The sequence below is a fragment of the Brevibacillus fluminis genome (genome assembly GCF_003710825.1).
Classification (GTDB): domain Bacteria; phylum Bacillota; class Bacilli; order Brevibacillales; family Brevibacillaceae; genus Brevibacillus_D; species Brevibacillus_D fluminis.
Map to the genome: position 1 here is coordinate 1 of NZ_RHHQ01000008.1, position 115,343 is coordinate 115,343.

Genomic DNA, 115,343 nt, shown 5'->3' on the forward strand with positions numbered 1-115,343 from the left:
CTGTTCAGTTTTCAAAGAGCATGTCGCAACTTTCCTTTGAAGTGCGGACTCTCAATTTAACATATCGCCGCATTCGTTGTCAAGTTCTTTTTTTAATCAGAGTGAACTTCTAGCACGCTCTCATCTGAGCGGAATGTTACTATAACATCTTTTCACTAGAGTAGTCAATGCCTTTTTAAAAGCTAACTGGTCGGGAAGACAGGATTCGAACCTGCGACCCCTTGGTCCCAAGCCAAGTACTCTACCAAGCTGAGCTACTTCCCGATTTGTTCACTCTATGTAAATCTAGTAAAAATGGCGTGCCCTGAGAGATTCGAACTCCCGACCTTTTGATTCGTAGTCAAACGCTCTATCCAGCTGAGCTAAGGGCACATATGGAGCGGACGAAGGGTCTCGAACCCTCGACCTTCGCCTTGGCAAGGCGACGCTCTACCAATTGAGCTACGTCCGCAAAATGGTGGTGACCCGTAGGGGATTCGAACCCCTGTATGACAGCGTGAAAGGCTGCTGTGTTAAACCGCTTCACCAACGGGCCAACTTATGAAGTCTAGCAATACGTTTTTCTCTATCGCTGACGGTTTTTAATAATAGCAGACGCAAAAATAAAAGTCAATATCAAAATTAAAAAATGAGCGTTCGCTAGGTATTGCATGTTTTCATCAAGCTTTGCGGTACCTCTCTGCTTCTTCAACCATTGGAATAAATACGTAAAAAGAGGGACGCGTGCCTATCCATTTTCGAGCAAAATAGAGCCAACTGCCATCACGGTATCCGTTTCAAATGGATTTACCACGCTTACGAGTAAGGAGGATTCACTCACGTATGAATCTAGAAACAAAACCATCCCCTGAAGAAGAAGTCCTAGAAGACGAGAAGGAAAAAAAGAAGGGGTTTTGGTATGCAGTTGAAAAACTTATAGATATGTGTGATTTCGTCGTGTTCATTTTACGAATGATCGGCAAAGGCATTCGGTTTCTCTTTACGCATCTGTAAAAACGCAACATGCAAGAAAGGCCTCCCATCATCTCCGCGAGAGGCCTTTCTTTTTTCGTATCACGATTACGTCTCTGCCGTAAACTACGACTTGTCTGGGTTGTCCCCGCTTTTCTGGCTATCTTTTTTCCGCGCATGCAAGCAAGGCTGGCACATTTTGCTCTTCAGGCCAAAATCCTTATAGTACTTGTTCTTGCCGCACGATCTGCATGTGATATAGAGCGGACTTGCCATATAATAGTTTTCCGAAGGGGTATTCTGGACGAGCGGCACGTGCTTGTTGTACTTCACCAGCAAATGCGCGGTATGAATCGCATCGACCAACGCCGAATGCAATCTCCCCTCCTGTACGATGCCAGCCGAATCAATCGCATCTTTCAGGCTCATTTGCTTTTTATTGGCCAAAAGCTGGCTGATGGCCGGCTGGATGTCGTTAAAATTGCGCAGCCACTCGAGACTGAATCCGAATCGTGCGCAATGCTCGATCATCAGCTTTTTATCATCAGGCCCCCATGTGCACAGATGATAGTCTCCGTCACCAATCCACTCCAGAAAAGCGTCGAACGCCTTGCGAAACGGGATGAAAGTCGGCATGTCCTCTTTGTTCAGCCCGATAAATTTGCGCGTGCGCTCCGAGATGCGCCGCTGAATCGCCGGAAACGTATAGCGCTGAAACGTGTCCACAGGCATGCCTGCCTTGTCGGTCTCTATTTTCACAGCCCCGATTTCAATGATCTCCGGGATCATGTCTTTCTGGTAGGTCAATGTTGTTTCCAAATCAAATACGATCAATTGCATGCTTGCATTCACATCCTGGCAGTAATACCTCTATTATGACGCGTCTTGCACAGAAAAACCATCCACTGGAAAAGAAAAGGCTAGCTTTTCGGCTTCGCCCGGTTGGTCGGCACCGCGCTGTACGGATCTTCGGGCCAGTAATGCTTGGGATACCGGCCTTTCAAATCCTTTTTCACCTCGAAATACGCATTTTGCCAAAAGCTGGCCAAATCCCGCGTCACCTGAACCGGACGCTGGGCAGGGGAAAGTAGGTGGAGAATAAGCGGAACCTTGCCGCGCATGATGCGGGGCGTATCCTGCTGACCGAACATCTCCTGCAGTCGTACCGACAAAAACGGAGCCGCTGGGTCGCTGTAATCGATCGGGATTCGCGAGCCGCTCGGCACAATCAGATGCGTCGGGGCCAACTCGTCCATTTGGCGCTGCTCATCCCACGTTAGCACCGCTTCCAAAGCCGAAAATAGATTGAGCCGATTCAAATCGGCTGCACTTTTCATCCCGTACAGATGGGGACCGAGCCAGTCTTCGAGCGTGGCTGCGAGCGCCTCATCCGCCATGTCGGGCCAGCTGCCGTCTTGTTGATGCAAAAAGCACAGTCGTTGTTGGAACTGCCGGGAGGCCTTCGTCCATGGCAGTATGTCCACTCCTTCCTCCCAGATCCCGTCAAGCAGCGCTTGCAGCAACTCCTGTGGATCGATGGCAGGCAGCGACACCTCCTTGATCATCAGCGCACCAAGCCGGAGCCGTTTTCGCCCCTGTACGCTCTTTGTCTCGCGATCCCAGCTGACAATCGTCTCTTCCGCAAATTGCTCGCTGCACTCGCGCTGCAAATCTGCAAGCGACACGGGTGCTGCCAAATAGATCCGACTGTCTACCCCCTGATTATCTAGCTCGGCCGCCACAAGATACGCTTCGTTTGTCAAAGGCTGCATACCTTCCAGAACAGCCCCTCGCCCGTTGCGCAGCAAAAAGCGCCCGTTGGTACGCCGCTGGGCAATTCGATCAGGAAAGGCAAACGCAAGCAAAAGCCCGATCACATCACCGCCACCACGCTGCTCTCCCCGGTCCGCTTCTATTGCAAGTGCGCGTTTCCATTCTGCGGCTTCCAGCAAAATACGGCTGATCGCCGCCTCATCAACCACCACATCACGCCCTGACGAATGCCCACCATTCGCAAACGAATGCAACAATTCCATGCGCAGCCGCAAATCGGCATCATGCCCCCGCTGGCCGCGGCGTACAATGTCCCTCTCACCAAGCAGCGCCGCCAGCTCACATGCGAGACTCCCGTGTCCAAGGAGAATGGCCTGCAAAATCATATGGGCAAGGCGCGGCTGTACGCCGAGTTCTGCCATTTTTCGCCCGTGCGGCGTAATTTCCCCTTGATCACCGAGTGCGCCCAGCTGCCGCAGTAGCTCACGCGCCTGGGCAAAAGCTCCGGCAGGCGGCAAGTCGAGCCAGGCAAGCTCGGCCGGATCCGCGATCCCCCACAGCGAAAGCTCCAAAACAAGCGCAGCCAAGTCTGTTTCCAGTATTTCCGGCGTGCTGCGCGCCTGCAAAAAGCGATCCTGCTCCTCGGGCCACAGCCTGTAGCAGACGCCCGGGCAAAGGCGCCCCGCCCGCCCTCTGCGCTGATCGGCAGCAGCTTTGGACACCGGAATCGTCTCCAGCCGCGTCATCCCCGTTCGCGGCGAAAAGCGCGGCACCCGCATCAAACCGCTGTCGATGACGATCCGCACCCCTTCCACCGTCAAGCTCGTTTCGGCGATTGAGGTAGCCAGGACGATTTTTCGCTCCCCTTGTTTGGCAGGCGCAATCGCCCGGTCCTGAGCCTGCGCGGACAAGATGCCGTAAAGCGGAGCGATCCGCAGCCTGCTGTCCGTTAACGCTTCGCCGAGCAGCATTTCCACCCTGCGTATTTCGGCCGCTCCGGGCAAAAAGACGAGCAAATCCCCGCTCTCCTGCTCCCATGCCTCAAGGATTGTACGAACGACAGCTGGTTCAAGCCGCCCTTCAAACGGACGCTTCAAGTACCGCGTCTCCACTGGAAACATGCGCCCGATGCTTTGGATGACAGGTGCCTGACCGAGCAAGGTTGACACAGGCTCTGCCTCCAGCGTGGCCGACATGACCAAAATGCGCAAATCCTCCCGCAGCACATCCCGCGATTGCAGCGTTAGCGCCAGTCCCAAATCGGCATGGAGGCTCCGCTCGTGAAACTCGTCAAAAATAATTAGTCCGACTCCTTCAAGTGCTGGGTCGGTCTGCAGCATACGGGTCAATATTCCTTCGGTGATCACCTCAATGCGTGTTGTAGGACCAACTTTTGTATCCATCCGCACTCGGTATCCTACCGTCTCCCCCACACTCTCGCCAAGCGATGCCGCCATGAAGCTGGCAGCCGAACGCGCAGCCAAACGCCTTGGCTCAAGCAGCAGGATGCGCTGACCGGCAAGCCACGGTTCATCCAGTAGCGCAATCGGAACGCGCGTCGTTTTTCCTGCCCCCGGCTCGGCTGTCAGCACGGCGCTGCGGTGGTCGCGCAACGCTGCTTTTACCTCTGGAACGATCTGATCGACCGGAAATTGTTTCATGCGCTCACACCACTTTCTTACACTCATCCCCAAATTGTAATGAGTTGCGGGCGAAAAAGACAATAGCCGGCAGCAAGCGGCACGAAGGGATTTCTTATAAAAAACGACTGCCTCATCTTGGGGGCAGCCGTTTTTGTTTTCGCAAATAACCCGGTCATCGATGCATAGGAACATGGTCCATGACTCAAACTAGTGGCGAGGTGATTTACTTGGATACATTGGATGTCGTTGCCTACATCAGAGAAACAGAAGAAAAGCTCGAGCATATTCACAGAGCGATCGATGAGCTAAGCCTGAAGTCAGATATGGTCGAGTCTGTGACCGCCCTGCAAGTCGTAGCGAAAGAATATAAACTCCGCATGGAAAAAGCGAAAGACATTCTTAGCGAGCACATCATCGAGGATTGAGGGTGGCTCATTTGTTGAGTTGCCCTCAGTCACGGTATTGTATTGTTTTAGTGAATGTTAACCTCCATACTTTTGAAAATCAAAAGCAGCATCTCGCATGCGATTTAGGAGCTGAATGATTCCTTTGGCTGTATGTTTCCCCAGCGAAAAAAATCCGTTAACATTTTTAGTCTCCTTACGTCTACTCCTTGAATTTTTGCGGTTTGTCTACATAGCTTTCCACAATATAGCCGCACTCCGTACAGATCACGTGGATGATGGAAGCACCGATGCGAAAAAAGCCATCTTGCGGAACTACCGCCGCATATCCGCTTTGCCTCCCTTTGCCCAACTCACGCGACCCACATTTGGGGCACTGCTGTGCTTCTTCTGTTTTTCCTGTCTTTTCTTCCACATTGCCCATCCTTCCTTCTCTTCCCTTTTCCAAGCTAAATCTCGAGATACTGCATGTTTCGTAATTATCCTATTTTCTGGAACATGTCCGGAATTTCCTTCCAGTTAAGTATCGCGAAAATTCCTTCAAATTTCCATCCATTTTTTGTCTCTTCTTTGTAAGACGATAGAACTGAATTTCCGTTACGATTCTCCTACATGCACGCAAAAAAACCATCCGCATGGGGCAGATGGTGCTGTGACGTGCATTTGCTTATCTTTATTTAGCTGCTTCGTCTTTGCAGGGAATGGATTCCCGCAAGAAACGTATCGATCAAAAGGGAAAAGCTGGTATCAAGGTCAAGCGGCAAACCGAATCCGCCGTCTTTTTCCAACAGTGCAAAGCCGTGAAGAAGACTGCGCAGACCCCGGATGGTATGAAGGGCTTCGTCTCCTTGCAAGCCGTACCCTTGTAGCACCCGGACGATCAGCTCGACGATTTTTTCGGCCCGCTGTGCATAGGCGTCATCGCGCTCTTCAGGCGCACGCTGTGTGCATGGATACAAACCTGGATGCGCTCTGGCAAACGAAAGGTAAGCTCGCGCGAACGCAATCACGGCGTCATCGCCGGACACGCCTACCGTTGCTTGCACCAGTCGCTCGTACAGCAGATCCAGCCCGTAGACGGCCAGCTTTTTGCGCAAGCCGCTCAAGCCGTCAACATGGTTATATAGAGATGGAGAGCGAATCTCCAGCTTTTGTGCCAATGCGGCGAGCGTCACTTCCTCCCATCCTTTTGCATCCGCTATTTCTGCGGCAGCCTGCAAAATCGTTGGCAAATCCAACCCCATTCTCGGCGACATGGCGCTCCCTCCTTTTGTATTAGTTGTGCAGCAATTGTTCCGCTTCTTGCACTGACTTCGCGATTTGGGCCATTGGCTGACGAAGCATCTCGCCATGTCCCACGGCAAGCACCGATGGCTGCAGGGCACACAGCTTTTTGGCGCTATCCAGCGCAGCTTGCTTGTTCCAAGTAGCCATCGCGGGGAACGGGAAAAACGGCTGAAGCTTACCTGATACAGCGATTCCACCTCGGAGTTGGAATGCATCGCCCGCGATTAGCACGCGATTACGCGTATCGAGAAACGACATCGAGCCCGGTGTATGCCCCGGTGTCGCCACCGCCAGCAATGATCCCACCCGATCGCCGTCAGCCAGCAACACATCAGGACGGGTCTTGATATTGCCCGGCTTCGGTACCCCGCCGCGGATCGGCGTATTCAGCTCATCCGGATCCAACGTACGGTCGCCAGCTAGCAAGCGGGAATCACGGCTCGAGATCAAGACCGGTACATGCGGTAGCGCCTGCTTCAACGTGTCGAGGGCGCCGATATGATCACCGTGAGCATGCGTCAACACGATTCGCTCAATCGGTTTGCCAATCTGTTCGGCTGCTTGTAAGATAGCGGCTGCACTGTATGGCAAGGCAGCGTCGATCAAGGTCAAACCGTCGTCTTCCTCCACCAAATAGCAATTCACCGGAAAAAATCGAGGCAAAAACGTCACTTGGTACACACTCTGCTCACGGATCATCCGCATGGGAAAGTCCCCTCTCGTATCCATAAAACTAATATCGTTAGTTTTATATTAACTAATGCCATTAGCTTTATCAAGCCCTCTATCCAAAAAAAGAAAACATCCGCGAACGCCCCGTTGCTGCGGATGTTTTCCAATGTGGTTACATGCTATGTAAGATTCGGGTCCGAACTCCACCCTACCCGCTGCTCAGTGCCGCTGAATGCCTTTTTCTGGTCACGCAGCAGGTATACGTCTTCATCTGGGTAATAAGCGACATCGCCTTCTTCTTTTGTTCCTACATCCAATATTTCAAGCACGTCTTCACCGGTGTTGATGAACTGATGAGCGATGCCCCTCCCTGCCGGTTTGGCGACGAAGTCCCCTTTTTTCACCGGATATTCCCTGCCGTCGAGCCGGATGATCCCGCTTCCGCAAAGAATCAGAAAGAATTCTTCCTGCCTAGAATGGCTGTGATACTTGACGCTCTTGGCGCCAGGCTGGACCCGGTCGATATTTACATAAATTTTTTCGCTGCCAGCCGCTTCGCCCAAATACAGTGTGCTCAGCACACCAAGCGGATCTTCAATGTGCTCATTCGGCACGTTTCCCAGATTGAAGATTTTGAACATGTTAATAAGCCGATCGCTCCTTTTGAAAATGGAATGTATTCCGACCTGATTGTAGCATGGAATTCTCCCTGCGGATATCCAAGCCAAAGCGGTTATGCCTGCTTCATTACCACGCAATCTCCAAAAACGCGTACGTCTCAACTGTCTCAAAGCCGATTTTTCTGTACATGTGGATCGCTGCCGGATTGTCCGCGAACACGCACAAATACACGTGCGCCGTTTTTTCCAGTGCAACCCGACAAATGTCAGATGTGATTTGCGCACCAAGCCCCTGCTTTCTGTAGGCAGCAGACGTTGCGATATTGCCAAGCTCGACAAACGCCTTATCGAAGGTGTGAAATCCGGCCATAGACACAAGCGCCCCTGTGTCGTCAAATAACCCGAGATGCGGCATCGCGGCAAGCTCTTCATCGCGGAACGTCATCAAGCTAGCTTCTCGTGACAGCCGATTCACTTCCACTAAATCTGCCGCCTCCAGTACGCGAGAGCGACCAGGTGGCAGCAGCAGATCCGTCCGCTGCAGTTTCATCAACTCCAGCTGTCGTATCCCTTTCACCACAGGGAGCTCCAATTGGCGCATTGCAGACTCCGCAACCGTCACTATGCCATCGAGCGGTTGTGTAGGCTCAAAACCTAATTCCGCTTTAAACACCTGTAAAATAGCTGCCACCGACCGCTTGCTATCCCCAAAGGCACGGAACGTAAACGCATGAAACGGCAACCCTTGGAGATAAGAGCCAAGCAAGCTGACCCTTTCTCCCTCATGTTCAACAAGGTAGATGCAGCGCTCATTGCGCACATGTATATTCGAATACAAAATAAAATCTGATTCTATTGTCAGCTCGCGATCCAGCCGGTCGACGGTTTCGAGCTTTTGGATTACTGCCGGCATTGCTGCTCCTCCCTCATTTTCACTTCTGTCAAAAAGTATGGTCATACACAAAATCAAATTGTGCCGCGATGTACATAAATCAACCTTCTTTGATCATCAGACAAGGAGTGACAGCGTCAGTGAAACTTGGAATTCATGAAGCCTGTGAATTAAACGAACTATTGATGAGTTGTACCAATTCCATTAATTCAATGGCTGTATTCAGCGAACAGGCACAGGATCAAGAATTAAAGGATATGATCCTCCGCCACTTCTCCGTCCATGTTCAGGATTACAATATGAAAGTCGAATTTGCAACACAACAGTCCGGTTCCACCGACCAGTTGAATATCCCTCCCCTTCAAACGTTACCCATCACACCAGCACAAATTCAACCGGTTCAGCCACAGGTCAAGCGAAATAATCTGGACGATCGCTCTATTGCTACTTCTTACCTTTTGACATTGAAGCGTGCTGGTCGCGAATATGCTTGGGGCGCTTTTGAATGTACGGTTCCCCAACTCCGTTCATTCCTTGAGGATGCATTTAAAATGTGTTCACACCAAGCCTATGAAGTATGGGCATTCATGGTCAAAAAAGGATGGTATCCAGCAATTACCGCCCCACAAGAGGCGATGCAGGCAATGGGGCAAATTTATCAAAAAGTCCAAATCCACGAGCCAATGGCTGTTCACAGCTAACATGCATCCCCCCGATTTTTTGAGAATTGGGGGGATCAGTTTTCGCCATCATGCCTTCCCCTTGTACGGAACATAATACTGCACATCTGCTTGATGAACGCCCGTTCTTCATCGCTGAGCTTATAAATCGCCGGTTTTTGCTCGTCTGGCAGGCGGTTGAAACCCTCCCAAGACTTTTTCATTCCTGCCAAAATTTCCGGGTCTCCCTGTGAACGCCGCTCGTTCAGCTCCGTTAAAAATGTTGCCAGCTTTTGCGCCTCCGGATCGGCAGGATTCGCTCCTTCAGCAACCAGTCTTCTCAGCTCTGTACGAAAAAATTCGTATTCTTCGTGAAACGACTTTGCGCTGTCTTGCGTGCCTTGGGCCCGCAGCCTTTGCCAGGCTTCCGGAGAATACGCTTCTTCTACCAATCCTCTCATCGTTTGGCGCTGCTCCGGCGTCAAATAGTTGTTGATCCAGTCCGACTTCATTTCCATTTGAATCACCTCCATGATCGTGACGATCGCTTCGAAATCGTGCGGTTCCGCGTTTTGCAGCAGATGCTCCGCTTTATCCATCGCCCTGATGACGGTATCGAGCTGCGCCCGTTTTGCAAGCATCAGCTTTTTTTGCTGTGACAGTCTGTCCGCCAGTTGGGTCGGCCCGTTATGAAGGAACGCTTTGATTTCCGCGAGCGAAAAGCCGAGGAATTTTAACACGAGGATATGCTGCAGCCGGGGAAAATCCTCATCCGTATAGAGCCGATAGCCCGACTCGCTGTAGTCGGATGGAGACAGCAGCCCGACTTTATCGTAATAGCGCAGCGTACGGGAAGAGACTTTGGCCATCTCCGCAAATTGACTCGTCGTATACACCATCTTGTCCACAATGCCCACCGCTCAAGAGGAAGTATAAAGGTTGACGCCGCGTCAGGCTCAACTTCTTTTTTTCTCTATTACGATTGTGAGAAAAAGAGCGATTCATCTGTCACCTCGTGACACCGAATCGCCCTCCATCCGCCGCTACATCAATCGCCTTTGCAGCCCTTTATATCGCGTCCCCTGGTAGGTCAGCAGGCCCGTGTCGTTTTCAATCAGCATGCCATATTCCTTGCCGGAGACTGCGAACTCCCTGCGCTCCTGATTTTCGAATTGAAAAGTAATGTAATAGTGCGTAGTCACACTGGTATTATTCCCGCCCGATGTGCTGGTGCGCTTGCCAATCACCGTAGCTGTAACCGTTTCAACCGGTGAAGCGTTGTTCGACATCCACTGCGCAACCCCTTTTAAAATGGTGAACGCAATCACCGCAATGATGATCCCGGCAACTAGAAGAAACCACCACGGCGGTCCAAAAAAGTCATCGTGGAAAAAAAGTCCTCCTTGGTCAATCACTGTATCCTTCAACTCCCCTTTTTCTATGTAATACGAACTAACGAGCAGGAATGTTTCGACAAATATGCCACAGCGCTCCTTGCCGTTCCTCGACTTTTGCCGAATTTTCCGTTGAAGTTTCCGTGTATTTTTTCCATTCTCTAATCTGTTTCAAAAAAATGTATATTACGCTTAAAGCGTTATGTTCAACTCCTCTTTCATCCCCCACCACGTCTATGGGGGATCTTTTTATGGGGCGGGGAGACAATCCAGCCACTTGACAACAGTTTGATTTTGGAAATAAGATCATGTATAAAACATGGAAAACCAAATATTTTTTTATGTTTTCCACAAAAGGAGCACGCTACATGAAAGAAAGGGTATTGGCTTTTGCCCGCCAAGAGATCCACAGGACTGGCTATCGTTTTACAATGAACGAGCTTGCAAAGCAGTTAGGAATGAGCACAAAAACGATCTATGAATGGTATCCTTCCAAAGATGCACTGATCGACGATATTGTGCAATGTGCGATCGATGAACTAAAGATAAAGGAAGCTGAACTTGCAGCTGATGTTACCTTACATCCGCTTGAAAAGCTTAAAAAGGCGCTGGTTCTGATTCCGCAAGACTTTCAATTGTTTGATCTCAGACGCTTAAATGAGCTTCAACGTTACTATCCTGAGATTTGGAAAAAGGTTGATCAATTGATTACAGAACAATGGGATGGTGTCCTTCGAATCATCAATGAAGGAATATCCACTGGCACAATGCGTCCTTTTCATTCCGATCTGTTTATCGAGCTATATATCGGTGGTTTATATCGTTTAATGGAGCAATCGTCTAAAGGCAAAATGAATAAGACGCTTGGCGAAGCATTGGATGAAATGGTCGACATTTTATTGAATGGAATCGTGAAGTGAAAGGTCCGGGGCGGTAGGTAAAGTATTGTCAATTTTGCTCATTGTTCTTGGTGTTATCGGCCTTAACCTGGTCGGGGAATCGCATAAAAATTTAGGTAAGGAGGTATCAAGATGAGCAGATCTTTAAAAGGGATGTTCTTGTTTACCGATATCGGATTTGTCATTTACTGGGTTATCACTTACTTTGAGCTTATCCCTAAAGCGTATTTGTATCAGGATTATAAAAATAGTTTGCTGGTCGCCTGGAACTGGTCCTTCTTCCCTCTGGATATGTTTATTTCAATGACGGGAATGATCAGTCTGTACATGCATCGGAAAATGGATGACAGATGGCGCCATGCTGCCTTAATCTCTCTGATTCTGACATTTTGTTCAGGACTACAGGCCATTGTATTTTGGGTAATCAGACTTGATTTTGATCCGGCATGGTGGATTCCCAATTTGTTTCTTTTGCTCTATCCCCTTTTCTTTATTCGCTCTGTGCTGAGTGGAAGCAAACACATTGGGCAGCATGGTCAGTATGAGCTTTTTTAAGAAGAGCAAGTTATGAAATTGAAAAAAACGGGTGCCGTTTTCACACAGCATACCCGTTTTTTCTCACTGTTCGCTCTTTGGAATTTTTTGCTGCCCTCGCTGCTTACAGCGCCCTGCCTTTCGCTTTCACAGGCCAAAACCGCTTTTCTACGTTTTCATAAACTGCCAGCAACCCTGCGACTGCCGAGAGCTTGGGCACAATCCGGTATGCCGCCAGCGCAGAAACAGTCCCGATCAGAGCGCCAGCCGCAATATCTCCAGGATAATGCACACCTACCCACACACGGGAGACTGCGACACAGCACGCGACAACGAGCCATAGCCACCCTTCCTTTTTGCGGACGAGCCCATACGAGACGCACACGGAAAAAAAGAGCAGCGAATGATCGCTTGGAAACGAATTGTCTACGCCATGGGGGATAAGCTGGTTGACGTGCGGCAGCGCCGCGAATGGCTGGGGATGGGAAACGAAATGCCCAGCCAGCAGGCCGAGCAGCTCGGCTATACCGAATGACACCACAGCCGAAATCACCATCAGTCTGTTTTGCTTCGTTCTCGTAAACCAATACAGCACCATGCTTAGTGCCAATACATACGCCATCTGCTCCGCGAAAAAGACAAAGACCGCATTCAACGCAGGGTGTCCGTTCGCCAGATCGTTGATGGCTCGAAATAACGTGATATTAAACGATGAAACATCCATTGTCTGTACCTCCTGAAAAGCTATCTCATGCAAATCGAAAAGTAGCTGCTTTTCAATAGCTAACTGTAATCCAGCCCGACATATTTGAAAAATCGATTTCCCTTACAAAAGCTTCACATAACCTTACATTATTGTAAGGTAAGGAAACGAATCTCTCCCATGGAAGGTCCGGAAGACATCGCTCAGGCTGTGCCTTTTTGATGAGTTACCCTTACTCGACCGGAACCGTTTTGACGGTGGATGGCGGCGTGCTGCTCACATAAAAAAAGAAGACCAGCCTGCTAACGGCTGGTCTTGGCATTTGCAGCGAAACTCGCTACTTTACTTTTCATCGATCGGCGGGAGCTTGCGCGTTGACACGGCAATCCGGTTCCACGCATTGATCGTTACGATTTGCATGATGATTTCCGCGGTTTGCTTTTCATCGAAATACCGGCGCACTTCTTCATACACGTCATCAGGCACATGCGTTTGGGCGAGCAGTGTGACCGCATCGGTCAAGCCGAGCACAGCGCGTTCCTCCGGACTATAGAACGGGGACTCCTGCCATGCGTTCAACCCGTAAATGCGCTGCTCCGTTTCGCCCATACTCCGGGCTTCCTTCGTATGCATGTCGATGCAAAACGCGCAGCCGTTCAGCTGTGACGCCCGGATTTTGATCAGCTCGCGGAGCGATTTGCTGATGCTCGTATTCATCACGTACTGCTCCAAACCGATCATCGCGCGATACCCTTCCGGACTTACTTTACCCATATCGAATCTTGTTTGCATGTCATGATCCTCCCTTACGCCAATCGGCTATGATTTATCCTGCTTTCATCGATTAAGACAACTGAGCAAAGGATTTGTGACAAGAAACGCGAAAAAATTATTTTTCTTTTTATAAAGTAGCGCCGTCTTGCAATTTGTCCGGGTTGAACACCGCATAAATGCGTGTAACCTGCCCCGTCGCTTCATCAAAGCCGAACGACCAGACGGCGGCTGGCGAACCATCCCGCTGGACTATGAGCCCCGGCTGTCCGTTGACCTGCACGGGACGAATGCCTTTGGAAAAAGAGCCTTTGGCGTTGATTCCCGCCAAAAACGCAGACACCCTCTCGATGCCAATGAGCGGCCGCAGCGCCGCTTTGACCTTCCCGCCGCCATCGGAGATAAACGCGACCTGGTCGGAGAGAAGCGCCACAACTTCTGCGATCTGCCCGGTTTGCAGCAAATCCCCAAAGCGCTGCACAATGTCCTCTTGCTGCGGATGTCTTGCGTTCTGAGCCTGCCCCCGCTTCATTTTCTGCCGCGCGCGGCTGCAGATTTTCCGGCAGTTTTCTGCTGATTTGGCGACGATTTCGGCGATTTCCTCATATTCGTAGCCGAACGCTTCCCTAAGCACAAAGCTGACCCGCTCAATGGGAGAGAGCTGATCCAGCATGACCAGGTACGCATACGAAATATCTTCCTGCTGCTCTAGCCGTTGCAGCGGTTCGTTTCCTTCGAGGGCATAGAGCGGTTCGGGCAGCCATGGCCCCACGTACAGCTCCCTTTGCTTTTTCGCCGATTTCAACAGATTCAAGCAGCGGTTGGTTACGGCCCTGCTCAAAAACGCCTTCATGTTGTCAACCTGTCCCCGATCGACCGCCTGCAGCGAAACAAACACATCCTGCACGATATCTTCCGCCTCCGAACGGGTCCCCAGCAAACGGTAGGCGATGGAAAACAGCAGCGGCCAATACATTTTGTACAGCTGCTCCATGTCTGTTTGCGGCATCTCCTCGAACTTTTGCATCTATCTCACAATCCTTTTTGCAAAATGTGGCAACCACTCAATTGAAACAGATGTTCCTATTGAAGTAAACATATATGAATGAAGTTAAGAGAGCAAGCACTCGGTAAATATAAATTTTACAATTCAAAATAAAATAAATATTGAAATAATATCCAATTGTGTTATCGTAACAATATTACATATTAACAACAACACACAAGAAATTTTATGCCTCTCCATAACGTTCGCTGCTTTATGTAATCGGATGCCTTGTGGAATGAGCAAGCATCTTCGTTACTGAAACCCAGCAACAAGAAATTCGGCCCGCCAGCCGTTTCTTTGTTGCTGGGTTTTTCATTCGTTTCAGCGAGAGGAAAAGGAGGGGATACGCCGTTTCGCGCTGTTTGTAGCAAGAGAATGATTGCCAAATCGAGGAGGAGATGCCAGTGAAACGCAAGCAAGTCAAAAATTTGATCATTCCGTTCGCGATTTCCAGCCTGCTTGTAGGTGGAATCGTTCCTTTCGAGAACTACGCTCCCCTTGTTCCCCCTTCCATCGCTTTTGCCGAGGAGAACGATTCCTCCATGCAGACCGCATTTGAAGAAGCTGCCAAAGAGTTTGGCGTGCCGGTCAGCATCCTCATGTCCGTCTCCTACAATATCACCAACTGGGAGCATCATGATGGACAGCCGAGCTTTTCTGGCGGATACGGCGTGATGCACCTGACCGATCTTGCTGATAAGGAGGATGGGGAGCAGCACACTAACGTACACAAACCGAGCCGCACAACAGCTGCCGAACAGCCTCAGGACCATACGCTGAAAGAAGCGGCCGATCTGCTGGGGCTCGAACCGGACGAATTGAGGCAAGATCCTGTACAAAACATACGTGGTGCCGCTGCCTTGTTGGCCCAATACGCAAAAGACACGGTCGGTTCGCTCCCGGAAGATGAGGAAGACTGGTACGGTGCCGTCGCCAAATACAGCGGTTCCGACAATGAGAGCGATGCGCTTTCATTTGCTGACCAAGTCTACCAAACCATCAATGACGGTGCAGAACGCGTCACCTCAGACGGCGAGGAGATTGTGCTTGCGCCAAAACACGTCAAGCCGAACCTGAAAACCGCCGAGAGCCTGCATTTTGCCAACAAGGATGCGGCTTCATCGCGACGCGCAGACTGCCCGCGCGCATGGGGCTGCGATTATTACGAGGCGCCATACGTGCAGCTGAGCGATGATCCGGGCGACTACTCCAATTACGATCTGTCCAACCGACCGGAAAGCGGCCCCGACATCCGCTACATTGTCATCCACGACACAGAAGTCGACTACGACGGGACGATCAAAATCTTTCAAGACCCGCAATCGTTCGTTTCCACCCAATATGTCATCCGCTCCAAAGACGGGCATATCGCACAGACGCTGGAAAATAAAAATGTAGGCTGGCATGCCGGCAACTGGTATTTCAACAGCCATTCCATCGGCTTGGAGCACGAAGGCTTTGCCATGGAAGGTGCTAGCTGGTACACCGAGGTCATGTACCGCAATTCCGCCAAGCTGGTTCGCTATTTGGGCAAAAAATACAAGATTCCGCTCGACCGCAACCACATTCTCGGACATGACGAAATGCCTGGCTTAACCCCGACGAACCAATCCAAAATGCATGAGGACCCCGGCCCGTTCTGGGATTGGGCGCACTATATGGAGCTGATCAACGAGCCAATCAAGCCTGCAAAAGGCAATAGCAATATCGTCACGATCAAACCCGACTTCAAGACAAACCGTCCGAAAGTTTCCGACGTCAAAAAGCAATCGACCAATTTTGTTTATTTGCACACGGAGCCTGATGCTACCTCCCCACTGATCGTCGACCCTGCGATCAAAGCGGGTCGCGACGAATATGACGGGCTGAACTGGGGCAACAAAGCCGCCACCGGCAGAAGCTACTATCTCGCGGATCATAAGGGCAGCTGGGATGCAATTTGGTACGGCGGGCAAAAAGCATGGTTCTATAATCCGCAGAAAAAGAACACGGTCGCGGGCAAAGGAATTTTGGTGACGCCGAAAGAAGGCCTGGATTCGATTTCGGTATACGGGCATGCGTTCCCGGACCCGGACGATTATCCGGAAGGGGTGCCGCAGCGCACCAGCGTCCCGCTGCAGTACACGATCGAAAAAGGACAGGTGTATGTCGCGGCTGAAAAAGTGAAGAGCAACATTTTCGTAGCGCCCGTCTACGTTACTGACCCGGACGAAAACGTCATGGTGTATGGCAAAGAAGAGTATTACGAGATCAACTTCAACCACCGCGTCGGCTTCGTTCGCGCCTCTGATGTCGATGTGATCAAGAAATAACCAGCACGCCTGTTTGGAATATCAGTTATGGTCAGTACGAGAAAGGACAGTCGCTCAATGGCTGTCCTTTTTAAGGTCATTTTAAATCGATGATGCTAATCTTTTGGTAGTCATAGCAACTTGATGATAGGCTGTTTTCAATTCTTCAATCGCTCTCGAATTGTTTGAGATCTGTTCGGTGATTTCTTCCATACTCCGCATCATCAACGATACAGATTTTGCAATCTCCGTTAACTGGTCAGAAATGGTATCCGCAGATTCATTGCTGGTACTTGCCATCTTCCTGACTTCATTCGCAACGACCTCAAAGCCGCGCCCGTGTTCACCTGCTCGGGCAGATTCTATAGCAGCATTCAGACCTAGCATATGAGATTGAGAGGCAATTTCTTTGACTATGGTCGTCACGGATTGGATACGTTTTACCTGATCGGTTACTGCTTCCGATTCACTATTTAACTTGGTCATATGGTTTGCGATCATATTCGAGGCTTCCAATACTTGATTCGTGTTAGCCGTCATCTCCTCAACCATTGCCATCAACTCTACCGTACTTTGCTGAAGCATGGTTTCGCGTTTCGTGATATCAGTAGCTACCTTGACGACTGCTTCCACGCTGCCATTTTCAATAACAGGCATATAAGTCGCTTCTAACGTTAACTTTCGACCATCCTTTGACACCCGCACGATTTTTTCTTGAGAAGCTCTCCCCTGACGTAACCCATCCCACAAATTCACATACGCTTTGCTCGATGCATATTCGGGTAAGCAAAAGATGCGATGATGGAGCCCGACAATGTCATCAACGCCATATCCCATGGCAGAAGCGAATAAGTGATTCGCCCATATAACGTGTCCCTGTTTGTCAAACATAATCATGGCCAAATGGCTTTGAATCGATGATAAAACAGCTAATTTTTGATCCGTCATGGGTTTGTTTTCCTCTCACTATTTATTAACGTATGCTCGAATTCAGCCAGCCTAAAGCGTTATATATCGAGTAAATCATACAATCGTTTCAGTAAACAAGGGAACAGGAGATGTGATCGAATGCGGGTTTCCGTTTAAAGTTCGGCAGCCTAGCTCAAATACCCAATCGAACGATCACATTGCACTCACACGCGACCCAGACCGCCCGATCCGGCCCCACCGCGATGCCGTGCGGTTCGGCGTGAGCTGTCGGTAGCGGATATTCGGTAATGTCGCCGGTTGCCGTGATTCTTCCAATCTGATTGCTGCCCCACTCGGTAAACCACATCGCTCCATCCATCCCGGCCGTGATCGCATGCGGCTTTGCCCCAACGGTAGGCAGGCGGTACTCGGTGATCTCCCCGTCCGTCGTGATACGCCCAATCTGGTTACCCATGATCTCGACAAACCACAGCGCATCGTCTCCTCCTTTGGCGATTCCCACCGGTCCTGCTTGTGGGGTTGGCAGCGCAAATTCGCTGATGTGTCCATCCATCGTGATTTTTCCGATCTTGTTTCCCTGGTTTTCCGTAAACCACATGGCACCATCCGGACCCGCCGCGATAAAGGAAGGAAATGCCCCTGGGGTTGGCACATCGTAGTGAATGATCTCTCCTGTCATCAGCAAGCGGCCGATGCGGTTGCCCATCATCTCCGTAAACCAGATAGAGCTGTCCGGTCCTTCCGCTATGCCGAACGGGGCTGCTCCCGCCACCGGCAAAACATACTCGCTGATTTCGCCTGCCGGTGTCATCCGTCCGAGCTTGTTCGCCTTGTACTGTGTAAACCAGAGCGATCCGTCAGCTGCGGCGGTAATAACCGATGCCCCTGCGTCCTCCGTTTGGATGTCATACTCCGTGCAGATTCCCTCAATTGTGATGCGCCCGATTCGATTTCCTTTTTGCTCGGTAAACCAGAGCGCCCCGTCCCTACCGGCAGTCAAACCATACGGCGCCGTGTCGGGGGTAGGGATGCTGTATTCGGTCATCTTTGCATTCATGTGAAAACCTCCTGTCATTCACGTTTCAAAGAATCACGCCGGTTTGGCTTCACTTAAAAAAAGCTTCCTGCCCATGATAACTGGACAGGAAGCGTGTACGCCAATCAAAAAGATGCGCTGCCGCAAACATAGCATGCAAAGCAACGATCTACATTTTCAGCGATCAAAAGCCCACACTGATCCCATTAAGAAAAACTTCTTTCAGAAGTCATTTCAAGAAGCAAGTCCTTCGATCTATGGAAGTTTTCACCCATGCCTATTCTGGAAGTGACGCTGAGGTACTACGTCTTCCGCTCCAGAATTTATAAGCACGAGCACTTATAAATTCTTACACGACCAGAAAAACGCGCATGCAGCACATTTTTTTCTGTGAAGCGGGATTAGTAGATCCTCGGCTTTTGGTCACCCTTTCGCTTGAATGTGGTTTTACTGTAGCATACGGGCGGAAGGCGTTCAAGAAAAACATCCCTGAAATAGAAAACGAGCGCCAGATCGTCTCCAGCGCCCGCTTTCAATCGGTTCCCTTTTGCTTACACAAAAAGTGAAACCACTTTCCCCTTATTCACATCGATCAAGCCCAGGTCGGTAATTTTCAGCGCAGGGCTGACCGGGAGCGAATGCGTGCTGATAGACATGATCGGGTTGTAATGCTTGTAACCCAACGATTCCATCGCGCGGCGGAGCGCCTCCACTTCCCGAGCGGTTTTTTCCAGCGGCTCTTCCGTAAGAATTCCGCCGACAGGCAGGTGCAAAAACGCAAGCACGTTGCCATCTTCAACCGCACAGAAGCCGCCCTGATTGCGGATCACTTCATTGGCGGCAACCATCATATCGTGCGGGTTGTGACCAATGACCAGCAGATTGTGGTTGTCGTGCGAATACGTCGTCGCAACCGCGCCGCGCTTGATCGTGTCGCCGCCGATCAATCCGTACCCTTTGTTTCCATTGATGCCGTAGCGATCCATGACCGTGATCAGGCCGAATTCGCTTTCCTGCCAGCACAGCTTGCCGTCCTGTACGCGCGCCTCTCCATGGTGCTCATCCGTGAAGGTCGACCCGTCTTTGACCATCATGACGCGGCACAAATACGTGCCATCTGCGGCATCGATGTTCACGTCAAAATCCGTTTCAGCAAGCGGAGCCAGCTTGACGCTCTCGTAGAAATGGGCCGGGAACTGGTTTGGCTTCACGACCTGCTCATACGCTTCCGCTGCGTCATAGACTTTTCGCCCGTTTTTGTAGACTTGTGCGATGGCGAACTCACGCAAATCGGACAGCAGCACGAAATCGGCGATCTTGCCCGGTGCGATCGCGCCGCGGTCATGCATTCGCATTCTGCGCGCTGGCGTGAAGCTGCTGGCATAGATGGCACGTTCCGGCTCCATCCCCATCTTGATCGCCTTTTTGACCAAATTGTTGAGATGGCCGCGCTTGAAGAGCGAATCGGTCATCACGTCATCGGTGACAAAGCAAAAATGCTCCGAAACATCGTTCGTGATCAAATAGTTCATCACATCGTCGGTCATCGATTTTTCTTGTATTTCCAAGAACATGCCGGCTGCGATCCGCGCCTTCATCCCTTCCACCGTCTGATGCGTATGGTCGGAATCCACGCCTGCAAAAATGATCCGGTGCAAGTCCAGATCCAACAGCTTCGGCACATGTCCTTCGATCACCAGATTCGGGTAATGCTTGCGAATGTGTTCGAGAATCCGGTTGGTCTTGCAGTCAGGATCGGCAATCACATCCACATAGTTCATGATTTCGCCCAGACAGCTGATGTTCTCTGTCCGCAGCAGCTCATCGATGTCTTCCAGCTCAATCGCGCCGCCCGTTGTCTCCATCGCGGTGGCGGGAACGGAGCTCGGGATCGCATAAAACATATCGACTACGCAGTCTTGGCTGGCCCGGATCATCTCCTTCACCCCAGTGATGCCGAACACGTTCGCCATCTCGTGCGGCTCCGGCACGATGGTTGTCACGCCGTTTTGGATCAAGCCGTAGGAAAAGGTTTCCGGGGTTACCATCGTGCTCTCGATATGCAAATGGATGTCGACCAGACCGGGAATCATGTGGCGCCCCGCACCCTCGATGATTTCCCCCGCTTCAAAGGTTTCCGTCCCGCGATTGCCGATATAGAAAAAGCGCCCGTCCTGAACCGCAACATTGCCCGGCATAAACGTTTTGAAATAGCTGTTGTATACTTGTATGTTTAAAATCAGCGTATCGACGTACATGCGTACTCCTCCTCTTCCAGCACTACTCGACCAGCACTAGTTTTTCTTTCGGGAATCGCAGATTGACCGCTTGCCCGTTTTTGTACGGCTGTTCCATTTCCTGGTTCACCGTAAAATCTCCCAAAGCCGTTTCCACGACATATTGATAGCTTCTGCCGAGGAACGTGCTGATCTTCACACGACCAGCGACGACATTGCTTTCGCCGTGCGCCTCCTCCGTCGAGATGAACAAATCGTCCGGGCGAATCGCGCATTTTTGGCCAGCGCGCCCTGCTGTACCCGGATTGAGTGCCGCAGCAAACGTATGGTCATGTCCTTTGAGCACAATCTCCCCGTCCGCTTCACTCCGCTCGCTAAAGGTGACAAAGTTGTTGAAGCCGATGAACCGCGCGATGAATTCCGTTTTCGGATACTTGAAAATGGTCGCAGGATCGTCGAGCTGCTCGATCACGCCCTTGTTCATGATCGCCACCTGATCGGAGATGGAGAAGCATTCCTCCTGGTCATGTGACACATAAACGGTAGTGATGCCGAGCTCCTGCTGAATCCGGCGGATTTCCACGCGCATGTTGACGCGCAGGTTGGCGTCGAGATTGCTGAGCGGCTCGTCGAACAGCAAAAGGTCAGGCTGGATGACAAGCGCGCGGGCAATCGCTACGCGTTGGCGCTGACCGCCGGACAGCTCCTTCGGGAAGCGTTTTTCAAAGCCTTTCAGGCTGACGACCTCGAGAATTTGTTGAACGCGCTTTTCGATTTCCGCGTCGCCTACCTTACGCAAGCGCAGGCCAAACGCCACATTGTCAAAGACCGACAGGTGCGGAAATAGCGCATAGCTTTGGAACACGAAGCCGAAATTACGCTTGTTGACCGGCACGCGTGTGTAATCATTGCCGTCAAACAGAAACTTCCCGTCCTTCGCCTCCAAAAATCCGGCGATCAAACGCAGCGTCGTTGTTTTACCGCAGCCGGACGGCCCAAGCAGCGAGATGAGCTGCCCCTTTTCAATATTCAAGTTGAAATCTTTGAGAATGTACTGATTTTCATAGGCAACCGATACATTTTCCAGCGTGAGCAAAGCCATGGATAGATGCCTCCGTTATCGTTTTGTAAAGTAAGATAGCCCCATCAGCCGTTCGATGACGAACATGAGCACACCCGTGATGATCATGAGCAGCACGGAAATGGCGGCGATCGTCGGATCAAAGTTGTTCTCCACATAAGTCAGCATCTGGATCGGCAGCGTACTGACGCCCGGTCCTGTCATGAATACCGAGATGTCCACGTTGTTGAACGATTCGAGAAACGCGATCAAAATCGCAGCGATGATGCCGGATCGGATGTTGGGCAGCACCACTTTGTAAAACGTTTCAAAGTGGCCAGCACCAAGGCTGAGTGCCGCTTCCTCGATGGCAAAATCAAAGTTGGATAAGCTCGATGCCACGACGCGGATGATGAAAGGAAGCATGACGACCGTATGGCCGACCAAAAGCGCGGCGTAAATCGGCAAATGATAGATCACGATGACGTACTTCAGCATGGCAAAGCCGAGCACGATGCCGGGAATCAGCACCGGCGAGATGAAGATGGCGTTCAACGCATCCTTACCTTTGAATTGGAATCGACTCAATGCATACGCGGCCGGAATCCCGAGCAAAAGCGCCAGCACGTTGCCCAATAGCGACACGAAAATGGAGGTTTTGAATGTCTCCATGAACATTTCCACTTCGAAAATATTTTGGTACCAGCGCAAGGAAAAGCCTTGCGGCGGGAATTTCAAGACAGTCCCCGGTTCAAACGAGGTGAGCGAGATGATGAGGAGCGGCCCGAGCAAAAACAGAAACACTAGAAAAGTAAACAGGGCCAGCCCGCGATTTTTCTCCTGCATACGTTCTACCCCTTTGGATTCAATTTGGTCGCCAGCTTGTTCATCAAGCCGATGACAACAAACGTGATGACGATCATGATCGTCGCGATGACGGACGCCATGTACCAGTCATTGAGCGTCATCGCATTTTGATACAAAAACGTCGAGACGACACGCTGCTTCCCGCCCAGCAATGCCGGCGTCGTATAAGCGGTCAGACTGCCGACGAAAACGAGAATGCTGCCGATGATGAGGCCCGGCACGCTCAATGGGACGATTACTTTGGCAAAAGCCGTGAAGCGCGACGCGCCGAGGCTTTCCGCCGCCTTCAGCAGGTCGGAATCGATATTTTCCATTACCCCGACGAGCGTGATGATGATCAATGGCAGAAACAGATGGATCAACCCGATCATCATCGCGGTCGGCGTGTACAAAATGTCGAGCGGCTTGTCTGCGAGGCCAAGGCCTACAATCGCATTGTTGATCAAGCCTTTTTTGCCCAAGATGATCATCCAACTAAACGAACGGACAACCGAGCTGGTCAACAGCGGGAAAATCGCGAGCGCCAGCAGGATGCCTTTTTTGCGTGGCCCGAGCTTGGAAATATAGTAGGCCGCAGGAAAGCCGAGCAGCACGCACGCGATCGTGGTGACCAGGCTGACCTCCAGCGTTGTCAGCAAAATGTTAAGGAAATATTGGTCGGTGAGAAATTGCGTATACCCTGCGACCGTAAAGCTGCCCTGCTGAAAAAAGGTAGAGCCGATGACGAGTACGATCGGAATGATCATGAACAGCGTCAAAAAGATCAGACCAGGCAGCAGCAACAAATACAATACCGTTTTTTTCATCGCGTTAACTCCTGTTCGTACGTAGTATCGCTACGCTTGCAAAGTGCGGACAAACAGATCGAGGAACGCGTCTGCATCCACATCCAAACAAACCGTCACGTTTGGTTCTTTGCCAAGCCTGTTCTGGAAGTCGCAGACGGTCTGCCCGTCGCAAAGCTCACTTCTTGTTTCTACATCGACATAGTAGGTTTGCGTGGTGACCAGCGCCCGATTCAAGGCCACGCCCACTGCGAGCGGATCATGCAGCGCGCAAGCATGGACGCCATTGCGCATAAAGTACCGCTTGGTATAATCGGACGTGCTTTCACGCACATACCGTCCGATCGGCGTATCGCCCAAGGCCTCGATATGACCTATGTTCAACAGTGCTTTGCGCGTCACATCGAGCCCGACCAGCGTCAGCGAGCGAAAGCCAGCGTGGCACACCAGCTTGGCTGCTTCCGGATCGACGTACATGTTGTACTCGGCCGTCGGTGTCACATTGCCCATGTCCTTCACCGCGCCGCCCATGAAAATCACTTCTTTTACCTGTTCCACTAGCAGCGGGCACTTTTGGATCGCTAGCGCCAAGTTCGTTAGCGGCGCTGTCATGATCAAGGTCACTTCGCCGGGATGCTTCATCACCTGTTCGATAATGAAGTCAGGGCCGAAGCCGTCGATTGCCGCAGTCTTCACCGCCACATCGCGCAGCGCGCCGCCAAGCCCGTCTTCGCCATGCACCGCATGCTCGAAAAAGGTGGGGCGAACCAATGGGCGGGAGGCTCCCTTGATGACGGGAATCTGTGATTCGACTTGGAGGAACTCCAGTATTTTGCATGTATTTTCGGTCGCCTTGTTCAAGGAGACATTGCCGTTTACCGTCGTAATTCCGAGTATGTCGAACTGGCCGCTTTTCACGGCGAGCATGATGCCGAGGGCGTCGTCAATGCCGGTGTCTACGTCTAGGATGACTTTTTTCTTCATGGTTTCCTCTCCTTTGTCGGTGATAGAGATGGAATTTGCTTTGGTGGAGGGGAGGGGATTTTCGCAAGAAAGTTCCACGAAAAAGCATGACAATGCCTGCTGGGGGTCAGGGAGTACGGCCGCGCGCAAAAAATGAAAACTGCGCCCCAAAGCCACACGCTGCGCGGCGGGTGTATCTCAAGGATGATATGTGGCGCAAAGCGTTTTCATTTTTTGCGCACGGCCTGGCGGGCATTGTCAAAGTTTTTCGTTCCACTTTCTTGCAAAAATCCCTTCGCTGCTGTGGAAAGCCCTCCTAGAAAGATTAAATAAAAATATTTAATTGATAAGAAAAACTTCTTTCGGAAGTCCTTTCAAGAAGCAGATCCTTCGATCTGTGGAAGTTTTCACCGATGCCTATGCTGGAAGTGACGCTGAGGTACTCCGTCTTCCGCTCCAGAATTTATAAGCGCGAGCACTTATAAATTCTTATACGATAAGAAAAAACAAGGGCATTCGCTTTATGATATGCCCTTGTTTTGTCTCACTCATTATTGCGTGATTTCGCGGTTGAAGCGGTCGGTCCAGGCTTTGATTTTTTCGTTGACGAATTTCATGTCCAGCTTTTTCAGCTTGCCGATGACATCTGCACCATAGGTTACGCCTTTTGCTTCTTCAGCGGTCAGTTGGACGGTTGTGTTTACTGGGGAATCGACTTTTGCTTTTGCCGATTTTTCTTGTACTTCTTTGCTCAGCTGCCAGTTGATGAATTCTTCGGCCAGCTCTTTATGCTTGCTGCCTTTGACGACGTTCATGGTGTTCATGACAGCATAGCCGCCTTCTTCTGGGGAAACGAACTTGGCTTCCGGTACGGCTGCCTGGATGTCCTTGAAGTACATTTCCATGATTGGGCCGGCAGCGATTTCGCCTTGGCTGAACATGTTGACGTATTCGGACGTTTTGTTGTAGTACTTGACGACGTTCGGGTTCACTTCTTTCAGCTTGGCGAAAGCTTTGTCTTCATTAAACTCTGCACTGCCGGAAACAAGCGATGCAGCGTCAACCATCATTGGGCCGGTTGTCGAGGTGATTCCTGGCAGTGTGAGCTTGCCTGCCAATTCAGGTTTCCACAGGTCTTTCCACGATTTGATGTCGGTTTTGATCACGGTCGGGTTGTACACGATACCGAATTGCCCGATCGTATACGCTGGACCGTACTCCTCGCCCAACGGTGCTTTTGCCATATCGGCAATTTGATCGAGGTTCGGGATTTTGCTACGGTCGATTTTTTCAAACAGGCCGCTCTCGATTCCTTGCTGTGCGTAATAGTCAGACAGATAGATGACATCCACGTCCGAGCTGCCTTGGCGGATTTTGTTCAGTCGTTCGGCGTTGTTGCCGATTTCGGTGACGATTTTGACGTTGTGCGCTTTTTCGAACGGTTCGTACACTTCTTTTTTGAAGAAGTCCTCGGAAAAGCCCCACGTGGAAACAACCAATGTTTCCGGTTTTCCGGTGTTAGCGGCGCCCGTGCCTGCAGCGCCTTCTTGTGCTGGCGCGCTGCTGTTTCCACAGCCAGCCAAAGCGAGCGATACTGCCGAAACTGCCATGATGCCTGTCATTACTTTTTTCATCGTATACCTCCAGATAATTGTTTGGAATCGCAGATAAAGTCGAACATTTACAGAAAGTCCATTGTTATCATTCGTCTTTTTTACAATTTTTATGCAAAAAAAATGGTTCTTGCATATCCCCCTCATCTTCATATGGTTTTTCTGTATAAAATAAAAAGAAAGGTGCCCTTGATAGAATAAACGTGCATTCTAACAAGAGCACCTTTCTTTGTAAACAAAGATCAGCGACACCCGTTATGCAAGATAGCGACGGTCATTTCTTAAGATAAATCAAAAGAAATAATCCATATGGCTCTTGCATTCGTTATGGTTCGTTTTCTTGTAAAATTACATTAGTGATGGCCCACTGGGTAGCGGCGTCATAGTCGCGCAGCACAACCTCGATGTTCAGGCCCATCTCTTCTTCCAGCTTTTCACGGAGACGCTTCTTGTACAAAAGCGACATCCGGAAATCCACCTCCAGCTTCAGCGTCGGTGCCTCACCTTCCAACGCGGTTGAACGGGGAGAACGCCGGTGCCGGGCGTAAAAGGTAATGATATTGTTTTCGATCGCTGCCCGGAGCAAGGTTGTTCCAAAGCCGAACAGCTCCTTGGATATCTCATTGTAGAGATGGCACAGCTTTTTTTTGTTTTCGTTAGAATCTAGTAGCATCATCGCATCACCTGTGAGACCGTGATCAGGTTCCTTTGACTTTTTCATTATACATATGATCTAGCAATCGGACAAGAGATCATTCGTATTTTCCCGAAAAAAACAGTTTCCAATCGCAAAAATCATTCGGATTGTTGCTTTTTCCAGAAAGGATTGGGCAATATTGGGCTTTTGTTTATGGAAACAACCGATCGACCTCTTTGCCAAGCCCGTTCCAAAACTGCGCAATGTTCGCTTTTGGATCGCCGCTGATGCTCGCTCCCTTTTTGCCCGGACTGTAGATGACATCCTCGTTTTTGGTCAGCTCTGCCATATACGCATTGATAATTTGCGCGGTTTTGGTTGTCGGATGTTCCTTCACAAAGCGCTCATAGCTTTGCTTGACCTGTGGCAGCAGCTTCAACGTACCGAGGTCGATCGCGTCATAACGGTATTCATGAATGAAAGCGTTCAAATAATCAGCGTACATCGCTTTCATCTCGGCTTTTTTCTGTCCAGCCGGATATTCCGTCAAGTATTGCTCGACTGCCACCAACCGGTCGCCAAGCTCATTTCGGGTAATTTTGAGCCCACCATCAACAAGAAATGGTTGATCCGCTGTCACCAGGATGTCCAGATACGTTTTCATCTCGGGTGACAGGTAAGACGCATACACTTGCTTCAGCGCATGCACATCCACTTTCCAGTAAAAGCTTTCGTCATAGGTGACGCCCAGCGCGAGCTTGCCCGCTTGCTGCGCCATCAGCCATTTCTTAACTTTGTCGTCACCCTTGATTTTAGTGAAATCGTACGGAGGACCGAGGTCATACAGCTTCTGGACCGTTCCCGGCTGATGGAGCAGCATGGTGAAGCTCTCATTGACGTTAGGCAGAAGATGCTGGTAATAGTCCTGCAGCGCGATGAACAGCTTGTCGGCTGTTTGTGCATCCACCGTCCCGATGGTTTTATCCAAAAAAGCGGTCACCTCACGCGCTTCATGCGCCTGTGACACAATGACTTGAAATTGCTTTTGTACGTCTTCTTGCTTTTGCTGGGGGCTTGACTGAGGTTGCGACGCTGTAGGCTCTGTTTTCGCCGTGGCACAGCCTGCCGTCAAAAACGCGACGAGCAGGGTGGTGATAATGGGAAATTTGATTTGCTTCACAAGTTCACTTCACTTTCTACTCTTTCATTTCATTCGGCTGATCGTCTCGATATTCGTTTTACGCTTCATTCATCGTACCATGTTCTTAAACAGAATACAGGTAAACCTGAAAGAACCCGGTGGAATAAGAAAAACTGCCCTTTAACAGGCAGTTTTTTAGATGGCGCTATATGATTGTTGCTTCTGTTCACTCTCATTAATTGCCTGTCCACTCAGGCACACACGATGGGACGCCATCTTCACCATGAATGAAGACCAATCCTCGGCGCTAAACCACTATAGTTGTTCCGACAGCTTGCATAGGACCGCCAGGAATATTATGCAAAAGGGTAAATACGAAACAGATGGAAATTTACACTGCGATCTGTAAATGACACGGTACTTCTTTTGTAGCAGTTCATTGCCTTATATGAAACTTTTGAAACCAAAACAACGAAAGCCCTTCCTCTCTTCCATCCTTGCGGCTCCGATGACCGCGCCAGTGAATTGGAAACCAAAAAGAAAAGGATCGCTCTCATTCAAATATGTAATCTATCATATCACTTACTTCCATATATGTAAACCCCTAATTTCACACCAATAAAAGGAAACAAATTCCATTCCCAATCGTCTCATCTATCGTGGAGGAATGAATATGAAACGAATCGGAAAAATTTTACTAGGAACGACCATCGGCGCCATTCTGCTCACGGGTACAGCATTGGCCGCCCCGAAACTGAATCTGTTCATCAACGGAGCTGGCTATGTCTCCGACTATCTCGGCCTCAAGGTTGAAAACGGCAGCGTGCTGGTGCCAATCGATAAAATCGCGGCCGAATTCAAAGGTAATGCGACTTACGACGCGAAAACGGGCGACGTGCGCGTCACGCTGTCGGATGCGGCGCTGCTGGCTCACCAGCTCCAACGGTTCGAAGATGCCTTCCGCGCTGACGAACCTAAGCAGGCGCTCGATACATGGATAGAAGGCGTGACCGAACGCAACGGCTCGCTTCAATATGCCGTCTTTTCACCTGAGCTGCGTCAAAAGACAAAGGCAGAATTCGACGCGAATTTTTGGGTGACCGGCGGTTCGAGCCCCCACATGGGCAAAATCGAAAAGCTCGTAACCAAACAGGTAAACGAAACCACCCTCACCTATTCGTTCAATTACCATCTGATCGCATCCAACTATGACGGCTTGGGCAGTGCCGTCGTGACCGTGCAGAAGCTAACGACCGACCGTGGCGATGGCTGGTATGTGACCAACATCAAGCTGAAGAATCCAGGCGACCTGGGCATCATGATCGGCGTGGAACAGCTGAAATAACCAAAACCCCCTCGGGCTGGCAGTACGTTCCTGTAGAACGGCTTGCCTCCAAGGGGGGGTATGTTTGACGGCTTGTCCAATGTGATCAGATCAATATTCCTTGATGACGTTATAAAACGAATCGCGCTCGATCGGGGTTTTGCCTGCGCCTTTAATTAGCCAAACCAGCTCGTCACGGGTCAGTCCGGTCTGTGTCAATGCGCCTGCCGCATGGCTGATCCGTTCCTCCACAAGCGTCCCATGAATGTCGGAGGAGCCGAAATTCAGCGCCATTTGCGTCAATTGCGGGCCGATATTGATCCAATACGCTTTAATATGTGGAACATTGTCAACCATCAGGCGGCTGATCGCGATCGTTTTCATATCGTCCATCGCAGACGTGCGGCGCTTGATCGAGGCCGTCGCTTTTTTGGGCTGCACAGCCAGCGGAATAAAGTTGACGAAGCCGCCCGTCCGATCTTGCAGCTCGCGAATGCGCATCATATGGATCAGTCGCTCTTCAAGCGTTTCGATAGAGCCGTAGAGCATGGTCGAGTACGTTTTCAGCCCCAGGCCGTGTGCGGTTTCATGCGCCACCAGCCATTCATCGGTGCTTGCCTTGTCCGGGCTCATTTTCGCACGGTACTCTTCCGTCAAAATTTCCGCACCGCCGCCCGTTAGTGATTGCAGCCCGGCTTTCATCAGCTCTTCGAGCACTTCCTTCACGCTCAGTCCCGAAATCTTTGCAAAGAAGACGATTTCCGCGCCTGTGTACGCCTTGATCGTGACATGCGGGTAATGTTGTTTTAGCAAGCGAACTGTATTCACATAGTAGTCGAAAGGAAGTGTGTGGTTGTGGCCACCGACGATGTGGAATTCTTGCGTGGTCGGCGTATAGCCTTTGGCCACATATTCCAGCAGCTGCTCGTCATTCATCGTATAGGCGCCTTCTTCGTCAGGGTCACGACGGAAAGCGCAGAATGAACAGCGAGCCTCGCACACGTTCGTCGGGTTGATATACAGATTTTCGATGAAATAGACCCGATTGCCATTGATTTTGCGGTTGACGGCATTTGCAAGCTTGCCGATCGTAAGCAAATCATCCGACTGATACAGCGCAAGTCCGTCCTCCAGGGTCAATCGTTCTCCTCTTTCGACTTTCTCGGCGACCTGCGCCAGTTTGGGATCAATCCATTTCGCAAAAAGCTCCACGGTGCCTCACTCCTTCTTCATATTTTCCGTCATTTTGTCCAAGACACGCTTGAACGTCGCAATATCTTCATCAGTCAGACCGTCCAGCGCTTTTTTCTCGACATCGGCCGTCACGATGTTCCAGACTGGGATCATCGAGGTCGATTTTTCTGTCAGCTTCACTTTTTTCTCACGCTTGTCCACGTCATCCACCACGCGAACGATCCAGCCCATCTGCTCCATCCGGTTCAACGTCTGCGACACCGTCGAGGCTTCCATCGATAACTGCTCGCAAAGCTCGCGCTGTGTCAGCTCCCCATTTAGCAAGAGGCGCAGAATAAACGGCCATTGGCTGCTGGTCAAACCGGTTTGCAGGATGCCTTCATTCAATTTTTTCGAAAGCAGCCGTCCCAAAATGTTGATATGGTGGCCAAAGCGATTTTTGGTCATTCGATTCGAACACCTCAATTAGTTAGTATGCGAACTAATTGATAGTGTAGCAACTTTTTGCGAAATTGAAAAGGCTTGTATTACACGTGAGCATGAAGAACGAAAAAAGGCCATCCCTTGGTCATCTTATGACCTCTGGGACAGCACCTTCTTAAGCTTCATTTGCTAATTAGCAGCCTCTTCGATTGCTTGCAATCTTGTCTCATCCTCTTCATGGAAATGTAAATCATATTTATGAATTTTCCGAATGATCGTTGTCTGATTGACCCCGAGTGCTTTTGCGATTTTACGGGATGTTTTGTATTTCGTAATCGCAAGCTTCAAAATTTGCCGCTCCGTTTCTTCTACAGCCTTATTGAGTTGCAAAATCCCTGAAACGGCAACACCCGGCAGCTTGGTTCCCGATGATTTTGAGAGATGACGAGGTAACCCTTCGGGGTAAATCACCGGGCCCTTCGATGTAACCACCAGCTGCTCCATCAAATTCTCTAATTCTCGAATGTTCCCCGGCCATTCGTAGCCGAGCAATAGTTGCATCACACTGTCTGCCAAACTGATACATTGCTCATATTTTTTATTAAACCTATTAAGGAAATAATGAATTAACAACGGGATATCTTCAGGCCTTTCGCGCAAGGGGGGAATCACGATCGGAACCACGTGCAGTCGGTAATACAAGTCCTCGCGAAAAAGCATTTCTTTTATTTTTTGTTTCAGATTTTTGTTGGTCGCAGAGATAATCCGAATATCCACTTTTTTCATTTTTGTGCCGCCCACAGGTATAAAGGTTTTCTCTTGTACAAGCTGAAGTAATTTAACCTGTAGATCAAGTGGTAGTTCGCCGATCTCATCAAGAAATAACGTTCCACCCTCCGCCTGCTCCACCAGCCCGATTTTTCCATTTTTATTGGCCCCGGTAAAGGAGCCCCCTTCATATCCGAATAATTCCGACTCCATCAGGCTAGGCGGTATCGCTCCACAGTTGATTTGAATAAAGTTTTTCTCTTTTCGCTTGCTCGCATCATGGATAATTCGCGCCAGTATGCTTTTCCCCACACCCGATTCCCCTTCGATCAGGACGGAAGAATCCGTTGGAGCAACCTTTTCTACCAGATCAATCAGTGGGACCATTTTTTCCGACCGCGTATTCATCCTGATCAAAATCGGGTTAGATTTTCGTTCCAGTAGAAACCGATTTTGGTGGTCGATGACCGAGTTAGCCTGGGCAATCTGGTTGCGCAGATCCACCAGCTCCGTGATATCGCGTGAATTAATGATGACTAAGCTTAGCTCACCCTCTTCGTTAAAAACTGGTTTTCCCGTTGCCAATACGGTTATTCCCGTCACATATAATTGCTGGTGAGAAACGATGCTTTTTGTCTTCAGTACCTCTAGCGTAACAGAATTATGAATAATCCCTTTTTCAACCAAATCCTTCATATTCTTGCCAATAAACACATCGGGAGGCAGTCCCATGAACTTTTTGGATGATTCGCTTACATAAAGGACGTTCCCTTCTGCGTCCGTAACGAATATCTCATCATACGAAGAATCGAGTATCTGTTTTAACTGTTGTCTCTGCTCGCGAAGCACGTCCAACTCTTCTTCAAGCAAACGGTTCATTTGCTTGACAGCTTCATGCTGATGGCGCAATTGGATGTCCATTACTTGCGCAGCATCGTAAACCTTGTACTCTCCATTCTGATCCGATACGAGCCAGTACTCGATAGTAGGGTCGATTCGGTTGACGAGCTCGCTTTCATTCATCACGATTTTAAAATTCGCATTGACCGCATGAATGATCTTGGTTTCAAATCCATACACCGCAGCGTGTTTCCAGAATGACTTTTCATCCAGAATCCCATTCAGCTTCATATCAGAATCAATGACGACGATCGGAAAATCGGAAACGTCAAGAAGTGCTTTCACATCCGTACATGTCATGTCCCCAAAAACGGACAAGGCGGTTGCATGTTTTGCTACAATCATCGTTTTCCTCCTCTTGTCACGAATTGCAGGCTAGCAGAATGTGGTGTCTGATTTTTCAGTCAGAGATTCGCGGCTAACGTAAATCCTTCCAAGATCGCATCTTCAGCTGTACGTGCTGATAAACAATCGCCAATGCGATGCAAGTTGGGAAAATGATTCTTCAGTTGGTCATAGAGATCCGTATTTTGGATGTGTCCTGTAGCCAAAATGACGTGATCAATGTCCGCTTTGGTAACCAGCTGACCGGTATAAATATTCTCAAATGTAACGGATGAAGGCTCAATTTTGTGCAGTTGATAATGCGGGACCATTTTCACATGCTTTCCATGCAATCGTGCAAGCATCGCGTCCCTTACATACTGTTGGAGAGAGTATCCCACGCCATAACACGACGTAAACAATTCCACATCGCGTCCCGATTCGGCCAAATACAACGCGGTTCCGACTCCCGGCATGTCTCCTTTCCAATCGGCCACGACAACGTTTTGTCCCACTGCCTTCTTGCGATTCAGCACATCCCAGGCCGTCAGCACATGGGGAAGCTCGATCCCCTCAATATCAGGAAAATAAGGAGTTGCCCCCGTTGCAAGGATCACCTCGTCCGGATTCATGGAAAGAATCAGTTCTTTGTCGGCGGTGGTATTCATTCTAATGTCAACGCGAAATTGCGTCAATTCTCGCCGTAAATTAGAAACGAGCTCTCCAAATTCCTCGCGTGTCGGGATGCTTCGCGCTAGCTTAACTTGACCACCCAATTCATCCGTTTTTTCTAGTAACGTTACCTTGTGTCCTCTTTCAGCGGCTACCACGGCAGCTTTCATACCAGCAGGCCCTCCGCCCACAATCACAATTTTTTTCACGTGATTTGTTTTACGCATCGCCGCATACTCCCTTTCCCTTCCCGTTATCGGATTCTGTATACAACTAATGGGTAAATCCTGTTGGAAATGTCCAATGCAGGCCTGATTGCAGCCGATACAGTAACGAATCCGGTCAAGTTCCTCCTGCATCGCTTTATTGGGCATATGTGGGTCAACGATCAACGCTCGCGTCATTCCGACCATATCCACAGCTCCGCTTGCCAACACCTTTTCTGCCATAACCGGATCATTAATGCGGCCGTTGGCCATAACCGTGATCGATACCGCTTCTTTTACCTTGGCGGCATAGGCGACAAAATGTCCAGGAGGATAGGGCGAAGGTGCTGCAATGAAGGATGAACTCATCAAAGTAGCCGAACTGCCACCCGTCAGATTGAAAAAATCCAGACCACCGACCTGCTGATCCAAATATTTCAGATTGTCCAACACCTCTTCAAACGTCGCTCCTTTTTTCTCAAAGTCGTCCACACTTGCTCGCAAACCGACGGTAAAGCTGCTTCCAACCTTTTCACGAATACGGTAAATGATTTCCTGTAGAAATCGCAGGCGATTCTCGAAGCTGCCGCCATATTCATCCTTGCGCAGATTGGTTCGCGGCGACCAAAATTGGCTGATCAAATATCCGTGGGACGCAACGATTTCAACACCGTCCAGCCCTCCTTTTTGTACTCGCTCGGCTGTTTCTGCATACCCCTTTATAATATCGATGATCTCTTCTCTTTCTAATTCTTTCGGGATTAACCGGAAACGATCCGTCGGGACTGCCGAACAGGAAACCGCCAAGGACCCGCCGGAAGGATACACTTCCCGTCCAGGATGAAAAAGCTGGACGAACATTTTAGTTCCATGTGGATGAACCGTTTCGGCAAGCTTTTCATAGTGAGGAATAATGCCATCCTGAAAGGCCTTAATCGTATGGGACGTAAAAAATGCCGTCGGATGTACCGCATTGGCTTCAAGCGTAATCAGCCCTACCCCGCCTTTCGCGCGTTCCCGATGATAAAAAATCAATTCCTCCGTCGGCAACCCATCCTTCACAAAGTTGGTCATATGTCCCGTACTTACAATCCGATTTTTCACCCAAGTGGAACCGATCTGTTTCGGGGAAAACAAATACTTGAAATCGGACATTCTTATTCGCCCCCTTCCACCCATTCATTGACGAGCTCCGCAATGTCTTTTGGCACCATCGTGCTTCCAGTTGTTTGCCGCAGGGAGCCAATCGCTTCCTCCATCATCAACAGACAGAATGGGCAAGCCGTTGATGTCATCGATGCTCCCGTTTTCATCGCTTCTTCCGCACGCATGGAATTGATCTTTTCACCGCGCTTCACCGTTTCAAACATCATCCCCCCACCTGCTCCGCAACAAAAGGATTGTTCTTTGTTCCGCTCCATTTCTTCAATCGTATAGCCGAGAATTTGCAAAATATCACGCGGCTCCTCATAGATCCCGTTTTGCCTGCCCAGATAGCATGGATCATGATACGTGATGACTTCATGCTTCTCACGGGGCGGAACCGTAAGCCTCCCCTGCTTGATCAGGTTATAAATAAAGGAAGTATAATGCGTGACCTCGAAATCCCCACCCAATGCGGGATACTCATTCTTGAACATGTTAAAGCAATGCGGGCAAGTGGTTACGATCGATCGGACCTGATGCTCCTTTAACACTTGAATGTTATGACTCGCCAATTCCTGAAAGAGGGCCTCATCCCCCATCCGTCTCGCCAGATCGCCTGTACAACGTTCCTTTTTCCCCAGAATAGCGAACTCTACCTTCGCCTTTTTCATAATATCCGCAAAAGCTCTCGCTATGCTTTTCAAGCGTGGATCATAGGAAGCGGCGCAACCAACCCAGAATAACACTTCCATTTGTCATGCCCCCTTTTTATCATCGTTTCCCTTGTCGTTCTCAAGCAACGGGATATCCAGCCCTCTACTCCATTGGTCACGCTCCGACCACGCCTTGCCCCAGACATTGTATTGCTCATCCAATTTCATCAGCGCATGTTCCGCTTCTTGCTCGATGATCCGCTCCTGAATCAATCCTCTTCGCATCGAGAGAATCAGATCAATATGGTTAATCGAGACGGGACAAGCTTCTACGCAGGCACCGCATGTGGTGCAGGATTGCAGTTCCTCCGGTGTGATAAATGAAGTAATTTTCCGATCGGGCACCATATAATCGCGAATTTTCGTGACGATCGAACGAGGTGCAAGTGGCTTGCCGCTCAGATTAGCCGGACATAAGCTGTCACACCGGCCGCACTCTGTGCAAGCGTCCGTACTTAGCAACTGCCAGCTGGTAAAATCGGAAATGTGCTTCACACCTTGCACTCCCGCGACCGTAAAGCGCTTCTCTTCCGTCAGTTCTTCTAGATTGTAAGGCAAGGAGATTTTCCCTGTACGCTTCACCGGTTGAAACAATAGATTGATAGGTGCCAGCAGCATGTGAAACAATTTGGTATAAGGGATAACAGCGATGAGACCAAAAGCGAGGATGGCGTGGCTGATCCACCATACGGGATACCACGCCACACCAAAAGCCGGCACTCCCTGCAACAGCTTAGATACCCCATAGCCAACGATGGACCAGTGACCATAAGAGATCCCGGTCTCGGCAATGCGGATTCCTTCTAAAAGATAGCCGCCGATTCCGATGGCTGCGAACAACCACAAAAACAGTTGATCCGCCCATCCATGCTTCAGCCGGTTCCTCGTCCGTCTTGCTCTGACAATCATCGCAATGAAGAGTCCAATCAAAAACAGGACGCCGAAAACATCTAGCACTGCTTCATAAACCAGATAAAAAGAACCCTGAAGAATGGGAATACCCAGATCGTAATCGACGACAACCAAACAAGTTCCAATGAACAGGATTACGAAGCCGTAGCTGGTGAAGCGATGCATAAAGCCGTACAGTCGATCTCTTTTTATTTTTTGCTGCTTAATCGCCATATCGACAAAATAGGAAGCGTTGGCTTTTACATCTGCCCATTGAATGTTCACCTTTCTGCCGCTGCGCCATAAGCGAAAGCGGCGGTAAAATCCATACAGAAACACAAGCAGCGCGATGGTTGCCAGCACATACATGAGCAAGGAATAGGCAAAAGGAATCGCCCAAAACGTGTCTCTTCTGATTTCGATCATGCTATCACTCCTTCAGCCAGCTTTGGATTTTCTCTTTGACATAATGCGCATACTCGGGCGATGAAGTGCTTTTTTTCTTGTCTGCCCCATCTTTTTTATCGTGGCTGATTCCGCTCACAGCAAGAATCCGGTGTTGGGCGAGCGGAGCTCGGGACACATCTAGCGAATGAATGACAGGCTGCGGCGCCGTCAGCTTCACTCGCTCATAGGGAGGAGGGGCCGCTGAAGCAGCTATTACCTTATGCGAAAGCACGGCTTTTTTTCCCTTTACTAGATGACGAGGGATGTACCGAAGCGGTGTGATTGAAGGAACAACACCAATCAGTGCAGGGAGAGTAACCTCGAAGCTGCGTACCATCCCCCTGCCTTCCTTGCGCTGGCATACCCAATTGCCTCCCTCCTTTTGCTCCATTTGATGAACATGTGTAAGGCAAGAAATCTGCAGCCGTTCCGCTACGGCAATGGGTGTAATCCCCGTTCGGTAATCTCCGCTTTCGGAACCGCTGATAAGGAGATCATACGGAAGCTTTTTGATCTCCTCTGCCAGATGTGATGCGACCGCGAAAGAATCTTCAATATCCTGATCGGTTTCGATCAAGATCATCTGATCGATCGGATATTTCTCTAACCGTTCCACTGGAACCGTCTGGCCCTTCTCAATCACCATCAAGACTGTAATGTGCGCGCTGTTATTGCTTTTGTAATCGCAGGCCCACTGCAGCGCATGCAAGTCTGCTTTATTGATCGCAAGCGTCTCACAGTCAAATCCGTTTTTGAAATAATTCCATTGGATGGACGATGGATCATACAACCATTTGACTAGCACATGGATCGTAAGCACCCTGTTTCACTCTCCTTCCTTACGCTCAAGCGCGTTTACCAATAGCCTCACCGCATCCTTGCAATCGCCAATGATGCCGAGGTCGCAACGGCTAAAGATCGGGGCTGCCGAATCGTGATTAATCGCAATCACATGCTTCACGCCTGCAATCCCCGCCAAATGTTGGCTTGAACCTGAAATCCCGATGGCGATGTAGATGTCGGCTTCGATCGCTTGACCGCTCGACCCGATTCGCTTCTCTCGGGGGATGAGGCCAAGCTCATCCGCTACTTTGCTCCCACCTATGGGGGCATTGAGCAGGTCCGCCAACCGGGAGATCGCTTCGAAGGTAGGGGGGCCACTGCCTTGAACCCCTCGACCGATCCCGATCACACAGCGGGCTTCCGTCAGCTTTACATCGTTTGCATGTAAAGTGAATTCACCCAAATAAGCAATGGCACGCCTGCGTCCGGCCGATAAAAACGGAACCTGTTCGACCTTTCTGGCTGCCTCCTTCCTTTCTTCTCCGTATAAAACCTCGGGAAGCATTGTAATGAATTTGTGCTGTGCTCCGCGGAAATCGAGCCACTCATGCGCCTTATCCTGAAAAACACTCCTTTTTACCAACCACCCATCGTCCGTTTTTCCGTTTTTCATCTCCAAAACGTTCGTAATAATGCTGGCATCTGGCATCCGCATCGATAAACGAACAGCAATTTCCTGATAGAAGGGAGTGGAAACGAATAAATAGGTGCCTTTCGCTATATGGAGCCGTTGCAGGACTTCTTCCGCTAGTTCAAGCTGGATGTCCGCAAGCTGCCAATCATCCGCCTCAACCTGTACATGATGCACCTCATCAAATGGAAGCTCGTGCAAGTCTTTTTCACTTACTCCCGCATGTATCACCACAGCCACCAGCGAACCGATCTTTTCAGGGTGACACAGTTTCTTTGCTGTTTTGTAAAGCCCCCATGCGTACTTATGTAAACGCAATCCATTTTGGGAAGGTATAAAACAGACAATGTTTTGCATTTTTGGCTCACCTCTCTTTTTTCTTTTTGCAATATTCTCGCCAATCAAAAACCGATGACATTCCGCATAACTCCCTGCGATCCGAACACATTTTGCATCAAAAATGGCTTCTTATCGTCACAACAACAAAAAAACCGAACCTTTTTTGCATCATTCCGATGCATTTCAGGTTCGATTTGAGAGAGAAGTGGAAATCCTCTGCGTAAAACCGTCCGATTCCGTTCCAAATTCACGAAAAAGGTGTGCTGTGAAAGCTTTTTTCCACCTGCTGGCTGGTATAAATATTGCGAAACAATCTCGTGTAACCCAACTCATCATTAAATGGAGGAATTTTCATGGAAAAACTAGTGGCTTTGCTAAAAGGAAACGAAACTACGTTTGAGGACGTTCCAGGCGCACATGGTGATGTAGCAATTTTTTCGAGAAATCTTACCGGATTATCCTCTACCATCGGCGCCGGTTTTAAGCATCTAAAGAAAGCAACCATCGATTGGCAATTGCGATATGACGAAGTTGTTTATGTGGTTTCCGGCAACATGTTTATCATGGAAGATGGTAATAAAATAGAAGCAAAGGAAGGTGACCTGTACTTTCTAAAAAAAGGCGCATGCGTGACCTATGGTACCGATACTGAAGTGAAATTTTTCTATTCGTTATATCCGATCAATTGGCGAGAAGGCAAAGAATAGGATGAGAGTGCTTACGCAACCCGACGATTGGACACTCCTGTCCTTTATTCGGGTTTTTTTGCGAAAAGAAAATGACCCCGGATCCATACCGGAGTCATCCCTTATACGACTACTTTTTTCGCTTGGTTTTCGTCGGATCGAATGTAATTTGCTTTACCTCAGTCAAATGTTGGAATACCCATGTGCTGAGAATTCGCCCGTTTCCGCTATTTTTCATCCCGCCAAACGGCGCCAGGAAGTCCCAGTAATTTGTGCTTTCATTGATATGCACCGTTCCATGCTGCAGGCGGTCCGCCATATACCAGGCATCTTCTAGGCTCGATGTAAACACGGACGAGGTCAGACCGTATTGCGTATCATTCGCGATCTCAACGGCTTCTTCCCTGGTCGAGAATCGAATGATCGGCGCTACCGGCCCGAATGTTTCCTCCTTGCCAATCTCCATTTCCTGCGTAACGTTTACAAGAATGGTCGGTTCAAAGTAGAGCCCGTCGTGATTCCCGCCATAGATGATCTCCGCTCCCTTTGCTACCGCATCCTGAAGATGATAATTGGTTTTATCCACCACTGCCTGGCTCGACAACGGGCCCATATCGGTCGTTTCCTCAAGAGGATTGCCCAGTTGTACTTTCCGTGTTCGCTCCACCAAGAGCTCCACGAATTCGTCATGAACGCTCTCATGCACCAAAATTCGCTCTGCTGCTGTACAAACCTGACCTGCGTTGTAAAAGCATCCCGTAATGGCCGCTTCTACTGCTTCTTCCAGATTGGCATCTTCCATTACGATCTGTGGGCCATTCCCACCCAATTCTAGCAGGGTTCGTTTTAATCCGGCCGTTTTGGCAATCTGCTTGCCGACAGCCGTACTTCCTGTAAATGTGATCGCCCCGACATCCGGATGCTCCACCAACTGATTCCCTACATCGCCTTTCCCGTGTACCAAATTAATCACGCCAGGAGGGAAGCCCGCTTCTTCAAAAAGCTGAACCAGCAGTTGGGTACTGAATGGACACGATTCCGACGGTTTGAACACCACCGTATTACCAACAGCCAACGCATACGGAATGATTTCGTTGGAAAGGGAGATCGGGAAATTCCACGGTGTAATGACTCCCACCACCCCGATCGGGGCGTGCGTCACATGGATCCGCTTGTTGTTCGTTCTTTCAAACGTGCTGGGCAGCGTGGTTCCACGGAACCGCTGCACTTCCCCAGCCGCATGCTCAAAGTTGGAGATGCCTAGCTCGTACACTTCCTCCCGGGCCTCGCGAATCGTTTTTCCCATTTCAAGCGTGATATAACGCGCCATCTCTTCGCCGTATTTTTTCCCGATTTCTTCCGCACGCTTCAACAGATCGATTCGATCCAGCAAAGACACGTCTGCCCATTTCTTTTGCGCTTCTTTTGCACTCTTGATCGCTCGGTTTACCTGTTCCAATGAGCTTGCACGAAAGGTTCCAAGCTGTTGCCCTGTAACGGGACTGATGCGCTCCATGAGCTCGCCTTCGCCTTCTACCCATTCCCCATTGATAAACGATTTTGCATGTAAAGTTGCTTGTGTAATTGGTTGAGACATCACACTAACCCCCTTCAATTTTTCGAGATGGTGATGATTGTCCTTATAATAGACACCCCATATTGATAGGGCATGGCTATCCATTTACGATAAACGTCATAACATCCAGGCAAGGATCAAAATTGCGGCGGGTATAACCAAACCAGCCACACTTAGCCAAAAATAATCGATGCTGCCAAGGGATTCCCCCTGGTTCGCTTCGTCTGTAAGATGAACGATTTTTTCTCGTAGCTCATCATGAAGATTGATTATTGGATGTAGCTCCGTTTGCGTTGCATTCGTTTGAACCTCCCCATGCACATTCATCCGGCCGCCGCCCTTCTTCTAAGTGGTAGATTTTTATGGTAAGTCTCTCGTCAGGAAGCCTTTTTGTAATAGCCTCCTTTTTTAGCCGGGACGTTTACCAGTTTTGTCACCAAATAATAGCTAACACCAGCGAATACAAGAGAGGGAATCGACGCTGTCGTATACTTAAAAAAGCTACTGGAAACGTACGTAACGGGATTTAATAAATACAAATAGGTAACGACGCCTACAACCACACCGACTAACGATGCAGGATTGATGCCCCCCCAAAAATAGTAGGGAGATCCAACCGATTTATCGAACAATCCTTGCACATCCAGCTTCTGCCGCCGCAAGATGAGGTTATCGACAATTTGAATGCCGACGACAGGCGCGAAGAGAACACCAAGGAATGCGAGAAAGACAGGAACTTTATCGATAAAAAGGACCGGAAAAAATATGCTGATCAGCGCGACCGGCAAAAACACAAGCAGCGTTGTCTGGTTCCAGGAAATCTTTTTTTGCACAAAAGACAATTGGCGCAATCCGATTGCAGTTGCATATCCTCCTGTGACTGCTGTTCCAACGTTCGCTGCCCCTAAGCCGATCAATACGATAATCCCGATTCCCGCCCCGCCAATTTCAACAATCCATTGAGCGGGATCTGATTTTCCAGTCGCCAATGCTGCGTAGAGACCGATCAGACTAATAATCCCGATCGGCAGCCCCATCGCAAGCATCGTAGGCCAGATCGAATCTTTTGCCCTTGGGACCATCCGTACCATGCTGCCAGTATATGGCCAATAAGAGAGTACACTTGCGATCAATATTTCTACACCTACCGTATAGTTCCAGAGTTGATCATCGGAAGGAGCCATCGGTTTACTACTAAAGATGGTGGCGAGTCCAATTTTGGTTACCAGCAAGTACAGCATGATGACGCTTACAATAAGAACAAATAGCGAAATAAAAAATGAATACTTGCGCAGTGCTGCAGCACCGCCACGCAATAACAGCCAGCTGATTGCCACCGCAGTCAATGTGCCGATCGTTGATACAAATCCTATCTGGGACTCATCAATCACATGCATGGCGAGTAAAATTTGCGCGACCCCGCTGCCAAACAAAATGAGCAGCAAACAATTCCAACCGATTATCGAGACATATTGCAAAAAGATCGAAAACAGCGTTCCTTTCGTGCCGAACAAAGGAGTGCTTGAAACCGTCGATTCAATTCCATATTTGGTACAGGGCGGAATTGTCGCTAGTACAATTAAGAATATTCCGATTAAACTTCCCGCTATCATGGCTGCCGTTCCTAGCGTTGCGTTTAAGTAATACGCGACTGCGCCTCCAATCGGATAACTCCAGGTGGCGATCCCGACTGTAAGGGCTGCCCATGTTAAAGCGATCGAACTCCACGTACGTTCATGCCTGAGCAAGGGCCAGCTTTCTTTCTCCACCTCTAAATCGATCAGATTGTTCGCTTTGTGATTCTTACCCATAATCTCCCCCCCTTTCGATTACACTTTCCTATTTGCATGAATCGCGCCAACAGTAAAAGACCACGAAGATCGGGAAAAAGAACGAGCGATTCAGACTCCACTCTACAAAATGAACACATTTTGCATCGATCATTTCTCAATATCCGCTCGAAATTACCGCAAGTCACGATCGTTAAGACGCAGAGGTTGAACACGTTTCGCATCACCCTCTGCACAAACGCATCGGTTTCTCACACAAAAAACGATTTGGCCAAATGAAAGGGCTGCCCCTTCGCCATTTCATGACGTTGGGACAACCCCTCGCATTTTTATCTGTAATCGAGTAGGAGGGGGTGACTAACCCCCGTCCTCTCACACCACCGTACGTACCGTTCGGTATACGGCGGTTCATTAAGCTTGACGAATGACAGAATATCGTTGTACTAAGCTTTTCAGCCCTTGTTGTTGCCAATATGCAACTCCGAGGGCTTTGTGTATTTGAGGAGTCTTTGTGGTACGCCATTCACCCTTTCGGGTGTTTGCAATTTCTATTGCTTGGACGTGCGATAAACCCAGAAAGCGAAGTTCTCGATATCGGGTTCGTACTCGCTTCCACTGAGACCACAAGCAAAGTCGAAGTCTGCGTCGTATCCATTCTTCGATGGATTGTAGGATTTTCTTTGCATCCGCAAGGGCGAAATATCCGATCCATCCCATGAGATACTGGTTTAACTTCTGAATCCTTTCATCCATAGAGATGCTCCATATCGGGTTTGTAATGAAACGGATTTTCTCTTTTAACTTCAGAAGTGATTTTGGATGAAGCCGAATCCTTACTTGCTTTGCACTAGTGAAACTGAAACCGAGGAACTTACGTTTCCAAGGTCGATCCACTGCACTTTTCTGCTCATTTACTTTTAGCTTAAGTACCTTCTCCAAATAGTTTTGAATACTCTCTTTTACCCGTTCTCCCGCCCGCTTTGATTTCACGTAGATGTTGCTATCGTCTGCGTATCGACAAAAGCGATGCCCTCTCTTTTCCAGTTCTTTATCCAAGTCGTCAAGCAGGATGTTCGCCAATAACGGACTAAGCGGGCCTCCTTGTGGTGTGCCCTCTACTGCCGAAAGGCAGATACCGTTAACCGTGATGCCTGCTTGTAAGTATGCGCGAATAAGCTTCAACAAAGCTTTATCTTGTACTTTCCGAGCAACCCGACTCATTAAAGTATCGTGATTTACCCGATCGAAGAATTTCTCTAAGTCCATATCCACGACAAAGCGATATCCTTCGGAAATATAAGATTGTGCTTGTCTCATGGCGTCATGCGCACTTCGATTCGGTCGGAATCCGAAACTTGATTCTGAAAAATGCGGGTCAAAGATTGGGGTAAGGACTTGGAGAATGGCTTGCTGAATGAAACGGTCTACCACAGTGGGAATACCTAATAACCTTACTCCTCCGTCAGTTTTCGGGATTTCGACTCTGCGGACAGGGGAAGGTTTATAGGTTCCTTTCATAATCTGTTCTTTAATGGTTAACCAGTGTTCACGGATATAATCGCGCAGTTGTTCGGTTGAAACACCGTCGATTCCCGCCGATCCTTTGTTTCTTTCCACTCTTTCGAGTGCCACTAATAGATTTTCCCGTGATAGGACTTTACCCAACAATTCCATGACGATACCCTTTCCTTCGCACACATCCTTCTAGTCTTGCCGGACAATACTCGGCCCTTTCCTGTACCCTCAGGGCTTCACCCTTATTCTCCAAGAGTAGATCCTTACGGAATTCTGCTTCACAGTATTATCACGAAAGTGATTAGTGGATGTGTTGACTTAATGTTCAGCCCTTCCCCGTTCAAGCGTCCTTTACTTGGGTACTATGGCTTCTGCTGACTTCTGCATGTTCAACGACTCCTTACAGAGACGGTTACCAACATTTGAAGGCACTTCATGCAGACCTCCCCAGGTAAGAACGATAGCTTTCATCCCATGTACCTGTCTAATTTACTGCTATACCCCTTGGCTGTATTGGACTTCGTTTTGTTTAGCAAACTCGTCCGAGTACAACAGCCTCAAATTAGATTCGTGTACCTCAGGTCGGGACTTTGCCGCCGGCTTCCTTCAGATTCCACCTCGCGATGGACACCCTTGCCTTGGGCTAACGGTTGGTACAGCCAACCCCCGTTCGGGACTTACACCCTAGAGCTATCGCCCATGCTGGGCGCACTAAAAAAACTGCCAGCCGCAAATAGCAGTTGGCAGTCTGTGCGAATAAGATGAATGAAACCGTTGGCTTACCGCGTTCTTGCTTTCACCGCGTTTAGCTGGATTGCTTGCGCAGAAGTCCCCATAGCCAGTTAAACACGACACCGCCGATAATCCCCGCAATCACATTAAAGCCAGCCAGCATCCACGCCCAATCACCCAACAGGAAATCACCCAGCCAAGTACCGACGAGGGTGGCAATCAGGGATGCCCACCACATGTCTTTTTGGCCGGTCAACCAGGTGTTCATGACAATCCATACCACAATGCCCACGACAGCCCAGACGACCCAGAACATCTTCATGCACTTCCTTTCCTTTTGATAGCGATTACATTGATGCAGGTCTATCTTGCCTCCTGCTTACTACCATCTTATGACGGCCGAGCAAATATGTGACTGCATGTTAGCCTTGTCTGCCGATTCGCTGCCATACCCAAATCAAAAAAAGCCAGCCCGTTTGAAACGGACTGGCCGGGGTGAATCATGTTACCCTTCCTTATTTTTGCCCAACGTTGATGAACGGTGTTGCCCCTCCTGTCACACTCGGCAGTTTGCCGTCCCATTTACGGATCGCTTCGAGCTGCGCTTCAATTTGTCTCAGCTGGATCAGCTCTGGCGTTACCTCTTGCTTTTGCAGGCGAAGAGCTTCCGCCTGGGCCTGCGCTTTCGTAATTTCCTGTTCTTTCTCGATTTTGATCCGTTCAAGATCGAGCTTGGATTTCAACGCTTGCTGCTCAGCCACCTGTTTGGCTTCAATCGCTTTATTGTATTCTTCACTGAAGTTGAATTCGCGAATGTTGATCTCATCCAAAAGAATGTGATAAGCGGACAGCTTTTGGTTCAAGACTTCCTTTACTTTAGCACTTACTTCCGGACGCTTGGAAATCAATTCCTCCGCTGTATATTGCGCCGTTACCGCTTTAAGCGATTCGGCGATGGCGGGATCCACAATCCGCCCGACGTAATCAATGCCCACCTGCTGATACAGTTTGTTAGCGAAGTTCCCATCAATATGGTAGTTCACGGCGATCGTGGTCGAAACCGTTTGCAAATCGCGCGAAGCGGACGTTTGGCTGGATTCTGCTTTTTGCACCCGCACTTCCATCGGGATGACGTTTTGGATAAAAGGCATTTTGAAATGCAGCCCTTCATCGAATACTTTGTCCTGGACTGCGCCAAGCTGAAGTACGACCCCACGGTTTCCGGCCTGGATAATGGTAAAGGATTCGAACGATAATGCGGCAATCAGGATGACGACGATAATAGCTACAATGGTTTTGATCCCGCCACCAAAGCGGGTAGGCATTTTCGTCACGTTCGGTTCACTCATCTCATTCTCCCTTTCTCTTCTGAAGTTTACAAATATTCATACGTACTTATATCCGTTTGGTTTCATAAGAAAAACTTCTTTCAGAAGTCCTTTCAAGAAGCAGATCCTTCGATCTGTGGAAGTTTTTATTCCGCTCCAGAATTTATAAGCGCGAGCACTTATAAATTCTTATACGATTAGAGAACCTGGCTTCGCCAATCTTTTGGCATAAGCCGCGGTATCTGTAGAAAAAAAAGAGGCCCGACAAGGCATCGGGCCCAAATAAGGAAGTGTGGAGTGGAACATTCGAGTAGAACATCCATGTAATATATTCTAACATATTAACAAAGTTTCTCAATCCATTTTTCTAATTTTTTCATTTTGAATGTCAGATTATATTACACAAACGTCACAACCTCATATTTCCACTTGATTCCGCAAACAATAACACGTACGGCTTACAAACCTTTAGGGGGTGTCCCCGCTGATCACAAACCATACGATAAACGCCCGCCAGTTCATGATTCTCGTCACGCTGTACGGAATTGGCGACTCCATTTTATACATACCTGAAATGCTGGCCACAGACTCTGGTCAAGACGCATGGATTGCCTCCGGAATTGGGTTCATTGATTCATTCCTTTTCGCATACCTTTTCGGAAAGCTGGGCAGCCGCTTTGCAGGAGCAACCTTTATCCAATACAGCGAAATTTTATTGGGTAAATGGCTGGGGAAGCTGATTTCCGTCATCTTCATCCTGTTCATTTTCATCGATACCATCTTGATGCTGTATGAGATCGGCGATTTCTTGCTAACACAATTCATTCCGCGCACACCGATTCAGGCCATTATCATTATTTTTTTGTGCATTACGATGCAAGGAACGCGCGTCGGCGTTGGACCGCTCGTTCGCGCATCGGAAATTTTTATTCCTTGGGCCACGATTCTGCTCATCATTTTAGGTGTCGCCCTTCTGCCGCAAATCAATGTGGACAGATTGTTTCCTATCTTCGAGCATGGCTTGTCCACACTGTGGAAAAGCAATGCGCAGCAAATTGGCTTCATGTCGGAGTTCGCCATCCTACTGATGATTTTCGCCAACATCGACCGCCCGCATCAAGGTACCAAAGCTTTTATCCTTGGGGCGTTGCTCAGCAATCTAGTCTTATTCGTCCTTACCTTACTCGCGATTTTGGTTTTGGGCGCCGAGCTTACGACTAAGCAAATCTATCCTGGTTTCATTTTGGCCACTCGAATCGATGTCGGACATTTCTTCACTCGCCTTGAAGCAATGTTGGCAACCATTTGGTTTATCACGATTTTCGTCAAAACGACCATCTGCTTCTATGCGACCACCGTTGGAGTGACCCAGCTTTTGCAGCTTGATGATCACCGGTCGCTCATCCTGCCGCTCGGTGTACTGATGGTCCCTTGCACGCTTCTTTTCGTTCCCAACAACACCTATTACGAAGCGGTCATCTCGCCATTTTGGACGTATTACGCCTTTATCAACGGCGTTTTGCTGCCCTTGTTGCTCCTGTTGATCGCAATATTTTGGACCAGACGCCAGCGGCAAAATCTGTAAAGCCGGTAACGCCAACGCCCATTCCGTCATATTCCTATGGATAACGATCCATTCGGAAAGGTTGGGTTACGCATGAAAGATACTTCGCTACCTATACCATTCGGCTCAATGTCGTCGGCAGCAGATGTGCCCACACGCGGTACTGTTTCTGTCAACGGAGAAGGAGTGGTAAACGCGCAGCCGGATATGGCGCTGGTCACATTAGGAGCCATCACGGAAAACAAGGACCTAACTGCGGCGCAGCAGGCCAATTCGGCTGCGATGACGTCAGTAATCAACGGGCTGCTGCAAATGGGCATCCCGAACGAAAACATCAAAACGGTGCAGTACACGATCGATCCTGTCTACGATTATCAAGACGGCAAGCAGCTGCTGCGGGGGTATCGGGTCACACATCTGCTGCAAGTCACCATCCCGCAAATTTCACTCGTCGGACAGATCGTGGATCAGGCCGTAAAGAACGGAGCGAATTCCGTTTCCAACATCCAATTTACCCTAGCCCATCCCGAGGCACGCTACAACGATGCATTGTCTTTGGCAATCCGCAATGCCCAGCAAAAAGCCTACACCATTTCGCAAACGATTGGCGCTCCAATCAATCTGCTACCGCAAAAAATACGCGAAACATCGCAAGGTACGCCGGTCCCTCTAGAACCCGTTGCCTATGCCAAAGTGGCAGCAGCAACCCCGATTGAAGCGGGCCAGCTGCAGGTAAAAGCAACGATCAACGCCCAGTTTTCCATCGAACCGACATCGGAATCTCACGTGTTTTCCAAATCAATTACATATTGATTTCACATTTCCCGCTTACACTTGTACTTGTAAGCAGCCAAACGCTACTACCAACCATTCAATATACCCCCTCTAGTTAAGCGCCTTCGTTATGGAGGCGCTACTTTTCTGTTCATTTTGTCCCCAGATGTTTTGGTTAGGAGGATTTTCCTATTTTTTGTCGAATAAACAATTAAATTGTCGAATAAATCTATCATTAAGTAGGGATGAAGAACCAGATGAAGTTGTTTCAAAAACTATTTGCTTTGGAAGCGCCGCAAACAGGCGCACCGAATTATAAAGAGATCGACTCCGCCTGCATCAAGGAGACAGCTTACCAATTTCAGACCAAGACCATGTTTATCCGGTTGAAAAACGCGACGGAAAAACAATTTTTCGACGTGCCGCCACGCATTTACAACGCGCTTTTGAATTCAAATAATCCTGACCAGTTTTTTGAGTCATTCATTTCCCACCGCTACAATTCGCTCTAATCAAAGGTAAGGCGTCTGATCATGCTCCGATCAGTCGCCCGCTCGCTCCTAATACACGTTTCTGCCTTCCCCCAACTTTTCCCGTCAGTTCGCTTGCTTTTGCATTGCCCGCCTGAGTGCCAGCCTCGGATCGAGATTCTCATCGAGAATATGCTGGACGTACGCCTCCGCGCTCTTGCCGATTTCCTCCTCCGACGCCTGTGCAGCGCCAAACAGGAGAAAGGGGGGCAAAAACTTCATCCCGATCAAATTCGCGATCGCCTGCATCGGCCGTGTCAGCTCGCTGATGGAAAAGCTGTTGAACCCTCCTGCCTGATACGCCTTTTCGTGCGCACCGACCGATATCGCCAGCACGATCTCTTTACCTTGCAGCATGCGTCCGCCTTCCCCCGTGACCCATCCGTATTCCAGCACTTCCTCCTGCCATTGCTTCAAAAAAGACGGGATGTTGTACCAATACAGCGGGAACTGAAACACGATCCGCTCATGCGCGGACAGAAGCGCCTGCTCCCTCTTGCTATCTATCAACTTATCTGGGTACTCCTGATAAAGATTATGGAGCGTGATCCGGCTCTCTTGCTTCAATCGATTCGCCCATGTACGATTCACTCTCGAACGTTCAAGCGTAGGATGGCAAAGAATGACGATCGTTTTCAACGTTTATCCACCAACCTTTCTACTAGATTTTTGACTATCACGAATGCCAATTATAAAATCAAAAAAAATTACGCTGGCGCAATAACCGCCAATGCGGACTCGATCACTTGCTCCAATACCGCATGGATCTTCTCTTCTTTCTCTCGCTCTGATGTTCCTTCTGCCGCCAGCTCCTGCTTCAGCTGTTCCAAGTAATGCATTCCTTGTGAAACAGCTCCCCAAAATTGCATGGCCAGCAAGCTCGGTTCGCCGCTGCGCACACTTTTCTCTTGGATCCCCCGCTCAATCGCCTGTGTCATCGGCTCGATGAAGCTTTTCATCCACTCAAAAGGGGAAAATTCCTCTGCCCCATACAAGTAATGCACATCCAGGCTGATCCGCGTATAAAAGCGCGAAATAGCCGGAGCATCCAACACCTGTCTGCACACCATCCGCGCATAGTCAGCAAACAGCTGGAATGCTGCAAGATTTTGCTCAAAATGAGCTTTCGTCCTTTGCTGCGTCGCATCCATCATGTATTCATACAGCTCGCGAAACAGCGCCTGCTTGCTTTTGAAATAGTGGTATACCAGTCCGCGCGCCAGACCGGCTCGTTCCGCTATTTCACCGATCTCCGAAGCCGCATAGCCCTTATCCGCGTATACGAGGATCGCCGCTTGCAAAATCTCTTGTCTCCGCTGCTTGCGGATTTCTTCATTTTGCTCTTTCGTTCGTGGTGACATAGAAGCTCCTTTTACATTGACATTCGTGTCAATCAAAATCTTACACAAAATTGGGCATTGCTGTCAATCCCATGCTTTCGACAATATCGCTATCTGCGCACGTAAAAGCCCGCTCGGCAAATCCCCGGCGGGCTTTTGGTCGCCTGTTCGTGTGGCAACAGACGGATGAGAATCATCCTATTCAAAAGGGAACGCGTGAACGACCTGCTGATTGCGTCCGGTTGTGGTCACAGCCTGTGACAGCGAATTCAAGATCGCTTCCTCTGCCGCTTCTGCCGCCGCCATAAACAGATGGTTCATCACCGGATGGTCCTCGCGCAGCTGCGTGCGGGACTCCGTCACTTCCTGCGAGTGGTGCGGAATCTTGTGGGCGGTGGAAAACGCGATTACGATATCGCCGCTGCCGTGGCTGAAGTGGCTGCCCGTCCTGCCGAGCCCGATACCCGCACGTTTTGCGATGCGCAGCAGCTGCCTGTCGCTCACCGGCGCATCTGTGGCCACTACCAAAATAATCGAACCATCTGCTACTTTATCGATTGCTCCTTCCCGATTTCGCGGCAAATAGTTGTCCAGCAAAAATTCGTCTTTTCCGCCGAAATTGCTCAGCACGAGCACGCCAACCGTATAGCCGGGTTGATCATCGAGCGACACGATCCGTGACGATGTGCCGATGCCCCCTTTGTAGCCAAAGCAAACCATTCCTTTGCCAGCGCCGACCGCACCTTCTTCCGCCTGCTCACAAGAAGCCGCACGAATCGCTGCGATCGCATCCTCTGGCGTTACGGCACATTTGCGTATCGAGTTGAGGTGGCTGTCGTTGCACTCCCCTGCCACGATGTTGATCGTTCCTGTCGTGTCGCCGATTTCTTCATTTTGCTCTAGCATATAAGAAAGCGCACCTTGCACGACCGCCGGAACGGAAAACGTGTTGGTGAGCATGATCGGCGATTCCAGCACGCCCAGCTCATTGACCTGGACCAGCCCCGTCGTTTTGCCGAATCCGTTGAGCACATAGCTTGCAGCCGTCACCTTTTCTTGGAACAGGTTTCCTTCGTGTGGGAGAATGGCGGTAACACCCGTGCAAGCATACTCACCACTCGCATCATCGAGCGGCCTGTCCAACGTAACATGTCCGACTTTGACACCGCTTACATCCGTGATGCAATTTTTACTGCCGGGCTGTAGTTTACCAACAACGATGCCCCGTTCACGTACCTTCACCCTTCTGTCTGATTGTTTCAAATCATGCGACTCCTTCATGTACATGCCCTCCGCCTCCTCTAATCAAGACTATTGTATATGCTGGGCATACATTTGTCCAAATGTTGGTTCTTCGCCAGAACAGTAAATTCAAAACAGCGGTAGCCTTAGACGATAATAAAGTCTTAGGCTAACCGCTGTTTTCCTCATCACTCGATCCGGTTCGTAAGTGAAACCCTATTACTTCAAAACTTCACTGTACACCCTCATAAAGTTTTTGCTCAAAAATCCTTCAATCACTTCATCCTTATACCCTCTTTTCGAGAGAGCACGGATTAGATCAGGTATCTTGGAGTGTCCTTTTACAACATCAAAATTTTTGCGAGGCATCTTTTCCAAGCTATCCGGAGACTCGTACTTCATAAATGGCTCGATAATATCAAGACCGAGCCCGATGTGTTCCACACCTACCAGCTTGACGATATGGTCCACATGGTCCACGAGGTGGTCCAGATCAGACTCTTCATCCGTATTTCCTACAAAAATGTTTACGCCATTCATGCCGATAACACCATTGGTGGAAGCAATCGCCTTGATCTGTTCATCCGTAAGATTACGCATAGAGTTGACGAGAGATCGACAATTGGAATGGGAAGCAATAATCGGCTTTTTAGAAAACTTCATGACATCCCAGAAGCCCTCATCATTTAAGTGACTCACGTCGATGATCATTCCCATCGCTTCCGCCTCTTCAACCACTTGTACGCCAAAATCGGTGAGTCCACCCTTTCTACCCTCACGCTTTGGCGTAAAATGACTGCCGTCACCAACGAAATTACGTCTACTCCACACCAGCCCCATAAAACGAACGCCCAATTCGTAAAAAACGCGAATCAAACTTAAATCGTTTGATAGAGGTTCAGCTCCTTCTAGAGACAGGACAAAACCTACTTTACCCGTTGCTTTTGCTGTTTGGATATCATCAACGTTCTTACAAATCATGATTTTATCCGGTGATTCACTTGCTTCAGCATGCAGAGCACTGATTTGCTGTAGTGCTTTTCTCATGCCCATCTCCGGTAAGAATATGTCATCGATAAAAATAGCGGCAACAATGATATTCACCCCGCCTGCCACAAACTCAGGCAAAAAGTCCGTTTCGATAACTTTTCGTCTGCCCTGCTCTCTTTGAATGGCAACGTCTAACAACAAGTCAAAATGACCATCAATGATATGAGTCATGCTTTATCACTCCTTTAAATAAATATCACACTGATCGCGTCTTCCCTTCGCCATCCTTGTTCATTTTTGACATACTGGACAAGAGCCGTTGTGAATAGGCTTCTCGAGGACGGGTAAAAAACGCTTCCGTTTCATTCTCTTCGACAAGCCTGCCGTGATAGAGTACACCAACCCGATCACACATATAGCGGATAACAGACATGTCATGGGAGATAAACAGGTACGTAAGCCCACGTTCGTGCTGCAGTGATTTGAGCAAATTCAAGATTTGCGCCTGAATGGAGATGTCAAGTGCAGAGGTAGGCTCGTCGAGAATAATGAAATCCGGTTCGGTGATGATGGCCCTGGCAATGGCGATCCGCTGGCGCTGTCCGCCCGAAAATTCATGCGGAAAGCGGGACAGATGATCTTCGAGCAATCCGACGCGCCTCACGAGAGCGCCGAGGTAGTCATCGCCTGATCTGCGTTTCGCTTCTGCCTTAGGAAGGGCACGCAGGGGTTCCGTAATGATCTGGCGGATGTTCATCCGAATATCCAATGAGGACTGCGGGTCCTGGAAAACAACCTGAAGACTACCGGGTCTGGGCCGTATATAGCGGCCATTCTTCCACAGCTCCTGGTTCTTAAAGGAGACTTGCCCATTCGTCGGTTCCAGTAGACCACAGATCATGTTGCCTATCGTACTCTTCCCCGATCCTGATTCACCGACGAGTCCGTACGTTTCCCCTTTCTCGATCTGGAACGATACATGATCGACCGCTGTGGAGGTTCCAAATACTTTCCCCAAATCATTGATTGACAGCATGGTCCACGTTCACCTCCCAACAGGCACTACGATGTCCGGAAGCACTTATGACGAAAGGCGGCTTGTGATGGCAACGCGCGGAGCGAAGCGGACAGCGGTCCAAAAAGGCGCAGCCGGACGGTCGTTTTCTCGCGTTGAAGGACTCCCCTTCGATAATCTTTAACGGCTTGTTTTTGTCTTTTCCTTCGGGCAACGCTTCGATTAAAGCGCGCGTATAGGGATGATTGGAATGATGCAGCACATCCGCGGTTTTTCCCGATTCCACAACCGTACCGCCGTACATGACGTACACTCTGTCGCACATGTCGGCTACCACCCCGATGTCGTGGGTAATCAGCATGACGCTTGTGCCTGTTTGTGCACTCAAATCCTTCATCAATTTGAGTACCTCCGCTTGAACCGTTACATCCAGTGCTGTGGTCGGTTCATCTGCGATCAACAGCTCCGGGGGAGACGACATGGCAAGAGCAACGACCACCCGTTGTCTCATTCCACCGCTCAACTCGTACGGATATTGCCGAAAGGTCTTTTCTGGGTCTTTCATTTGTACAGCGGCCAGCGCTTCCACAGCCAGCCGTTCCGCTTCCGTACGGGAGACGCCTCGATGTTTGCGAATGACGTTGGCAAGCTGTTGGCCGATGCGCATCGTCGGGTTCAATGCGGTCATCGGCTCTTGAAAGACCATGCCGATTTTCTTGCCGCGCAGCGCCTGAATCTCTCTTTCCTTGAGCGAAAGGATGTCGTGCCCACGAAAGCGAATGCTTCCCCCAGTGTAATTCGCGTTGCGGTCCAGCAGCCGCAGGACCGACTGGGCTGTCACCGATTTTCCCGAACCTGATTCACCTACAATCCCGATGATTTCTCCCGGGTGAATCGCAAGCGATACACGATCAAGCACGGGTATGGTTCCATAGATGGATTGAAAAGAAACGGATAACTCGGATATTTCCAGCAGCATCGTGTACCACCTACCTCGCTGATTTGGGGTCCAGCATATCGCGCAAGCCGTCCCCTAAAATGTTAAAGCTGATCGATACCAAAAAGATGGCGATTCCAGGGAAGGTCGGGTACCACCATTGATCCAGAAAGTACTTCCAGCCGGTATTGATCAGGGCGCCCCATTCCGGCGTCGGCGGCTGCACACCTAATCCGAGGAATCCTAGCGTCGCTACCAACAGGATGGTATCTCCCAGATCGAGCGTCATTTGTATAATGACAGGGGTAGCGACGTTCGGTACGATGTGGCGGAGGATAATCCAGCTATCGGACAGACCGAATGTTCGGGCAGCCTTCACATACAATTTCTCTTTAACCACCAGCGTTTCGCTTCTGGCGAGGCGAACAAAGGCGGGAATCTTGACAATAACAATTGCAAAAACCGCGTTCAACAAGCTCGGTCCAAGCGCCGCAGAGAGCGCCATAGCGAGAATTAACGTGGGAAAAGCGAAAATGATGTCCATGAGTCGCATAATGATCTGTCCAATCTTGCCACCCTTATACCCCGCCACCGCCCCAAGCACGATGCCGATGAAACCGGACACCAGAATGATCGAGACACCCATACCAAGCGATAGTCGAGTACCGTAAATCACGCGGGAAAACAGATCGCGTCCTACCTCGTCCGTCCCAAACCAGTGATCGATAGAGGGCTTCTGCAGCGCCAGATCCATTTGTACCTGCTCCGGGCTATGAGGTGTCAGTATGGGAGCGAAGAGCGCGACAAGGACGAACAGAAGAAAGATCACTCCGCCAACCATTGTGAGCGGATTTCGCCGTAACCGGCTCCAAAAGATATGCGCAGTGCCGGGCATTCTCGCCGGAATCACTGCCGATTGAGAAGAAGGTGCCATTTGTGGTGTTTCCATGCGATCGCTCCTTATTCACGAATTTGCGGGTCTAGTGCCAGATATAGCAGATCGACAATAAGATTGATCAGGACATATCCGATTGCAATCAAAATGGTAAAGCCCATGATGGCCGGAAAATCCAGGTAGCCGATGGAATCCACAACGTATTTGCCGACACCGGGCCAGTTAAAAATGGTTTCCGTTATCACTGCTCCGCCGAGCAGAGAACCGATTGACAACCCTATAATCGTCACCGTCGGCATCAGTGCATTGCGGAGCGCATAGCGGACGATCAAGAGTCCTGCTGAGATGCCATTGGCACGTGCCGTCTTAATGTAATCCTGCTGCAAGACGTCCAGCATCGAAGCGCGGATTTGCCTGGTTATGGCCGAAACATGGGCGAGCGCTAGAATGGAACCCGGCAAAATCAAATGGAGCACAGTGCTGTGAAGCGCTTCCATATTTCCTGTCAACAGGCTGTCAACCATATACAAGCCCGTAATGGTCGGCGGCGGCTCGACGAACAAATCAATTCGCTCCGACGCTGGCAGCCAGCCAAGAACGCCATAAAACAAAATAATCACCATCAGTCCGCTCCAGAAAACCGGGAGCGAGACGCCGCTAAACGAAAAAATCCTGCCGAGATGATCCCACACGGTGTTAGCCTTGACAGCGGTCAGTACCCCGATCGCGACACCGACAATGATGGCTACTGCAAAAGAACACAAGACCAGCTCAAGGGTTGCCGGAAAGTAGGAAACCAAGTCTTCCAGGACGGGCTGCTGAGTTCGCAGCGAAGTCCCCAAGTCACCGGTGAACAACCCTTTCATATAGTGCAGATATTGCATGTAAAGCGGGTCATTCAACCCCATTTGTTCGCGTACTCGCTGGTAGGTTTCCGCAGACGCCTTTACCCCAACGACCATCCGGGCAGGATCACCCGGAATGACGTTGGACATGAGAAACGTAATGCATGAAACGCCGAAGATGACCAGAACCAGCATGAGCAGGCGATTGCGTATCACTGCCCACATCACGTCATCACATCCTTCAGTTACTCGCTGATTGACATATCCTGCAAGTTGTACACTCCTTCAAGCATCGGGTTGTATTTGAACCCTTGCACTTTTTTGGAGATGGGCAGCACATACTGGCGCTGATCGAGATAGACATAGACCGCGTCTTCATTGACGATCTTGGTGACGTCCTGATACAGCTTTAGGCGTTGCTCCTTATCTTGAAGTGAGGCAGCCTCGCGCACCAATTTGTCCACTTCGTCGTTCTTATAGAATGAGCGGTTGCCGGACAGCCCCCAGTATTTGGAATCAAACCAAGGAGTCATGAATTCCAATGGATCTGCCGTATCAGGAACCCACCGTCCGAAGCTCAGGTCAAACTCGCCCTTGTCCAGCATTTCACGCATCGTCGCGTACGCAACTTTGTTCAGCTTGACTTTGATGCCGATTTGCGCTAAATCGTTTTGCAGCGCCAAAGCCATTGGTTCCCACATTGGCACATTGTCGGTGTAGAGTAGCGTCAATTCGATTCCGCTTTTGCCGGACTCACTTAGCAGTTGCTTGGCTTTGTCGACATCATAATTGTACATTTTGGCGTTTTCGTCGTGCCCCCACAAGCCTTCCGGTATTGGCCCACGAAATGGGATCGCTGTATCTTTTTGAATATTCTTTATAACCGACTGGTAGTTGGTTGCATAACTGATCGCTTGGCGCACTTTTTTGTCCTTGAGCGCTTCGTTTCCTTTTCCGATGTTCATGTAGATGTAATCGACCATCAGTGACGGCGCTTTAATCAGTTCTAATTCCGGTACCTTTTCCAGCCCTAAAAGCTGTTCGATAGGAATGCCTTCAGCGATGTCGATCTCCCCTTTGGTCAGCTTCAAGCGGGTTGCCGACACATCCGAGTTGATCTGGAAGTAGACCGTACCAATCTTCGGCTTCTTGGCTGAATTCGGGTTTGGAATATACTTGTAGTACCGCCCTTTTTTGTATTCCGCCAATTGATACGGGCCACTGCCGGCCGTGTTCACTGCCAGCCATCCCTGGGCGAGGTCACCGTCTTTTTCATGCTCCATCACTTTAGGGTTGACGATGGATCCGTAGTTGCCCGCGACTCTCGGGAGGAAGACCGGATACGGCTCCTTCAGCGTAAACTCGACCTTGTACGGATCGAGCACTTTGATTTCATCGATCATGTTGAAAGAATCGGAAGGTCCCTTCCCGATTTTCAGCAACCGGTCGAACGTGAACTTGACGGCGTCCGCGTTGACTTCCGTACCGTCCGCGAACTTATGCCCCTGTTCCAGCGTGAAGGTATACACCTTGCTGTCCGGGCTGACCTCCCATTTCTTAGAAAGCCCTGGTACAAGATCGGTTTTCTCGCCATCATACTCAAGCAACCGTTCGTACGAATAGTAGCCCAGCTTATAAGCTGAGTTGTCCACGGTGACCGCCGGGTCGATTGGACCTGGCTCTGCCGGAATGGAAATGACGAGCTGCTGTTCTTTTTTTACTGTCGTCCCCCCTGGTGCTGCTTCCTGCTTGGAACAGGCAGCGGCTGACAGAAGGAGCACCGCTAGCAAGCCAATGGTTAAACGCTTCATTCAAACTTCCCTCCTATAATTGATCCAGATAAATGATGAACTAGTTCAAATTTTTTGTTTATAGTACAATTTAAAAGCAAAGGTCCTTATTGGAATAGGTGCGAATTTAGGGATTTGGTATCTTTTTTTGGTATTATCGCATTTCAAGTAGATTGCTGCTTGCAGTTGAGGTATTTTCAAAAGTAATAAAATGAAAGCGTTTCACGGACAAAGGAGGCGGGGAAATGTATAAATTGTTGATTGCAGATGATGAATATGAGTTCAGAAATGGACTCACCCGCTTTATCCCTTGGAATCAGTTCGGATTTGAAGCCGTCAGACAGGCTAAAGACGGACAAGAAGTGTTGGACATTGTCCATTCTGACGAGATTGACGTCATTCTGTGTGATATTAAAATGCCGCTGTTGAGCGGGATTGATGTCGCCAGAGAATTGCGCCATTCACCTGTCAAGATCGTGTTTCTAAGCGGTTACCGTGAGTTCGAATACGCCCAGCAGGCCCTCGTCTTCGGAGTGAAAAACTATATCCTCAAGCCGCCCAAACTTCAAGAGTTGGAGGATGTCTTCAAGACACTTAAAGAAGAACTTGACCACAAGCAGGTGCTTGCAAATGAAAAAGAAGCCCTCCCAGTCGAGACACTCATCTCGAAAATTAAACGGTATATCGAGCAAAATTACCGAGACGCAACGCTAGAACGCGCTGCGAAATTCGTCCATTTGAACCACCACTATTTGAGCAAATATTTTAAACAAAAAACAGGTGAGAATTTTTCGGATTATGTCATCCGGGTAAAGATGGAAAAAGCAAAGGAATTTCTGGCTGACCCCAACAGTAAAACATACGAGATCAGTGAAATGGTTGGCTATTCGTGCGCGAAGAATTTCACACGAACATTCCGGAAGTACGCGGGCAAAAGCCCGAGGGAATACCGAAATCTGGAATAAAGGGTGGGCGTTCAATGTTCAAAAAAAGCATGCACCGCGCATTCTTCGCGAGAAATCTAGCAACCTTTTTAATTCCCATGATCATCCCGCTGCTCGCCTTCGGGGCACTGTCCAGCTTTATCATTCAGCAATACGTAAAAGCTGAAATTGAACGGAACAATACCAACTTACTGAAACAGACGGAAGAGAATATTACCATGTTCTTCGATGATCTTGCCTCGGTAAATATGCATGCCGTTGCCCGGGACATAGATATCCCGCTCAAGCGAATCTTTCAAAAAAACGCGCTGGAAGCAGATGATAACGCTCGATTGGTTGCCCTTAAACAACTCATCGATTCTCCTGCCGTCGCCAGACCTTATATCGATTCCGTCTACATCTACCTAAAAAACGACAAGCGTCGTCTGTTTTCCTCGACGAGCGGAAGCCTCATCCAACTGAATGAATTTTATGATCGCTCCTGGTTTGACACCTTTATACACGAGAAAGCCAGGAAAACATTGGCCTGGACAGAACCAAGGTCATTTATCAGGTATGAACTGGAGAATCGGTCCACTACGATCAAATACATTACCATATACAAAAAACTGTCGATTTCCGATAATGACGACGGCGTTATTGTATTCAATATCAAGCGGGATTACATTCAGAATTATCTGGACCGTTTCTCAATACTGAAGGACCAAAGCTTGCTCATTGTTGACAATAACGAGGAGGTCATCTTTCGAAATAACATCCGCGATTACTTGAAGCTCGACGTTCGCGAACTGTTGTCCCGTCGCTCGTCCTTTTTTCCATTGGAGCTAGGGAACGATTCCTATATTGTCTCCGTGCTAAGCTCAGAGAAGTACGGCTGGCGCTTCTTCTCCATCGTCCCAAAGTCATTACTCTACGAATTGCCAACCCAGCTAAGCATGATCGCGCTTGTCCTGCTGATCCTCTCTTTGATCGTTGGCACTGCGTTAGCCTATCATTTGGGCAAGAAGGGATACGAAAACATCAAAACGATCATTGCGCTTCTTCATTCAGCGGAAAAAGGACTCCCCTTATCACCTCTGCCCAGACGGGGAAAAGACGTGTATAGCTATATCATCCACAGGATTTTGAAAAATTTCATCGAAAAAAACTATCTGAAAGTTCAACTGTCAGAGCAAAAATACAGGTTGAAAACGTTGGAACTTACCGCCTTGCAGTCCCAGCTAAACCCGCACTTTTTATTCAATACGCTAGGGACGATTTATTGGCAGGCTGCAAATCTTACCGGACGGCTTACCTCATTAAACAAAACGATCGAAAACCTTTCAGATATCCTCAAGTTTTCACTGAGCAGTGAGAAAAAACTGGTGTCGTTGCGGGAAGAAATCACGTATACGATCAGCTATATTGATATCCAAAAGGTCAGGTACACGGATACCTTTGATGTCATCTGGAGCGTTGAGGACAGCATTTTCAATTACAGAGTGATGAAACTGTTTCTTCAGCCCTTGGTCGAGAACAGTCTCTATCATGGTATCAAGGAAAAAGGCAGCTTTGGAATGATTAAAATCAAAATGAAAGTGATTCAAACTACTTTGCATATTTCCGTTACTGATAACGGCATTGGGATGACGCCGGAAAGACTGAGAGAAGTTCGCGACAATCTAAACGCCATCATCGAACAAACCAATCATATCGGACTTTATAATACCCACAGGAGGCTAAAGCTGACCTTCGGAGAACAGTATGGGGTTTTCATAAGCAGCAAGTTCAGATGGGGTACCTCTGTAAAGCTGACCATTCCAATTTACTAGTAAAGGAGACCGCTCTTTACCTGAACACCAAATGATGCCAGTCGGTGGCATGTAAAAAGCAGCCCGTTCTCCATGATGCATCCAGGAGAACGGGCTGCCTTGTTTATTTTATAATGACGATTTACACGGCTACATGTGCCGCTGGAGCTTCAGCTGATTGCTTAAGAGCGCGGCGGGAATTCGCCTTCCAGGCAAATGATGAAATTCATGCCAAGGTACGGCTGCTTGTTGTTGTGGGGAAGGCTTGAGCCTGTCACAACCACACTTTGTGGATTCAAGGTTGTTGTTGTCGGGTTGGAAAGCGGTGCATAAATCGCTGCTGAACCTCTGCCTACTGTGTTGGTCCAAATCGTGCCGCTCGGTGTGTTGGTCGTCGGCTGCACGTCGCACTCGGCCAGATGATTGTGTGCGGGCATCTGGTCTTGCGTCAAAGTCACTGTACTCGAACCGCCCGGTGCCCCGATCGAACGCGGGGTCAAACCAGGCCCTGCTCCTTGATGCATCGCTGCTCGGCCTCTCAAATCAGGCAGCGCAAACGTGAGTTGTCCATCTCCTCCGTACTGGACCCCAATGATCGAAAACAAAGCCGGATTCCTCCGAATCGGGATCAGCGATCCATCGCAAAATGCCCAGCCACTCGGTGCGTAGGACCCCGCAAAAATACGAATTTCACCAACATACGCATCTGCCATCTGTTTTGCCTCCCTTAATTTCTTGGCGGAAAAATGCCCTGTACTGCAATACAGTAATTGGTGACCACATACGGCTGCATATTGGTATGCGCTTGTCCTTGGCCAGACTGCCCGAGCGCTTGTGACGACATCGTCGAATCCACCGTGGTACCATACGGATTGATCGCATTTTTGGCCCATGTATTTCCGGATGCTACCTTATCGTTCCCTTCCCCTTCGTTGCAATAAAGCAGATGGGTATGCGCTGGCATTTCCGCTTGCGTGAGCGTGTGCGCTTCCTCCCCAGCACTCTCACCGAGCGAAATTCCGTTTCCCTGTTGTACAGGGACACTCCCGCGTAAATCCGGCAGCGCAAACGTATTGACACCGTTCCCGCCGTATGTGGTGCCCAAGATTGCAAATAATGCCTGGTTTTGGTTAATGGGCAAAAGCCTTCCGTCGCAAGGCATCCAGCCTCGAGGTGGGGCCGAAAAGCCAAACATTTTCACTTCACCCAAAAATGGTTCTGACATGGTTTTTTCCTCCTCTATGGCAAAATTTAATAGGACGACGGAAATGCGCCTTCCAGCGCAATGATGTAGCTGACAGGCAGATAAGGCATCATATTATCATGAGGTTGGCTTCCTCCCGTGGCACTTATTGTGCCGGATGCCATTTGAGCGGTTGGTGCAGCTGTGGAATAAGCCTGCACGTTTTTGGCAAAAAAACTTCCGCTCGGCGTATCTATTGTCCCCTCCTGCGAGGAAACATTGACCGCATGCGTATGTGGAGGCAGATTGCTAGTGGTCAATGTGACCGTTTCTGTCCCCCCGAGCTGGCCGAGCGGGTAGTTGGTCCCTGTTCGGGGATTAACTCCGTTGTTCACCGGAATTCGTCCGCGATAATCCGGCAGTGCGAATGTGGTTACCCCATCGCCGCCATATGTAGTGCCAAGCAGCGTGTACAGCGCCTCGTTCCCTGAAATCGGAAGAATCTGTCCATCGCAAAATGCCCACCCAACTGGAGGAAAATTCCCTCCAAACATGCGAATCTCTCCGACGTACGGTACCATAAGAATCACCCAATTCCTCTCTGTTCAATAGTCGTCCATTTTCATTCTGCGAAAAGACTGGCTTTGCGCAGCCTTTCCTGGCATGACGATGATCCCCGCTTCTGTTCGCTCACGAAAAAGACTTCTGCCTGCCATTTTGCAACCTTTTGGACTAGTTGCAGCGGTTTTGGCTCACCTCCTTTCCCAATGCCGCCTCGAGTTTGGCAGTCTCACCAGTCCCAATCGATCCAATATTCAGATACAAACACATCAGGCAAGCGCCAGCGAGAAGCCGGCACTTGCCAGTGTTTGCCATCATTTTTTTACTGTTACGCTAAGCGTGAGCCGTTTTCCTTTATAGCTAACGGAAACGGTTGTTTTACCAGCAGCCACCGCCTTGATTTGGCCATCCTCAACGGTGACAACCCGTTCGTTGCGTGAATTCCACGTAATCTCTTTCGGATCGATTACCTCCGAATAGCCTTTTTCATAATAGGCGGTGATGACGGGCTCATACGTTTCACCTGGCTTGATGCGTATGGATGTATGATCTGCTTCCAATTTCGTCGGCTGCTTCGATTTCACCACGAGCACTTTGATTTCTGCCTTTTTGCCGCCGAATGTGACTTTCACGACCGCTTTGCCCGTGCCCACCGCTTTTACTTGGCCGTCTTTCGTGACTTCAACCACATCCGTGTCGTCAGTCGTCCATTCTGCATCCTCTGTGACATCTTCCGACGACTTATCCTCATAGACAGCACGTACGGAAAGCTGCTGCTCTTCGTCAGGCTCCAGAACCGCAGTCGTAGCGGACGGTTCGAGCTTTGACAGCTTGGCGTTCGATACCGTTACGGGGATTTCCAGTTCCTGCCCTGCATAGCGTACGGTAATGACGGCTTTCCCTGGCTTCGAACCCGCTTTGATTCGGCCAGGCGTCACTGTAATCAGTTCGCTGTCAGTCTGATAGCTGGTGTTTTCGTCGCGCGTAATGTCTTTGCGCTCATCACCGGAAACTGCATAGACACGGAATGTAGCGGTCTTTTTCGGCTGGACCCGAATTGCGTCCTCCGATGCTTCCAAACGCGTCTCTTCGTCTTCCTTCTTCTCCACAGTCACCTGCGAGCTTGCGGTTTTGTTGCCGTCCACGGTCGTTACGATAATCGTCGCCTTGCCTGCCTGAAGCGGAGTAACCAATCCAGCGCCATTCACCGAAGCCACCTCCGGATTGCTGCTGCTCCAGCGTACGTCTTGATTCGATGCGTTCGAAGGCTCGATCGAAGCATGGAGAGACACTGGGCTGTCGCCGACCATGAGCTTCAATTTCGTTTGGTCTAAGGAAACGCTTGTCACCGGAACATAAACAGGTGGCACATACGTATTCAACCGAATGTTGTCTGACAGATCCGCCGTGTTGCCAGCCTGATCCTGCAGCTGTACATAAACGGTCTTTTCGCCATCTCCGCTTGTGAGCGTCCAATTTTTCGTTGAGGCCGCATCTTCCCAATCGCTCCAAGCACTGCCATCATTGGAGAAGCGCATGTCAACCGGACCGATATTGTCATCTGTGATGAGCGAGAGCTTCACTTGGCGTGAGCGTGTTTGCGCGTCACCGTTATTGATTTGAATGCTGCCGGTTGGTGCAGTTTTATCCAATGTAAAACGAATTCGCGTCATATTGCCCGCATCGTCGGTAACGACCAGCGTATGGACTCCCTCATCCGTAACGGTCGCTCCGTTCGCAATCGGTGTGCCATCCAGCTCGGCCTGGCCATCATCAAATGTGATTGTTTGATCCGTATTATAGTGCGCTCCATCGGTGAGATCAGAGACCACCGGTGCTTTGGTGTCCAGAGTAATGGTCGCCTGCACCGCCTTGGTGTTACCCGCAGCATCACGTACTTCTACATAAACCGTTTTGAAGCCGTCACCATCATCCAATGTCCATGCATGTATCGGCGCAAACGTCTCCCATGCCTTCCACGTCGTTCCGTCATTGGAGAAACGCATTTCCAGCGCGGCCCCGCTCGCATCGCTTGCCGTGAGGCCCGCTTGTACTTCCGCCTTGTTCGTAAATGCCTCGCCACTGTTCAGCGTAAGCGTTACAGCGGGCTCCACCGTGTCAAGCGTGATCGTTTGCTGCTCGTCGTGCACGTTGCCGACCTGATCGCGCAGCTGCATGTACACCGTCTTGTCGCCGTCGCCCGCAGTCAGTGTCCAATCGAATTCATTCGCCACTGTTTCCCATACAGACCAGACGGTGCCGTCATTGGAGAAACGCATTTCCGCAGCGCCATTTGTATTTGTGTGCAGCTTCACATCCGCCTTGTTGGTGTAGGGAGCGCCCTCGTTAATCGTGAATGTTCCTGCCGGCGCAGTTTTATCCACCGTAAACGTGATCGTGGTCTTGTTGCCTGCTTCATCGGTCACGATCAGCTTGTGCTCGCCTTCCTCGGTTACCTTCGTACCGGAGAGGAATGGCTGCCCATTCAGCGTTGCCGTCCCTTCATTGAAGGCAACGGTCACGTCTGCATTGTACAGACCGCCGTCAGTGACGCCCGACACAACAGGGAAGTTCGTATCTAACGTAATGGTGTCACTTACCGTTTCCTGATTGTTAGCCTGATCGCGCAGCTGGATATACACTGTCTTCACGCCGTCGCCGTCCGTGAGCGTCCATGCCTTTGTCGACCCGACAGTTTCCCAATCTGTCCATGCGGAATTGTCATTGGAGATGCGCATCTCGGCTGCGTCGTTGCTCGTGATGGACAGCGTCACGTCCTTGTTGTTTGCATAGGCAGTTCCGCCATTGATCGCGATCGTGCCAGTTGGCGCTTTCGTATCCAGCTCGATTGCGGCCTGCACAACCGCTTCATTGCCCGCCTTGTCGACCAGTTTGAGATAGACGGTTTTCGGTCCGTCGCCATCGCTCACATTCCAGTTGATCTCCCCTGCAGCCGCTGGCTTCTCCGTCCAATTGGTCTGGTCATTGGACAGGTAGATCGTTTTCGTATCGACTGCCATAGTCACGGACAAGGTTACCGCTTTGTTATTGGTCACTGATTTTCCACCGTTGATGACCAGTGTACCGGTAGGCGCAGTCTTGTCGATGGTGAAATGGCGTGTGGTGGTGTTTTCCGCCGGGTCCGTCACGATCAGCGTATGCTCACCTTCTTCGCTCACCTTCTGTCCGATGGAAAAAGCGTCGCCATCGAGCGTTGCGGTCCCTTCGTTGAAGGTGATGGTCACATCGTCGTTATAAAGCCCTGCCTCGTCGACGCCGGTTACAACCGGAGCGACCGTATCGAGTTCAATGGAGGCGTTTGTGATGGAAGTATTGCCCGCCTGGTCTCTTAGCTGCAAATACACGGTTTTTGACCCGTTACCGCCTCCGAGTGCCCAAGACAGTTTACCCGTTGCTGCCGGCTCCCAGCTCTCATCCCACGTAGTATCGTTGGAAATGCGCATCTCCGTCGCATCGTCCTTGCCAATCGTAAGCTTCACGCTTGCAGAATTGGTGTAAGACTTACCGTCATTGATGACGAGCGTGCCAACCGGAGCCGTTTTATCCAATCTGAAGTTGATCGTCGTCGTATTGCCGGCTTTATCTGTCACGATCAGCGAATGCTCGCCTTCTGTGCTGACCGTTCCGTTGTTTGCAAATGGACCACCATCGAGCGATGCCGTTTCGTCACTACCAAACGTGATGACCAGATTGTCGTTGTACAGCCCGTTTTGGGCGACTCCTGTCACAACCGGAGCTGTCGTATCCAACACGATGGAAGCGGTCAAGTCGGTCGTGTTGCCCGCCTCATCGCGTAATTGGACATAGACTGTTTTGGTCCCGTCGCTAGCGGCGAGATCCCATGCTTTTTCCCCTTTTACCGACTCCCATGCGCTGTAATCGGAGTCATTGCTCGTATTGGACACGCGCATGTCGAACGCGCCGTCAGAAGTGATTCCCAGCGTAACGCTTTGGCTACTGCTGTGCGTCGCTCCTTCATTGATCGTCACCGTACCTGTGGGTGCTGTCGTATCGAGCACCACCGTATCGCTAACGGATTTTACATTGCCTGCCTGATCGCGCAGTTCCATGTACACCGTCTTGGTGCCGTCACCGTCGGTCAGCAGCCAATTGTCTTTCCGATTCGCGGCTGTTTCCCATGACGACCAGTCGGTATTGTTATTGGAAAACCGCATCTGCTTGGCATCGTCAGTCGTCAAATACAGCGATACTTTTTTGTCTTTTACATTAGTAGCCCCGTTTTCGATCGAAATGGTTCCGTTTGGCGGCGTCCGGTCGATCGTAAAAGCGATCGTTGTCATATTGCCAGCCGTGTCCGTCACGATCAATGTGTAGCTGCCTTCCGCGCTCACCTTTTCTCCGCTCAAAAATACCGTTCCATTGAGCGTGGCGATGCCTTCGTTGAAAGCGATGGTGACGTCGTCGTTCGCCATCTGCCCGTTGGAGACACCCGTGACGATCGGTGCAGCCGTATCAAGGGCTACCGTTTTGTCGACCTGCTGCTGGTTGCCCGCCAAATCCCTTACTTGCAGGGAAACCGTTTTGGACCCGTCTCCTGCAGACAAGCTCCATGGTTTGCTCGGCTCAATTGGCCCCCAGCCACTCCAGATACCGTCTTCGTTGGCCAGGCGCATCTCCACGCTGCCTCCGCCCGCATCGCTTGCGCTGATGGTAAGCGTGACGCCCGCCGTTTTCGTCGAAGCAACGCCTCCGTTGATCAACAGGGTGGCGGTCGGTTTCGTCGTATCCAGCCCGATCAAATCGGAGGCCATGACCGTGTCCACTGAATCTTTTACCTCTACATAAACCGTCTTGGTTCCGTCTCCGGTTGTCAATGTCCATGGTTTCGTTGTGGCAAACGTTTCCCACGAGCTCCAATTCGCGTTATCGTTGGAAAAACGCATTTGTAGCCCCACGTTTTCCGGAGGTGCTGAAATCAAATTCAACGTCACGTTTGCCTGATTGGCGAATTGTGCGCCGCCATTGACTGCAAAAGTTATCGTAGGTTTCACATTGGCAACATGAATCGCGATGCTTTTCTCGTAATACAAGCCGCCCGAATCCGTGACTCGCAGTGTAACGCTGTAATCTTTCTTCGTTTCGTAGTCAAACACCTTCGTTGTTTTCAACGCGTTGCCTGAAATCGCGAAGCTGTCCGTATCGCCGCCCACGATCGTATAGGCGAACGTGTCGCCCGCATTGGGGTCGGTTGCACTGAGTGTGCCGACCGTTGTGCTGGTCGGACTGTTTTCCGCCACCGTATCCATTGATAGATTCAGATCGGTCGGGGCCGCGTTTGGATCATAAGTGATGTCAAGGTAAGCAGCTAAGTCGCCGTTCGTTTCGCTCGTTTTGTCATAAAAGCCTATCTGCGGATTATAGAGGGTGTCACCAGGCTTTTTGGTTTGAATGCCCTTTAATACAAACGTGGCGACTTTGTCACCGGAAGCTTGCTCCTGAACATAGCTTGTTACAGGAAACGATACCTCCTTATTGAGGACTGACGTGATAAAGGTTACCCTTGGGCTAACTTGCTGAGACAAAGTGGGCAAATTATTCGTTGTCTCCACCCACCCATCATCATTGGAACCGTAAACGTCAACATAAGGGTTATCACCCGTTTGCCCTTGTACCACGATATGAATTTTCAACTCTGCCGATTGGATCTTTCCATGAATGTTGCTCAAATCAAACTTGAGCGCAGCGTTTGCCGCTCCGTAATCCTCCCCATCCCATTCATATCCTACAAACAAGATGTTGTGTAGTCCGTTCCAATCCGTTCCATTCGGATACTTCCCGGTTAAATCAATGAATGTATCCGCAGTGACTGGTACTTTTGCGGTTTGCAGAGCGGCATGCACCCTTGATCCAATCCCCACCGTTTGCCAAACAGAAAAAAACATCACCAGCACCAAAAGACGAATCCATATCCTCCACATCGAAAACCCCCTCCTCTCTCTCTTTGAACATGCTATCCAATTTAAAACTACATTCTTACCCAGTTCATCCTACTTCCTTTTTGAAAAATCAGAACCTAACTAAAGTGATATTTTTCGAAAATAGCATGTCCCTCTCTATTATTTTGGAGATAGAAAGGATGCTGATTCGAAAAATTCTGATGATGAACCGCATCAAATAAATACCGGTTAGTCAGTATTACTACATTGCGATTATATGCCATTTTATTCCATGACTGCAATCATTTCTTTAACAGATCGTTTCTAGTAAAAGCAAAAAGGAGAAACATGGCCTGTTTCTCCCTCTCTCGCAATCGAGTCTATTGATTTGGTTCTACCATTTCTGCCCATCTGATAGAGAAAGGCTGAACGATTCCAAAAACAAACCAAGCAAATGAGCGGCTTGCTGTTTCCCTCCGCAATACTCGGGTGAGATCGCGACGGTTATCACATCCCACAGCCAAAGCTCCCGCAGCGCTTGCAGATATGCACGAATCTGAGCATCCGGCAAAAGCTTCGCTTCCTCGCCACGAGACACATTGAAATAATCTAGGTCAAGGTCAAGGATCACCGTCCGCCCGCGGTGCAACCGTTCCCGGTCAAATCCGTCAAGGAACGATTCAATATCCAAAAACCGCTCATCCGTATAAGCACAGTCGGGAGGCAGTTTGGCAATGATGCTTTGGCAATTTTCATTGCGCTTTTGCGTGGCCTCTTGGCGTATTTGGGCAAGCGACAACACTTCCTCCTCTTGATGGGAGACAAAAATCGTCTCTCCGATCGTATCCCGCGCCACCGCCGCCCAAATGAAATTGTCGATCTGCATGACATCCGGCGGGCAAACTTGGCCGCTCGTGTAATCGTGCCCCTGTGCGACCGCCAACAATTGCTCCACGCTTGCCGCTTCCTTCAGTCCCGCCACAAACACGCCATCTGGCGTATCATCCAAATGGGCATCCACATGCACCAAGAACGATCGAGCGTCCAGCGCCCCTTTCAGCCGCTCGATCTCCCATGCTGCAAACGCCCAATTATGCTGGCGCATGAGGTAAATGCGCTGCTCGGGAAAGCAAATTTTCCAATTAAAATCGTCAAACCATTCCAATCCGTTATCCTCCGATACACCTTGCAAGATTTACTCTTCATTGTAAAGCAAGGCGATTCGGCAAGCCACCTACGATTCAGTTGCATATCGACAGCTTATAACGTGTTCTGAACCGCAATTTCCTTGTCGGATGAAGGCGGATCAAACAATGTCGGAGCTTTCTCCCACACCGTACTCGGCAGCTCACGGCGAAGGACCGGCGCCACTTCGCTGGCGAATCGCTCCACCTGCTCGCGCTGCTCCGCTTCCGTCAAGCCGTCCACGCTGATGGAGAGCACCTGATGCCCGAATGCCTCATGATAGCGCAAAATTTTTTCGATGACGCTCTCCGCGCTCCCCACCAAAGCGGGGCCATTCTGGATATTGTCCTCCAAGCTAGTAAACGGCGACTGATTGTGTTTAGCCGCTGCGGTTGCATTGTGCGCATCATAATAAGGTCGGAACCGTTTGATCGCCTCTTCTCGCGTGTTTGCCAAAAACAAACTGCCAGCCCCCGCTCCCACAATCGCTTTTTGCGGGTCGTGCCCATAGTAGGTAAGCCGCTCGCGGTAATGGTCGATCAACGCTTTGTATTTCGCCATCGGATGAAACGTATTGGATGAGAAAATCGGCTCCCCGTATTTCGCTGCCAGTTCGGTTGAGTGCGTGCTCGACGCACTCCCATGCCAGATCGGAATCGGCTGCTGCAGTGGCCTTGGCTGTGTAGTTACATTGTCCAGTTTGGGACGGTAACGCCCCTCCCACGTCACATTCTCCTCCCCCCACAGTCGTTTGAGCAGCGCATACCGTTCCGCCAGCGATTCCCACTGCTCTTCTTCGGTAATGCCGAATAACGGGTAATGGCGCGGATCGTTTCCTTTCCCTATGATCACTTCCAGCCTGCCACCGGACAGATGGTCCAGTGTCGCGTAATCCTCGGCAACACGCACAGGGTCGAGCACGCTCAAGACGGTTACGGTGGTCAGCAAACGTATCCGCTTCGTTTTGGACGCAATCGCTGTCAGTAAAACAGGCGGTGCTGAGGACAAAAACGGCTCGCCATGCCGCTCCCCAACCCCATAGGCATCAAACCCCAGCTCTTCTGCAAGCACAGCCTGCTTCAACACGTTCTGCAGCTTCTGCTGTGTCGTCAACGTTTCTCCCGTCACAGGATTTGGCACGTTCATAATCAGGCTAAACAAAGCGATTTTCATCTTACATGGCCCTCCGATCCCTAGTTCACGCGCTTTCCCGAACGATAAGAAAAACTTCTTTCAGAAGTCCTTTCAAGAAGCAAGTCCTTCGATCTTTGGAAGTTTTTCTTCCGCTCCAGAATTTACAAGCGCGAGCACTTATAAATTCTTATACGAATAGAAAACCTGGCTCGCCGAGCTTTTGGCTTTAGCCGCGGTTGTACTAAAAAGAGGGAAACTATGCAGTGATCTGCACAATTTCCCTCCAGTTATCCGGTCGGTAACTATGTGTATGTAAAGAATAGTAAAGTAAACGGCTGCGTATAGTCAAGTATTATTATCGGAATAGTTCCTTATCAGAGTAGCAGCTTAAATGTGCGTCACCGATTGTGGGTAGCTTTCTTCGATCACTTTCACCAGCTGGGTCATCATTTCGTTGTAGGGGGTCGCGATGGAAAAGCGTTTCCCCAGTTGCACAATCGCTCCATTGATCGACTCGATCTCTGTCCGTCGGTGGAACAGAACATCGGTGAGCATCGACGACTTGTTCGCCGCGATCTCCTCGATACCTAGGCGAATCAGCTCTTCAACCGGATTTTCGTACAAAAGCTGAATGCCCTGCGCATTCGCCACCTGCACCGCCTCCTCGATTAATTGGCGCGCGATTGCCTGTCCGTGGCTGGTACGGACCGCATCCCCATTTGTCAGTCGGGTGACCGCAGTAAGACCGTTGTAAGTAACATTGACCAAAAGCTTGCTCCAAATCACCGCCATCACATCCGAAACGACCTCGCATGCAAGCCCACTACGCGTGAACAAGGATGCAATTGCCTGTAGCTTCTGCTCGTTTGTACCTGCGATGGCCGAACCAATGAACGTTTTCCCCCATCCACGCCGGGCGATTAGCCCAGGCTCGATGATACCTGCACCTGAAACGGTACCGCCCACAAGTACCAGCTCCTTTGGCACAAATGTTTCAAGTACCTCGGCATTGCCAATGCCATTTTGCAGTGTGAGCACTATCGTTGTTGGTGTCAGGATCGGAATGATTTTTCTCAGCACGCTTTCGGTAGCAAATGATTTGACCAAACAGATGACCAAGTCGTAGCCACCCGCCAGTTCCGCTGGATCGGTAATCACCGGTAGCTTGACTGTGACGGGCTGTTGCTCCCGCTCGATCAGCTGCATCCCTTTTTCGTTGATCATGCGGGTATGCTCATTCGCCCGATGGTTAAACAAGGTTACGTCCGATCCCGCTTGCGTTAATTTGGCGCCAAAGAGGGAAGCCATTGCTCCCGCGCCTAATATGAGTGTCTTCATCTATGCACCTCGATCATGTGGCATTGTGCGATCCGCTTGCCGTCTCTTTTGTGTTGATGTTTTTTCTATTAAACCACATGTGGGTGAAAAGTGGCATGCATTCCGACCCTTTCCCAATTAGAAAACCTGGCTACGCCAAGCTTTTGGCTTAAGCCGCGGTTGCACTTATACTGGATAAGAATTTTTATTAATTCTTATCTGCACGAAAAAGACCACCGTAATGGGCGGTCTGCTTTTCGCATGGTTTACACCAGCGGCTTATCGATTAACGTAGCAAAATTAAAATTGTGTACGTGGCCATCAATCAATGTGGTAGTGCCTTTCACAAAATGAACATGCTTGCCATTTCCGACAGGGATCGCGGGGCCTGTCGTACGACGGACCCTATGAAAATGATCAACGAAGTCCGTATTCGTTCGAATCACATGAACATGACTGTTGCCTTTCGGAATCGCTTGGCCGGTTACGCCCGCAAAACGGTGATTGTGCCGATCTTCGCCTTGCTCTGCCAGTTTAGTGCTGCCCAAAAATTCATGTGTATGTCTTTGCTTCTGTTGCTGTACGGTAGCTTTCTTCTTTACAGTCCATTTGAGCTTTCTCTTGTTTGCCATCAGTTCCATCCTTTCATCCGCGGAATGCTACCATTCTATTGGCGGAGGCTAGGACGTGAACTGGATATGTGCCTAATGTTGCACCGGAAATTGATCTATTCTGATTCGTTGCCCGTTTTCGCAATGCGGCTGATGAGAAATAGCCCGAGCAGATCGATGGCGTTAAAAGTCAGTGTGCGGTTGGGGCGGCCATTCATACCCCCACCGGCAAGCTTCCCGCCATCACGATTCCGCTGCTGGCAGCCCGGTTTTATGAGCGTGAGGAATGGTCGCTGCCTTTACAGGACCTGTGTAGAAAGATTCGTGAGCGGTTTCGTAAAAAACGAAAAGGGCCACCTAGTGGGTGACCCTCCTTCCTAGCCAAACAGTATCGTCGCTTCCCTTACACCATGATCTTGCAAACATCATTCGTGAACGCAACCGGATCCTGCAGTGGCAAGCCTTCGATCAGCAGCGCCTGACTGTACAACAGCGCTGTATACAAGTTCAGCTTTTCCTTGTCTTTTTCAAACGCGTCCTTCAGCGATTGGAACACCTCATGCTGGACGTTGATCTCGAGCACCTTGTCCGCCTTCACGTTCGGGTTGTTCGGCATCGCGTTCAAGATTTTCTCCATCTCGATTGTGACCTCGCCCTCCGCGGACAGGCAAACCGGGTGAGATCTCAGTCGTTTCGACGCTTTCACGCTCTTGACTTTGCCAGCAAGCTGCTCAGCCATGTACGCAAACAGCTCTTTGTTCTCTTCGTTTTGAGCATCGGCATTGTTTTGGCTGTCGTCCGCTTCGATTCCCAAGTCCCCACTGGAGACCGATTTGAATTCCTTCTCTTTGTAGCTTTGGATCATCTTGATCGCGAACTCGTCGATATCCTCGGTGAAATACAAGATTTCATAGCCTTTTTCTGCGACCAGCTCCGTTTGCGGCAGCTTGTCGATCCGCTCGATCGATTCCCCTGTTGCATAGTAGATGTACTTTTGCTCTTCCGGCATTCTCGAAACGTACTCGTCCAGTGTGACGAGCTTTTTCTCCTTGGACGTATAGAACAGGAGCAGGTCCTGCAGCATGTCCTTGTTGGCACCAAAATCGCTGTAAATACCGAACTTCAGCTGGCGGCCGAACGATTTGAAGAATTGCTCGTACTTCTCGCGCTCGTTTTTTTGCATGGTTTGCAGCTGGTTCTTGATTTTGCTAGCGATGTTTTTCGCGATCAGCTTCAATTGGCGGTCATGCTGCAGCATCTCGCGGGAAATGTTGAGCGACAGGCTCTCCGAATCTACCATCCCTTTGACGAAGCTGAAGTAGTCCGGCAACAGATCGGCGCACTTGTTCATGATGAGAACGCCGTTCGCGTAAAGCTCCAGTCCTTTTTCATACTCCTTGGAATAATAGTCAAACGGGATGTTCTCCGGGATGAAGAGGATCGCCTGATAGACGACGGCACCATCCGCGCTGATATGGATGTGCTTAAGCGGCTTGTCGAAGCCATAATGTTTTTCCTGGTAAAAATTCTCGTAATCCTCGTCAGTCAGCTCGCTTTTGTTTTTCCGCCAGATCGGCACCATGCTGTTGACGCGCTGTTCTTCCACATAATCCTCGAACTCGCTGTCGCTGCCTTCCTTCGGCCGGCTTCCGGTCACGTCCATTTTGATTGGATAGCGAATGAAGTCGGAGTATTTTTTGATAATCGACTTCAGGCGGTACTGCTCCAAAAACTCGTCGTAGCTCTCTTCTTCCGTATTTTCCTTGATTTTCAGGATGATGTCGGTGCCCACGGAGTCTTTTTCCGCTGGTTCGATCGTATAGCCGTCCGCACCGGTAGACTCCCATTTGTACGCCGTGTCGCTGCCGAGCGCTTTGCTGATGACGGTCACGACATCGGCAACCATGAATGCGGAGTAAAAGCCTACACCGAACTGACCGATGATGTTGTGACCATCCTTCGCTTCATTTTCGCTTTTGAACGCTAGCGATCCGCTCTTGGCGATAACGCCGAGGTGGTTTTCCAGATCTTCCTTGGTCATCCCGATCCCGGTATCGCGGATCGTCAGCGTGCGGTTCACTTTATCTGCAACGACTTTGATATAGTAATTGTCTTTGTCAAAGACCAGGTTTTCGTCCGTCAGCGCTTTGTAATAGATTTTGTCAATGGCATCGCTCGCATTGGAAATCAGCTCACGCAAAAAAATCTCTTTTTGCGTGTAAATGGAATTGATCATCATTTCGAGAAGTCGTTTGGACTCCGCTTGAAACTGCTTTTTTTCCATGAATTAGTCTTCCTTTCTGTCTGTAAATGAACCGCAGGTAGCGCCGTCCGTTTCGGAGACGCTATTAGCACTCTCAACCGACGAGTGCTATCCATTCTTTTTATAACAGCAGGCAAATTTTATGTCAATATCCAGTCTTATCTATGAAGCGGCGTGTAGCCTGTCTTCTCGACCAGCTCTTGCCCTTGCGGCGACAAAATCCATTCGATCAAAAGGGCGACATGCGGGTTTTTACTTCCTGCCGTCACGGCATAAAACTCGGCTGCAAACGGATACGTCTTGTTCGCAATCGTGCTAATGTCAGGCGTCACGCCATCGATTGCCAGCAGACGAATATCGCCGTTTCGCATCATTTCCGTGGCGAAATAAAGGAAGGAGTAGCCGATCGCATTTTTGTAATTGCGGTAATCCGACGTTTTGGCGATGATCCCGCCCATGCCGGAGACGACATCCTCTTGCGGTGGCTTCATCAGCGTGCGGCCTGCCATGATTTTTTCAAGCATGGTCTGACTTCCGCTGTTCTCCGGACGCTGAAACGCGCGGATCTCCTCATTACGCCCGCCGATCTGCTGCCAGTTGGTCACGTTTCCAGCGTAAATTTCCTGGATTTGCGCGCTGGACAGACCCGTGACCGGATTGGCTGCGTTGACGAAAAAGACGAAGGCTTCCCGACCGATCGGCGTTAGCTTTAGCTCGACTCCTTTTTCTTTCGCCGCCTCCAGCTGCGCATCGGATGGCCCCGCGGCAAAAATGAGGTCTACCCTCCCGTCGATCAGGTTTTCGTAGGCAGTCGGTGTCGTGTTGACCATTACCTCGCTGTCATACCGGTCGTAATGCTTTTGTGGATAAACAGCCTGGGCAAAAGCCGCATACAGCGGATACAGTGCCGTCGCCCCATCCATTTTTGGCAAATCGGACGACAGTGCGAGCGTTGCGGTCTTATCCAGCACAGCGAGCCGCCCAGCAGGCTGAAACGGTCGGTATGCGTCAAGATCGACATCTTGCTCGCTGACTTTCGGAATGCTGTTTACATATGCTCGATTGATCTCATAGCCCGCTATGGTCAGGCCGATCAGCAAAATACAGGCCGCAAGTGCTCGGTACTGCACGCGAGGCCGAATCGGCACGAACATTCGCACAATGACGAAAAGAGCCAGAAGCACCGCGCTGCCCATCGCTACAAACGGATAAAATCGTCCGCCGCCAGAAAGCGAAGTCACCAGCATCATGATGAACCCGACGAACAAAATGGTGACCACAACCACAAGACATCCAAAAATTTTCCCCAACAGCTCCACGTATTCGTTCCCCCTTCCCTGCTTATTCGTTTTTCTCCTTTCTTTACGTTACCAAAAGTTTCTTGAAATTGAAAATGTTGCTCACGTGAACAAAGCGAAAAGCCCTCAGGATGTCTCCCAAGGGCTTTTTGCCTTTTTCATTAGTCTAGATGGAGCAATTCGCCGGACATATTGTCGGCTGCGTCCCACACTTCCAATCGAGTGGTGCTTTGTGTAACCAGCATCTCAACCGCCCCTTTATAGTCAGAATCATCCATTCCATTCGGCGTATTGAAAATGATTGCGAAGGTGTTGCCACTCTTCAACAATTGCAAGTCATAGTGGCTGCCGTCACCGCGATCGAATTGATAGGTGACGATGCCGGTCCCAGAATCTACATGACGTGTAACACCCGGACTAGAGAATGGTATACCGTCTTCAATCCAATCATACGTGCCTGCTTCTACCGCCATGTTCCCGATTGTAATGTCATTCTCTGCCTCATCAGGGCTGACGTACTGAAGCCGGAACCCTTTGACAGGCTCATCAAATTGGGCAGAAATCTGTACGGCTCCGCCCCCCGGACGAATGCTCACCTCCACTGGATTTACTAGATTTGGTGCTTGAAGATCAACGCTATTCCCGCTTTCAATCCGCTTTCCGGACGTTATGACGGGCCTACACCGTGCGGGCGACTTTCATCGCACACGGCGTGCCATCAGCGGCAAAATCTGCAACATGCTTATTTCCCCGCGTTCATCTTACCTTTCTACCCGATTTTTCGATATTAACTAAAGTTAACTCTCGGGGAAATTTCTTTGAGAAGGGGATTTCAGGAAATTTGCCCAATTAGGATGAATCACTGTTTTGGAAGGGGATTTTTACGATGATTCCTGTATTAGAAACCGAACGCCTGCGGCTTCGCCCTCTTGAACCATCCGACGCGGATGTGGTGCAAACATTGGCAGGGAGCAAAGAAGTGGCTAGTACCACACTCTCAATCCCCCATCCTTACCCAGATGGAGCCGCAGAAGCATGGATCGGCTCGACGCACCAATCTGCTGCAATCGGGGAGCACTACGCCTTCGCGATCATGCGAAAAGACGATGGCGCTTTGCTCGGCTGTATCGGCCTGGGCGTGACGAAACCCCACAACCGCGCCGAACTCGGCTACTGGCTCGGTGTGCAGTATTGGGGGCAGGGCTATGTCACGGAGGCTGCCCGACGCATCCTTACTTTTGGCTTCACCGAGCTTTCGCTAAACAAGATCGTCGCCATCGCCATGACCAAAAATCCGGCTTCCGCGAGCGTCATGCGCAAAATCGGGATGAAGCATGAAGGCACGTTCCACCAGCACATCATGAAGTGGGGTGTGTATGAGGACGTGGTTTACTACGGGATGGTGAAAGCGGATATTGTCGAGACCACCTAAATCAGTTGAAATGATTTTACAATTACCGATAACGTATGTTACTGTTAACATACGTTATCACAAACAGGAGTGACCATCATGTCGATCAAGCTCGCTATCTTAGGCATTCTCAGTTGGAAGCCCTCGACTGGCTATGACATCAAAAAAATCATGGAGGAGTCATCCTTTATGTACTGGTCGGGCAACAACAATCAGATTTACAAGTCGCTGGTGCAGCTGCTTGACGAAGGATTCGTCACCAATGAGGTGCTACATCACGATAGCTCCCCTACCCGCAAGATTTACACGATCACCGATGCGGGCCATGCAGAGCTGAAAGAATGGGTGAATTCCGATCCGCTGCCACCGGAGAACAAGAACAGCTTCTTGACGCAGCTCGCTTGGGCTGATCTGCTGAATCCCGCTGAATTGAACCAGCTGTTGACCCGTTATGAGAACGAAATCAGCCTGCAAGTTTTGCTGCAGCAAGAAAAAAAGCGACGCGGCTTGCTTGCTCCCAAGCGCTCGCCGCGCGAAACCTTCCTCTGGGAGGCGATCCACGACAACATCATCTCAACCTACAAAAACGAATGGCAATGGATTCAAACCATCCGCAAACAGCTTGATGCCCAACCATTTTCCGAGGAGGCGAACCAAATGAAGTACCAAGTATGTGAAAGCGGGGGCAGTCGCTATATCGATTGCCAATTTGCACAGCCACCACTAGCAACCGAACAAGATGCGCTTGACCTGATTGCCGCGTGCATCGAAAATGACACGAATCTGCTGCTGCTTCAAGCCGCTGCCCTATCCGATGATTTTTTTAACCTGCGTACAGGCGCTGCAGGCGCGATTTTGCAAAAGTTTGTGAACTACCATGTCAAAGCGGCAGCCGTACTCCCCGAACAGCTGGAGCGAAAAGGAAAGTTTAAAGAAATGGTACTGGAAGCCAACAAAGGGAGCCAGTTCAGGGTTTTTGCCACAGATGCTGAAGCGATTGCGTGGCTGCTCGGTTCGAATAGAAGCGAAAGGTGATTCCGTTGAAACCCCCGGATCAAATGATCCAGTACCATCGGCAAGGATTTTAACCTACGCGGAAAAAATTCCGCTCTTTACCGACAACGATTTACAGCGAATCGCTGCCCCTGTTGCATTGCTACCCTGTGCGAGCCTCTTTGCTCCGCAGGGTTCTTTCGTTTCAAGCAGCACCCACTGATGCAAGGTACATACTTCTTCCAGTACTGGTTAAAATGAGTGTACACAGTCGTCGGTGAGAGGAGTTCGCCTTTCTATGCGCAACGGAGGAATCCCAAACAGTCTTACCAGCACCCCAGATATGTATGCGCTAAGCAGCGAAACGTCGCTGACTTCTTCCCTCCCCGCAAACATCGAATTGATCATGGGAGTCATCGGACATAGCGGCGACATTGTCCTGCGCGAGCTTTGCATCTTGCATTCGCCATGCAACGCTGCGCTTGTCTATATCCACGGGATTGTAGACACTGACCTCATCAACGACTATGTTTTATCCCCTTTGATGCATGGAAAGATAGAGGTTGCCGAACACGGCGATTACGGAGACAAAATCGACTATGCACGGCTGAAAAACATCGTCGCGAGCTCGGTGATCGGCCTCTGTGAAGTGAAAGAGGTTTCCCTCTTGGAGGTGTGCATAGAGAACATCCTATCAGGCAAAACGGTGTTGCTGATTGACGGAATCGAAGGGTGCATGGTGCTCGGCACCAGCGGAGGAAAATCCCGCAACATCGAGGAGCCCGTCACCGAATCTGTCGTGCGCGGTTCACGGGAAGGATTTGTGGAAGATATCGGCACCAATCTCGCCATTGTGCGGAAGCTGGTGAAGAATCCGAATCTTACGGTGCTCTTTTATCGGGTTGGACGAGAAACGCGAAGAGAGCTGGCGGTCGTTTATCTCAAAAACATCGCAAATGATACGCTTGTCGAGGAAGTCATGCGGCGAATCGAGCAAATTGACATTGACGATGCGCCTGAGTCGGGCTCGATCGAGCAGTTGATCGAGGACAATCCCTGGTCTCCGTTTCCACAGCTGCAAAACACGGAGCGCCCGGATAAAGTGGTTGCAGCGCTGCTTGAGGGGCGAATCGGGATTATATTGGACGGCACGCCGTTCACTCTGCTTGCACCCGTCACATTTCCGATGCTGCTGCAAGCGCCGGAGGATTATTACGAACGCTGGCTCGTGGGCTCCCTCATCCGCATCTTGCGTTACTTGCTTGTCTTTATGGGGCTGTTCCTGCCCTCTCTGTATATCGCTCTTGTTTCTTATCATCAAGGCTTGATTCCATCCAAGCTGGCTATTTCCATTACGTCTAGCAGGGAGGGCGTGCCTTTTCCCACCATCATCGAAGCGTTGCTCATGGAAGTCACGATCGAGATCTTGCGGGAAGCCGGGATCCGCCTGCCCAAACCCATCGGCCAAGCGGTCGGCATCGTGGGCGGACTCGTGATCGGGCAATCGGCCGTTACAGCGGGAATCGTAAGTCCGATCATGGTCATTGTGGTATCGGTGACAGCCATCTCGTCCTTCGCCCTTCCCAACTATAGCGGGGGCATTTCTTTGCGCATTTTGCGATTCGGAATGATGCTTGCCGCATCGATTTTGGGCTTGTACGGAATCGTATTGGCGTTTTTATTGATCTGTTGCCATGTTGTCCGCCTGAAAAGCTTTGGCGTCAATTATGCGGGAGCGTTTGTGCACACCCACGTATCCGATCTCAAAGATACCTTCATCAGGTTCCCCCTCTTTTTGATGAAGCAACGCCCCAAAATATTCAGGCCGAAAGACAAGCGTCGGATGTGATGACGATCCACACAAAAATGGGGTGTGCGTGATTTTGCCAAATCTTGATGAGAAATTAGCGACATATCAAGTAACAGCAGGAATCGCTTCCTACATAACCGGGGTCGGGGTTGTCACGCTGCCGAGAGTAGCTGGCCAGCAAACAGGGACGCCAGATGTGTGGATTAGTTTACTGCTTGCGGGAATCATCAGCATCGGGTTGGGATGGGTCTGCGCGAAGCTCGGCCAGCGCCATCCTGGGCAAACCTTGTTTCAATACAGCCAGCTCCTGATGGGGAAGCCGATCGGTTTCATCGTGAACTTGCTGTTTGTCACGTATTTCCTGACAACAGCAACCTACCAAGCGCGAATCGATGCGGAAGTGATCCGGCATTATTTATTGGATCGCACGCCGATCGCGTTCACCACGCTTTGCTTTATCCTGATCGCTGCATATCTCGTCGTTGGAGGAATCAACCCGATCGTCCGTTTATGCGAGTTATTGCTTCCGCTTACAACCATCGTCATTATCGGCGTAATGCTGCTTGGCATCCGCAATTTCCATATCGATTACTTTCGTCCCGTTCTTTCGGAAGGCGTGCTTCCCATTCTGAAAGGGTTGAAAGCGACGGCTCTCCCGTTTTCAGGGTTTGAAAGCATCTTGATCCTCTCCGCATTTATGACTGTGCCGAAAAAGGCAGCGAAAGCCGTAACCATCAGCCTCCTTATTCCGGCACTCATCTATTTGACGGTCATTGTCATCGTGATCGGAAACATCAGCTTCGATACCGTGAAAACATTGACATGGCCAACGGTTGAAGTGATTCGAAGCATTGAAATTCCGGGAGCCTTCTTCTCCAATTTTGAGATCATGTTCATCGCCGTCTGGGTGATTCAAATTTTTATCACCTGCGTATTCGGCCTCTATTTCGCCAGTTTGGGCCTGAGCCTGATGATGCGGACCAACATCAAGCACCTGCATTTTTTTATCATCCCGTTTGTCTACTTTTTATCCTTGTACCCGGATACGTTGGGTGCAGCCTTTAAATTCGGGGATTTCAACGGATATATGGCCATGCTGTTATCGGGACTCATACCGCTCGTTCTGTTAATGCTCTCCTACATTAGGGGCAAGCCGCAAGGAGAACGCCACCAAGAATAATGCCAATCTTTCCCGAACATCCTAGCATCATAAGGAAGTGATTGCATTGCAGCAAGCGCGGGATGACAAGCTGGCATTTTCTCAAGTATCAATCGGGATGGCTTCCTTTATTCTTGGGGCAGGGATCGTGTCTCTTCCGCGCTCTGCGGGTGAGGCGGCCGGCACACCGGATATCTGGATAAGCGTCTTGCTGGCGGGGGGCATTGCCATCCTCTTTGGCTGCGTATGCGCCAAGCTGAACCAGCGCTTCCCAGGATTGACCATTTATCAGTTCAGCTCGCTTCTGCTCGGCAAACCGATCGGCTATTTGCTCAACTTTGTTTTCATCACGTATTGGCTGATCATGGCCGCCTACGAATTGCGAATGCAGGCTGAGGTGATCCGGCATTTTTTATTAGATCGGACGCCGATCGCATTTACCTCTCTATGCTTTTTGGCGATCAGCGCCTATCTGGTTCTCGGCGGAATCAACCCGATCATGCGCCTGTCCGAAATCGTTTTCCCCATTACGACTATCGTCATCATGGGAATCATGATGCTCAGCCTCAAAAGTTTTGATTTCAACCATTTTCGCCCTGTGCTCAGTGACGGCATCACACCTGTGCTAAAAGCGGTGAAACCTGCCTCACTGTCCTATCTGGGGTTTGAAACGATCTTAGTCATGGGCGCCGTTGCAAGCGAACCGAAGAAGCTGATGAGAGCGGTTATGATCGGAATGGTGTTCCCCATCGTGATCTATTCCATCACTTTAGTAATGACAGTCGGTACACTAAGTGTAGATGTCGTTAAAACGTTGACATGGCCGACCATCGAAGTGATCCGCTCGATTGAAATTCCCGGCGCTTTCTTCTCCAACTTCGAATTGTTTTTTATCGTGGTGTGGACGATCCAGATTTTCACGACGATGGTTTCAGGTTATTATTATGCCAGCTTAGGCGTGAGCTATATGTTTAAAACCGAGCTTAAATACGTTCAATACGGCTTTTTTTTCGTGATCTATTTTCTGGCTTTGTACCCCGAAGATTTGAATGAGGCATTCTCGTTGGGGGATACGGTTGGGAACTTGTCGATGTTCACTGCGGGGGCGATTCCGCTGCTCCTGCTGCTTATCTCCAGCATAAAGGGACATGGGAAAAATGGAAAAAACAACGCGTAAATCTGTCGCAATCCTCTTGCTATGCATCGCGCTCCTATCGGCTGGATGCTGGGACCGCCGTGAAATTGAAGATATGGGAATGGTCGTTGGCGTAGCCATCGATAAAGGGAAAGGAAAGCAAAAAAACAAGATCGTCATCACCAATCAATTCGTGAATACACTGACTGGCAAAAAAGAGGAAGCGACCGTCCATCGGGCCTACAATCTGGAAAGCGCAGAAATAAACGTGTATGAAACCTCGAAATACATGTCTACCTTGACGGACAATACGCCTTACTATACGCACCTGAAAGTGATAGTCATCAGCGAAGACATCGCGACCTCCGTCGATCTGATGAATCTGATCAACTGGTTTTTGCGCGACCGCCAACTGCGGCGAACGATCAACATCGTCATCGCAAAGGGATCAGCAAAAGAAATTTTGAAGAAAGAAACCGAAAAAGGCGAAATCCCCTCGATTGAGATTTGGGGAACGACCAAAAACTATAAAGATACAGCGAAAATCCCGATCTTCCTCACCATCGGCGAGATGGGCATGAACATGACGCAAAAGAAAAGCTATCTCGTCCAGCGGATCGAACCGCAGAAAAAGTGGGTGAAGCTGTCAGGAGCTGCAGTCATCAGCGGCAAAGAGCGGAAGCTGATCGGCTGGCTGAATGACCAGGACATGTTGGGGCTGAAATTTTTGCAGGGCGGCAAACAAGCGACCGGTAGCGGGGTTATCCCTGTGATCGACCCGGATACAAAAAATCCCATCGTTTATGAGTATAAAAAGATAAAGTCGACCATCAACTCGATCGGCAAGGGAGACCAACTGGCTTTTGACGTAAAAATCACCTCCGAGGGCCTCATCGATGAAGATTGGAACCCCAACGAAGATGCTTTCAAAGAAGCCTATATCAAAAAAGCGGAGAAACTGATTGAAAACCAGGTGAAGGCGAACGTAGAAAAGCTACTTGCGAAAATGCAAAAAAAATTGAAAGCGGATGTGTGTGGATTTGGCACGCGCTTAAAAATACAGGATTACAAAACGTGGAAACGGCTGAGAGACAATTGGGATCAAGAATTCAGCAAAGCTTCCATCAACGTAAGCGTAAAGATCCACGTTCGTGAATTCGGCGGAAAAGGCAAGAAAAAAATATAATCCCCATCGCAGCTGCGCACACCGCAGATTGCCCCTGATAGTTCCAAGAATGGTAAAAAATTACCTCTAAAAGTGCGAGAATATTCCCCGGATGCCGGACATTCATTAACCGGCCTTGCTGACCAGGTCCTCTCGTTTTTTGCGTGCAACCCGCCAAGATCAAGGGAGCCAGCTTGCGGGAATCATCTACATTTCCCAAGCTGGCTCCCTTCATTTTTGCAGCTTTTTCCTCGCATAAAACTCTGCGGCCTTTTGTCGGTTCCCGCATGTCTCCATGCTGCACCAACGTCGTTTTCCTGACTTGGAGGTATCAATAAAATGAAGAATACACTCCTCATGCTCACATGAGCGAATCCGTTCCCGTGAAACATGCTCCAGCGTGTGAATGATGGAGTGAACGACCTTATACCGCACCTCATCGGTCATCGTGATTCCCCGGCAGTTTAGTTCGAGCTTGTCTTCCGCTTGCGAAAGCGACAGGCGGACCTGTACGGTTTCCACGACGTACTGCAGCTGCAGGGTCCGCTTCGGGGCAATCTCTCCTTGCTCCAGGTCTGCCAATATCTCGAGGCATAGTTCACGGAGCGAGCGCAGCTCTGCGATTATACTTTGCAGCCCGTCCCCGTCCTTCGCACTCACCAGCAGTTCATTTGCCAGCAGCCACTGCTCCGCTTTTTCGCAGTCATCCAGAAGGTCGACACCCCGCTTATTTACGGTATTCGCCAGGTTTATCCACACGGCTCCCCCTAATACGTAGCGCGTGTTTTCCATATGCTTTTCACCTCAAGATTAATTATAACCGTAAAAACCCCATTTACAAGTTAGAAGGTTCGTTGTATTATATAACCAGCAAATGATGAATTTAAAGGTTATAAAGAGGTGAAGCTTGATGGAAGCAAGCGGAGAGCAATTTTTGCGGAGCAAGTTTCAGACGAATGGCATCCGGATTGGGCACAAGCTATCTGATTTACTGCGCCGCTATGTGGAGTCCATGGAATTTTTCTTCCTCGCGACAGCAGATCGCGCCGGCAATTGTGACTGTAGCTTTCGCGGAGGCGTCCCTTGCGTCAAAGTACTGGATGACACCACGCTCATCTTCCCCGATTATCCGGGAAACGGCGCATTCCAAAGCTTGGGCAACATTGTGGAGAACCCGCATGTCGGCATGCTCTTCATCGATTTCACCCACCAGCAGCGGCTGCGGATCAACGGTCAGGCGGAACTGCTGGATGACCCGGAGCTATGCGCTTTGTTCCCAGGCAGCATCCAAGTGGTTAAAGTTGTTGTTGAGGAAGTGTACCGGAACTGCTCGGCACGGATTCCCAAGTTAGTCAAACAATACAATTGAAATGAAAGCTGGTGGACGTATGGCAATGACAAAAGGCGTGAACCATGTCGGATTGAGCGTAACAAACCTGGAGGCTTCCAAACGATTTTTTACCGACATTCTGGAATTTGAACTGTTGAAATATGTTGAAGGTGATCATGCCTTTGTGACAGACGGCACGACGATGATTACCTTATGGCAGACAGCCGAACAAGCAGCGACCGTGAAAACAGCAGGCCTGCACCATCTCGCCTTGCAGGTGGAGTCCGTTGCCGTACTGCGCCAACTGGAAGAACGCATGAAACAAAACGGAATTCGCCTGCAATTCGACGGGATCGGCGTACGCGGCCAGGAAGGCGGCTTCATTGCACTTTTCTGCTACGACCCGAGCGGCATTCGCATCGAGCTTGCGACCTCTGAAAAAGATGTGACCGGCGGGGTGCCGATTATCGGGGGCTGCGGCGTGGTGGAGGAGTAACCGCGTTTTTTGCCAAAAGAAAAGCACTTCGTGAGTGCTTCTTGGCTATCTACGGCAAGATGATTTTCATCAAGCGCTCAACGTCCTGCTGCCAATAGCCCGGAACCGTTTGGCCCGCTTGCAGCATCAATCCGGTTAAGACCGAAAAGTACAGAAATAAAAGCCGCTCAGGATCACCTGGGCTGAACTCTCCCAGCTGCTGCCCTTTGATGAAGAGTGGCAGCAGTTGCCCCATCATTTCGCTTGGCGGATTTTGCTCAATAATTGCCTTCGCTTCCGCAGGCACCTCTGCGGATGTCTGCACCTGCTGCAAGAGCAGGAAAAACGGGGCATGGTCCGCTTCAAGCATCGTCCGTGACAATGCCGTAAGCTGCTCTTTTGGCGTCCCCGGCAATTGCTTCACATTTGCAAAAGCCGATCGCGCTTCCTCCATCGCTTCTTTCACAAGAATCGTAAACAGCTCCTCCTTGGAGCTGAAATAGCGGTAAGACAATCCTTGGCTGATCCCTGCCTCAGCTGCGATCATGCTCATTTTCGCTCCGGCGATCCCCTTTTCGGCAAAAACCTTCAGGGCAGCCGTCTTTATTTGTTCCCTGCGTGCATCGTGTAACGGATCTGTCTGCTGCTCATTTCCCCGCATCGCACGTTCACTCCTTTCCTTTTATCAATAGCGATTGTTGTTTCCTTCGAAACCTTCTTCAGACGCGAATCTGCGCCGCACTTTCTTCCCACAGCCTTTTTGCCGCGTCCGTATCCTGCGCCTGCACGGATGGGAGCGCTGGCTTCCTGTCAACGAAATAGCCGCCATTCCAGTGTGGTTCCAGCGTAGCTTCCGCCAACCATACCAATGTTTCGGCCCCTTTTTCCGGCGTCCGGGCAAACCTTTTCATCACAGCCATCGTCATGCGGGCGAGCCTGCCGTTGTTCTGATTGAAATTCGTCGCCACCAGGCCGGGATCGAAACAATAAGCGGACACTTGTGTCCCTGCAAGCCTCCTCGCCAATTCTGCCGTGAACAAAATATTGGCGAGCTTGGTTTCGGCATATCGCAGCGTCGGCCCGCCCAACAGCTTGCCTGGGAAACGATAGGCACGTTCGGCACCCAGATCGTCAAAGCATATCCCACGTTTGGCCATTTTGTGACCATGAGAAGCGGTAGTAATCACACGTCCATGCCCGCTTGCCTTCAACTGATCGAGCAGAAGGTTGGTCAACAGAAACGGCGCCAAATGATTGACGGCCCACGTCATTTCTACTCCGTCCTCAGTCAGTATGCGCTCTTCAAACAGGGCACCCGCATTGTTGAGCAAAAGATCGATCTGCGGATGTGCGGCGGCAATGGCAGCAGCGGCTTTGCGGATGGATGACTGTGACGCCATATCAGCTGCAAACACGTCGATTGTAGCGCAACCACCCGTCTCCTGCCGAATTTGGGTCGCAACCTCAGCGGCTTTCGCTTCGTTCCTTGCGATGATCCCCAAATTGGCACCGCGTGCAGCGAGTTCCAGCGCCGCTGCCAACCCAATTCCGCTGGTCGCCCCGGTGATCACGACGTATTTACCCTTAACTGCTCCACTCACAACATCATTCATTCGCTCCACTGTCCCATTCCCCCTTTTTCATTAATAAATGAATGGTTCATTCATCAACTTATACCAAATATATACAATGATGATCGGTTCGTCAATCATCCGTTTGCCCAAAAATTTCATTTCCTGACCCCCATACTCGCTCTGCTGTTCCGCTCCCATGTCAAATAGCCTCATCATTCCTCGCTAACCATTCGCGAGCTTGGAAAGTTTCCCGTAAATTCAAAAACGACATTCCGCTGTTGGAATGCCGTTTTTCTTCCTATCCGATGCCCGAAGCACGCCGCTAGCGCACTCGGTTATCCTGTACAACGGGATTCGCGCCATTCGCGTCCGTCACTTTCACCAGCTCCTGCAGGCTATTGACGATACTCGCGACGCGCTGCAGTTCGTTTTGGAGCCCATCCGGGTTGTTCACATGGCTTTTCATCGAGACCGCGACACCCTCCAACTGGTCGGCAAGCCTGTGCACCAATGATACGTCAAATTGGGTCATCTCCATCCCTCCTTCCCTTATACTGTTCGAAAATATGGAAGGATTTATTCCTGGGCGAATGCCTGTTTATTCCTAGTAAAACGCTTGAAGCTGCTCCTGGATCTCGCTGCTCGCCAATCCGCCGTGATAGCAAATGACAGCATCGATGGCAAAGTCGCTATACTTCTGTAGCGAACGTTGTGCTTCCTCCACGTCCAGTGTGCTGGGTGGATGCACTCCGCCAAGCTTCCCATTCACACTGTACATGGAATCCCCGGCGACTAAAAGATGATGTTGTTTGACATACAAGCTGATGTGGCCAGGCGTATGCCCTGGCGTGTGGATGACCCGGATTCCGCCGCAAAACGACAGCTCCTGACCATCCTCCACCGTCTCGTCTACCCTGCCGATCGGCTGATGCTCGAGCTCTGCGTCTTTTAAGAGCGGCAGCTCTCCTTCGATATATGGCTTCTCCAACGAGTGTGCAAATACGGTGATGTGCTCCCCGCATTCCCGGATAATCTCAGGCAGGCAGCCGATATGATCCACGTCCTGATGTGTCAAAATCACCGCACGCAGCATGTCGAAGGTTACCCCTACCTTCATCATCGCCGCACGCAATTCTTCCACTTGTCCCGGACAGCCCGTGTCGATCAGCACGGCCATCTCCCCGTCACACAGCAGGGTGGGATGAATCGTCATCCCTTCATAAAAATCGAGTGTCAACATGTCAAGCCGGTGCCTTTGAGCCATGCTCCGAACGCCTCCTCTACGAGTTGGTTACCCAGATGATGCGGTTGATCTAACCATTTGTGTCACCAACATAAAAGTATTGCATTACGTAAAAATATAATATTACGTGGATTCCAATCAGTCAAACTTTTCCATCCTAGCCTACCACACTACGTAGCCACCTAATTTTTGCATAAGCACTCTCCCGATTCCACACCCTAATCCCGAAAGGAGGTGGGGAAAAATGGACGCAAAAGAACACACTAAGAAAGAAGAGCCAACCGTGGCACCGAGCATGAACGGTCACGATCCACTCGAGGAAAAAGCCACTCCAGAAGAAGTGGAAAAAGGCGAGTATACGTCAGTCACCAGGCTCTTTCTGGATCGCACACCGGAAGATTAGATACGGGTACATGCCCGTTTCTTTTTTGTTCATACACATCGACAGCCAACCATTCACAACACTTCACCCAATAAAAAATAAAACCGCTCACTGTCGGCAGCGGCGGTCATTCATTGGTTCACTCATTTGCTCAGTTTTCTAAGACAGGCAGAACAGGGTAGGCAGACGCGGGTATTTCCGCTTGCACCCGCTCGAAAACATCCCGATAAATTCCAAAAACCTCATGTTCGTCCGTAATGCCCACATACAAATTTTGCAGGCGAGCTCGTTCTTCGACCGTCATGGCGCACGCATACGGGAGCTTACTAACCGCCTTCAGCGATCGATGATTGGATTTGCGCACCAATACGATGGCGCACTCCAGCCCTTGCCGAAACACCTCCGCAAGAAAAGCTGCTTTCGCCCGCTGATTGTAGCCTTTTCCCCAATGCTCCTCGGCAATAATCGTGGCGAGAAACCCTTCCCGTGCAAACCGGTTGTAATTCCAAATCGCGATAAACCCAACAGGCTCGTCCGCATCATCCACGATGACGCGCACAATGGAATCCGCTGCTTCACTTTTCTCCATCAAGCTAAACCACAATTCTTCAGGAGAGGCAGGCTTGATTCGCGAGTACATCCCCACCGCAGGATTGAGCAGGTACTCGAACAGTTTGAGAGCGTCTTTTTCCTCAGGCATACGAATCATTTAATCGCCACACCTCCAGTTGCTGTACAGAGATGTCTTCATCATCACATAGCAACCGGTGGGGAATATACGCGCTCTTTTTGGATTTCTTTTTAAATTTTGATGAATATTCGAGTGCCAAAGCTGCAGTCATCTCAAGTCGCCTGGTGCATCAACACATCTAGGCGTATTCGTGAATAGAATAGGGCAATAGGACGAATCGAGATGGAAAGGAGGATACGATGCCACAGCCCTCTTCCCTTTCGGAACCATTGATGATCTCCATCATCCGAAACGGTTTGCAGAAAACGACTGCCCCAAAGCACATAGTCATTGTCGGTGCAGGGATCGCCGGACTGGTGTCCGCTTCTCTGCTGAAAGAAGCCGGTCATCAGGTTACGATACTGGAAGCGTCTGATCGGATCGGTGGACGAGTTTTCACGTTGCGATCCCCTTTTTACCATGGACAGTATGTGGAAGCCGGGGCCATGCGAATCCCGAGCACCCATCTTTTGACACTCGCGTACATATCGAAATTCCGCTTGCCTCTAAATGAATTTATCAACATGACCCCGAACGATCTGCTGTATGTGAACAATGTTAAGACGCGACGTTGGATCTATCAACAAAACCCCGACATTCTCCGTTTTCCTTTGGCGGCGCATGAACGGGGAAAAACCGCAGATGAATTGGCGCTCCTCGCTGTCAAACCCGTTATCGATTTTATTAACCAAGACCCTGCTCGCCATTGGCCGATTGTGACGAAGCAGTTTGACATGTACTCGATGGATCTGTTTATGCGGCACAATCCCGTTGGTCAGTCGTTGTCGGTAGCAGCGATCAATATGATCAAGGTACTGTCCGGCTTTGAAGGGTTCCCTGAACTTTCCTTTCTGGAAATTTTGCGGGACTTCATCCTCTTCACGCCGACCACTAGGTTTTATGAAATTTCCGGAGGCTTTGACCAGCTGCCCCATGCCTTCCTTCCGCAAGTAAAAGAATGCCTTCACACAAATTGCAAAATGACTGAAATCACACAACACGGTGACAAGGTCATGATAGCGGGTGTAAATACAGCGTCGTCCGAGCCATTTCACGTGACCGGCGACTACACCATCATGACCGTTCCGTTTACCGTGCTGCAATTCGTCAAGGTGGAACCACGTCACTTGTTCTCCTACCAAAAATGGAATGCGATCCGCCAGCTTCACTATGTTTCTTCGACCAAAATTGGCCTGCAATTTTCACGCAGGTTCTGGGAAGAGGAAGGCCTATATGGCGGCCAGAGCGTTACGGATTTGCCCATTCGACTCTCTTATTTCCCCAGCCACGGTTTCGGCGGGCATGGCGGAGTGGTGCTGGCCAGCTATACATGGGAAGATGACGCACTCCCGTGGATCAGCCTATCAAAAGACGAGCAGATTATGATGGCGCTCCAAATCATGGCCGACATTCACGGCGAGCAAGTGTACGAGACGTTTCTCTCGGGAGCTGTCCAGAATTGGGATCTGAATCCGTTTTCCGCAGGTGCATTCACATTATTTAAACCATTTCAGGAAACAGACCTTGGTCCTTATATTTCAACACCGGAAGGCAGGATTCATTTCGCTGGGGAGCATGGTTCCGATTACCACGGTTGGATCCAAGGGGCCATCCAATCTGCCATCCGCACCGCCCATGCCGTTAATGAGATCGCCGGTAAAGACTGGTGAAAAACCCCTTCTCTCATTCAGGCCAAATCGTATTGCAATTTCAAAGCGAAGATGAAAAAGAAAAATTCGGCGCCCCCGGAACAAGCGGAAAAGCCAAGCTCGTCCTCTCCGATATCAACATTCGTTTTGCCCAATCCGATGTCACCGATACCGCACGCCCCCTACGGATCGTCGAACGGGAAAGCTCAGCCTCTCCTCTCCATCCGGTTGCTCCCGAAAATACCAAGGGCGAAAAGAGCAAATTGAGCTTGTGAATTGAAAATCATGAATGGAAAGTCTAAAAGCAGAAACCCTTAGTCCGATGAAGATGGGCAGGCTAAAGGTTTCTTTTTTTATTGTCTTTTTGTACATCTTTTCTGAATTCAATTCTGTACCTGTACAAAATCGCGAAATTAGGTATTTATTAAGTTACAGATTCGGTGTATGATATAGAAAAAAACAGAAAGAGGCAATCATATGGATTCTACATTCGCAACCAGAGAAGCATCGAAAACAAAAACGCTTGTCATCAATGCCCTTTTCATCGCTTTTACCCTTGCAGCCACCATGTTCATCAACCTGCGACTCCCGATCATGGGGAACGGAGGCCTCATCCATCTGGGGAACGTGCCTCTTTTTATCGCAGCTTTTGTGTACGGCAGAAAAACCGGAGCCATCGCGGGCGCCTTCGGTATGGGCCTCTTTGACCTGATCTCCGGTTGGACTACTTGGGCACCGTTTACCTTCATCATCGTCGGTACAATGGGCTATTTGGCTGGTCTCATCTCCGAAAAAGTACCTGGCAAAAAAATGCTGGTCAACACATTGGCCGTTGTCGTCGCACTGGTGATCAAAATCGTGGGTTATTATTTTGCTGAAGTTATCTTGTACGGTAACTGGATTCAGCCATTCGGTTCCATTCCTGGAAATGTGCTTCAGGTTGTATTCGCGGGAATCATTGTGGTACCACTCGTAGGACGTTTGAAACAAATTATTGGGCAGCGATAGGCCCATCTTGCAGTAGTTGATTACGAAAAATTGAAACGAAGAAAAGTACCCTCTAGATGTATTTTTACTAGAGGGTACTTTATTTTTTCCGATTCACTCATGGGCTGCAAACCTCGAACTTGCCCCAGATTTTCCCTGAAGTAAATCGCATGCAAATCCAGTATCCTTTTCTCAGACCCAGCGAAATGAGGAATTGTGATGACCCGCAAAGATAAACACTCGCATTACCATTGGTATGATCTATTTGTTGAAATTATCGTCCAGCTAGTATTTGAAATCATATGGGCTTCTTTACGTGCCGTCTTTCGCCTCGCTGTCAGAGGGATCAGTTCGCTCGTTCATTTTATTTCCTATTGATGCTTATTCGTTGAGGGCAGATTCGTGTCTTTGCTCCAGAATGACTTTCGCTTTTCCAATCGTATTCATACCAACAACTCCTGCCAAAATCAATATCCCTCCAAAGTTAATAACGGAACAAGGAAAAGAAAACTCGATACAATCGATGCTTGCACTGTTGATAGAGCGAAAGACCATGATAAATAAGCGAGCGCACCTGGAAAGACCCCTAAATAGACAAGAACCATTGTTTTGCCAAACAGCGCATTGAAAATTCCGGCAAAAAGGTGTTGGGAAAAAAGTAGCATCAAAACGGTTCCGGCAACTATCGCGTAGGTTGTTACCTCGATGGATGTGTGGACTCGGTCTTTCCATTTTGCCGTCTTTTTCAACTGCTGCAGAAATGAAAGAGGGGAAATTGGCTGGAGCTGTTTGGGAGCACGGAAATGAACTGTTTACATTACTGGCCTATCATAAAAACAAGTGGCAATCTGCGGCTTTTACAATGTTTCTTCAACTGAATACTCACTAGAACGGCAGCTCGCGAAAATCGGCTGCCGTTTTCTTGTGATCCCAGCCCTTAATGCATCTTTTGATTGGAATACGATGTCAACAACACACGTAGTTGCTGGGTCACAAATCCAATATGTTTGTTATCTTTGGTCAATCGGCTTGCCATCACGCCTCCTTCAAGGGTAGAGACGATGAACGAAGAAAGGGATTCAACATCTAGATCTGGCTTGAATTCTTCAGAAGCAATCCCCTGAAGCAAGATATCTTTCACGAGGTGTAGAAGATCCTCATAAGCAGCCAGCGCTTTTTCGCGAAGGACCGGGTATGCATCATCGCTTTCTACAGCTGCATTTAAAAGAGGACACCCGCCTTGAATCGGAGGATTATGAACAGGATCGCTATGAACATCAAATAGAGCCATGATTTTCTCTAATGCTGTATCAGCATTTGTAACGGCTAAAGAAAATTTCTCTTTCAAAATTTGACCTGCATAGTCGAACGCCTCAACAGCAATTTCATCCTTATTGGCAAATCTTCGATAAATTCCTCCTTTGGTTAAGCCTGTTGCCTCCATGATGTCTTGTATCGTCGAGCCATTGTATCCCTTTTGATTAAATAATTCAGCTGATTTTCCAATAATGTATTGTCGTGTTTGCTCGCCTTTTTTCATTTGTTGAAGCCTCCATGTACCTCATCGTATCACTTGTAAATATTGTAACATTTCTCTGGCGTATAACTGAAAGATTTGCTAAGATAAAAAGAGACCGAACGGTTCGGTCTCTTTTTTAGTAAATGTTGATGACTACCAGAGAGGAAATGATGATGAAAACTGTAAAAATCATTCGCATCCCCATTCTACCGATGCATATGGTAAACGCACACTTGCTTGTCGGGCCCGACGGTTGCATTCTTGTCGATGCGGGATTGCCTGGTTCAGAAAAGAAAATTGAAAAAGCTCTAGTCAAGGAACGGCTGACATGGAAGGACATTAAACTTATCGTCATCACTCATGCACATGTCGATCACGCAGGGAGTGCTGCAATCATTCGTGAGAAATCGGGTGCGCCCATATTAGCCCATGAGGGGGATGCCAAACATTATAATCAGGAACAGCCGATGACTTTTTGCCCGACCGGTTGGTTTGGCCGGTTATTTTTGAAAACGCCTCTGATGTATGAACCATACCTCCGCTTTGAACCTGATATCTTGCTGAAAGCGCAAGAAGTTATTCATCTGGAACGATACGGTGTTCCTGGGGCCGTTTCGCACACGCCCGGACACACATCTGGGTCTATCTCCGTAAACCTATCTACCAAAGAAGCATTAGTCGGTGATCTCATCGCTTCAGGAATTTTGTTAGGCGGTATCTTGAGGAAGAAACATGCCATTCGTCCTCCATTTGAAGAAGACCCGTATGCCGTTGGCCAGGAGCTAATCCGCCTGCTTGATTCCGGTATGCAGAAATTTCACATGGGCCATGGTGGTCCACTGGATGCTTGTGAAGTCAAACGCCACGCCCAGTCACTTTTATCGCTGAAGCGTCATTGATCGGGTTTTCTTGCTGTTCAGTCGGTGGACTAACTCATAGGGACGACTATTCCAATACACATGCGAAAAAATCGTCCAGTCCCCAACCTCCTTAAAAGAGGGGGGATTTTGACGTTGGAGTTCATCCTAGCCGTACACAAAGAGCAGCTGCCTATCATCAGCAAGTCGTATCGCTCTTCACAGAAATGACCACATTCCCCCGTTTGTGCCCCGTTTCCACATAGCGATGTGCCTCGGAAATCTGTTCCAATGGATAACGTCTATCGATGACCGATTTTACCTTTCCGGTCTCAATCAGTTCTTTGAGGAATAGTAAATCTTCAGATTTGTCGATGCTTGCATTCCCACCTACGACCTTCTTGCTGGTAGTCATTGAAGTCCACAACCCACGAATGACCGGTGACAGCTCCATGTGGACAGCTTTCAGATAGAATCCGTTTTGCTTAAGAGATTGTACACAACCTGAAAACGAACTCTTGCCGACTGTGTCAAAAATAATATCGTAAGTCTCACCGCTTTCGGTAAAATCCTCCTTCGTGTAATCAATGACGTGATCCGCACCTAGAGACCTCACCAATTCTAAATTCGAGGTGCTGCATACCCCTGTAACTTCCGCCCCAAAACATTTGGCAAGCTGCACCGCAAACGTACCTACGCTTCCAGAAGCGCCATAGATCAGGACTTTTTGGCCGCTGCGGATTTTCCCTTTTTTGAGAAAATGCAATGCTGTCATTCCCCCAATCGGAACGGCGGCGGCATCCTCGAAGGTCATATTCGCAGGTTTGATTGCCACCGCACCGTCTTCGGGTAGACACTTGTACTCGGCATAAGCGCCATAACGAATCCCGCATGAGGCAAAAATTTGGTCGCCTTTCTTGAAGCGTTTCACGTCTTTTCCTGTTTCTTCAACTACTCCAGCAAGCTCAAACCCCAATATCGTTACTTTTTTTGGGCGCGTCAAACCATTGAAAAGCCTTGCCAAGAATGGGTCTGCCTTTCGTATGCGCCAATCCCCTGCTGTAACGGTTGTCGCATAGATTCTGACCAGAATTTCATTGTCTTTGGGCGTCGGTTTTTCTACCTCTTTGAGTTGAAGAACATCAGGTGGTCCGTATTTTGTATATACGATTGCCTTCATAAGTACTCTCCTTTCTTGACTTCGGTACACCGTGTGAATGGCTGTTTATATATACGAGTGTAGAGTTCGGAAGTTTCCGACAATTACGTTCACTACTTTCACAGGATTTTCCCCAAAGACGGGCGTGCCTGTGGCCACACCCAAGAACGAACAGATTTTCTCCCTACTGAAAAAAACCGCTCGAAAATCCATGCGTAAGTTGGGATCGGTAAAAATCAATCGGGTCATTACGCGGTTGGCTTTCGGAATCGCGGAAGATAATTGAAGGGCTCTGCTCACGCTCTCGAGAACTTCTCTTGATACGGAAGCGACTCTCCCCTGTTCCAGCCATGTATACCAAGTGATGCTGACTCCCGCAAGCTGTGCAACCTCTTCCCTGCGCAACCCCGGTGTTCTTCTCCGCCCATAGCGACTCGCAATTTCGACACGCTCCGGCTTGATCCGTTCACGGCGGGATTTTAAAAACTCCCCAAGGATTTTGATTTTTTCACTTTCCAGAGACATGGAACAACCGCCTTTATATCGCCATGATGTTTTGAATGATTGCATTATAACACTTGCAGGGCACACGCTTAAACGGTTAGTCGTTTTCATGATCTATGTGAGCCTTTGTCGATCCTCAAAAACATATGATAAATTCAAAAGAACGCAACCTTGGTTGGCTGCGTTTCACGTTATGTTTGGTCTACAAGTTGTTCTTTCTATCTCCCTTTAAAGGATGGCTGCGTCTTTTCCAAAAATGATGCAGTTCCCTCTCTGAAGTCCTCTGTGGACGCGACCAGTCCGAAGTAATCTGCACCGAGTAGCGCTGACTCTTCTAACGTTAGGTTACATCCACGATGAATGGCCTCCCACGTCAATTTTACTGCGATCGGTGACTGAGATAGAATTTCTTGGATAAGCCTTTCAGCTTCTGCTAGTACCTGATCATGCTCAACAACCCGATTAACCAACCCGATTCGATGTGCTTCCTCTGCGCTTATCGCGTTTCCCGTGAGCAACAGTTCTGTCGCACGCCCCTTACCGATCAATCTGGGAAGTCTCGTAGTTCCTCCAAAACCGGCAACAGCTCCAATACGGACTTCTGGATGCCCTAACCGAGCATGAGTAGCAGATATACGGAGCGCACAAGATTCCGCTAACTCAAGCCCGCCTCCAAGTGCAAAGCCGTTGATAGCAGCTACAACTACTTTCCCCAATGTCTCGATTTGATTCGTAACCGTAACAGCTAGTTGAGCGAATTCCCGTACTTCCAAAGGAGTGGCTTTATTGAGAAACTGAATGTCCGCACCCGCGGAAAATGCCTTTTCTCCAGCACCAGTCAGGATCACTGCCTTAACACTTGGATCAGTTTTGATCCGGTCCAAGATGGACGAAAGCTGTTCAAGCACATCTCGGTTTAAAGCATTTAGCGCTTCCGGCCTGTTTAGTGTAATTTTTGCGATTCCGTTTTCTTCTGTGTAGAGGACTAGTTGTTGATTTAACATCTTAACCCCTCCAATCGTTTTGTGTACCCGCATAAGCTAATCTTTTTTGTCTAGATACCGAAAATGACTGAGCGTTCGCTCATAAGTCCCCTCACATACAAAATATACAAAATTATGCAAAAAATCAATGCTTTTTTATTCTGTGTGACTGATCGTACTCGAAAGCTAAAAACCCGATCCATTTCACAGGATCGGGTCATGGTTCAACTACTTCATTACAGTTTCAGCGATTCAAATTATTCCTTATCTCAACAAGCCCACCTTGATCCCTTTGTTTAAGATGTTCGGATAATCGATGAACGCATAGATATCTTCATCGATAATTGAACTAATCTGCTTCAATTCTTCCAGCGTCAGCTCTTCGATCGCTTTCTGATGATCCTCACAATAAATCACGATGGAACCTACGATGCTGTGAGCATCTCGGAATGCAACCCCTTTGCTAACCAAATAATCCGCTACCTCGGTCGCATTCAGGAAGCCTTCCTTCACTGCTTTTTTCATCGTTTCATGATTGACCTTCATCGTCGCGATCATCTTGGACATGATGGCGAGGCATGACTGGACGGTATCCAAGGCAGTAAAGAATGGCTCTTTGTCTTCCTGCATGTCCTTGTTGTACGCAAGCGGCAAGCCTTTCATCGTGGTGAGCAGTGAAGTCAACGAACCGTAGACTCGTCCTGTTTTTCCACGAATGAGCTCGGCGGCGTCGGGATTTTTCTTTTGCGGCATAATGCTGCTTCCGGTGGAGTATGCATCATCGATCTGGATGAATTTGAATTCCTGACTGCTCCACAAAATCAGCTCTTCGCTCAATCGACTCAGGTGCATCATGAGAATGGAGAAGCCAGACATCAGCTCCAACAAGTAATCGCGATCGCTCACCCCATCCAGGAAGTTGTCAACTGGCTTTGCGAATCCTAGCTCGTTGGCGGTCATTTCCCTGTTGATGGTATGAGTTGTACCGGCTAGGGCACCGCAGCCAAGTGGACTTTCATTCATGATCTCGATTGCGTTTTCGATTCTCTGTTTGTCACGCCTCAGCATCTGATCGTACGCCAGCAAATGGTGCTGAAAGGTGACGACTTGTGCGCGCTGGAGATGCGTATAGCCAGGCATGATGACATTGTTTTCTTTTGCCTTTTTTTGCAGGCTTTGCTTCAGGTCTTCGATTCTGTTGATGACATCCAGCGCCTTGCGTTTTGCATAGAGTCTGATATCCAATGCCACCTGGTCATTTCTGCTTCGCGCGGTATGGAGTTTTTTTGCCGTGCTTCCAATCCGCTCTGTCAGATTCGATTCCACAAAGCTATGAATATCTTCATAATTCCCTTCGATCGGCAATGTTCCCGATTCAATATCTTCGAGAATGGAGATGAGTCCTTTGACAATCTCCTCTCCTTCAAGCTGTGTGAGAAGCCCGCTTTGCATCAACATGTTGACGTGGGCGATGCTCCCTTTAATATCTTCCGCGTACAGTCTTTGATCCACATGCAGAGAACTGTTGAAGTCCTCCATGAGTTTGTTTTCTTCTTTTCGAAAACGGCCTCCCCAAAGCTTCATAACGATGTTTCTCCTTTTCTCACATTCGTGTTTACTGTTGATTCGCGATGCTTTCCTCCAGCTCTGCTACGTTCCCAATTTTGCGCATATACCACACGCCGTTATAAACAGCCAAGTAGTAAAAACCAAATCCAACCACTGCCGCAATCACCGACATGTATGGTTCAGGAAGAATGCCGATTCCTCCGAAATTGCCAAAATAGGACAAGGCAATGAGCATGAGGATATACACAATCAAGTACAAACCGCCAAGAATCTCTTCTTTTTTATTCTTCCGGATAAAATGGACGATCAAGTAACCGCCTACTCCTATAATCAAACCTGTAATACCAAGCTGCACCTTGCTCCATTTCGTCCAATAAATCAGAAGCGTAGCGAACACAAAAGCCAATGGCGCGATCAGGTTCATGCCCGGAAGACCTTTGTCTTTCGTCAGGCCAACCTTGCGAAACACCATGACGGTTACACATGCAGAGGCGTATTTATAGATCCCGATCGCTCCGACGATGGCGACAATGGCAGTCCAACTTTTCAATGGGAACAAGAATAAGAGTCCGATGACAAAGTTGAAAGCGAGTGCACGTGTAGGGACACCAAAGCGTTTGTTAATCACCCCGAAGTAACTTGGCAAAAACCCGCTTTTCGCCATTCCGTATACATGGCGGGAGGTTCCCGCTGTATATGCAAGCGCCGAGCCTGTCGGCGAGACCATAGCATCCGCGGTAATGATCCAAGACAGCCAGACCATATTGGCAATCATGGCCAAATTGGCAAAAGGTGAATCAAATTTGATTCCGCTCCAGCCATTTGCCAGCATTTCAGGTGGAACCGCGCCAATAAAGACCACTTGCAGGAGCACGTACATAATCGCGGCGACTACTAGGGAGGCAATCAGCGCGAGCGGGATGTTTCGTCTCGGATTGACTACTTCTCCACCCATCATGATAACGTTGCCAAAACCGGTATAAGCAAAGAAAATTCCGCTTGTGAGGATGGCACTTAATCCCGCACTGATGCCGTTTGGAGCAAAACCTTGGCTCGTGAAGTTTTCCGCATGAAAGCCTGTCATGAAAAAGGCCAAGATGGTGAGGACAGGTACAACAAATTTAATGACCGTAATGACCGTGTTTGTGACCGCAAACAGTTTTACCCCAAAATAGTTGAAAACAACGAAAAAGATCATCAACAAGGTAGCTGCCAAAATACCTGTTGTTGTCAGTTGCTCACTCGCTACATCATAAAGGCCTGGCAAAAACTGATTGGCATATTGGATGACTCCGGCCGATTCCACTGGTGCCGTCGCACAGTAACCGAGCCAAATCGAATAGCTGGTCACGGTCGCCAGCATGCTTCCATGGGAATAGAGAGGGTAGCGCCCTAAACCGCCCGATTCAGGCTTGACCCTTCCTAGTTCGGCATACACCATCGCGATTAATGTAATCGCGACTGCACCGATCACCCAAGAAAGTATGGCGGCAGGTCCAGCTAATTTCGCCGTAGCCCAAGGACCAAACAGCCAGCTTGACCCGATGATCCCCCCAAGAGAAAGTGCCGTAAGAGACCAAAATCCCATTTTCTTTTTCAAGTATTGTTCTTGATCCATGAAATTACCCCTCTTCTCACGTTGTGTAGGCATATTCTGTCCAAATGATAAGGCGACTCCTTCCTCCTCTTTTGTGAAACCTAGAGCTGTGCTCCTTCACCAAAACTCTGCAAACTAATTTCGGGTATAAAAAGGGTAAATGCAATATATAGATTATATTTAAATCATTCTCATTTTTCAATCCACAATCGAAAGAAAATAAAAAAAAATAACCATTCAAACATAGAATGGTTATTTCAAGCGATATCGTTTCCCTGGCCTTCCCCGTGAAGACAACGATTCTTCCCCAATATATTCAGCCAAATCCACTTCACAAAGACTTCCCAAAAAACGCCGTGCATTCCGTTCATCCCAATAGAGATGGGCAGCCAAATCTTTGACCGTGAAGTCGTTCCAATTCATCCTCTTGATCAAGGCCGTTACCTTATGATAGTTTTTTACGCTAATTTTGACACTTTTCAGTTTTTCAATCAGCTCTTTGTCATCGAAGCGGCATGAGAAGCTGAGTTCATCTTCTTCCCCTGCGGATTGGATAAGCGTACCGTCCTCACGAATGATCACGATTCCATGCTCTTCCTTTTCCTGTGACAGTTGCAGAGCACGCTCCGCATTAATTTCGGCCGAATGGACAGTCACCCCATACCCGACTCCTACACTGACGGTATGGTCCGCTTCCTCTGAGAGCTGACTTACCGTATCTTGCAGCATTTTGATTTCCCTTTCGATCGCCCCGCGTGAACTGAAAATGACATACCGACCATTTCCTTTTTCCAACAAGGAGCCATCTAGCTTCTCACAATACCGAAGCAACGTTTCCTTTACCTTCATCTCAAAAAACTGCAGCTGGTAGGAGCTTTTGGCCTTCTCGCTAATCTTGTCAAAATGCTCGATTTCCACCATTTGAACGCCAATCTGTGTATCTTTATAGAAAAAAGTCCACGTCTTTTCATCGAGAATGCGCAAGGCTTGCCGTATCTCCATGTCTGTACTTGATATTCGGTAAGTCGGTACCCCTGCTTCTTTCAGCGCCAGTGCGACCGCTTCAAAACAAGTCAATGCGCCTTTCGTTTTTTTGCTTCGATACAAATCGATATGGAAATTGATGAGCTCTTGGGTGCTCGATTTTTCGTCAAACGTCTTCACATAAATCTCTTGGGGAGTGATATCAATTTGTTGTAGAGCCTGTTCCAAGTAAGAGGTCGTAATCTCATCGATACTTACTTTGCTTAAAAATTCTTGCTGGTAATACCCCATATGCAAAAGACTTTTATAGATACCCGATTCTGTATGCTGGATAAAGACTAATCTATCATCTGCTTGTAACGTGTTTTTTGCGATCATATAAGAAATCTGACCCGAAAATAGCCAGACATCGAGGGCATGGTCGTGCTCCCGAACAATCCCTTCCGTTTCCTGAAAATCACGATAAGGAAACGCTACAAATTCCATTGTCCGCTCATATTCTTTTCCAAGTTGCAGGATGCGTTCTACGGATGAATGAGGACCGATAACCCCAACTTTGTACATGATTACCTCCTATTTCAAAACCCACAAATCTTATTGTAACTGGATTGGAAAAGAAAAAATAGGGTGGAGGCGGTTTTATTAAAGGGTAGTTTACATTGCTGGCATTAAAAATAGCTCAGGTAGTCAAAACTTTACCTGAGCTATTTTATAGAGGAATATTTTTCGAGGCAACAGCGGGCTTTTTCTCGTTTATTCTGTAACGGTCACTTGAATCGTTACTGTTTTCCCTTGGTATTTTGCTTGAATTTTTACCTTTCCTTTGGCTTGTCCAATGATCGTGCCATTTTTCACGACAGCAATTGACTCGTCTTCACTCGACCACTTTGCTTGCTCCGTTACGACTTTTTTCGAATCGTCCTGATACCTAGCGGTTAGCTTGATGCTTTGTTCTTTTCCTGCTGCGATCGTAACCTTCTGTTTGCTGGCAGAGAGTCGCTTGATTCTCTTCGTCTTGCTCACTTCTATGGTAGCCTCAGTTGTCTTGCCACCATACGCAGCTGTGATCACAGCCGTACCAGGGGCGATGGCTGTCAGTTTTCCATTCGGATCAATGGTTGCGACCGCTGGCTTACTGGATTCCCATATTACCTCTTCCGTAACATCCTGTGTTTCCTTGTTGGATAGCGTAGCTGTCACTTGGATCTGTTCGACTTGACCAACGTCTACCTGCAGGTTTGTAGGCTGCACCTCCAGCTTTGTCACATCGAGCTTCGAGATCAATACTGGGATTTCTACTTTCTTGCCTTGGTAGCCAATCGTAATCGTCGCACTTCCCTCTTTGTTCCTCGCTTTGATTATGCCTTTCGCGACTGTCACGATTGATCTCGAGCTAGAGAGATAGCTCACTTCTTTATCGTGGGTAATGTTTTCTTTTGTTCCATCGGAATAGATGGCATGTACAGCAATGGACGCTGATTTGTTGGGTTTCAGCAAAATGGTTTTTTCTGATACGTCCAGTCCGACCAGCTTTTTCTCATCGAGCTCAACAACCTTCACCTGGCTCGTCGCCGTTTTGGCTTGGTCTGTCGTCGTAACAGTAATCGTAGCGGTACCGGCAGCGATTGGCGTTACTACACCTTTTTCGTCTACTGTTGCTACTTTCGGATCGCTGCTGCTCCACGTCACGCTGTGAATGGTTGCGTACGAGGGATTGATCGTTGCACGCAGGACAGTCGTTTGCCCTCCTGCGGTCAAGGTGAAGTCCGTTTGATCCAGGCCCACGCTTGTAACCGGATAGTATGAAGGAACCGGAGTAGACGGAGATTGTGCATTCACTGTCACGGTATACATTACCTTTGTTGTTCCATCTTGCGCAGTGACAATGACCTTTTTACCCGTCGCCAACGTTCTCGCAACCGTGATTCCATCTGCATCGTAGAGTTCAAAAGTTGCGCCTTCCGCTGGTGTAATCGCTGCTTTAAACGATGCTAGCGTTGTCCCATAGGGAATATTCGTTATACTTTCACTCGTCGTTCCGCCTGAACTTACGCTGCCGATCGTAGAGGTTAGCGTGGCCGCGCTGCTTAGCTTATAGACCCACATTATCATAATATTCCATAACGCCATGCTGCCATCCGCCGCCGTTACCTCGTAAAAGATCGGCCCATCGAAATTATTTTCGGTAACTCCGCTCACTTGATCGATACCGAAGATCTTTGCCGAAGCACCATCGGATAACGTGAACGTAGCAGCCACTCTCTCCAGGTTCGTGCCTAACGCGATTTGAATAGAAATCGTTTTCGCAGCCGTATGGATCGTTCCGGTTTCTCCCGCCAAGCTGAACGATGTGATGTCGTTCTCGCTGCTCGCCGCAACGGTCACCGTGACGGTCCAGTTCTGCGTGCTGCCATCCGCCGCTTTCACCTCATAGACGACCGGGCTCGTAAAATCGTTGATGGTTACTCCGCTCACTTGATCAATGGCTCCAACCTTGGCCGCGGCTCCGTCGGATAATGAGAAGGTGGCGATCAAATCGTTCAAGCTGGTGCCGCGCGCCACTCGAATCGTGACCGAATGCGAATTGTGATCGATCATCGCCGTTCCAGTTTCCTCTGCCAAGGTGAAAGCCGTGATGTCTTTCGTGCTGTTCCCCGCTACGGTCACAGTATACGTAGTCTTCGTTACTCCATCCTGCGCGGTTACAATCACCATTTTGCCGGAAGCCAATGTCGTTGCGACGGTGATTCCGTCTGCATCGTAAATTTCGAACGTTGCATCCGCTGCTGGCGTGATTGCTGCCCTCAATGCAGCTAACGTTGTACCGTAGGGAATGTTCGTTATACTTCCTGCCGCTATATCTCCGATCGTGGAGGTCAGCGTCGCATTTGAGCTAGGCATAATCCAATGCGCATACAAGGTTGTATTGGCCGTTATATGATAGGAATCCCCCGGTTTAACGGTACTACCGCTCCCATCCGGGTTCGTGTTCCATCCAGCGAAAAGGAATCCCGCCTTTTCCAAATCGAGCGTTCCAGAGTCAATGTCAGCTTCTGTTCCCGGCATGTAAGAGCGACTCGCCGGAACGCTCCCGCCGGTGTTTCCGTTCCCGTCATAATCCAAGTAAGCCTGGATCGCTCGCAAATAAGGGTATCCGCCATTATGCAAATCGATCGCCCATGTATTTGAAAAGTCCCAATGATTAGCGGCATCCGCTTCATAGATGCTTCTATCCCGCATATCCGAAGTGGATTTGCCTACGCCTCCGGCCGAACCATTCTGTCCGGTTGCTTCCATATCGTAGAAACTGTTGACGGGATCGGGCGCTCCAAACCGGGAAATGCCAATCAAGCCTCCTGTGCTACTATCGCCATTCACGTTTCCCATGGCGTAGCTGTTGATAATCTCTCCGCCGACAGAGCTGCCGTCCGCTGTGGAGCCGTTGTTGCCGACCAAGCCGCCTATTTCGACTTTTCCGCTTACCGCTCCCGAGGCATAGCTATTGCTGATACTTCCAAAGTTAAGGAAACCAACCAAGCCACCTACGTCGAAAGCTCCGTTCACAGTTCCCGAGGCATAGCTGCGGCTGATCTCTCCATTGTCGTTATAACCAACCAAGCCGCCTACGTATAGATCAAGACCGCCCCCGCTCACATTCCCTGTCGCGCTGCTATTGCTGATTTTTCCGCTGTGGGCGGTCGATGTGTTACCGTTGTTACCAACTAAGCCCCCCACATAAGAAATGCCGTTTACATCACCCGTAGTGCTGCTATTGTCGATTTCTCCACTTTCGTTCCAACCAACCAAACCGCCAATATAAGATCTTCCGCTCACGCTTGCCGAAGCATAACTCGTATGAATGTTGCCGCTGCCATTAGTGCCGACCAAGCCGCCTATATAAGAATTTCCGCTCACGTTTCCTGTAACGAAGCTATTCTCGATTGTAGTTCCGCCGCTGCTAGCACCTACTAGCCCGCCTACAATTTGCGCTCCGTTTACGCTCCCTTTGAAGTAGCTATTCGTTATCGTTCCCCCACTATCGAGCCCGACCAAACCGCCCGTTTGCGTACTCGATCCGGTCACACTCCCTGTGACGCAACTATTTTCGATTGTTCCACCGGCGTTTCTGCCAACGAGGCCGCTTACAGAATCCAGCCCTTTAACGGAGACATTTTCCAACGTTACGTTCGTAATCGTGCTGCTATTTCCGATACTCGCGAACAAACCCAACGCATTGCCACTATTGATCGTCAGCCCCGTGATTGTAAACCCGTCACCATCCAGGTGACCATAAAACGGAGAACCGACTGTAGCGATCGGAAGCCAGCCTGCGCCTGCGGCGTAGCTGCTCAAATCAATATTTTGGGTCAGCTTGAAATAATCGTTCGCATCCACATAATTCCTGACGTTATTGAGTTGTTCAGGCGTTCCAATGAGATACGGGTTGTCCTTTGAACCAGTGCCTCCGGAAAAATCACTTTCAGCGGCCGCGGCATTTCCACTCCCGAAACCTCCCCCCGTAATCGCCCCGAACACCATCAACAACGTTACGATCCATATCGTTACTTTGCGCATTCCGCTTTCTCCTCTCGATGACATCTCCATTAGTAAAAATTGTACGGTTGTCCAATAAAAGAATTATGAAAGGCATGTCCCTGTAAAACGACAAAAACCGCGCTGGAACAAGCCTTCGCGGAGTTTTGTTGATGGCAATATTTATTTTTTTCGGCGTATTTGGCGAACAACAAATCGTAGACGCGCAACACATTCGTCGGAATCCGCGTTACTTCGAAACCGCCCCCTCCCGCCATAAAAAAACTGCGAGAAATCCCGGCAGTCAAGCGTTCAGCAAGCCCACGATTGCTTCCATAACAACGGGCCATGCATCTGAATTTGGATCGATAATGGCAAAGTGCTCCGCGTTGGAAATCGTTTGGACGATTACATCGTCACCTGCTACCTTTGCTGCTTGTTCGAACTGCTGACTAAGTCCAACTGGCACATTACTATCAAGGGAACCATGAATTAGTGCAAGGGGTACTCCAATCGGTAAAAGAGCGATAGGTGACGCTTCCTTATACCGTTCTTTAAAGTCCTGCGGCATACCACCAATCAGATCACGTGTGGGATTATCCTTGATTCCCATTTTCAACTCTCTTACTTGATGTATGTTGTGCATGACGTCCAGATCACAAACACCTGCGAGACTAATGGCTCCTTTCACTTGCAAAGGATTGTCGCAACCTTTTATGATACTTGTCGCGGGAAGTCGATGTCGTGCAGCAATCCATAGGGCGAAATGTCCACCGGCTGAATGTCCGATCGTGAAGATGCGGCGCAAATCAAGCGGATAATCATTCGCAAGCGTTCGAACAAAATCGGAAGCTTGTGCAGCATCAAGAAAAGTCCCCGGCCACCCTCCTCCTTCCTGTCCAACCCGTCGGTATTCAATGTTCCATGTTGCAATCCCCTGAACCGTTAATGCTTCTGCGAACGAATCCATCTGGTCTAGCTTAAATTTTTCTCTCCAGAAGCCTCCATGAATCACAATCGCAACGGGAAAAGGGCCATTACCTTCTGGCAGCCGCAAGTCGCCAAATTGGTTTTCATTTTCCCCATAGGAGATTCGAAGTTTTTTACCTACTATATACCCCATCCTCTTCCTCCTTTATCTGCTGACTTTTTACCGACATGCAGTCAATCTCATGAAGGTATATCTATGGAAGATACACCGATAGGTTCCGGTGTCCGCTGCAAAATAACGGCAGCGCTGAGAATCAAAACACCACCAATGATTTGAACGAAAGAAAGAGTTTGACCCAAAAAAATTGCTGCAAGCACGGAACCAGAAACCGGTTCAAAAATAGCCAGAATGGAAGCTCTTGATGCACCGATCATGCGAATACCGGTCAATAACATCATGGTTGGAATTGCTGCTGCCCCAACTCCCGCGAAAAGCAGCATGGGCCAGAGCGAAACGTTTTGGAAAGGCTGCAGCAACGACTCCTTTTCTCCGAAAGCGAGGCCAATTCCGGCAAATGCGGCAGCACCTGCTAGTAAAAAAATCGTTGTCGCATAAGAAGCAGGAATGCTTGGATAGCCGCCCCGGCCAACAAGGAAATAAATCGACATCCCTACTGCTGATCCAAGTCCCAATAATATCCCGATGGTATCAAATCGAACGGCTCCCCCTCCAACCATTTGCCCAACAATAGCTAACGTACTTCCACCCAAAGCAAAGACTAACGCGGTAACCTTAGGAGCATTAAACGCTTCTCGTCCTGTCATAGCGCTGATCAATGTCACCAATGCCGGATAGATGTAAAACAGTAGAAAAGCTAACGCAACAGTTAAGTGAACGAATGCATAAAAGATCGCAAGACTGTACGACATAAAGGCAACAGCAGCAATACACAGATTACGCCACTGCCATCTGGGAATCTGGGATAAAGGTTTACGTTCAGAACCCGCTGGGCGCCCAACACCAAACAAAAGAAGAACGAGCATAGCAAGTGCACCGATCGTTTCACGCCAAGTAGCGAAGGCCACAGGGCTCATCCCGGCTTCATAAGCAAAGTTGGTTAAGACCCCCAGATTTGAAAAAAGAGCGGAAGCAATTAACACAATCAGGATTCCGGTGAGTTGAGACTTGCCTTGTTTACCATCTTTCACAGTCATCGCCCCTTTTTGATCGGTTTTGAAATCACTATCGATTCATCTCATCGTCCTGTAATATGTCTAGCTGCTAGACTCATCATTGACTCGATATTTTCCGAATGGATTGCTTTTCTGATCACATCTGAGCGGACATGCAGTAGCTCTTTTGGCCAGTTTGATGCCGCTGAACCGTAGATCCTTGACCAAATCTGCGTCTTCTCCGCCGTAGGCTTCATCAGACCTTCCCATCTTCTAAGGGCCGTATCGACATCGAAATGTTCGAGTTGTTTGGCTAACTCCAACGCACTCGTGATACTGACCCCTGCTCCTTGACCCAAATTGGGTTCCATCCCATGTGCTGCATCGCCAAGTAAAGCCACACGACCGATCGACCAAGCGTGTAAGTAAATATAATAAAAATGGCGGTCTAACCTTGCTTGGTCGATACGTTCGATGACAGATTCCAGGTGAGGGAATGAAGAAATCCACTCCTCTTTATTGATCGGATCTGAAAGTCCTTCAACATCTGTGGAAGGTGCCGTTAAGTAAACATACCGGAATTGATCGGTAGATGGTGCTATACCAATGCGCCGATAGCCCGACCAATGCTCCCTCGCAATCCCTTTTTCATCCGCTTCAATTCGGGGAATCAGAGCTCGTAAGGCACCATTGCTCATCTTTTCCATCGTTTGGGCAATATTGAGCGATTGACGTATATTGGAATAAACCCCATCCGCTGCAACAACCAGATCAGCCTTGTATGTTCTCCCGTTATCCAGGGTTAGTGAACCTGAAGGATCAGCAGAAACTGCACAGGCATTGGTTTCAATGGATACCCCAGCGTTCCTTGCAGCTCGAACCAAAGCACTGTGGATCTGTTTCCGAGGAATCACACAAAAACGGTTCCCCTTTGAAAACAGGGTGGAATGGATCAACTCTCTATTTTCGTCCATCATGTTTAAGCTGGTGATAAATTCTACATTTTGACACGCTTCTTCAAATACGTTGATCTCTTCTAATACCTTCAATCCATTTTCCCACGTATAAAGGCCAGCCCCGATTTCCCTTAGTTCCGACGACCTTTCTAACAGGTGAACATCCCATCCACGTTGGGCAAGTGCAGTTCCTACTGTCAAACCAGATAATCCGGCACCAGCGATGATTACTTTTTTATTCCCCAATTCAATCAACCTCCTGTTTTTGGGATGAGCGTGCTGTAACCAATCAAAAGCCCCCATGTTCCAAGCCATATTGATGAAGAAAATGGGGGCAGTGAAAAGCATTAACGGAGTTGAGAAACAAAATCGTTGATCAGATTCGCTACGGCATCCGGTGACTCCAGGGTAGGAAAGTGTGTCTTGCCGGGGATATGTTTGAAATCAAACCACGGATGCTTCTCTTTAAATGTCTGTTGCATCTCTTCATATCCAGCTGCGGCCGCCTGCGAATAAATGTGCACGATCGGCCGTTGCGGGTCCAGCGCACCCATTCGCTCAAGAGGCGACCCCCATGTTCCGTATGCGTTCTCGATGACGCGGCATGATCTTTCCCACATATCAAAACCGAAACTAGCCATTTCCTTGTTCATGTGATCGATGACCGCGAGATCGGTACTAATGCCTAGCCAATGGTCGAACAAGCTCTGCCGTCCAGTCACCCAGTCTTCAGGATTCTGGATATCTTGCAAATCTTTGATGAACGCTGCTCCAGCCTCGATTAAAATCCAGTCAATCACCACCGTTTGAGGCGCTCTTGCCGTTCCAAGCCGTTGGCAAATCTCAATGTTTGCCCATCCCCCATGTGAGGTAGATACAGGAATCACCTTCTGGATATCCAGCGCATTCAGCACCGCGATGACGTCATCAGCCTGCTCGCTAACCCCAAAATCTCCAGGCGGACGCTCGGGATCGGAGTGTCCACGCCAGTTCAAACGAATGACTTTGTGTTGCTCGGCTAACGGTTTGACGACATGGTTAAACAACCTGTGATCTTGACACCAGCCGCTCAACAGCAGCAATGCTGGCCCATCTGCCTCACCGTGAATATCGTAGGTAAACTGGTGCCCATTGATCGTAATCGAGCTAAGTTGGCTATTTTCTTGATTTATCATGAAATCATCTCCATTCTTTATTTTTTAGCAAATAAGAACGTTTCGACCATCCAACTGCTGTCTGATTATTGCTTCCTATCCCCCCTTTTTGAAAACGCAAAAAAGGGCAGACCACAACTTATAAAACTAATAAATTAGTTTTAATAAGCTATGGTCTGCCCCCTGATTTCACGTATCAAGAAACCACCCAATGCTTTTCAAATGAGCAAAGATTCCTCACCCTTGCTTTCACTATTAAATTTTCTTTGTATTCATAATTATAAATAAATTCAGAACAAAAGCAAGCGCTTTCATTCAATTCAGCAGATTTTATTTTCGAATACAAGGACTCCAACAGCTGAATCATTCTCCAAATCCCACGCTTCATAATTTTGTATCACTTTTGATTCCACAATTTTTTCAAACGTTTTGATGTATTCATCGTTTGTACTTTCTACAAATAGCTGCCTTCCCTTCAATACTACATTTTTCCCTTCTGGCATTTTTAAAATGTTTTTTTCCATTTGCGTGAGAATCCCTTTAATAAAGAAAATCAATACGTTATCCGCTATTTTTATTTCGGTATCCCGTGGTCCTCTGCCTAACGTTTCTTTAATATAATAACTGATAAAGTTGGATACTTCTCTTTCCAGCGTAACCCGGGTTTTATTCATTTGCTCACTCCCACCTTACTATAATGTTGTTGAGAACATTATACAGAACAGTTTTACATGGGGAAAGGATTAGGGTATGCGGGGTGCATTTAGCGAGTAGTAGGTGGTGTATTTATAGGCAGATAGACAACAATAAACAGGGTGAACTCGTCTATGAAAGATAAAACGCTGACACTTTTTGTATGCTTAGCAACTCTTGGGACACTTTATTTCCTAGGTTTTTTAATGAAAACCGATATTCTAACTATCATTACATTCCATAGGGATGGATCTACTTTCAGTTTTGTCGGAGCTTTTATATGGGTACTATTTTCAGTTTTTGTATTCTATTTTATTGAGCTTTATAAGAAAAGAAGGAAGTAGCCTCGCTAATCCTGTGGGATATCATATGCTGTCCTCCTCTGCCTTCGCAGCTACAGTCCGAAGCCTGTGAATTACACGCCTGACTGCCCGAACGATTCGCCAACCTTCCTTTCAGCTAACTTCTCCCCGTTGCGATAAATCCCGAGTTCCTCCCACTGTGTGGGTGCTAACGCTCATCTCCGGGTAAACATACAGCATCCGGCTATAACGAGTATTTCTTCAACAACATATCGATACTGCCTTGCATCCGAATGCCTAACTCCTGTTCAATTTATTTCACACCGCGTTCTGACACCTCTCTTGCATTCGAGAAAAGTTTGGCTTGTAAAAGCCGCTCAATATACTCCACATATACATTTTCCAGATACGGTTCTTTTTTCAACAGCTTCTCATAATGCTACGATCATGACTGCAATCTCGTTTCTTCATACAGTCGGGAGAACACTATTCCTTTATACTCCATCGCAAAAGGACCTAATGTACGGATTGTCAGGATCTCTGGCTGCCGTTCTAGCACCTTAATGGACTGCTCGTCGTTGAATACGGTAAAAGCTCAGTGCTAACAGCGGGAACGTTCAACGTAACCTCATCCGGCGATTTCATCAGCACATTTCCGTTAACGCACACGAAATTGTACTTTAAGCACGAAAAGCTCCCCTCACAGAAACAAGTTTATGTAACCTGTCTACTGTATGGGGAGCATATCACTTGTGAAAAGTCCTAATTAATTTTTAAAAGCGCCCGAATTTAGTTATTCGAGCCTGCCAACCTCTGGAGCAGGATCGTCAATTCTTTCTGGGTAATTCCTTGGTCTGGACGAAACGATCCGTCAGCATATCCTTTCAAAATCCCTTGTTTCCTTACCGCTTCAATGATGTTTACCGCCCAATGTCCTTTAGTATCCGAAAATGAAGCAACCTCACCATTGTTTACGGAAATTTGTTTCCACTTGGCGATAATCGTTGCCATTTCGGCCCTCGTAACCTTGCGATCGGGATGGAATTGACCATGTCCATCTCCCACCATCAGTCCTGTGCTGCTCACTTGCTTGATGGCATTGACTGCCCAATGTGTCTCTTGGACATCTGCAAGGGGAATGAAGGCTATTGGTTTTTCTTTCTTTATAATTTTGGCGAGCTCATAGGCAACCTCTGCTCTACTCAGCATTCGATTCGGATCGGTGAGCACCGCTGCGTTGATAGAAAGAATTGTAAAGATACTGAATTTATCAATCTCGATCTCAAAGCCTGTCAGGTGGCCTTTTTCATCGTATTTGGCCTGCCCGCGTTTGAGCTCTTTTTCCCCATCCGTATGCTCAACGAAAACAGCTAAAGAGGCGAGGAACGCATCGACCTTCTCCGGTTGCTTCGGCAAGGTGTTTTCGTCTAGCGGAAATACGACCTTTGTAGGGATACTGTGATAGTTTGTCTCAATCGTCATTGGCTTCCCGATGATTTGAACCTCTTGGCCGTTTGCTGCTTGCAGGACTTCTGCCGCTTGACCGACTCGCTCGACAGCATCCGTGACTTCACTGGAATTCTTAATGGGGACAACCTCAAAGTAGAGTTCATTCTGCGGTAAGTTTGCCACCATTTCTTTTGGAATCGTAATTGTCGCCTTTTCTGTCTTGATTTCGAGAGAAACGCCTTGTTTTTTCATCCAATCAAGCGCGACTTTGGAGAATTTCACCGCGACTTTGTCTGCAGGATCATTTGGCAGGTCATCCACCACAATACGAACAACGTCTTTTCCGTGTTGGGATGCTTTGGTGAGAATCTCTTTTACATGATTAGCCTCGATGACAACCGTATCGACTTTTGCGCCGCTTTCATTGATTTGTCTCGTGATCTCGACTTGTTCCTGCAAGGAGTTGTCATTTCCTGCCTCCACTACCGCTTGGCGTGTTGTTTCATGTTGCTCATCTGCTCCCAGCTTGGACGATTGCGTGTCACCTGCATGATTATGGCTAGATCCACCGTCATCACCATCATTGTCATGCCCATTATCTTCGCGTTGAGCCTTCTCGACGGTGACACTCACTTGTACTGTTTTGTTGTGGCTATTCGTCACGCCAGCAGGCAAGTCCATCAACGTACCATCGACGGTAAATTTCTGTCTCTTACTCACATCGGGATCATAATCGGCACGATCCACGTCCCAGTTGACCGTCACCAAGACCGTGCTCTCATCATCCAAAACCACTCGCACCTTTTTCTGCAAACCAAGTGAATGCGCCGTTTTGGCTGTCCCGTTTTCCAAGCCTGTAATTGAATCGGGATTGATCACATCTACGATGTCGTGTTTCTTTTGTCCATCATCTGCATTGACGCTGACTCGAATTTTTGCTGTTTTTTCTCCTGTATTAGTAGCTCCGTCAGGCAATGTGAGGATACCGATGATGAAGAAGCTTTGCGCCTCCTTGCTCGTCGGATCGTAGCTTGCCCCTTCTACATCCCACTTTACCCGTACTTGCATGGTACTATCGTCATCAAGCGTCACTTGTACTGTCTTTGGCAGTTCAAGTGCTGTGGCTGTTTTTGGCGTACCGTTGGGAAGTTCGGTGATGGCGGAAGGATTAGTTATTGCAACAATATTTCTCGTTCCTTCCACAGCAGCGTTCACTCTGACTCGAATGCTTGCCGTTAGATGTTTCGGATTGTCGATATCCACTGGCAATTTATCAAAAATTCCTATGATGCTAAAAGTCTGTGCTTTCTTATCATCAGGATCATAGCTCGATTCTTCTAGGTCCCAGTTTACGTGCATTTCCCTGGTGCTGTTGTCATCGAGTTTTACTTCCACCATCTCAGGTAAACCGAGCGCTTTTGCGGTTTTCGGCGTGCCATTTTCCACGTCTTGAATGGTAGCTGGCTGGGTAATTGCCACAATTTCTTTTTTCTCTTTTCCATTTACTCTGACTTGGATGCTTGCACGAAGGTTTTGCGTATTGCTCACTCCATTTGGCAAATCCACGAGTGTTCCGTAAACGGTAAAGATTTGAGTCTTCATATTGGTTGGATCATACTCAACACGCGATAGATCCCAATCAACAATTGCCTGTATGCTGCTGCCATCACTGAGTGTTATCGCAACCTTTTCAGGCAGGCCGAGCGCAGCGGCTGTTTTCGGTGTTCCGGAAGGGATGTCGGTAAGTGATCCCAAATGTTCAACAACAGTAATATAAATTTGAGTCGGGATGGCAGTTGTGGTTTGCCTTGCTCCGCTGTACAACACTTTGTTACCCGCTTCATCTTTTACCAACACATTGAAGTAGTAAGTCGTACCGGCATTCAATCCACTTGCCGTCGCCCTGGTTATATTTGTGGCCCAGTCTTGCACCACCGTGCCATTTGCTTCGGCATTCGCTACGGTATCCAGATTGTTGCTGGGCGAATACACCACTTTGTATTTCAGGTTCCCCGTACTTGTCACCGTATCTGTGGCAGCTGTCCAACCGAGATCCACACTGTTTTGTGTAGCATTGCTCGCTGTGATGGTGCCGCTGTTTCCTACTGTCGGTGCCGTGGTGTCTGGGGCAGCCGCTGTTGCTTGACTTGTTCCATTGTACAGCGCTTTGTTACCTCCTTCGTCTTTCACCAGCACATTGAAGTAGTAAGTCGTACCAGCACTAAGTCCGTTTACCGTCGCGCTGGTTATATTCGCGGTCCAGTCTTGCCCCACCGCTCCGTTTGCTTCCGTATGGGTTACGGTATCCAGATTGTTACTCGTCGAATACACCACTTTATATTGCAGGTTCCCTGGACTTGTCACCGTATCTGTTGCAGCCGTCCAACCGAGATCCACACTGTTTTGTGTAGCATTGCTCGCTGTGATGATACCGCTGTTTCCTACCGTCGGTGGCGTGGTGTCTGGGGCAGCCGTTGTTGCTTGGCTTGCTCCGCTGTACAGTGCTTTGTTGCCTGCTTCATCTTTCACTAACACGTTGAAGTAGTAGATCGTA

The 115,343-nt window shown here is 49.2% G+C and carries 101 protein-coding genes, 4 tRNA genes and 1 pseudogene (1 of these 106 running past the window's edge); 25 read left to right on the forward strand and 81 right to left on the reverse strand.

Translation table 11 applies throughout. The features are described 5' to 3' along the window. Positions 1 to 187 precede the first annotated feature (187 nt). From EDM56_RS09460 to EDM56_RS09475, 4 genes are all read right to left on the reverse strand, one after another. A tRNA-Pro gene (locus EDM56_RS09460) sits at positions 188 to 264 on the reverse strand. Positions 265 to 295: 31 nt separating this feature from the next. After that, positions 296 to 372: transfer RNA gene (locus EDM56_RS09465), tRNA-Arg, on the reverse strand. A gap of 3 nt (positions 373 to 375) precedes the next feature. Next, a tRNA-Gly gene (locus tag EDM56_RS09470) sits at positions 376 to 451 on the reverse strand. A gap of 7 nt (positions 452 to 458) precedes the next feature. Continuing rightward, positions 459 to 535, reverse strand: a tRNA-Glu gene (locus EDM56_RS09475). Between the two features lie 287 nt (positions 536 to 822). Between EDM56_RS09475 and EDM56_RS31455 the strand changes: the two genes are divergently transcribed. Next, positions 823 to 993 (forward strand): hypothetical protein, encoded by a 171-nt coding sequence (locus tag EDM56_RS31455; protein WP_183192372.1) that lies wholly within the window; start codon positions 823 to 825, stop codon positions 991 to 993. An 84-nt stretch (positions 994 to 1,077) separates the two neighbouring features. Here the strand turns inward: EDM56_RS31455 and EDM56_RS09480 are convergent, their stop codons facing one another. Continuing rightward, entirely contained in the window at positions 1,078 to 1,791 is a 714-nt protein-coding gene (locus tag EDM56_RS09480) for a 3'-5' exonuclease (protein ID WP_122917678.1), read from the reverse strand. Positions 1,792 to 1,871: 80 nt separating this feature from the next. Further along, a complete protein-coding gene (gene hrpB / locus EDM56_RS09485) occupies positions 1,872 to 4,385 on the reverse strand; it encodes an ATP-dependent helicase HrpB (protein WP_122917679.1) in 2,514 nt (837 codons plus the stop codon). Positions 4,386 to 4,564: 179 nt separating this feature from the next. On the opposite strand from hrpB, the gene EDM56_RS09490 reads away from it, so the two are divergent. Beyond that, positions 4,565 to 4,792 (forward strand): hypothetical protein, encoded by a 228-nt coding sequence (locus tag EDM56_RS09490; protein WP_122917680.1) that lies wholly within the window; start codon positions 4,565 to 4,567, stop codon positions 4,790 to 4,792. Between the two features lie 181 nt (positions 4,793 to 4,973). On the opposite strand, the gene EDM56_RS09495 is transcribed toward EDM56_RS09490, so the two are convergent. The 5 genes from EDM56_RS09495 to EDM56_RS09515 all read right to left on the reverse strand — a co-directional run bounded on the left by EDM56_RS09495 (position 4,974) and on the right by EDM56_RS09515 (position 8,263). Further along, positions 4,974 to 5,195 carry a transcription initiation factor TFIIIB gene (locus EDM56_RS09495; protein ID WP_122917681.1) on the reverse strand — a complete coding sequence of 74 codons (222 nt, stop codon included), beginning with the start codon at positions 5,193 to 5,195 and terminating at the stop codon, positions 4,974 to 4,976. Positions 5,196 to 5,448: 253 nt separating this feature from the next. After that, a complete protein-coding gene (locus EDM56_RS09500) occupies positions 5,449 to 6,027 on the reverse strand; it encodes a TetR/AcrR family transcriptional regulator (protein ID WP_122917682.1) in 579 nt (192 codons plus the stop codon). 19 nt (positions 6,028 to 6,046) lie between these two features. Next, positions 6,047 to 6,763 carry an MBL fold metallo-hydrolase gene (locus tag EDM56_RS09505; RefSeq protein ID WP_122917683.1) on the reverse strand — a complete coding sequence of 239 codons (717 nt, stop codon included), beginning with the start codon at positions 6,761 to 6,763 and terminating at the stop codon, positions 6,047 to 6,049. 146 nt (positions 6,764 to 6,909) lie between these two features. Further along, the gene (locus tag EDM56_RS09510; protein ID WP_122917684.1) at positions 6,910 to 7,371 is read right to left on the reverse strand and encodes a cupin domain-containing protein; all 462 of its coding nucleotides are present in this window, start codon (positions 7,369 to 7,371) and stop codon (positions 6,910 to 6,912) included. 106 nt (positions 7,372 to 7,477) lie between these two features. Beyond that, complete coding sequence (locus EDM56_RS09515) at positions 7,478 to 8,263, reverse strand: GNAT family N-acetyltransferase (protein WP_183192373.1); 786 nt, start codon at positions 8,261 to 8,263, stop codon at positions 7,478 to 7,480. A gap of 119 nt (positions 8,264 to 8,382) precedes the next feature. Here EDM56_RS09515 and EDM56_RS09520 point away from each other — a divergent pair, with 119 nt between their 5' ends. Further along, entirely contained in the window at positions 8,383 to 8,943 is a 561-nt protein-coding gene (locus EDM56_RS09520; RefSeq protein WP_122917686.1) for a spore coat protein, read from the forward strand. Positions 8,944 to 8,978: 35 nt separating this feature from the next. On the opposite strand, the gene EDM56_RS09525 is transcribed toward EDM56_RS09520, so the two are convergent. Together EDM56_RS09525 and EDM56_RS09530 are read right to left on the reverse strand one after the other, a co-directional pair. Beyond that, positions 8,979 to 9,800, reverse strand: a complete 822-nt coding sequence (locus EDM56_RS09525; protein ID WP_246009355.1) for a MerR family transcriptional regulator — start codon at positions 9,798 to 9,800, stop codon at positions 8,979 to 8,981. A gap of 144 nt (positions 9,801 to 9,944) precedes the next feature. Further along, complete coding sequence (locus EDM56_RS09530; protein WP_246009330.1) at positions 9,945 to 10,316, reverse strand: DUF2500 domain-containing protein; 372 nt, start codon at positions 10,314 to 10,316, stop codon at positions 9,945 to 9,947. 347 nt (positions 10,317 to 10,663) lie between these two features. Here EDM56_RS09530 and EDM56_RS09535 point away from each other — a divergent pair, with 347 nt between their 5' ends. Together EDM56_RS09535 and EDM56_RS09540 are read left to right on the forward strand one after the other, a co-directional pair. Beyond that, positions 10,664 to 11,215 carry a TetR/AcrR family transcriptional regulator gene (locus tag EDM56_RS09535; protein WP_122918248.1) on the forward strand — a complete coding sequence of 184 codons (552 nt, stop codon included), beginning with the start codon at positions 10,664 to 10,666 and terminating at the stop codon, positions 11,213 to 11,215. A gap of 111 nt (positions 11,216 to 11,326) precedes the next feature. After that, positions 11,327 to 11,749, forward strand: a complete 423-nt coding sequence (locus tag EDM56_RS09540) for a DUF5360 family protein (protein WP_122917688.1) — start codon at positions 11,327 to 11,329, stop codon at positions 11,747 to 11,749. Between the two features lie 103 nt (positions 11,750 to 11,852). On the opposite strand, the gene EDM56_RS09545 is transcribed toward EDM56_RS09540, so the two are convergent. The 3 genes from EDM56_RS09545 to EDM56_RS09555 all read right to left on the reverse strand — a co-directional run bounded on the left by EDM56_RS09545 (position 11,853) and on the right by EDM56_RS09555 (position 14,229). Further along, positions 11,853 to 12,452 (reverse strand): undecaprenyl-diphosphatase, encoded by a 600-nt coding sequence (locus EDM56_RS09545; protein ID WP_122917689.1) that lies wholly within the window; start codon positions 12,450 to 12,452, stop codon positions 11,853 to 11,855. Between the two features lie 321 nt (positions 12,453 to 12,773). Then, positions 12,774 to 13,223 (reverse strand): carboxymuconolactone decarboxylase family protein, encoded by a 450-nt coding sequence (locus EDM56_RS09550; protein ID WP_122917690.1) that lies wholly within the window; start codon positions 13,221 to 13,223, stop codon positions 12,774 to 12,776. Positions 13,224 to 13,332: 109 nt separating this feature from the next. Beyond that, complete coding sequence (locus tag EDM56_RS09555; RefSeq protein ID WP_122917691.1) at positions 13,333 to 14,229, reverse strand: RNA polymerase sigma-70 factor; 897 nt, start codon at positions 14,227 to 14,229, stop codon at positions 13,333 to 13,335. A gap of 425 nt (positions 14,230 to 14,654) precedes the next feature. Between EDM56_RS09555 and EDM56_RS09560 the strand changes: the two genes are divergently transcribed. Next, positions 14,655 to 16,562, forward strand: a complete 1,908-nt coding sequence (locus EDM56_RS09560) for an N-acetylmuramoyl-L-alanine amidase (RefSeq protein ID WP_246009331.1) — start codon at positions 14,655 to 14,657, stop codon at positions 16,560 to 16,562. Positions 16,563 to 16,643: 81 nt separating this feature from the next. Here the strand turns inward: EDM56_RS09560 and EDM56_RS09565 are convergent, their stop codons facing one another. The 10 genes from EDM56_RS09565 to EDM56_RS09615 form a co-directional block, all read right to left on the reverse strand. Further along, entirely contained in the window at positions 16,644 to 17,489 is an 846-nt protein-coding gene (locus EDM56_RS09565) for a methyl-accepting chemotaxis protein (RefSeq protein WP_122917693.1), read from the reverse strand. A 154-nt stretch (positions 17,490 to 17,643) separates the two neighbouring features. Then, a complete protein-coding gene (locus tag EDM56_RS09570; RefSeq protein WP_122917694.1) occupies positions 17,644 to 18,528 on the reverse strand; it encodes a Vgb family protein in 885 nt (294 codons plus the stop codon). 530 nt (positions 18,529 to 19,058) lie between these two features. Next, complete coding sequence (locus EDM56_RS09575) at positions 19,059 to 20,765, reverse strand: adenine deaminase C-terminal domain-containing protein (RefSeq protein WP_122917695.1); 1,707 nt, start codon at positions 20,763 to 20,765, stop codon at positions 19,059 to 19,061. Between the two features lie 22 nt (positions 20,766 to 20,787). After that, positions 20,788 to 21,846: an ABC transporter ATP-binding protein gene (locus EDM56_RS09580; RefSeq protein WP_122917696.1), complete on the reverse strand. Its 1,059-nt coding sequence runs from the start codon at positions 21,844 to 21,846 to the stop codon at positions 20,788 to 20,790. A 15-nt stretch (positions 21,847 to 21,861) separates the two neighbouring features. After that, the gene (locus EDM56_RS09585) at positions 21,862 to 22,650 is read right to left on the reverse strand and encodes an ABC transporter permease (RefSeq protein WP_122917697.1); all 789 of its coding nucleotides are present in this window, start codon (positions 22,648 to 22,650) and stop codon (positions 21,862 to 21,864) included. A 5-nt stretch (positions 22,651 to 22,655) separates the two neighbouring features. Continuing rightward, entirely contained in the window at positions 22,656 to 23,477 is an 822-nt protein-coding gene (locus EDM56_RS09590; protein ID WP_122917698.1) for an ABC transporter permease, read from the reverse strand. A 30-nt stretch (positions 23,478 to 23,507) separates the two neighbouring features. Next, on the reverse strand, positions 23,508 to 24,440 hold the full coding sequence (locus EDM56_RS09595; protein WP_122917699.1) for a nucleoside hydrolase: 933 nt from the start codon (positions 24,438 to 24,440) through the stop codon (positions 23,508 to 23,510). Positions 24,441 to 24,970: 530 nt separating this feature from the next. Beyond that, entirely contained in the window at positions 24,971 to 26,053 is a 1,083-nt protein-coding gene (locus EDM56_RS09605) for an ABC transporter substrate-binding protein (protein ID WP_122917701.1), read from the reverse strand. Positions 26,054 to 26,357: 304 nt separating this feature from the next. Further along, on the reverse strand, positions 26,358 to 26,708 hold the full coding sequence (locus EDM56_RS09610; protein WP_122917702.1) for a DUF2294 domain-containing protein: 351 nt from the start codon (positions 26,706 to 26,708) through the stop codon (positions 26,358 to 26,360). Positions 26,709 to 26,880: 172 nt separating this feature from the next. Beyond that, on the reverse strand, positions 26,881 to 27,849 hold the full coding sequence (locus EDM56_RS09615) for a hypothetical protein (protein WP_122917703.1): 969 nt from the start codon (positions 27,847 to 27,849) through the stop codon (positions 26,881 to 26,883). Between the two features lie 634 nt (positions 27,850 to 28,483). On the opposite strand from EDM56_RS09615, the gene EDM56_RS09620 reads away from it, so the two are divergent. Next, entirely contained in the window at positions 28,484 to 29,155 is a 672-nt protein-coding gene (locus EDM56_RS09620; protein ID WP_122917704.1) for a hypothetical protein, read from the forward strand. A 90-nt stretch (positions 29,156 to 29,245) separates the two neighbouring features. Here EDM56_RS09620 and mqnE read toward each other — a convergent pair whose 3' ends face one another. The 8 genes from mqnE to EDM56_RS09660 all read right to left on the reverse strand — a co-directional run bounded on the left by mqnE (position 29,246) and on the right by EDM56_RS09660 (position 38,649). Further along, positions 29,246 to 30,346 carry an aminofutalosine synthase MqnE gene (gene mqnE, locus EDM56_RS09625; RefSeq protein ID WP_122917705.1) on the reverse strand — a complete coding sequence of 367 codons (1,101 nt, stop codon included), beginning with the start codon at positions 30,344 to 30,346 and terminating at the stop codon, positions 29,246 to 29,248. A gap of 6 nt (positions 30,347 to 30,352) precedes the next feature. Beyond that, the gene (locus EDM56_RS09630; RefSeq protein WP_122917706.1) at positions 30,353 to 30,775 is read right to left on the reverse strand and encodes a MarR family winged helix-turn-helix transcriptional regulator; all 423 of its coding nucleotides are present in this window, start codon (positions 30,773 to 30,775) and stop codon (positions 30,353 to 30,355) included. Positions 30,776 to 30,940: 165 nt separating this feature from the next. Then, on the reverse strand, positions 30,941 to 32,764 hold the full coding sequence (locus tag EDM56_RS09635; protein ID WP_122917707.1) for a sigma-54 interaction domain-containing protein: 1,824 nt from the start codon (positions 32,762 to 32,764) through the stop codon (positions 30,941 to 30,943). A gap of 59 nt (positions 32,765 to 32,823) precedes the next feature. After that, positions 32,824 to 34,776, reverse strand: a complete 1,953-nt coding sequence (locus EDM56_RS09640; protein WP_122917708.1) for an oxidoreductase — start codon at positions 34,774 to 34,776, stop codon at positions 32,824 to 32,826. Between the two features lie 2 nt (positions 34,777 to 34,778). Then, complete coding sequence (locus tag EDM56_RS09645; RefSeq protein WP_122917709.1) at positions 34,779 to 35,519, reverse strand: (Fe-S)-binding protein; 741 nt, start codon at positions 35,517 to 35,519, stop codon at positions 34,779 to 34,781. Between the two features lie 3 nt (positions 35,520 to 35,522). Further along, positions 35,523 to 36,797 carry a DUF3483 domain-containing protein gene (locus tag EDM56_RS09650; RefSeq protein WP_122917710.1) on the reverse strand — a complete coding sequence of 425 codons (1,275 nt, stop codon included), beginning with the start codon at positions 36,795 to 36,797 and terminating at the stop codon, positions 35,523 to 35,525. A 4-nt stretch (positions 36,798 to 36,801) separates the two neighbouring features. Then, a complete protein-coding gene (locus EDM56_RS09655; protein WP_122917711.1) occupies positions 36,802 to 37,638 on the reverse strand; it encodes a hypothetical protein in 837 nt (278 codons plus the stop codon). A gap of 6 nt (positions 37,639 to 37,644) precedes the next feature. Next, positions 37,645 to 38,649, reverse strand: a complete 1,005-nt coding sequence (locus EDM56_RS09660) for an electron transfer flavoprotein subunit alpha/FixB family protein (RefSeq protein ID WP_122917712.1) — start codon at positions 38,647 to 38,649, stop codon at positions 37,645 to 37,647. A 335-nt stretch (positions 38,650 to 38,984) separates the two neighbouring features. On the opposite strand from EDM56_RS09660, the gene EDM56_RS09665 reads away from it, so the two are divergent. Further along, a complete protein-coding gene (locus EDM56_RS09665; RefSeq protein ID WP_122917713.1) occupies positions 38,985 to 39,338 on the forward strand; it encodes a cupin domain-containing protein in 354 nt (117 codons plus the stop codon). A gap of 109 nt (positions 39,339 to 39,447) precedes the next feature. On the opposite strand, the gene EDM56_RS09670 is transcribed toward EDM56_RS09665, so the two are convergent. From EDM56_RS09670 to EDM56_RS09695, 5 genes are all read right to left on the reverse strand, one after another. Further along, a complete protein-coding gene (locus tag EDM56_RS09670) occupies positions 39,448 to 40,914 on the reverse strand; it encodes an aldehyde dehydrogenase family protein (protein WP_183192374.1) in 1,467 nt (488 codons plus the stop codon). 356 nt (positions 40,915 to 41,270) lie between these two features. After that, a complete protein-coding gene (locus EDM56_RS09680) occupies positions 41,271 to 42,704 on the reverse strand; it encodes a cytosine permease (protein ID WP_122917716.1) in 1,434 nt (477 codons plus the stop codon). Between the two features lie 390 nt (positions 42,705 to 43,094). After that, a complete protein-coding gene (ltrA, locus tag EDM56_RS09685) occupies positions 43,095 to 44,357 on the reverse strand; it encodes a group II intron reverse transcriptase/maturase (RefSeq protein ID WP_122917717.1) in 1,263 nt (420 codons plus the stop codon). Between the two features lie 646 nt (positions 44,358 to 45,003). Beyond that, the gene (locus EDM56_RS09690; protein WP_246009332.1) at positions 45,004 to 45,252 is read right to left on the reverse strand and encodes a hypothetical protein; all 249 of its coding nucleotides are present in this window, start codon (positions 45,250 to 45,252) and stop codon (positions 45,004 to 45,006) included. A 193-nt stretch (positions 45,253 to 45,445) separates the two neighbouring features. Further along, positions 45,446 to 46,279 carry a prohibitin family protein gene (locus EDM56_RS09695; RefSeq protein ID WP_122917719.1) on the reverse strand — a complete coding sequence of 278 codons (834 nt, stop codon included), beginning with the start codon at positions 46,277 to 46,279 and terminating at the stop codon, positions 45,446 to 45,448. A gap of 454 nt (positions 46,280 to 46,733) precedes the next feature. Between EDM56_RS09695 and EDM56_RS09700 the strand changes: the two genes are divergently transcribed. From EDM56_RS09700 to EDM56_RS09710, 3 genes are all read left to right on the forward strand, one after another. Further along, positions 46,734 to 47,843 carry a GerAB/ArcD/ProY family transporter gene (locus EDM56_RS09700; RefSeq protein WP_122917720.1) on the forward strand — a complete coding sequence of 370 codons (1,110 nt, stop codon included), beginning with the start codon at positions 46,734 to 46,736 and terminating at the stop codon, positions 47,841 to 47,843. A 72-nt stretch (positions 47,844 to 47,915) separates the two neighbouring features. Continuing rightward, positions 47,916 to 48,635 (forward strand): SIMPL domain-containing protein, encoded by a 720-nt coding sequence (locus EDM56_RS09705; RefSeq protein ID WP_183192375.1) that lies wholly within the window; start codon positions 47,916 to 47,918, stop codon positions 48,633 to 48,635. Positions 48,636 to 48,853: 218 nt separating this feature from the next. Further along, a complete protein-coding gene (locus tag EDM56_RS09710) occupies positions 48,854 to 49,108 on the forward strand; it encodes a KTSC domain-containing protein (protein ID WP_183192376.1) in 255 nt (84 codons plus the stop codon). 84 nt (positions 49,109 to 49,192) lie between these two features. On the opposite strand, the gene EDM56_RS09715 is transcribed toward EDM56_RS09710, so the two are convergent. From EDM56_RS09715 to EDM56_RS09755, 9 genes are all read right to left on the reverse strand, one after another. Beyond that, complete coding sequence (locus EDM56_RS09715) at positions 49,193 to 49,765, reverse strand: NAD(P)H-dependent oxidoreductase (protein WP_122917723.1); 573 nt, start codon at positions 49,763 to 49,765, stop codon at positions 49,193 to 49,195. Between the two features lie 68 nt (positions 49,766 to 49,833). After that, the gene (locus EDM56_RS09720) at positions 49,834 to 50,487 is read right to left on the reverse strand and encodes a TetR/AcrR family transcriptional regulator (protein ID WP_122917724.1); all 654 of its coding nucleotides are present in this window, start codon (positions 50,485 to 50,487) and stop codon (positions 49,834 to 49,836) included. Positions 50,488 to 50,664: 177 nt separating this feature from the next. Continuing rightward, a complete protein-coding gene (locus EDM56_RS09725) occupies positions 50,665 to 51,753 on the reverse strand; it encodes a DmpA family aminopeptidase (protein ID WP_246009333.1) in 1,089 nt (362 codons plus the stop codon). Between the two features lie 174 nt (positions 51,754 to 51,927). Further along, positions 51,928 to 52,929: a dipeptidase gene (locus EDM56_RS09730; RefSeq protein ID WP_122917725.1), complete on the reverse strand. Its 1,002-nt coding sequence runs from the start codon at positions 52,927 to 52,929 to the stop codon at positions 51,928 to 51,930. A 25-nt stretch (positions 52,930 to 52,954) separates the two neighbouring features. Then, positions 52,955 to 53,734, reverse strand: a complete 780-nt coding sequence (locus EDM56_RS09735; RefSeq protein ID WP_122917726.1) for an ATP-binding cassette domain-containing protein — start codon at positions 53,732 to 53,734, stop codon at positions 52,955 to 52,957. Continuing rightward, a complete protein-coding gene (locus EDM56_RS09740; RefSeq protein WP_122917727.1) occupies positions 53,718 to 54,692 on the reverse strand; it encodes an ABC transporter ATP-binding protein in 975 nt (324 codons plus the stop codon). The genes EDM56_RS09735 and EDM56_RS09740 overlap by 17 nt, the downstream gene beginning before the upstream one ends. 10 nt (positions 54,693 to 54,702) lie before the next feature. Then, positions 54,703 to 55,599: an ABC transporter permease gene (locus EDM56_RS09745; RefSeq protein WP_246009334.1), complete on the reverse strand. Its 897-nt coding sequence runs from the start codon at positions 55,597 to 55,599 to the stop codon at positions 54,703 to 54,705. 11 nt (positions 55,600 to 55,610) lie between these two features. Continuing rightward, the gene (locus EDM56_RS09750) at positions 55,611 to 56,615 is read right to left on the reverse strand and encodes an ABC transporter permease (RefSeq protein WP_122917728.1); all 1,005 of its coding nucleotides are present in this window, start codon (positions 56,613 to 56,615) and stop codon (positions 55,611 to 55,613) included. 20 nt (positions 56,616 to 56,635) lie between these two features. Then, positions 56,636 to 58,201 carry an ABC transporter substrate-binding protein gene (locus EDM56_RS09755; RefSeq protein WP_122917729.1) on the reverse strand — a complete coding sequence of 522 codons (1,566 nt, stop codon included), beginning with the start codon at positions 58,199 to 58,201 and terminating at the stop codon, positions 56,636 to 56,638. Between the two features lie 224 nt (positions 58,202 to 58,425). Here EDM56_RS09755 and EDM56_RS09760 point away from each other — a divergent pair, with 224 nt between their 5' ends. Both EDM56_RS09760 and EDM56_RS09765 read left to right on the forward strand, forming a co-directional pair. After that, positions 58,426 to 59,145: a response regulator transcription factor gene (locus tag EDM56_RS09760; RefSeq protein WP_122917730.1), complete on the forward strand. Its 720-nt coding sequence runs from the start codon at positions 58,426 to 58,428 to the stop codon at positions 59,143 to 59,145. A gap of 14 nt (positions 59,146 to 59,159) precedes the next feature. Beyond that, complete coding sequence (locus EDM56_RS09765) at positions 59,160 to 60,935, forward strand: sensor histidine kinase (RefSeq protein ID WP_122917731.1); 1,776 nt, start codon at positions 59,160 to 59,162, stop codon at positions 60,933 to 60,935. Between the two features lie 161 nt (positions 60,936 to 61,096). Here the strand turns inward: EDM56_RS09765 and EDM56_RS09770 are convergent, their stop codons facing one another. From EDM56_RS09770 to EDM56_RS09820, 11 genes are all read right to left on the reverse strand, one after another. Continuing rightward, entirely contained in the window at positions 61,097 to 61,627 is a 531-nt protein-coding gene (locus EDM56_RS09770; RefSeq protein ID WP_122917732.1) for a phage tail protein, read from the reverse strand. Between the two features lie 14 nt (positions 61,628 to 61,641). Continuing rightward, complete coding sequence (locus EDM56_RS09775) at positions 61,642 to 62,139, reverse strand: phage tail protein (RefSeq protein WP_122917733.1); 498 nt, start codon at positions 62,137 to 62,139, stop codon at positions 61,642 to 61,644. 26 nt (positions 62,140 to 62,165) lie between these two features. Beyond that, complete coding sequence (locus EDM56_RS09780; protein WP_122917734.1) at positions 62,166 to 62,678, reverse strand: phage tail protein; 513 nt, start codon at positions 62,676 to 62,678, stop codon at positions 62,166 to 62,168. A gap of 294 nt (positions 62,679 to 62,972) precedes the next feature. Beyond that, positions 62,973 to 68,618 (reverse strand): Ig-like domain-containing protein, encoded by a 5,646-nt coding sequence (locus tag EDM56_RS09785; RefSeq protein WP_122917735.1) that lies wholly within the window; start codon positions 68,616 to 68,618, stop codon positions 62,973 to 62,975. 352 nt (positions 68,619 to 68,970) lie between these two features. Then, entirely contained in the window at positions 68,971 to 69,741 is a 771-nt protein-coding gene (locus tag EDM56_RS09790) for a UPF0489 family protein (RefSeq protein WP_122917736.1), read from the reverse strand. A gap of 95 nt (positions 69,742 to 69,836) precedes the next feature. Then, on the reverse strand, positions 69,837 to 70,934 hold the full coding sequence (locus tag EDM56_RS09795) for an LLM class flavin-dependent oxidoreductase (protein WP_122917737.1): 1,098 nt from the start codon (positions 70,932 to 70,934) through the stop codon (positions 69,837 to 69,839). 348 nt (positions 70,935 to 71,282) lie between these two features. After that, the gene (locus EDM56_RS09800; protein WP_122917738.1) at positions 71,283 to 72,233 is read right to left on the reverse strand and encodes a ketopantoate reductase family protein; all 951 of its coding nucleotides are present in this window, start codon (positions 72,231 to 72,233) and stop codon (positions 71,283 to 71,285) included. Positions 72,234 to 72,478: 245 nt separating this feature from the next. Beyond that, positions 72,479 to 72,844 carry a YmaF family protein gene (locus EDM56_RS09805; RefSeq protein ID WP_122917739.1) on the reverse strand — a complete coding sequence of 122 codons (366 nt, stop codon included), beginning with the start codon at positions 72,842 to 72,844 and terminating at the stop codon, positions 72,479 to 72,481. Positions 72,845 to 73,226: 382 nt separating this feature from the next. Further along, positions 73,227 to 75,107 carry a molecular chaperone HtpG gene (gene htpG, locus EDM56_RS09810; RefSeq protein ID WP_122917740.1) on the reverse strand — a complete coding sequence of 627 codons (1,881 nt, stop codon included), beginning with the start codon at positions 75,105 to 75,107 and terminating at the stop codon, positions 73,227 to 73,229. Positions 75,108 to 75,244: 137 nt separating this feature from the next. Continuing rightward, positions 75,245 to 76,396 (reverse strand): PstS family phosphate ABC transporter substrate-binding protein, encoded by a 1,152-nt coding sequence (locus EDM56_RS09815; protein ID WP_246009356.1) that lies wholly within the window; start codon positions 76,394 to 76,396, stop codon positions 75,245 to 75,247. 149 nt (positions 76,397 to 76,545) lie between these two features. Further along, positions 76,546 to 76,980, reverse strand: coding sequence for an immunoglobulin domain-containing protein (locus EDM56_RS09820; RefSeq protein ID WP_148040376.1), 435 nt, complete (start codon positions 76,978 to 76,980; stop codon positions 76,546 to 76,548). Between the two features lie 290 nt (positions 76,981 to 77,270). Between EDM56_RS09820 and EDM56_RS09825 the strand changes: the two genes are divergently transcribed. The 6 genes from EDM56_RS09825 to EDM56_RS09850 all read left to right on the forward strand — a co-directional run bounded on the left by EDM56_RS09825 (position 77,271) and on the right by EDM56_RS09850 (position 84,078). Next, entirely contained in the window at positions 77,271 to 77,816 is a 546-nt protein-coding gene (locus tag EDM56_RS09825; protein ID WP_122917742.1) for a GNAT family N-acetyltransferase, read from the forward strand. Positions 77,817 to 77,894: 78 nt separating this feature from the next. After that, the gene (locus EDM56_RS09830) at positions 77,895 to 78,830 is read left to right on the forward strand and encodes a PadR family transcriptional regulator (RefSeq protein ID WP_122917743.1); all 936 of its coding nucleotides are present in this window, start codon (positions 77,895 to 77,897) and stop codon (positions 78,828 to 78,830) included. Between the two features lie 256 nt (positions 78,831 to 79,086). Continuing rightward, positions 79,087 to 80,637 carry a spore germination protein gene (locus EDM56_RS09835; protein ID WP_246009335.1) on the forward strand — a complete coding sequence of 517 codons (1,551 nt, stop codon included), beginning with the start codon at positions 79,087 to 79,089 and terminating at the stop codon, positions 80,635 to 80,637. A gap of 28 nt (positions 80,638 to 80,665) precedes the next feature. Beyond that, positions 80,666 to 81,778 carry a GerAB/ArcD/ProY family transporter gene (locus EDM56_RS09840; RefSeq protein ID WP_183192377.1) on the forward strand — a complete coding sequence of 371 codons (1,113 nt, stop codon included), beginning with the start codon at positions 80,666 to 80,668 and terminating at the stop codon, positions 81,776 to 81,778. 46 nt (positions 81,779 to 81,824) lie between these two features. Continuing rightward, positions 81,825 to 82,934, forward strand: a complete 1,110-nt coding sequence (locus tag EDM56_RS09845; RefSeq protein WP_122917745.1) for a GerAB/ArcD/ProY family transporter — start codon at positions 81,825 to 81,827, stop codon at positions 82,932 to 82,934. Then, on the forward strand, positions 82,915 to 84,078 hold the full coding sequence (locus EDM56_RS09850) for a Ger(x)C family spore germination protein (protein WP_183192378.1): 1,164 nt from the start codon (positions 82,915 to 82,917) through the stop codon (positions 84,076 to 84,078). The genes EDM56_RS09845 and EDM56_RS09850 overlap by 20 nt, the downstream gene beginning before the upstream one ends. Positions 84,079 to 84,288: 210 nt before the next feature. Here EDM56_RS09850 and EDM56_RS09855 read toward each other — a convergent pair whose 3' ends face one another. Beyond that, positions 84,289 to 84,849 carry a CGNR zinc finger domain-containing protein gene (locus EDM56_RS09855; RefSeq protein ID WP_122917747.1) on the reverse strand — a complete coding sequence of 187 codons (561 nt, stop codon included), beginning with the start codon at positions 84,847 to 84,849 and terminating at the stop codon, positions 84,289 to 84,291. A 118-nt stretch (positions 84,850 to 84,967) separates the two neighbouring features. On the opposite strand from EDM56_RS09855, the gene EDM56_RS09860 reads away from it, so the two are divergent. Both EDM56_RS09860 and EDM56_RS09865 read left to right on the forward strand, forming a co-directional pair. Continuing rightward, positions 84,968 to 85,426 (forward strand): pyridoxamine 5'-phosphate oxidase family protein, encoded by a 459-nt coding sequence (locus EDM56_RS09860; protein ID WP_122917748.1) that lies wholly within the window; start codon positions 84,968 to 84,970, stop codon positions 85,424 to 85,426. Positions 85,427 to 85,445: 19 nt separating this feature from the next. After that, positions 85,446 to 85,883, forward strand: coding sequence for a VOC family protein (locus tag EDM56_RS09865; protein ID WP_183192379.1), 438 nt, complete (start codon positions 85,446 to 85,448; stop codon positions 85,881 to 85,883). A 49-nt stretch (positions 85,884 to 85,932) separates the two neighbouring features. Here EDM56_RS09865 and EDM56_RS09870 read toward each other — a convergent pair whose 3' ends face one another. From EDM56_RS09870 to EDM56_RS09885, 5 genes are all read right to left on the reverse strand, one after another. Then, the gene (locus tag EDM56_RS09870; RefSeq protein ID WP_122917750.1) at positions 85,933 to 86,523 is read right to left on the reverse strand and encodes a TetR/AcrR family transcriptional regulator; all 591 of its coding nucleotides are present in this window, start codon (positions 86,521 to 86,523) and stop codon (positions 85,933 to 85,935) included. A gap of 58 nt (positions 86,524 to 86,581) precedes the next feature. After that, positions 86,582 to 87,475 carry an SDR family NAD(P)-dependent oxidoreductase gene (locus EDM56_RS09875; protein ID WP_122918253.1) on the reverse strand — a complete coding sequence of 298 codons (894 nt, stop codon included), beginning with the start codon at positions 87,473 to 87,475 and terminating at the stop codon, positions 86,582 to 86,584. Positions 87,476 to 87,505: 30 nt separating this feature from the next. Then, the gene (locus tag EDM56_RS32065) at positions 87,506 to 87,634 is read right to left on the reverse strand and encodes a hypothetical protein (protein ID WP_281274947.1); all 129 of its coding nucleotides are present in this window, start codon (positions 87,632 to 87,634) and stop codon (positions 87,506 to 87,508) included. Positions 87,635 to 87,758: 124 nt separating this feature from the next. Further along, positions 87,759 to 87,968, reverse strand: a complete 210-nt coding sequence (locus EDM56_RS09880) for a hypothetical protein (protein WP_122917751.1) — start codon at positions 87,966 to 87,968, stop codon at positions 87,759 to 87,761. Positions 87,969 to 88,040: 72 nt separating this feature from the next. Continuing rightward, positions 88,041 to 88,700: an MBL fold metallo-hydrolase gene (locus EDM56_RS09885; RefSeq protein ID WP_122917752.1), complete on the reverse strand. Its 660-nt coding sequence runs from the start codon at positions 88,698 to 88,700 to the stop codon at positions 88,041 to 88,043. A 223-nt stretch (positions 88,701 to 88,923) separates the two neighbouring features. Here EDM56_RS09885 and EDM56_RS31460 point away from each other — a divergent pair, with 223 nt between their 5' ends. Then, positions 88,924 to 89,082 carry a hypothetical protein gene (locus EDM56_RS31460; protein ID WP_183192380.1) on the forward strand — a complete coding sequence of 53 codons (159 nt, stop codon included), beginning with the start codon at positions 88,924 to 88,926 and terminating at the stop codon, positions 89,080 to 89,082. A 130-nt stretch (positions 89,083 to 89,212) separates the two neighbouring features. Here EDM56_RS31460 and EDM56_RS09890 read toward each other — a convergent pair whose 3' ends face one another. Further along, positions 89,213 to 89,770: a GNAT family N-acetyltransferase gene (locus EDM56_RS09890; RefSeq protein WP_122917753.1), complete on the reverse strand. Its 558-nt coding sequence runs from the start codon at positions 89,768 to 89,770 to the stop codon at positions 89,213 to 89,215. A 221-nt stretch (positions 89,771 to 89,991) separates the two neighbouring features. On the opposite strand from EDM56_RS09890, the gene EDM56_RS09895 reads away from it, so the two are divergent. Together EDM56_RS09895 and EDM56_RS09905 are read left to right on the forward strand one after the other, a co-directional pair. Further along, a complete protein-coding gene (locus EDM56_RS09895) occupies positions 89,992 to 91,461 on the forward strand; it encodes a flavin monoamine oxidase family protein (RefSeq protein WP_122917754.1) in 1,470 nt (489 codons plus the stop codon). Between the two features lie 456 nt (positions 91,462 to 91,917). Next, the gene (locus EDM56_RS09905) at positions 91,918 to 92,448 is read left to right on the forward strand and encodes an ECF transporter S component (protein WP_122917756.1); all 531 of its coding nucleotides are present in this window, start codon (positions 91,918 to 91,920) and stop codon (positions 92,446 to 92,448) included. A 446-nt stretch (positions 92,449 to 92,894) separates the two neighbouring features. Here the strand turns inward: EDM56_RS09905 and EDM56_RS32215 are convergent, their stop codons facing one another. Continuing rightward, positions 92,895 to 93,176 (reverse strand): EamA family transporter, encoded by a 282-nt coding sequence (locus EDM56_RS32215; RefSeq protein WP_183192381.1) that lies wholly within the window; start codon positions 93,174 to 93,176, stop codon positions 92,895 to 92,897. A gap of 188 nt (positions 93,177 to 93,364) precedes the next feature. Next, complete coding sequence (locus tag EDM56_RS09915) at positions 93,365 to 93,967, reverse strand: TetR/AcrR family transcriptional regulator (RefSeq protein ID WP_122917758.1); 603 nt, start codon at positions 93,965 to 93,967, stop codon at positions 93,365 to 93,367. 152 nt (positions 93,968 to 94,119) lie between these two features. On the opposite strand from EDM56_RS09915, the gene EDM56_RS09920 reads away from it, so the two are divergent. After that, the gene (locus EDM56_RS09920; protein ID WP_122917759.1) at positions 94,120 to 94,845 is read left to right on the forward strand and encodes an MBL fold metallo-hydrolase; all 726 of its coding nucleotides are present in this window, start codon (positions 94,120 to 94,122) and stop codon (positions 94,843 to 94,845) included. Positions 94,846 to 95,002: 157 nt separating this feature from the next. Here the strand turns inward: EDM56_RS09920 and EDM56_RS09925 are convergent, their stop codons facing one another. The 13 genes and pseudogenes from EDM56_RS09925 to EDM56_RS09995 form a co-directional block, all read right to left on the reverse strand. Continuing rightward, on the reverse strand, positions 95,003 to 95,983 hold the full coding sequence (locus EDM56_RS09925) for an NAD(P)-dependent alcohol dehydrogenase (protein WP_122917760.1): 981 nt from the start codon (positions 95,981 to 95,983) through the stop codon (positions 95,003 to 95,005). A 255-nt stretch (positions 95,984 to 96,238) separates the two neighbouring features. Continuing rightward, positions 96,239 to 96,487, reverse strand: a pseudogene (locus EDM56_RS09930) (helix-turn-helix domain-containing protein); the annotation flags it as partial. Between the two features lie 197 nt (positions 96,488 to 96,684). Then, positions 96,685 to 97,470 carry an enoyl-CoA hydratase/isomerase family protein gene (locus EDM56_RS09935; protein WP_122917761.1) on the reverse strand — a complete coding sequence of 262 codons (786 nt, stop codon included), beginning with the start codon at positions 97,468 to 97,470 and terminating at the stop codon, positions 96,685 to 96,687. A gap of 243 nt (positions 97,471 to 97,713) precedes the next feature. Further along, positions 97,714 to 99,033, reverse strand: coding sequence for an argininosuccinate lyase (gene argH, locus EDM56_RS09940; protein ID WP_122917762.1), 1,320 nt, complete (start codon positions 99,031 to 99,033; stop codon positions 97,714 to 97,716). 31 nt (positions 99,034 to 99,064) lie between these two features. Beyond that, entirely contained in the window at positions 99,065 to 100,636 is a 1,572-nt protein-coding gene (locus EDM56_RS09945; RefSeq protein ID WP_183192382.1) for an APC family permease, read from the reverse strand. A gap of 231 nt (positions 100,637 to 100,867) precedes the next feature. Then, on the reverse strand, positions 100,868 to 102,163 hold the full coding sequence (locus EDM56_RS09950; RefSeq protein WP_122917764.1) for a hypothetical protein: 1,296 nt from the start codon (positions 102,161 to 102,163) through the stop codon (positions 100,868 to 100,870). Between the two features lie 189 nt (positions 102,164 to 102,352). After that, complete coding sequence (locus EDM56_RS09955) at positions 102,353 to 106,174, reverse strand: GLUG motif-containing protein (protein ID WP_183192383.1); 3,822 nt, start codon at positions 106,172 to 106,174, stop codon at positions 102,353 to 102,355. 262 nt (positions 106,175 to 106,436) lie between these two features. After that, positions 106,437 to 107,255, reverse strand: a complete 819-nt coding sequence (locus EDM56_RS09965) for an alpha/beta hydrolase family protein (RefSeq protein ID WP_122917767.1) — start codon at positions 107,253 to 107,255, stop codon at positions 106,437 to 106,439. 47 nt (positions 107,256 to 107,302) lie between these two features. Beyond that, positions 107,303 to 108,271: a DMT family transporter gene (locus EDM56_RS09970; RefSeq protein ID WP_183192384.1), complete on the reverse strand. Its 969-nt coding sequence runs from the start codon at positions 108,269 to 108,271 to the stop codon at positions 107,303 to 107,305. A 47-nt stretch (positions 108,272 to 108,318) separates the two neighbouring features. Further along, positions 108,319 to 109,437, reverse strand: coding sequence for an FAD-dependent oxidoreductase (locus EDM56_RS09975; RefSeq protein ID WP_183192385.1), 1,119 nt, complete (start codon positions 109,435 to 109,437; stop codon positions 108,319 to 108,321). A 101-nt stretch (positions 109,438 to 109,538) separates the two neighbouring features. Then, positions 109,539 to 110,366, reverse strand: a complete 828-nt coding sequence (locus tag EDM56_RS09980) for an alpha/beta fold hydrolase (RefSeq protein ID WP_122917770.1) — start codon at positions 110,364 to 110,366, stop codon at positions 109,539 to 109,541. 299 nt (positions 110,367 to 110,665) lie between these two features. Further along, a complete protein-coding gene (locus EDM56_RS09985; protein ID WP_122917771.1) occupies positions 110,666 to 111,019 on the reverse strand; it encodes a Na-translocating system protein MpsC family protein in 354 nt (117 codons plus the stop codon). A 1,110-nt stretch (positions 111,020 to 112,129) separates the two neighbouring features. Next, positions 112,130 to 115,343 carry the 3' portion of a X2-like carbohydrate binding domain-containing protein gene (locus EDM56_RS09995; protein WP_122917773.1) on the reverse strand. 2,873 nt of this gene lie beyond the right edge of the window, so the window shows 3,214 of its 6,087 coding nt (coding positions 2,874–6,087); the start codon falls outside the window, past its right edge — the gene reads right to left on this strand; it ends in the stop codon at positions 112,130 to 112,132.

Excerpts from the sequence above, each read along its gene's own strand:
- ltrA (WP_122917717.1), bottom strand. The coding sequence starts at position 44,357 with ATGGAATTGTTGGGTAAAGTCCTATCACGGGAAAATCTATTAGTGGCA.
- EDM56_RS32065 (WP_281274947.1), bottom strand. The coding sequence starts at position 87,634 with ATGGGAGCGGAACAGCAGAGCGAGTATGGGGGTCAGGAAATGAAATTT.
- EDM56_RS09985 (WP_122917771.1), bottom strand. The coding sequence starts at position 111,019 with ATGAATAAAACCCGGGTTACGCTGGAAAGAGAAGTATCCAACTTTATC.
- EDM56_RS09905 (WP_122917756.1), top strand. The coding sequence starts at position 91,918 with ATGGATTCTACATTCGCAACCAGAGAAGCATCGAAAACAAAAACGCTT.
- EDM56_RS09660 (WP_122917712.1), bottom strand. The coding sequence starts at position 38,649 with ATGCAAAACATTGTCTGTTTTATACCTTCCCAAAATGGATTGCGTTTA.
- EDM56_RS09645 (WP_122917709.1), bottom strand. The coding sequence starts at position 35,519 with ATGGAAGTGTTATTCTGGGTTGGTTGCGCCGCTTCCTATGATCCACGC.
- EDM56_RS09725 (WP_246009333.1), bottom strand. The coding sequence starts at position 51,753 with ATGTACATGAAGGAGTCGCATGATTTGAAACAATCAGACAGAAGGGTG.
- EDM56_RS09730 (WP_122917725.1), bottom strand. The coding sequence starts at position 52,929 with ATGACTCATATCATTGATGGTCATTTTGACTTGTTGTTAGACGTTGCC.
- EDM56_RS09540 (WP_122917688.1), top strand. The coding sequence starts at position 11,327 with ATGAGCAGATCTTTAAAAGGGATGTTCTTGTTTACCGATATCGGATTT.
- hrpB (WP_122917679.1), bottom strand. The coding sequence starts at position 4,385 with ATGAAACAATTTCCGGTCGATCAGATCGTTCCAGAGGTAAAAGCAGCG.
- EDM56_RS09755 (WP_122917729.1), bottom strand. The coding sequence starts at position 58,201 with ATGAAGCGTTTAACCATTGGCTTGCTAGCGGTGCTCCTTCTGTCAGCC.
- EDM56_RS09920 (WP_122917759.1), top strand. The coding sequence starts at position 94,120 with ATGAAAACTGTAAAAATCATTCGCATCCCCATTCTACCGATGCATATG.
- EDM56_RS09890 (WP_122917753.1), bottom strand. The coding sequence starts at position 89,770 with ATGATTCGTATGCCTGAGGAAAAAGACGCTCTCAAACTGTTCGAGTAC.
- EDM56_RS09630 (WP_122917706.1), bottom strand. The coding sequence starts at position 30,775 with ATGACCAAAAATCGCTTTGGCCACCATATCAACATTTTGGGACGGCTG.
- EDM56_RS09770 (WP_122917732.1), bottom strand. The coding sequence starts at position 61,627 with ATGGCAGATGCGTATGTTGGTGAAATTCGTATTTTTGCGGGGTCCTAC.
- EDM56_RS09500 (WP_122917682.1), bottom strand. The coding sequence starts at position 6,027 with ATGTCGCCGAGAATGGGGTTGGATTTGCCAACGATTTTGCAGGCTGCC.
- EDM56_RS09945 (WP_183192382.1), bottom strand. The coding sequence starts at position 100,636 with ATGGATCAAGAACAATACTTGAAAAAGAAAATGGGATTTTGGTCTCTT.
- EDM56_RS09875 (WP_122918253.1), bottom strand. The coding sequence starts at position 87,475 with ATGAATGATGTTGTGAGTGGAGCAGTTAAGGGTAAATACGTCGTGATC.
- EDM56_RS09830 (WP_122917743.1), top strand. The coding sequence starts at position 77,895 with ATGTCGATCAAGCTCGCTATCTTAGGCATTCTCAGTTGGAAGCCCTCG.
- EDM56_RS09480 (WP_122917678.1), bottom strand. The coding sequence starts at position 1,791 with ATGCAATTGATCGTATTTGATTTGGAAACAACATTGACCTACCAGAAA.
- EDM56_RS09880 (WP_122917751.1), bottom strand. The coding sequence starts at position 87,968 with ATGACCCAATTTGACGTATCATTGGTGCACAGGCTTGCCGACCAGTTG.
- EDM56_RS09650 (WP_122917710.1), bottom strand. The coding sequence starts at position 36,797 with ATGATCGAAATCAGAAGAGACACGTTTTGGGCGATTCCTTTTGCCTAT.
- EDM56_RS09800 (WP_122917738.1), bottom strand. The coding sequence starts at position 72,233 with ATGAAGACACTCATATTAGGCGCGGGAGCAATGGCTTCCCTCTTTGGC.
- EDM56_RS09720 (WP_122917724.1), bottom strand. The coding sequence starts at position 50,487 with ATGTCACCACGAACGAAAGAGCAAAATGAAGAAATCCGCAAGCAGCGG.
- EDM56_RS09525 (WP_246009355.1), bottom strand. The coding sequence starts at position 9,800 with ATGGTGTATACGACGAGTCAATTTGCGGAGATGGCCAAAGTCTCTTCC.
- EDM56_RS09640 (WP_122917708.1), bottom strand. The coding sequence starts at position 34,776 with ATGTCCGATTTCAAGTATTTGTTTTCCCCGAAACAGATCGGTTCCACT.
- EDM56_RS09895 (WP_122917754.1), top strand. The coding sequence starts at position 89,992 with ATGCCACAGCCCTCTTCCCTTTCGGAACCATTGATGATCTCCATCATC.
- EDM56_RS09760 (WP_122917730.1), top strand. The coding sequence starts at position 58,426 with ATGTATAAATTGTTGATTGCAGATGATGAATATGAGTTCAGAAATGGA.
- EDM56_RS09795 (WP_122917737.1), bottom strand. The coding sequence starts at position 70,934 with ATGAAAATCGCTTTGTTTAGCCTGATTATGAACGTGCCAAATCCTGTG.
- EDM56_RS09580 (WP_122917696.1), bottom strand. The coding sequence starts at position 21,846 with ATGGCTTTGCTCACGCTGGAAAATGTATCGGTTGCCTATGAAAATCAG.
- EDM56_RS09585 (WP_122917697.1), bottom strand. The coding sequence starts at position 22,650 with ATGCAGGAGAAAAATCGCGGGCTGGCCCTGTTTACTTTTCTAGTGTTT.
- EDM56_RS09710 (WP_183192376.1), top strand. The coding sequence starts at position 48,854 with ATGAAGTTGTTTCAAAAACTATTTGCTTTGGAAGCGCCGCAAACAGGC.
- EDM56_RS09495 (WP_122917681.1), bottom strand. The coding sequence starts at position 5,195 with ATGGGCAATGTGGAAGAAAAGACAGGAAAAACAGAAGAAGCACAGCAG.
- EDM56_RS09535 (WP_122918248.1), top strand. The coding sequence starts at position 10,664 with ATGAAAGAAAGGGTATTGGCTTTTGCCCGCCAAGAGATCCACAGGACT.
- EDM56_RS09705 (WP_183192375.1), top strand. The coding sequence starts at position 47,916 with ATGAAAGATACTTCGCTACCTATACCATTCGGCTCAATGTCGTCGGCA.
- EDM56_RS09785 (WP_122917735.1), bottom strand. The coding sequence starts at position 68,618 with ATGTGGAGGATATGGATTCGTCTTTTGGTGCTGGTGATGTTTTTTTCT.
- EDM56_RS09635 (WP_122917707.1), bottom strand. The coding sequence starts at position 32,764 with ATGATTGTAGCAAAACATGCAACCGCCTTGTCCGTTTTTGGGGACATG.
- EDM56_RS09835 (WP_246009335.1), top strand. The coding sequence starts at position 79,087 with ATGCGCAACGGAGGAATCCCAAACAGTCTTACCAGCACCCCAGATATG.
- EDM56_RS09950 (WP_122917764.1), bottom strand. The coding sequence starts at position 102,163 with ATGTACAAAGTTGGGGTTATCGGTCCTCATTCATCCGTAGAACGCATC.
- EDM56_RS09545 (WP_122917689.1), bottom strand. The coding sequence starts at position 12,452 with ATGGATGTTTCATCGTTTAATATCACGTTATTTCGAGCCATCAACGAT.
- EDM56_RS09860 (WP_122917748.1), top strand. The coding sequence starts at position 84,968 with ATGGAAGCAAGCGGAGAGCAATTTTTGCGGAGCAAGTTTCAGACGAAT.
- EDM56_RS09780 (WP_122917734.1), bottom strand. The coding sequence starts at position 62,678 with ATGGTACCGTACGTCGGAGAGATTCGCATGTTTGGAGGGAATTTTCCT.
- EDM56_RS09825 (WP_122917742.1), top strand. The coding sequence starts at position 77,271 with ATGATTCCTGTATTAGAAACCGAACGCCTGCGGCTTCGCCCTCTTGAA.
- EDM56_RS09850 (WP_183192378.1), top strand. The coding sequence starts at position 82,915 with ATGGAAAAAACAACGCGTAAATCTGTCGCAATCCTCTTGCTATGCATC.
- EDM56_RS09750 (WP_122917728.1), bottom strand. The coding sequence starts at position 56,615 with ATGTGGGCAGTGATACGCAATCGCCTGCTCATGCTGGTTCTGGTCATC.
- EDM56_RS09775 (WP_122917733.1), bottom strand. The coding sequence starts at position 62,139 with ATGTCAGAACCATTTTTGGGTGAAGTGAAAATGTTTGGCTTTTCGGCC.
- EDM56_RS09570 (WP_122917694.1), bottom strand. The coding sequence starts at position 18,528 with ATGAATGCAAAGATGACCGAATACAGCATCCCTACCCCCGACACGGCG.
- EDM56_RS09595 (WP_122917699.1), bottom strand. The coding sequence starts at position 24,440 with ATGAAGAAAAAAGTCATCCTAGACGTAGACACCGGCATTGACGACGCC.
- EDM56_RS09735 (WP_122917726.1), bottom strand. The coding sequence starts at position 53,734 with ATGCTGTCAATCAATGATTTGGGGAAAGTATTTGGAACCTCCACAGCG.
- EDM56_RS09575 (WP_122917695.1), bottom strand. The coding sequence starts at position 20,765 with ATGTACGTCGATACGCTGATTTTAAACATACAAGTATACAACAGCTAT.
- EDM56_RS09885 (WP_122917752.1), bottom strand. The coding sequence starts at position 88,700 with ATGGCTCAAAGGCACCGGCTTGACATGTTGACACTCGATTTTTATGAA.
- EDM56_RS09765 (WP_122917731.1), top strand. The coding sequence starts at position 59,160 with ATGTTCAAAAAAAGCATGCACCGCGCATTCTTCGCGAGAAATCTAGCA.
- EDM56_RS09565 (WP_122917693.1), bottom strand. The coding sequence starts at position 17,489 with ATGACGGATCAAAAATTAGCTGTTTTATCATCGATTCAAAGCCATTTG.
- EDM56_RS09555 (WP_122917691.1), bottom strand. The coding sequence starts at position 14,229 with ATGCAAAAGTTCGAGGAGATGCCGCAAACAGACATGGAGCAGCTGTAC.
- EDM56_RS09665 (WP_122917713.1), top strand. The coding sequence starts at position 38,985 with ATGGAAAAACTAGTGGCTTTGCTAAAAGGAAACGAAACTACGTTTGAG.
- EDM56_RS09745 (WP_246009334.1), bottom strand. The coding sequence starts at position 55,599 with ATGGAAACACCACAAATGGCACCTTCTTCTCAATCGGCAGTGATTCCG.
- EDM56_RS09855 (WP_122917747.1), bottom strand. The coding sequence starts at position 84,849 with ATGGAAAACACGCGCTACGTATTAGGGGGAGCCGTGTGGATAAACCTG.
- EDM56_RS09925 (WP_122917760.1), bottom strand. The coding sequence starts at position 95,983 with ATGAAGGCAATCGTATATACAAAATACGGACCACCTGATGTTCTTCAA.
- EDM56_RS09740 (WP_122917727.1), bottom strand. The coding sequence starts at position 54,692 with ATGCTGCTGGAAATATCCGAGTTATCCGTTTCTTTTCAATCCATCTAT.
- EDM56_RS09620 (WP_122917704.1), top strand. The coding sequence starts at position 28,484 with ATGAAACGAATCGGAAAAATTTTACTAGGAACGACCATCGGCGCCATT.
- EDM56_RS09515 (WP_183192373.1), bottom strand. The coding sequence starts at position 8,263 with ATGCCGGCAGTAATCCAAAAGCTCGAAACCGTCGACCGGCTGGATCGC.
- EDM56_RS09805 (WP_122917739.1), bottom strand. The coding sequence starts at position 72,844 with ATGGCAAACAAGAGAAAGCTCAAATGGACTGTAAAGAAGAAAGCTACC.
- argH (WP_122917762.1), bottom strand. The coding sequence starts at position 99,033 with ATGAAGCTTTGGGGAGGCCGTTTTCGAAAAGAAGAAAACAAACTCATG.
- EDM56_RS09695 (WP_122917719.1), bottom strand. The coding sequence starts at position 46,279 with ATGAGTGAACCGAACGTGACGAAAATGCCTACCCGCTTTGGTGGCGGG.
- EDM56_RS31455 (WP_183192372.1), top strand. The coding sequence starts at position 823 with ATGAATCTAGAAACAAAACCATCCCCTGAAGAAGAAGTCCTAGAAGAC.
- EDM56_RS09610 (WP_122917702.1), bottom strand. The coding sequence starts at position 26,708 with ATGATGCTACTAGATTCTAACGAAAACAAAAAAAAGCTGTGCCATCTC.
- EDM56_RS09965 (WP_122917767.1), bottom strand. The coding sequence starts at position 107,255 with ATGGGGTATATAGTAGGTAAAAAACTTCGAATCTCCTATGGGGAAAAT.
- EDM56_RS09490 (WP_122917680.1), top strand. The coding sequence starts at position 4,565 with ATGACTCAAACTAGTGGCGAGGTGATTTACTTGGATACATTGGATGTC.
- EDM56_RS31460 (WP_183192380.1), top strand. The coding sequence starts at position 88,924 with ATGGACGCAAAAGAACACACTAAGAAAGAAGAGCCAACCGTGGCACCG.
- EDM56_RS09915 (WP_122917758.1), bottom strand. The coding sequence starts at position 93,967 with ATGAAAAAAGGCGAGCAAACACGACAATACATTATTGGAAAATCAGCT.
- htpG (WP_122917740.1), bottom strand. The coding sequence starts at position 75,107 with ATGGAAAAAAAGCAGTTTCAAGCGGAGTCCAAACGACTTCTCGAAATG.
- EDM56_RS09605 (WP_122917701.1), bottom strand. The coding sequence starts at position 26,053 with ATGAAAAAAGTAATGACAGGCATCATGGCAGTTTCGGCAGTATCGCTC.
- EDM56_RS09935 (WP_122917761.1), bottom strand. The coding sequence starts at position 97,470 with ATGTTAAATCAACAACTAGTCCTCTACACAGAAGAAAACGGAATCGCA.
- EDM56_RS09865 (WP_183192379.1), top strand. The coding sequence starts at position 85,446 with ATGGCAATGACAAAAGGCGTGAACCATGTCGGATTGAGCGTAACAAAC.
- EDM56_RS09870 (WP_122917750.1), bottom strand. The coding sequence starts at position 86,523 with ATGCGGGGAAATGAGCAGCAGACAGATCCGTTACACGATGCACGCAGG.
- EDM56_RS09510 (WP_122917684.1), bottom strand. The coding sequence starts at position 7,371 with ATGTTCAAAATCTTCAATCTGGGAAACGTGCCGAATGAGCACATTGAA.
- EDM56_RS09690 (WP_246009332.1), bottom strand. The coding sequence starts at position 45,252 with ATGAAGATGTTCTGGGTCGTCTGGGCTGTCGTGGGCATTGTGGTATGG.
- EDM56_RS09590 (WP_122917698.1), bottom strand. The coding sequence starts at position 23,477 with ATGAAAAAAACGGTATTGTATTTGTTGCTGCTGCCTGGTCTGATCTTT.
- EDM56_RS09670 (WP_183192374.1), bottom strand. The coding sequence starts at position 40,914 with ATGTCTCAACCAATTACACAAGCAACTTTACATGCAAAATCGTTTATC.
- EDM56_RS09680 (WP_122917716.1), bottom strand. The coding sequence starts at position 42,704 with ATGGGTAAGAATCACAAAGCGAACAATCTGATCGATTTAGAGGTGGAG.
- EDM56_RS09980 (WP_122917770.1), bottom strand. The coding sequence starts at position 110,366 with ATGATAAATCAAGAAAATAGCCAACTTAGCTCGATTACGATCAATGGG.
- EDM56_RS09955 (WP_183192383.1), bottom strand. The coding sequence starts at position 106,174 with ATGCGCAAAGTAACGATATGGATCGTAACGTTGTTGATGGTGTTCGGG.
- EDM56_RS09505 (WP_122917683.1), bottom strand. The coding sequence starts at position 6,763 with ATGCGGATGATCCGTGAGCAGAGTGTGTACCAAGTGACGTTTTTGCCT.
- EDM56_RS09550 (WP_122917690.1), bottom strand. The coding sequence starts at position 13,223 with ATGCAAACAAGATTCGATATGGGTAAAGTAAGTCCGGAAGGGTATCGC.